Genomic DNA, 111,351 nt, shown 5'->3' with positions numbered 1-111,351 from the left:
GGTCGGCCTGCTGCTGGTGCGTTTCGCCATCGCCGCCTCGATCCTGCTGCTGTTTCTGCGTCTGCGCGGCATACGCCTGCCGCGCGGGCGCCTGGCGGGGCAGAACCTGCTGGTGGGCATCGGCTATGGTTGCGCGGCGCTGGGCTACTACACCGCCAGCCGCAGCACCTCGGTGAGCCTGGCGGTGATCCTGATGTTCTCCTTCCCGGCCTTCGTCACCGCGATCTCCATCGCCTACCTGGGCGAGCGCACCAGTGCACTCAAGCTGCTCAGCCTGGTGCTGGCCCTGGGCGGGGTGCTGCTGGCCACCGGCCTGAGTTTGCGCGGCAACCTCACCGGGGTGCTCTGGGCGCTGTTCTCGGCCCTGAGTTATGGCGCGGCGATCGTCTACGGCACCCACAGCATTCGCCACGAGCAGCCGCTGGCCTCGGCGGCCATGGTGCTGCTGGGCTGCGCCCTGACCTTCGCCGTGGCCGCGCTGTTCTGGGGGGCGGTCACGCCGTCCGGGGCGCCGGCCTGGTGGTCGATGCTGGGCCTGGCCCTGTTCGCCACCATACTGCCGGTGGCCTTGTTCCTCGCCGGCTCGCCGCTGATCGGCTCGTCCGCGGCCTCCACCCTGTCGACCCTGGAGCCGGTGGTGGCGGTGACCATCGCCGTGCTGCTGATCGGCGAGCAGATCAGCGCCGGCATGCTCGGCGGCGGCCTGATGGTGGTGGCGGCGGCCGTCATCCTGTCGCGCCAGGGCGGCACCTTGCCGGAGCCGGCCTTGGTGCCGGTGCCAGTACCCGAGGACCCGGACGAGCTTCTCTAGCAGGCTGTTGAAAAACTACCTGCGTTGCCATTGCGGCGTTAAAAACAGGCTCGGAATGCTCATTTACAGCTCGTAAAGTCGAGCGCGACTCCGACCGGTCCTCGCCTGTTTTTGCCTTGCACTGGCTGCCTCGCCTACGTTTTTCAACGGCCTGCTAGGGCTCGCATCGCGGTGCCTCGCCTGCGTAAGCAGGCGCCAGCCCCTGGGTCTAGCGTTTTCTTGATCGGAGAAGGTGACCGCGATGCCGATACAGCCTGAGCGATGTGAGACGCGGCGTGTGGCCTTCGTGCTGCTGCCCGGGTTCGCCTTGACCTCCTTTTCCCTGGCCGTCGAAGCCCTGAGTGTCTCCAATTTTCTCTGGGGCTCGACGGCTTACGACTACCGCCTGTACAGCGGCGACCTCGACCCGGCGGTGACCGAGGTCTGTACCTCAAACGGCGTGCCGATCAAGGTCTCCGGGCACTGCAGCGAGATCGAAGACAGCAACCTGCTGTTCATCTGTGCCTACAAGCAGGCCGCTGGCTATGCGGGCGCGGCGCTCCTTGCCAAGCTGAAGGCGCTGAAAAAGAAAGGTTGCAGGTTCGCCTCCCTGTCGAGCGGCAGCTTTATCCTGGCCAGGGCCGGCGTTCTCGGCGACCAGCCCTGTACGCTGTTCGCCGAACAGATGGCGACCTTCAGGGAGCTCTATCCCACGGTGCCGGTGGATGAAAGCATCTATACCGTGGGCGATGGGGTCTTCACCTGTCAGGGCGGAACCACGGCGCTCGACATGCTGCTCTACATCATCGGTCAGGACCATGGCGCCGAATTCGCCTTGCAGGTTTCCCATCAGTTCTGCCAGGACAGAGTCAGAACGCGCGATGAAATACAGAATACTCGCCGCTATCTGGAGCTGAGAATGAAATCGCCCTGTCTGGGGGCGGCCATCGAGTTGATGGAAAACAACATCGAAGCGCCACTGTCCATCGAAGTACTGGCCGGCAAGATTGGTGCGACGGTGCGCACGCTGGAACAGGTGTTCCGGCTTCACGAACAGTCCACCCCGGTTAATTACTACCTGCAGCTTCGGCTGAAACATGCCAGGAGCATGATCGAGGACACCCGGCTACCCATAGCCACTGTCGCCCAGGCGACGGGGTTCGCCTCGCAGAGCTACTTCACCAAGCGCTTCAGGGAAGCCTACGGCTTCTCTCCGACGCGTTTGCGCGGCGACAAAAAATTATAAATTTCTTCGGCTTTGTTATATCTCCGCACTGTCGGTAAGCGGAAGCTAGTGACCAAGGAGATGCTGAAATATTCCCTGTTTCCTGAAGTTATTCCACCTGTGGCCGCAAGGTTGCTGGTGTGTATTCTTCACAGGTCGGGCTTTTCAGATTATCCCTGAACTCATTCCGCCGACCTTCAGGTGCAGTACATGACGCAAGTAATTGAAGAATGCCTTTCCAGCAAATCAACCTCCTTCAGCGAGATCCCCGTTGTCGATATCGGGCCTTTGCTGGACGGCAGTGATGCACAGTCGGTGGCCGCTGAAATTGGCAATATCTGTGAGAACGTCGGTTTCCTGTATATCAAGAACCACGGCGTATCTTCTTCCCTGATAGAAGAGGTGTACCGACTCTCGCGAAAGTTCTTCGAACTGCCCTTCGAGGCCAAGAATCAACTGAACATCGTCAATTCCGGGCAGACCCTGCGTGGCTATATTCCGATGTACGGTGAAAACGTCGATCCGCAGAACACCAAGGACTTCAAGGAGTGCTTCGACTATGGTCGGCACGAAGAGCAAGTCTCGCCCTTCTTCGGCCCCAACCTGATGCCGGAGGAAGTCCAGGAATTCAAGCAGGTCATGGAGGCTTATCATGACGTGATGCTCGGCCTGGCGCGCAAGTTGATCAGCGCCATCGCCCTGAGTCTGGGCCTGCCGGCCGATTACTTCGAGAAGCTGCAGAAGAAGCCGATCACCATTCAGCGCCTGCTGCACTATCCGCCGCAGTTCGGCACTATCACCAGGAAGGAAATCGGTATCGGCGCCCACACCGATTACGGCTTCCTGACCATCCTCTCGCAGGATGCCAACGGCGGCTTGCAGGTGCAGAACAGAAACGGCGAATGGGTCAGCGCGCCGCCGGTGGCGGATACCTTTATCGTCAACATCGGCGACCTGGTACAGACCTTCACCAACGACCGCTATATCTCCACCATGCACCGGGTGATCAATACCAGTGGGGTGGATCGTTATTCGGTGCCGTTCTTTATCGACCTCGATTTCGATGCGGTGGTCGAGGTTGTCCCGACCTGTTTCGACCCGGCAAAAATCGGCAAGTACCAGCCGTATACCAGTGGCCAGCACAAGTACAAGCGCTTCGTCGACAGCTACACCCACTTGCAGGATGTGGTGATCGGCGGTTAAGGCAGCGTCCTAGATATTATGGCTCGCCGTTAAGGGAGGTCGTTAAAAGGAGGCGGAGTGATTAAAGATTAATCACTCCGCCTCCTTGTGCTATTAGTCCTGCAGCGGAGCAAGGCCGATAACAATAGTGATTCTGGTGATCGATTGAACGCTTGGCCCCCGTCGTGCGAACTACAGAGTGGCCAGGGCGGCAACGTCCAACACAGGCCGGATATACGAATGCAACCGCGTTGGCGACAGGTGCAAAAGCAAAGCTTTTCTCACTACTTGTGGGAAGAGTCCATATACCGCATGTTAGGTGTAATTTGCGAGTCCTTCGCAAATACTATCGATTTTACTGTAGTTTTCCATCCGAAAATGCCGTGTCGTGTGTTGTAGGATTCCAGTTGGAATCGACGCCTGCTTCATAAACTCTTGGGCGATCCTTCCGTGAGCAATGATCGCTTTAAGTTTCGGCATGTTCGAAATTAACAGATTCAAAACGTCGTAGTTTGGCGTCCCTTGTCCGGCTCCGTCTAACTTCTCGTTCCGAAATGCGTTAGTTTCCACGCACGATACGCCGTTGTCTCGGAATCGGTTGAGGCGCCTTCTGGTGTTGCTGATGCCCTTACCGATCCGAGATCGCTCTTCTAAGTAGGCATCTAGGAATTTTTGGTAGTTGAATCCTGTGCTTTCGTCCCAGTAACTCCACCAATCCACAGACAGAGGTATCGCAGGATTTTCTCCAATAATAATTACTGAGGACTCTGAGGGGAAACCTTCGCAAACGAAAGGCCTCTCAAAACATGGTGAGGGAATTACGTCTTTCAGTAGTGAATTCCAGTCAATCATGGCAAACGCCTAACGTTTGGTTAAGGGGCCGGCTTTAGCCGGTCCCGAGTGAGCGCAGCGTGCATATACACTTGTTAGGCATTACTGGGTTTCGATTTTTTTCTTATTGCAAGTGAAACTAAAAAGCAAATTAGGAAAATTGATACGGTGCCTGCTGCGCTTGCACTGTAAATTGGAGTAGATGCTATGTCTGTGGCAAAAAAACTCACTCCTTCAGTGCGATGTGTGGATGAATAAATGAATAGTATAGAAGCGGAAAAAAATGTGGCTGCGGGGAATGATATCAGGTGAAGATATTTATTTCTGATTAGGCCTTTGAATATAAAATTGTGAGCAATTATGTATACGATTCCGCATGGTGCGCCAATGCTTGCCATATTGGCTGAGATTAATTTTAGCGTGGTGATTCCTGTGTTCTCTAAAAGTACTGCGAACAATATAAGTGATGCTGTTGCCATAATTACTGTTGCTAGCTTGGTTGAGATGTTTTTTATTTTTTCAAAATTCATATTGTTTCTCTTAAAGAGTAGGGGTGGAGAATCTGACTATAGTTTGATAGGTGTCAGTAATTAATGGTTAACTATTAATGATGTCGCCCCTTCTGTTTGCTGCATCCAAAGTGGTGCGGCGGATATTCTTTTCAAGAAAATAAATTCTACTAGACGTCACGGGGGCGACTACGGTGAAGGGCTTGTAATGTTTTGGCTCATTGCGCAATTTTTTGGAATGTGCTCTGGCGGAACATTCAGCGCGTGGCATGTATATGATAAGTCGTTGCTATTTTTGATTTGAGGGGAGAATATTAAAGCGCCCTCACTTAAGGACTCGCCTGCTAGTTGAATTTTTACAACTCCGGTCTGGTTGTCAAATACGATTTTGCCGATGTAGTTTTCTTCGGTTTTCTCTAGGTTCAATTCGGCAATATGATTCGGATGCTTAAGGTTTATTGAGTAGTGTTTTGAAAGTGAAGCTGTCACGGTCTTTGCGTGCTTGTAAGATTCTGCAGCTCGAACTCCTTGGTAATAATTGCTATGTATTGAATAGGAGAGATAAAGTATTGAGGAAATAACAACGACCCCAAGAGCTAAAAGTGATTTTATTATGTATTTCATCGATATTGATTTTTATTTGAATTGGCTGTATTGGGATTTTCGGAGAATTAACTATTGATCTAGAGGAAATCAAAATCCTAAAAAGTCTTGAGGAAGCCCGTTTGGGTATTCAATTTTTAGCAGGGCGTCGTCAAGTACCCTTTCCAAGTGTTCGCTTTGCTTTTTAGAGATTTGCCTTCTGTGAACCAACATGTCTTCACAAAAGTTCTTGTCCCAAGAGTTGGGGTTGTGTTCTTTTAAATCTACCAGCACTTCGCGAATTAAATTGCGCGCAGCCTCGGAAATGTGTCCCTCTCTAATTTCAGTGCGTATACTCTTGGATGGGAAATTGTAAACATTGCTCATGTGTAATTCCTTGGCTTTTAGGGTTTTTGTTGGCAATAAGTTTGATCTTGTCCAGGTGAAACTAAAATTATAAGTCTGCTTGCGCGTTTGCTGCCTTTCTAGGTCTCAACAAAGCCATTCCCCGTGGGAGCTATTTTTATTGCTTTGCCAGAGTTTTCTTTTGTCCAGGCAATTGCATCTTGAAAGGTGTCAAAAGAATTCTTCTGCAAATGACGTTTCCAGCCGAGAATTTCGGTATTGGTGCGTGAATTAAGGTTGATAACTTTGTCGGCAGCAAACTCGTCGTTGGAAATGCCCAGCCAGCCGCACATATCTTACCAGTCACTCATGATTGATTTTCCTTGTGGAGTGAATTGCCTAACGTTTGGTTAAGGGGCGGGCTTTAGCCCGTCCCAGTGAGCGAAGCGAGCGGTTTGAACCAGTTGTTATATTTTTGACTCCAGATAGCGAATTACTTGCTCATCCGCTCCTATCTCTCTAAGTTTCTCGATTGCACTCCTAATGACAGGCTCTTTTTCTTCAGGGGTATACTCGAGTTCTGAGTCATTTTTTAAGTCAAAATTAGTTTTTCCTGCGATTGCTCCGAGCTCTTCTACCGACTCTTGAGTATGAAAAATTATACCAGACTCGACCACTTGAACTGCATGGCGCAACCAACCTATTGACTCAGTAACTACGCCTTCCAGAAATTCATAAAACTCTTTTCTATCTGGCGGGTAAACTAGGTCGATCTCGTGGCCAAATACTTTTTGTTGTCCGTCCTCGGTTAAGAATGAGTTTATTGAGGCCTCTAATAGAGCTCTGTAACTTTCGAAAATTCTATATTCAGAATTTTCCCTTGAGCTTTCCATGAACAATTGGGGTATCCATTGAACGGCGCGCTCCGACAATACGAAATCTATATGCCCCGCTGATTTGTTTCTAACATGATTGATAAATCCTAGCTTTTTTCTAAGTTTACGTGTATGACTCTGAAATTCTTCATCCCCTCTAACGCCTCCTTGCTTTAGGAAGTCATTGAGGTTGTTCAGTATGACGAAGACGTTACGAGTGCTCCGAAGCTTTCCAATATGTGCCTTGAGATCATTCGTAGGAGCTCTTAGAGCTTCGTCGAGACATTCCAGGTCATGCTGAATGATGGTAAGGCACAAATATGTAGCTTTCTCTTTGATTTGATATTTCTCTTTGCTCAAACACATCTCCTGATGTATGAGGAAATATAACAGTGATTAGATGGAATTCTGCACTAATACAATAGTCGCGAGTTCTGCATAACTCCGCGCCAGGTCGCCTGGCCTTTGATCAAAATCAGTTGCCAATCAAGGGCTTAGGCCGACACGCCTGTCGGGGTGCGGGTTCGCGTGACTTCCGTATTTCGTGCATCCATTACTACCGTACAAAAAAACGCAGCCCCAGAAGTCGGCATCAACAGTCCATCCAGCAAACCCCGCCTGTGTGAACAATTCTGGGCCGTGATGCGTTGGCATCACGGCGGTATCCGAACCGGAAAGGATCGGAGGATGACTCGGTTGATGGCGCTCGCAGTGCAAGCAGGGGAAGATAACCGGCGTCCTGCCTGCGGGATGCGTCATTGCGTGGGTTGAAGTTACCCGAATACGGAATGGCGCCACAAGTCCGTAGGGTGGGTTAGCCGCGTAGCGGCGTAACCCATCATTGCGTCGGTCAGGCGGTTAGAAAAAAGAAGGGCATATAAGGGATAGCCCCCTATATGCCCGGTACATTTTGGCCAGTCCGGCCAGGCGCCTAGAGATCCTTGACCAGACGCAGGGCGTCGTAAATGGCCGCGTGGGTGTTGCGGGCGGCCACGGCGTCGCCGATGCGGAACAGCTGGAACTCGCCGTCCGGGTTGTCGTCGCGGTGTTGCGGCTTGCCGACGATCAGGTCGGCGTATTCCACCGCGCCGAGGTTGCGCGAGAGCGGCTTGAGCTCCAGGTACAGCTCGTCCATCGGTCGAGTCCCGTGGTTGACCACCACCTGGTCGACGTGGCGCTGCTTGCGCACACCACCGTAGTCGCTGTCGATGTGGGCCACCAGGGTCTGGCCTTCGCGGGCCACCGAATCCAGGCGGTAGGTGACGGTGAAGGTGGTGTCGAGCTTCTGCAGCGAGCGCATGTAGGGCACCAGGTTCATCGCCATGACTTCCGGAGCGAAGCTGCGGTCCGGGGTCATGATCTCCAGCTTGGCGCCGCTCTGGGCGATGAACTCGGCGGCCTGCAGGGCGCTGTGGTCGCCGGCGTCGTCGAACAGCAGCACGTTGGTGCCCGGCTTGACGTCGCCGGAGATGATGTCCCAGGCCGAGACCACCAGCTCGTTGCCGGCGCTGAGCACCTCGGTGTGCGGGTAGCCGCCGGTGGCGATGATGACCACGTCGGGCTTCTCGGCGCGAATGGTCTCGGCCTCGGCCCAGCTGTTGTAGTGGAAGGTCACGCCCAGGGCCTCGCACTGGGCCAGGCGCCAGTCGATGATGCTGAGCATCTCGCGCCGGCGCGGGCTCTGCGCGGTCAGGCGGATCTGCCCGCCGGCCTGGGCGGCGGCCTCGAATACCACCACCTCATGACCGCGCTCGCCGGCCACTCGGGCCGCTTCCAGGCCGGCCGGGCCGGCGCCGACGATCACCACCTTGCGCCGCTGGGCGGCCTTGGGAATCTCATGCGGCATGGTGGTTTCGCGGCCGGTGGCGGCGTTGTGGATGCAGTAGGCCGCGCCGCCCTGGTAGATGCGGTCCAGGCAGTAGTTGGCGCCGACGCAGGGGCGGATGTCTTCTTCGCGGCCTTCGATGAGCTTGCGCACGATGTGCGGGTCGGTCATGTGCGCGCGGGTCATGCCGATCATGTCGACCTTGCCCGAGGCGATGGCGTGACGCGCGGTGGCGATGTCCGGAATCTTCGCCGCGTGGAAGGTGGGGAAGTCGGTGGCGGCGCGGATCTGCCCGGCGAAGTCCAGGTGCGGCGAGTTGTGCATGCCCTGGATCGGGATGACGTCGGTCAGGCCGGCGTCGGTGTCGATATGGCCGCGGATGATGTTGAGGAAGTCGACCATGCCGCTTTCCTTGAGGCGGCGCGAGATGTCCAGGCCTTCATCGGCATTCAGCCCGCCATTCAGGGCCTCGTCGGCGGTGTAGCGCACGCCGATGATGAACTCGTTGCCCACGCGCTGGCGCACGGCCTTGAGCACGTCGAAGGTGAAGCGCAGGCGGTTGTCCAGGGAGCCGCCATAGGGCGCGTCCAGCTCGTTGGTCAGCGGCGACCAGAACTGGTCCATCAGGTGGCCGTAGGCCTGCAGCTCGATGCCGTCCAGGCCGGCGGCCTTCATCCGCTCGGCGGCGTCGGCGTAGTCCTTGATGATGCGCTCGATGTCCCAGTCTTCGATCTTCTTGGGGAAGGCGCGGTGCGCCGCCTCGCGGTTGTGCGAGGGCGAGACCACCGGCAGCCAGTCGCCCTTGTCCCAGCGGGTACGCCGGCCCAGGTGGGTGAGCTGAATCATCACCGCGGCGCCGTGCTCGTGGCACTCGTCGGTGAGGTCCTTCATCCAGCCGACCACCTCGTCCTTGTAGGCCAGGATGTTGTTGAACACCGGTGGGCTGTCACGCGATACCGCGGCCGAGCCGGCGGTCATGGTCAGGGCCACGCCGGCCTTGGCCCGCTCGACGTGGTAGGCGCGGTAGAGCGCCTTGGGCATGCCGTCCTCGGGGTAGGCCGGTTCGTGCGAGGTGGTGATGATCCGGTTGCGCAGGGTCAGGTGCTTGAGCTGGTAGGGCTGAAGCAGCGGGTCATTCGACATGGTCAGGGCTCCACGTTGGTAGGGGCTATGGCCTGTACCCGAGGGTAATGTACACAGGTGTCAATTAATCTGACTCAACTGTACATTGCTCGCAAGCCTGGATGTCGCTCACGGTAAACTTCTGTCGCAAGCGCGGCTGTGAGGCCCTGGTTCTGCAGGTGCTCCCTGGTATTCAGGTGGAGAAGCCGACACGCCGTAAAATGTACAGCTGTGTCATGTTGCTGGACGTCTATGCACACTCCGCATTGTGCGAAGCCACGGCGCCCGCTACCATCGGGGCATGAGCGAACCTACCAAAAGCAATGACAGCGGCTGGCGCGGCTCGGCCGAGGGCTGGCTGGAGGCGGCCTACGAAGGCCTGATCGAGTCGGGCGTCGAGGCCGTGCGCATCCTGCCGCTGGCGAAGAAGCTGAACCTGTCGCGAACCAGCTTCTACTGGTTCTTCAAGGACCGCGAGGAACTGCTGGCGGCGCTGTTGGAGCGCTGGCGGGTGAAGAACACCGACAACCTGGTCGGTCAGAGCCAGGCCTACGCCGAGAGCATCGCCGAGGCCATTCTCAATGTCTTCGACTGCTGGCTGAACCCGGCGCTGTTCGATTCGCAGTTCGAGTTCGCGGTGCGCAGCTGGGCGCTGCAGGAGCCCAAAGTGGCCGCCCAGGTCGAGATCGCCGACAAGGCGCGCCTGGCGGCGTTGGCCGAGATGTTCGTGCGCTTCGGCTACGAGGCCTTGCCGGCCGATGTGCGGGCCCGCTCCATGTACCTGACCCAGATCGGCTATATCAGCATGAACAGCCGCGAGGACACCCTGGTGCGCATGCAGCGCATCCCCGAGTACGTGAAGATTTTCACCGGGCAGGCCCCGCAAGCCCGCGAGCTGCAGCGTTTCTACGCCCGCCACGGTTACGCCGTGGCCGAACCGGTGCTGGTCTCGATCGGCCCCAACGAATCAGCCTGAGAGGTATGCGCATGTTCACTGAACTGACAGTCGGCATCATCGGCGGTGGTGGCTGGCTGGGCCGTTCGATCGGCGCCGCCATGCTGGAGAAGGGCGTGCTGGCGCCGGCCAGCTTGATCCTCTCCAGCCGCAGCGGGCGGGTCGAGGGCTTCGACGCCTGGCCGCAGGTGCAGCTGACCACGGATAACCGCGAGCTGGCGCAGCGGGCCGACATCATCGTGCTGTCGGTGCGTCCCGAGCAGTTCGCCGCCGTCGAGATCGACGCCGCGGACAAGCTGGTGATCTCCTTTATGGCCGGGGTTTCCCTCGACACCCTGGTGGCGCGCACCGGCAGCCGCCGGGTTATCCGCGCCATGCCCAACGCGGCGGCCGAGATCGGCCAGTGCTATACGCCCTGGTTCGCCAGCGAGCAGGTCAGCGCCGCCGACCGGGCCTTCACCCGGGCGATGTTCGAGAGCTGCGGCAGCAGCGACGAGGTGGCCAGCGAGGCCGATCTCGACTATCTGACCGGTCTGGTCGGCTCGGGCGCGGCCTATCCGGCGCTGCTGGCCGAGGCGATGCTGGCCCATGCCCTGGCCAGGGGGCTGCCCCGCCAGGTGGCCGAGAACGCGGTGCGTGGCGTGGTGGTCGGGGCGAGCCAGCTGCTCGGCCGCGACGGCATGCCGCCGGCCGCCATGGTCGAGGCCATGCTCGATTACCGCGGCACCACCGCGGCGGGCTTGCAGGCGATGATCGAGGCCGGCTTCAAGCAGGCGGTCGATGCCGGGCTGGAAGCCGCCGAGGCCGCGGCGCGGCGCATGCAGGGCCAATACGCCACGCCCGAACGCTAGCCTCCAGGGGCCGGCGTCGCCGAGCGTCCTGGCAGCCCTCCGCGGGTTGTTCGACCAAATGCAGGCGCGCGCCGGGCGTCGCCGACGGCGCCCGAGTCACCCCTCTATCTCGGGCAATCGCGCCGCCTTTCCTGCGGCTGATGGGTCCTGAATTCAGCGCGCGACGCGCGAGTCGGCCCGGGGCGCGCCGCTCATAACCGATAACATCACGTTATGGTTTGCGCCAAACAAATGTCGTTGGACCCCGTCTCCCCCCAAACTTAATCTGAACCCACAAGAAGCGGCACTTACAGCGTGGAGTGTCAAGTGGGATCCAGGCGCTATTAGCGGCTAATTCAGTACCTGCCGAAGTTTTCCAGATAGTCCAGTTTTCAAGAGGCATGGTCGCCGCCAGTCATGGCTGTGGTGCGACCGCTTGCCGATTGAGCGCATGTATAAGAAGAGGACGTTATGACTCAGGCTGACGAGATTCTCTCGGTCAAGAATATATTCAAGGTGTTCGGCGCACAGCCGGAAGTGGCCATGGATATGCTGCGCAAAGGCGCCGACAAGGACGAAATATTCCAGAAAACCGGGCAGGTGGTTGGCGTGTTCGACGCCAGCTTTTCGGTCAAGCGCGGCGAGATCTTCGTCATCATGGGCCTGTCCGGTTCGGGCAAGTCGACCATGGTGCGCCTGTTCAACCGGCTGATCGAACCCACCTCCGGCAGCATTCACCTCAACGGCCGCGAGATCACCGGGCTGTCCGACAAGGACCTGCTCGAGGTACGGCGCAAGGAAATGGGCATGGTGTTCCAGTCCTTCGCCCTGATGCCGCACATGAGCGTGCTCGACAACGCCGCCTTCGGCCTGGAGATCTCCGGCGTCGGCGAGCAGGAGCGCAAGGTCCGGGCGGTCGAGGCGCTGCGCCAGGTCGGCCTGGCCGGCCACGAGAACAGCTACCCGCACCAGTTGTCCGGCGGCATGCAGCAGCGCGTCGGCCTGGCCCGGGCGCTGACCAACGACCCGACCATCCTGCTGATGGACGAGGCCTTCTCCGCCCTCGACCCGCTGATTCGCAGCGAGATGCAGGGCGAGCTGATCCGCCTGCAGGCCGAGCAGCAGCGCACCATCATCTTCATCTCCCACGATATCGAAGAGGCCATTCGCATCGGCCATCGCATCGCCATCATGGAAGGCGGTCGGGTGGTGCAGATCGGCACCCCGCAGGAACTGTTGTGCAACCCGGCCAACGAATACGTGGAGAACTTCTTCCACGGCTTCGACAGCTCGCGGGTACTCAACGCCGGCGATGTGGCGCAGATGGACCACGCAGCGGTATGCCGGGTCAATGGCCAGGCGCCGGGCTTCCAGACCGGCGTGCCCTTCGGCTACCTGATCGATCAAGCCGACCGCCTGCTCGGGGTGGTCGAGCCCGATGCGCTAAACGGCAGCGGCGCCGGACTGCAGCGCCTCGAGCAGCTGCGCCTGGACCACCATCAACCGATCTACGTCGATACGCCGCTGCATGACGTGCTCAACCTGGTGGCCTCGGTGCCCTACCCGGTGCCGGTGCTGGACCACGGCGGTGCCTTCAAGGGCACCATTTCCAAGAATCTGCTGCTGCAGACCCTGAGCCGCCACTGAGTGGCCGGCCAGTCCTAGCCGCATTACCTCCAGCAGAATCGAAGAGCAGGTATCCCCATGTCCGAGTTCAGTTTGCTAGACCCCTTCCAGACCCTGACCATTCCCCTCGGGGACTGGGTTGAGAGCACCTTGAATTACCTGGTGCACAACTTTCGCGAGTTCTTTCGCGCCATTCGCTGGCCGATCGACCAGGTGCTCAACGGCTTCGAGTACATCCTGCAGAGCATTCCGCCGTCGATCGGCATTCTCCTCTCGGCGCTGCTCGGCTGGCAGGTGGCCGGCGCACGCCTGGGCTGGTTCTGCGCCATCACCCTGACCCTGCTGGGCATGATCGGCGTCTGGTCAGAGGCCATGACCACCCTGTCGCTGGTGCTGACCTCGGTGTTCTTCTGTGCCCTGGTCGGCATTCCCTTGGGCATCCTCTCGTCGCGTAGTGACCGTCTGGAAAAAACCATACGGCCGATACTCGATGCCATGCAGACCCTGCCCGCGTTCGTCTACCTGGTGCCGGTGGTCATGCTGTTCGGCATCGGCAACGTTCCCGGCGTGCTGGTCACCATCGTCTTCGCCGTGCCGCCGCTGGTGCGCCTGACCAACCTGGGCATCCGCCAGGTGCCGGAAGACAAGATCGAGGCGTCCCGCGCCTTCGGCTGCACCCCGCGGCAGATGCTGATGCGTGTGCAGCTGCCGCTGGCCGCACCGACCATCATGGCCGGCGTCAATCAGACCCTGATGCTGTCGCTGTCGATGGTGGTGATCGCCTCGATGATTTCGGTCGGCGGCCTGGGCCAGATGGTCTTGCGCGGCATTGGTCGCCTGGACATGGGCCTGGCCACGGTCGGCGGTGTCGGCCTGGTGCTGCTGGCCATCTTCCTCGACCGCCTGACCCAGGCCATGGGCGAGCGCAGCAATGCCGACCCGAGCCTGCGCTGGTACCACAGCGGCCCCGTCGGCCTGGTGTTGCGCCTGTTCGGCAGCCGCCCACAGGCCGCCAAGGCCAGTTCCTGAAACCTGCCGTAGCTAAACCCGAGAAGAAAACCACAAGAGGTAGATGACGATGACTTTGAGCAAGCGTGGATTCACCCAGAAGCTGCTGCACTGCGCCGCAGTGGCGTCCCTGAGCCTGGTATCGCTCTACGGCCAGGCCGCTTCGGCCGAGAAACCGGGGGAGGGGGTGAAGGTGACGCCGATCTTCCCGACCATCGCCGAGGAGCGTTTTCGCGGTGAACTGGCCATCGCCGGCCTGAAAGAGCTGGGCTACGAGGTGCAGGAGCCGAAGGAAACCGAATACGCCACCATGATGCTGGCGCTGTCCTATGGCGACGCGGACTTCAGCGTGCACCTGTGGGACAAGCTGCACGACACCTTCTACCAGAAGGCTGGCGGCGACGACACCATGGTCAAGGCCGGCGACGTGATCCCGGGCGTGCTGCAGGGCTACCTGATCGACAAGAAGACTGCCGAGCAATACAACATCAAGTACCTGACCGACCTGAAGAAGCCGGAGATCGCCAAGCTGTTCGACGCCGATGACGACGGCAAGGCCGACCTCACCGGCTGCAACCCGGGCTGGGGTTGCGAACTGATCATCGACCACCACCTCAAGGCCTATGACCTGGAGAAAACCGTCGCCCACAACCGCGGTTCCTACTTCGCCCTGATGGCCGACACCATCGCCCGCTACAAGGAAGGCAAGCCGATCCTCTATTACACCTGGGTGCCGCAGTGGATCGCCGGCGTGCTGGTCGAGGGCAAGGATGTGGTCTGGCTGGAGGTGCCGCAAACCGACCTGCCCGGTGGCGACAACAGCGTCAACACCAGCTTCAATGGCAAGAACCTGGGCTTCGCCGTGGATAAGGTCGAGTCCGTGCTGAACAAGGACTTCGCCGAGAAGAATCCGGCGGCCGTGGCCTTCCTGTCCAAGCTGCAGATCAGCACCGTCGACGAGAGCGTGCAGAACCTGAAGATGCAGCAGGGCGAGAACAGCGTCGCCGACATCAAGCGTCATGCCGCCGACTGGATTGCCGCGCACCGCACCCGCTTCGACCGCTGGCTGCAACAGGCCCGCGCCGCGGCCAACTGAGTCACGGCTCATGTGACAACCCTTTCTTGGCGCCCCTATGGGCGCCTTTTTTTGCCCCTGTTTCGAGTCTCGTCTGTGGAGTAGCCGCATGTCGCTCTATTCGTTCGTCCGTGATTTCACCTTCAGCCAGGCGCCGGCGCACACCCGCGAACTGCTGCAGACCTGCCTGCTGGATATCCTCGGGGTCGCCGCCGGCGCCCGCGACAACCAGACCAGCCAGATCCTCCGCCAGTACGCGCTCAATCATCATCCGGCCGGCAACCTGGCCAGCCGCCTGCTGTTCGACGGTCGTGCCGTGCACCCGCTGGGCGCCGGCTGGGCCGGCGGCTTCTGCGTCGACAGCCTGGATGCCCACGAGGGTCACTTCACCTCCAAGGGCCATGCCGGCGCCACCGTGGTGCCGGCCGTGCTGGCCCTGGTCGATGCCTGCCGCCAGCAGGGCAGGGCGATCAGCGGCGAGGAGCTGCTCAGCGCCCTGTGCATCGGCTACGAGACGGCGCTGCGCGCCGGCGCCGCGCTGATGGCGACCGCCCCCGAGTACCATGCCTCCGGTTCCTTCTCCGGTCTCGGGGTGGTCTGCGCCGGCACCCGCCTGCTCGGCCTGGACGAGGCGACCTTTCGCCATGCCCTGGGCATCGCCGAGTACTTCGGCCCGCGCTGCCCGATGATGCGCCTGGTCGATCATCCCTCGATGCTGCGTGACGCCCACGGCGCCGGCGCCCATGCCGGGCTCAACGCCCTGCTGCTGGCCCAGGCCGGGGTCACCGGGGCGCCAGCCGAGACGGTCGAAACCACGGCGGTGGCGGCGCAGTGGCACGACCTCGGCCAGCGCTGGGAGATCGACGCCCAGTACTTCAAGCCCTGGCCGGTGTGCCGCTGGGCGCAGCCGGCGCTGACCGCGATGACCGCGCTGCTGGCCGAGCATCCGCAGATCAGCGGCCAGGCCGTCGAGCACATCCAGGTCGAGACCTTCCACGAGTCCATGCGCCTGCAGGGCCACACCCCGGCCAACGCCGACGAGGCCCAGTACGCCCTGGCCTTCCCCCTGGCGGCCCTGGTGGTGCGCGGTCAGGTCGGCCCGCTGGAGGTGACTGGCGAGGCGATCCACGCCGCCGACATTCTCGCCATCAGCCAGCGCATCGAGATCGTCGAGGCCGATGACCTGTCGGCGCGCTTCCCGGGTGAGATCCTCTCGCGGGTGACGGTGTTGCTCAAGGATGGCCAGCGCTTCACCAGCCCGATCACCGCGGCCAAGGGCGACCCGGCCACCGCCATGACCCAGGCCGAGTTCCGCGCCAAGTTCCACCTGCTGGCCGGCGTCAGCCTGAGCGAGCCGCAGCGCCTGGCCATCGAGCAGGCCATCGCCGAGCTGCCCACCAGCGCCAGCTGTGAGGCCCTGTTCGACTTGTTGTTCAACGCGCCAGCCGCAACCCAGTAGGCCGAAGGAGAGAGCCGGCGAGCCGGTCATGGCCGGGCGTCTGCTCCAGTGGCCGGGCGCCGGGGTGGCGCCTGCGCCGATGAAAGGGGGGGCGGGCGCGACTATGGTTAATACAGCCACGGTGCGGGGCCTGTATCCGCGACCGGGGCAGGTCGCCGGTGGCGCCAGCGGGCGTGCCCTGTCCGCATGAGATCGACAGCTCGCTGATGCGCTGCCCGCACAGGGCGGTCGAGGCGCTGGCCCAGCTGGCCAGCGACCAGGCCCGTTATATTGCCGGCGAGATCTTCCCGCTCGCCGGCGCCAAGCCGGTGTCCGGCTAAGGAGACGAACATGATGCTCACTGGTAAGAACGCGGTGGTAACCGGCGGGGGCCGCGGCATTGGCCGCGGCATCACCGAGAAGCTCCTGGCCGCCGGCGCGCGCGTGCTGGTGGCACAGCGCCAGGCGCTGGACGCCGAACTGGCGGCCAACCCGGATGTATTCTTCGTCGCGGCGGACCTGGCCGATCGCGCCGCACCCCGGCGGATCGCCGAGGCGGCGCAGGAGTACCTGGGCGGCGCCGATGTGCTGGTCAACAATGCCGGCTTCATGGTCGAGCAGCCGATCGACGTGCTGAGCGAGGACGACTGGGATCACATGCTGGCGGTCAACCTGCGCGCCCCGGTGTTTCTCGCCCGTGAACTGTTGTGGCAGATGCGTCAGCGTGGCAACGCCTGCATCATCAATATCGGCTCGATCGAGGGGCTGGGCGCCAATCCCATGCACGCCGCCTACTGTGCCTCCAAGGCCGGGCTGCACGGTCTGACCCGGGCGCTGGCGGTCGATCTGGGCAGCGACGGCATCCGCTGCAACGCCATCGCCCCGGGCTGGATCGACTCCGACCTGAGCGAGGTCTACCTCAATGCCCAGGACGATCCGAACGCCGCGCGCCGGGGCCTGCTGGCCCTGCACCCGGTCGGCCGCACCGGCACGCCGCAGGACGTCGGCGCTACTGTGGTGTTCCTCGCCTCCGACGAGGCGGCGTTCATCACCGGTCAGGTCGTGGTGGTCGACGGCGGGCGCACCACCAAGCTGCCCTTGCCGTTCTGAGCCCTCATCGGCGGCGTCGGCGCGCTGCGCGGCAGCGTCGCCGCCTGCTATCGTGGGCGTCGCCGAAGGCGGTGGCGGCCAAGGGGTTACCATGGGCCGGAATCTACACGGGTGAGAGTTAGCAGATGAGATCGTCGTTCGAGAGCGTCCTCAAGGACAAGAACCGGGTGCACCTCGACCGGGTCCTGCGTGACGAGCCGACCGTGGCCGCGCACCGGGTTGCCTTCGTGCTGCTGGACAACTTCTCGATGATGGCCTTCACCGGCGCCGTGGATGCCCTGGTCACGGCCAACCTGATGAGCGCCGTGCCGCGCTACGAGGTGCTGGTGGTCGGCGGCCGCGAAGACGTGGTGGTCAGCGACCTGGGCATTGCCATCTCGGCCGGTTGCCGCCTGGCCGATCTGGAGGAGCGCCAGCAACACCTGATCGTGGTCTGTGGCGGCTTTCGCGTGCAATTGCAGCCCGACCCGCTGCTCAGGGCCAAGCTGCGCTCGGCCGACGCTGCCGGCGCCATGCTTGGCGGGCTGTGGAACGGCGCCTATTTTCTCGCTGAAGCGGGTCTGCTGGACGGCTACGACTGCGCCTTCCACCCCGACGGCCGGGCGATGATGGCCGAGCTGTTTCCCAAGGTCAGGTTGTCCAGCCACGCCTTCGTGCTGGACCGCGAGCGCATCGGCTGCGCCGGCGCCAACAGTTCGCTGGGCATGATGCTCGAGGTGGTCAAGCGTGACTGTGGCGACAACCTGGTCCATGCGGTGGAGGAGGTGCTCAGCTGCGACAAGATGCAGGAGGTCATGGACGTTTCGGTGGTGGCGGTCGACTGCGACCCGACCCTGCCGCAGCCGCTGAAGCTGGCGCTGGAACTGATGCACAACAACATCGACGAGCCGCTGACGGTGGACGAGATCGCCACCTGCGTGGCCATCTCCCGGCGCCAGCTCGAACGCCTGTTCTGCCGCCACGTGCAAGCGACGCCCTCGCGTTACTACCTGGAGCTGCGCCTGACCCGCGCCCGTCAGTTGCTGCAGCAGACCAACAAGTCGCTCACCGATATCGCCGTGGCCAGCGGCTTCGTCAGCATCTCGCATTTTCGCCGCTGCTTTCGCGAGTTCTTCGATGTGGCGCCGGGGCGTTTCCGTGCCGGCGGGCGCCGGGGGTAACTGCAGCGCTGGCGAGCGCGGCCGGCCCGAGCCGGAAAACGCAGAAGCCCGGCACTGGGCCGGGCTTCTGCGTTGCTGCGAAAGGATTTACTTCACTTCCACCGCCAGGCTGTCGGCGATCTTCTTGTTCCAGATCGCCGGGCCGGTGATGTGCACCGACTCGCCGTTGGTGTCGACCGCCACGGTGACCGGCATGTCCTTGACCTCGAACTCGTAGATCGCTTCCATGCCCAGTTCGGCGAAGGCCAGCACCTTGGACTTCTTGATCGCCTGGGCCACGAGATACGCGGCGCCGCCGACGGCCATCAGGTACACGGCCTTGTTGTCCTTGATCGCCTCGATGGCGATCGGGCCTCGCTCGGACTTGCCGATCATGCCGAGCAGGCCGGTGCTTTCGAGGATCTGCCGGGTGAACTTGTCCATCCGCGTGGCGGTGGTCGGGCCGGCCGGGCCGACCACTTCGTCGCCGACCGGATCGACCGGGCCGACGTAGTAGATGAAGCGGCCTTTCAGGTCTACCGGCAGCTGTTCGCCCTTGTTCAGCATGTCGACCATGCGCTTGTGCGCAGCGTCGCGGCCGGTGAGCATCTTGCCGTTGAGCAGCACGGTCTCGCCCGGCTTCCAGCTCTGCACTTCTTCCGGGGTGAGGGTGTCCAGATTGACCCGGCGCGCGCTCGGGCCGGCTTCCCAGACGATTTCCGGGTAGGCGTCCAGGTCCGGCGCTTCCAGTTCGGCCGGGCCGGAACCGTCCAGCACGAAGTGGGCGTGACGGGTGGCGGCGCAGTTGGGGATCATGCACACCGGCAAGGAGGCGGCGTGGGTCGGGTAGTCCATGATCTTGACGTCGAGCACCGTGGTCAGACCGCCCAGGCCCTGGGCGCCGATGCCCAGCTGGTTGACCTTGTCGAACAGCTCCAGGCGCAGCTCCTCGATGCGGTTCTGCGGGCCGCGGGCCTTCAGCTCGTGGATGTCGATGGACTCCATCAGCACTTCCTTGGCCATCACCGCGGCCTTCTCGGCGGTGCCGCCGATGCCGATGCCGAGCATGCCCGGCGGGCACCAGCCGGCGCCCATTTCCGGCACGGTCTTGAGTACCCAGTCGACGATCGAGTCGGACGGGTTGAGCATGGCCATCTTCGACTTGTTCTCCGAGCCGCCGCCCTTGGCCGCCACATCCACCTCGACCTTGTCGCCGGGGACGATGGAGTAGTGGATCACCGCCGGGGTGTTGTCCTTGGTGTTCTTGCGGGCACCGGCCGGGTCGGCCAGGATCGAGGCGCGCAGGACGTTCTCCGGCAGGTTGTAGGCGCGACGTACGCCCTCGTTGATCATGTCGTCGACGCTCATGGTGGCGCCGTCCCAGCGCACGTCCATGCCGACGCGGATGAACACGGTGACGATGCCGGTGTCCTGGCAGATTGGCCGGTGACCGGTGGCGCACATGCGCGAGTTGATCAGGATCTGCGCCATGGAATCGCGCGCGGCCGGGGACTCTTCCTTCAGGTAGGCCTCATGCATGGCCTGGATGAAGTCCACGGGGTGGTAGTAGGAGATGAACTGCAGGGCGTCGGCGACGCTCTGGATCAGGTCGTCTTGCTTGATCACGGTCATGCTTGGCGCTCCTTTGTAGGGCAGGAACTTCGAGGGACACCGGACCACGACCCGGCGCGCTGATGCAGTAAAAAAGGCGCGGCAGTATAGCGCGCGGGCGCGCAGGCGGACACCCGCCGACAGTCGACCTTGGTCGCTGATCGCCCACCGCCGCCGGCTAGGCATTTCTGCCATCTCGGCGTAGAGTGGCGGCTGATTGCCAGTATGGGATGGAGCCCATCACGATGAGTACGCCACGCGCCACTCAGCGATCCCTGCAAAGCCTGCTGCTGAAGCGATTCGGCATGGCGGCGGCGAGCTACGCCCTGACCGCCCTGTTGTGCTGGATCGCGTTGCTCAATGGACTGCTGCACGCCTCTGTCACCACTACCCTGATGCTTACCGGGGCCGCGGTGCTGACCCAGCTGATTTTTCTCGTGCTGTTTCTCTCCAGAAAGAATCTGCGCTTTCGCGACCCCAGCCTGACCGAGGCGCAGATGCTGGTGGCCCTGGCCTGGCTGACGGCCCTGCTCGCGTTATTCGCCGAGGGACGGGGGGCATTGCTGACGATCTATGTGCTGATTCTGCTGTTCGGCGTGTTCCATCTGCCGCCACCGGTCTTCGTTCGCTGTGCGGCCTTCGCCTTCTTCGGTTTCGCCGGGCTGAACCTGTTCGAGGCCTTCACCGGGCGGCTGCATTCCACCAGCCTGGCCATCCTGCAGGTCTGCGTGCTGGCCGGTGTGCTGATCTGGCTGGGCCTGTTCGCCAGCTACGTGCAGGCCCTGCGCCAGCGCATGCGCCGGCGCCGGTTTGCCCTGCAGGCGCACCAGGACACCCTGCGCGGAATGATGCGCCAGCTTGAGGACCTGGCCTCGACCGATGAGCTGACCGGGTTGTTCAATCGCCGTCACTTTCTGCGTCTGGCCAGCCACCACCTGGCCAACCTGAGCGGCGAGCGCCAGCATGGCTTGGCCCTGATCGACCTGGATCATTTCAAGCGGATTAACGATGTGCATGGCCACGCCGTCGGCGACCGGGTGCTGCAGACCTTCGCCAGCGTGGCGCAGGCCGGTCTGCGCGAGGGTGACCTGATCGCCCGCTATGGCGGCGAGGAGTTCGTGCTGCTGCTGCCCAATACCGATGCCGAGCAGTTCAGCAGGTGTTGCGAGCGCCTGCGTGTGGCCTTCAGTCGGGCTGAGCCCATGGGTGTTAAGGTGGATAATCTGAGTCTGTCCATCGGAATGACCCTGTTGACCATGCACGATAATCTGGATGAGGCGCTGCACAGCGCCGATCAGGCCCTGTATCAGGCCAAGCGCAGCGGGCGCAACCGCTGCGCGGCGACCTGGGAGTGTGTGAGTGCCTGAGTTACGCGTCGGCCCGCAGTGCTTCAATGCTGCCTCCGGCAGCAACCTGCTCGATGCGCTGCTCGCAGGCGGCGTGGCCTTGCCCTACAGCTGCCGCGCCGGCAGCTGTCATGCCTGCCTGGTGCGTTGTCTGCGTGGCGAGCCGCTGGACGACAAGCCCGAGGCCCTCGATCCGTCGCGGCGTGAGCAGGGCTGGCGCCTGGCCTGCCAGTGCCGGCTCGTCGACGACCTGCAGCTCGAGGTATTCGACCCGCGGCGCGACGGTCTGCCCGCTCTTGTCGACAGTTGCAGCTGGCTCAGCGCCGATGTGCTGCGCCTGCGCCTGGTGGCGCAGCGGCCCCTGCGTTATCGCGCCGGACAGCATCTGGTGCTGTGGACCGACAGCGGCGTGGCCCGGCCCTACTCGTTGGCCAGCCTGCCCGGCGAAGACCCCTGGCTGGAGTTTCACCTGGACTGCGGCCGCCCCGGTGCCTTCAGCGATGCCGCGCGGCGGCTCGCACCGGGTGACAGCCTGCGCCTGGGCGAGTTGCGCGGCGGGGCCCTGCACTATGACCCCGACTGGCAGGCGCGCCCGCTCTGGCTGCTGGCCGCCGGCACCGGTCTGGCGCCGCTCTACGGTGTGTTGCGTGAAGCCCTGCGCCAGGATCACCAGGGCAGCATTCGGCTCATTCACCTGGCCCATGATGCCAGCGGCCATTATCTGGCCGAAGCCCTGGCGGCGCTGGCCGCCGTCCACCCGCAGGTGCAGGTCGAGCTCATCACCGCGGCCGAGTTGCCGGCGGCAATGGCCGAACTGCGGCTTGTCTCCCGGCAAACCCTGGCCTTACTCTGCGGCCAGCCCGAGAGTGTCGACACCTTTGCGCGCCGCCTGTACCTGGCCGGTATCCCGCGCAATCAGGTGTTCGCCGATCTTTTTCTGCCGCACGCCCGCTAGCCGCCGTGCGGCACCCGTTGCCGAGGAGTGCCTATGAGCGAGCATGTCGTGGTCGAGCGTGAGCAGGGGTTGTTGACCCTGCGCCTGAACCGCCTGGACAAGAAGAATGCCCTGACCCGGGCCATGTACAGTGCCATGGCCGAGACCCTGGTCCAGGCCGACCAGGACCCGAGCGTGCGCGCGGTACTGATCACCGGCAGTGAGGACTGCTTCACCAGTGGCAACGATGTGGCCGATTTCATTCAGGCGCCGCCATCCGGGCTGGGCAGCGAGGTGTTCCAGTTCATGCTGGCCCTGTTCGAGTTCGGCAAGCCGGTGGTGGCGGCGGTCAGCGGCCCGGCGGTGGGCATCGGCACCACCCTGTTGCTGCATTGCGACCTGGTCTACGTCAGTCGCGAGGCGATCCTGAAGATGCCCTTCGTCAACCTCGGCCTGTGCCCCGAATTCGGCTCCAGCCTGATCCTGCCGCGTCTGCTCGGCCATGCCCGGGCGGCCGAGTTGCTGCTGCTCGGCGAGCGCTTCAGCGGTGCGCAGGCCGCGGCCTGGGGCATCGCCAACCAGGCGCTGGACGACGGCGCCGCGACCCTGGCCAAGGCCCGCGAGATGGCCCTGCGCTTCCAGCAGCTGGCGCCCTCGGCGGTGGCCGACAGCAAGCGCCTGATGCGCGCGCCGGATCGCGAGCAGCTGCGCCGGGTGATCGAGGAGGAGGGCGCACTGTTCGGCCAGCGCCTGCGCTCGCCGGAGGCCATCGAGGCCCTGACCGCCTTCATGCAGCGGCGCCCGGCGGATTTCAGCCGGTTCGCCTGAGGGCTTGAGTCAAACAAGAAGGCCGCTCATCGAGCGGCCTTCTTGCGTTACGGCTTGGGCTTAAACCAGCGGATCGCCGACATGCAGGATCTTCATGCCGTTGGTGCCGCCGATGGTGTGGTAGCTGTCGCCCTTGGTCAGGATCACCCAATCGCCCTGTTCGACCAGGCCGCGCTTGAGCAGCTCGTCCACCGCGGCCTGGCTGACCTGTTCCGGCGGCAGCGCCACCGGGTCGAAGGGCACCGTGTAGACGCCGCGGAACAGGGCGGCGCGGGCCTGGGTACCGCGGTGCGGGGCGAAGGCGTAGATCGGTACCGAAGAGCGAATGCGCGACATGATCAGCGGCGTGTAGCCGCTCTCGGTCAGGGCGATGATCGCCTTGACCCCGGGGAAGTGGTTGGCGGTGTACATGGCGGCCAGGGCGATGCTCTCGTCGCAGCGCTCGAAGCTCTTGCCGATGCGGTGGCTGGACTGCTGGCTGGTCGGGTGTTTCTCGGCGCCGAGACAGATCCGCGCCATGGCCTGCACCGCCTCGAGCGGGTAGGCGCCGGCGGCGCTTTCCGCCGAGAGCATCACCGCATCGGTGTAGTCGAGCACGGCGTTGGCCACGTCGGAGACCTCGGCACGGGTCGGCATCGGGTTGTGGATCATCGACTCCATCATCTGCGTGGCGGTGATCACCGCCTTGTTGTGGCGGCGCGCGTGCAGGATGATCTTCTTCTGGATGCCGCACAGCTCGGCGTCGCCGATTTCCACCCCAAGGTCGCCGCGGGCGACCATCACCGCGTCGCTGGCGCGGATCAGGCCATCGAGGGTCTCGTCGTCGGCCACCGCTTCGGCGCGTTCGATCTTGGCCACCAGCCAGGCGCTGCCGCCGGCCTCGTCGCGCAGCTGGCGGGCGTACTCCATGTCCGAGGCATCGCGCGGGAAGGACACCGCGAGGTAATCCAGGTCCATTTCCGCCGCCAGCTTGATGTCGGCCTTGTCCTTGTCGGTCAGTGCCGGCGCGGTCAGGCCGCCGCCGCGGCGGTTGATGCCCTTGTGGTCGGACAGCGGGCCACCGATGATCACCTCGCAGTGCAGGGCGTCGCTGCTGGCGCTTTCCACCCGCATGACCACCCGGCCGTCGTCGAGCAGCAGTTCGTCGCCGACGCCGCAGTCCTTGACCAGGTCCGGGTAGTCGATGCCGACGATCTGCTGGTTGCCGGCGGTGAGCGGGTGGCTGGTGGAGAAGGTGAAGCGGTCGCCGACCTTCAGCTCGATGCGCTTGTCGGCGAACTTGGCGATGCGGATCTTCGGCCCCTGCAGGTCGCCGAGCAGGGCGACGTGGCGGCCGTGCTTGGCGGCCAGGTCGCGCACCAGTCGGGCGCGCGCCTTGTGTTCCTCGGGCGAGCCATGGGAGAAGTTCAGGCGGGCCACATCCAGGCCGGCGAGAATCAGCTGTTCGAGCACCTCGGGCGAGTTGCTCGACGGGCCAAGGGTGGCGACGATTTTGGTGCGACGTAGGGTCATGCGCGGGCTCCTGAGCTGCAGTTGAGCGCGAGGCTACTACGCCGCGACCCTGTAGTCATTGGCCGGCTACACTACCTTTCGCGTCGGGCTTGAGTACCAACAGGTCGCATTCGACGTGCTCCAACATGCGTTCGGCGGTGTGCCCGATCAGCGCCGTGTCCAGATGGCCGCGGGCGATGGCGCCCATCAGCAGCAGGTCGATGTCGTGCTCGCGAACGAAGCGCGGCAGTACTTCCTCGGCAAAGCCTTCGAGCAGGTGGCGCTCGGCCGGATCGATCGGATACTGGCCGAGCAGTTGCTCGAAGGCCTGGCGATGCTGGCGCGCGCTGCGGGCCACATAGCCTTCGTAGTCGGCGACCAGCTCGGCATCGAATACCAGGCTGCGCGGCAGAGGGGCGTAGCTGTGCACATAGTCGACGTGCAGGCCAAACGCGCGCTTCAGTTCCAGCGCGGCCTGGATCAGCTGGTGGTCCAGCGCGGCCGGCTTGTCGGCACTGTGCAAGGGGTCCAGGGCGGTGCACAGCTTGCCGTCGCGCCATTGGCCATGCTGCACCAGCCAGAGCGGCACCGGGCAGTGGCGAATCAGTTGCCAGTTGCTGTCGCTCAGCAGCAGGCGCCGCAGCAGGCTGCTGTGCGCGGCGGACTTGAACACCAGGCCGGGACCTATCTCGGCCACTTTCTCCAGCACGAGGTCATGCTGTGGCCGGCCCCAGCGCACGTCCAGGTGCAGTTGCAGGCCTTCGGCCCGCAGCGGCGCGACCCGTTCTTCCAGCCAGGTGCTGCGTTGCTCCAGCAGCGCGGCGCGGGTCCTGGCCTGCATGCCGCTGTCGAACAGGTGGCTGGCATCCAGCGCCGCATCGTATTCGACCAGCAGCAGGTGCAGCTGCGCCTGGTTCTGTCGAGCCAGCCAGGCAGCGCGCTCCAGGGCCGGTTGGCGGGACTCTTGTGCATCGATCACAACCAGCAGGTGGTGTAGATTCATGGGCCTGAACCTCTCTATAGCGGGTCGGGCTATTGCAGCGCATCGACTCGGCGAAGGGGTTGATCTGCATCAGCTTAGTCGGCGACCCGGCCCCGCGCCGAGCACTGCACCTGGCGCGCTGAAGAATCTGGCGTGACGGTCGATACAGTCGGCAACTGAGGAGATGGCTATGCGTACCCTGTTGATTCTGAGCCTGGCGCTGAGTGCCGCCGGCTGCACCCGCTGGTCGCTCGACCGGCACCTGGACAACGCCTACCTCGCCTACCAGCAGGGCGACTGCGACGAGGTCATGCTGGAGCTGTCGCAAGCCGAGCGCAGAAGCCGCTCGCGCAGTTATTTGCAGCCGGAGATTTCCCTGCTGCGGGGCCAGTGCCTGGAGCGCCAGAACCTGTTCGTCGACGCGGGGCAGACCTATCAGTTCATCCTCACTCACTATCCGGCCAGCGAATATGCCTTCCGCGCCCGGGCTCGCCTGGAGACGCTGCGCGAGCTCGGTCACCTGAACGCAGCGGAGGCGCAAGGCGCCGCACCTTGATCCCCGCTCGCCGGCGCTTGGCGGTTGGCCGAGTCGGGGTTAGGCTGAGAGTCGGGTTCAAGGAGGATGCTCATGCGCTTGTGGTTCTGCTGTTTGTTGCTGTTGCCGGGGTTGGCGGCGGCGGAGGTGTATCGCTGGGTCGATGCCGATGGCCAGGTGCATTTCGGCCAGCGCCCCAATGCCCAGGGGGCCGAGCGGGTCGAAGTCAAACCTCAGGTGGTCGAGCGCGATGCCGCGACTCGCGAGCGTCAGGCGCGTAGCGAACGTTTCTATGAGGCGCGGCGCCAGGAGCAGGCGCAGGCCAGGAGCCGATCCGTCGAGCGTCAGACCGCGCACCGTCAGGAGTGCAGCCAGTTGCGTCAGCAGCTCGCGCAGATGCCGGAAGGATTTCGCTACTATCGATCCGACGCCGACGGCCAGCGCAGCTACTACAGTGATGAGGAGATGGATGCCGCCCGCCGCCAGTTGCGTGAACGGGTGGCGCAGCGCTGTTCCTGAAACCGGCTCGATGGCCCCAGCGCGGCCATACTCGGGGATCTTTCAGAGCGATATGTCGTCATGCCTACTCAGCGTCGTATCGAACGCCACCAGCTGCCCTACTATCTGAAGGTGTTCAACCGAATCACCGACAAGCCGATGGGCTATATCGGCAATGTGTCCGTGAATGGCTTGATGCTGATCAGTCAGTTGCCGATGCTGGTCGGTGCGCGTTTCGAGATGTGCCTGAAGATTCCCGGGCAGTGTTGCCTGCACGTCATCGAGTTTTCCGGTACCTGCCAATGGTCTCGCGAGGACGTCACCCCGGGGAGCTTCGATTCGGGTTTTGCCTTGGTTGCGCCGCCGGCCGACTACGTGGAGATGGTCGATGCCCTGCGCCTGTACTTCAGTTTCCATCCATTGGCCGCTTCTGCCTGAAGCGGCAGGCGCCGGGCCGGAAAGAAAAAACCGCCCCGAGGGGCGGTTTTTTCTTGGCGACTGCAGGTGGCTCAGGCCATGGCCGGCTCGCTCAGTTGCAGCAGGGCGTCCGAGCGCTCCTGCACTTCGCGGTAGCGTTCCGGGTCGCGGGCCAGCACCTTGCCCATGGCCGGGAAGATCTCGTCCAGCTTGCCGCGCCACTGGGCCGACTTGGCCTGCTCGGGGAAGCAGCGTTGGATCAGATCGAGCATGATCGACACGGTCACCGAGGCGCCAGGCGACGCGCCGAGCAGGGCGGCGATGGAGCCATCCGCGGCCGCCACCAGTTCGGTGCCGAACTGCAGGATGCCGCCGTGCTTGGGGTCTTTCTTGATGATCTGCACGCGCTGGCCGGCCATCTCCAGACGCCAGTCCTCGGCTTTCGCCAGCGGATAGAAGCCGCGCAGGGTCTCCAGACGCTGTTCTTCGGACTGCAGCACTTCCTTGATCAGGTAGCGGGTCAGGTCGAAGTTGTCGCGTGCTACCGCGAGCATCGGCACGATGTTGTTCGGGCGGATCGACAATGGCAGGTCGAGCAGGGAGCCATGGCGCAGGAACTTGGTGGAGAAGCCGGCGTAGGGACCGAACAGCAGGGAGGTCTTGCCGTCGACCACGCGGGTGTCGAGGTGAGGCACCGACATCGGTGGCGAGCCAACCGCCGCCTGGCTGTAAACCTTGGCCTGGTGCTGCCTGACCACTTCCGGGTTGTCGCAGCGCAGCCACTGGCCGCTGACCGGGAAACCGCCGAAGCCCTTGCCCTCCGGGATGCCGGACATCTGCAGCAGGGGCAGGGCGCCGCCGCCGGCACCGAGGAAGACGAACTTGGCCTGGATCTCGCGCTCATCGCCGGTGTCCAGGTTCTTGATGCTGACGCGCCAGCCCTGGTCGTTGCGCTTGAGTCCGGTGACCTTCTGGCTGCATTTCACTCGGGCGGCCGGCTGACGGGTCAGGTGCTCGAGCAGGTGTTTGGTCAGGGCGCCGAAGTTGACGTCGGTGCCGTTCAAGACGCGGGTTGCCGCCACCGGCTCGTTGGGGTCACGACCCGGCATCATCAAGGGCATCCATTCGGCCATGGTCGCGCGGTCTTCGGTGTACTCCATTTCGGCGAAGGCATGGTGCTGGGTCAATGCCTTGAAGCGCTTCTTGAGGTAGGCGATGCCCTCATGGCCGCGCACGAAACTGAGGTGCGGCACCGCGCTGATGAAGGTCTCGGGCGAGCCGAAGGTGCCTTTCTCGACCAGGTAGGCCCAGAACTGCTTGGATTCTTCGAACTGGGTGTTGATGGTCACCGACTTGTTGATGTCGATCGAGCCATCCGCGCCTTCGGGCGTGTAGTTAAGCTCGCACAGCCCGGCGTGGCCGGTCCCGGCGTTGTTCCACGGGTTGGAGCTTTCAATCGCGCCGGAGGTCATCAACTCGACGATTTCCAGCTTTAGGCTAGGGTCGAGTTCCTTGAGCAGTACGCCCAGGGTCGCGCTCATGATGCCGGCACCGACCAGCACCGCATCCACTGTTTCGTATTCGTTTTGCGCCATTACCACATCTCCAAAAAATCAGCAGCCAAGTGATGGCCTGAGGCCAAGCAGGGGGCGGTGCCTGTCAGTTGCCGCGCGAATGCCGCGAGGCCCTGGGGGATGGAGTAAAGATGCGTTTGTCAGCCGCAAGATCGTTCATTATCGCCACACTCTTGTGAAGTTGTTGAAACCGTTTTTTCACGCTCTTTTGGAGCGGTGAACCTCAAAAAGCTCGTGGGCCGGAGTCGCTTTTGCGCCGGCGCAGCGCTTCCATTGCATAACTGCAAGGCGTTCTGCGAGATGGGCGAGAAGCGACTGCCTTGGTGGCAGCACGAAGTGGGCGACTCTCTGGGGCTTGGCCGATGGCTTGAGCATCAGCAGGACGGCGAGGCCCGATCAGGAGGCGACCTTATAATCGGGGCGCGATTATAAGGCGAAAGCGAGGGGAATTGATCGCCGGGTGCGACTTTTCTTTATCCGTCGGTCAGGCTGCCAACGCTTTGCTGGTGCGCGTCGTTTTGCCGACTTGGCTGATTCGGGCGCTGGCCGGAAGCGGTTGCTGCAGCCAGCACAGGCGCTGTTCATTGACCTCGATCCAGCCCGCGCCTACTGGCGCCTGGGCTGACTGGCGAAAGGCGCGGCAGCGACCGCCCGCATCCACCAGGGCAAACAGGCGCGAGGGACGACGCGGTGCAAGCAAGAAACGAAGCAGATACATGGTGCGATACTCGATGCTGAGGCCGACTAAAGTCTTATGCCAGATCGCTGTGACAGGCCGGTGACAGTCGCCTGCGGCGAGCCTGTACCGTCGCATAAAGGATGCTGTCAGCGCCCCGAGGCGCTGGTTATACTGCGGGTCACTTTCGGCCCCCTCATGGAGATGTTGAGCATGCTCAATCGCCTGTTGATTGCTCTGACCGCCGCCGCCGCCCTGGTGCTGACCGGTTGTGCCCACAGCCCGCAACAGCTTAGCCCGCAACCCAAACTCAATAGCCCGCTGGTCGCCGTGGGGCAGGGGCAGCCGGTGGTGGTACGCGTGGCGGACGGTCGACCGTCGCCGGTACTCGGTACCCGCGGTGGTCTGTACCCGGAAACCAGTGCGATCAGTGTCAGCAGCCAGGACATCCTGCCCAAGCTGCAGGCCCAGGCCGAGGCGGCGGTGCGCCTGCTCGGCTTTACCCCGACGCCAAATGCCTACAATGCCCCGCAGTTGACCCTGACCCTGGCCGAATTGAAGTATCAGTCGCCGAAAGAAGGGCTGTACGTGACCGAGGCGGACATGACCGCCACCTTCCGCGTCGACGTGCAGAGTGGCTCGCGCCGCTACAATGGGCGTTACGGCGCGTCGCTGAATCAGCGTTTCGGTATGGCGCCCAATCAGGAAACCAATACCAAGCTGGTCAGTGATGTGTTGAGCGACGCCTTGACCCGCGCCTTCAAGGACCCGACGATCGGGCAACTGCTGGCCCAGTAAGCGGCCCACAAAAAAAGCCCGCAGGGTCAGGCCTTGCGGGCTTTTTTGTGGCGGCAATCAGGCTGCTTGCGCATAGAGTTCAGGCAGGCTGAAGCCGCTGTTGGGGTCGATGTCCGGCAGGTCGTAATGCTCGTGGCCGCCGAGGGCGCAATAGACCAGCCAGTGCTGGTCCTGAACGTTGAAGGAGAGTTCGTCGATCACCGCTTCCACGTCGTCCAGCGAGTCGATCAGGTAATCGCGGTCTTGAGGTTGAGCATGCAGCATGGCAATTTCTCCGCAGACAGTTTGGGGCGCCCCGTCGATTGCTTACGGTGCGTATGGGTATGGGATTCAAACTTTAGGCCAGGTTTGTGACGATTCTCAGACAGTTTCGAGATATTTTCGGCGTTCGTCGGGAATGAAACTTATAAGGCTGCCAATTCAGTAAACTGCCCCCCTTTATCTCGGGTGTTTCGGCTGGGCGCGTGGCAACTCCTGCGGTTGCCGAGAGTGACGCCAGCTGCCGCCCAGGCATGCTGAAGGCATGTGGGTCGAAGCGGCGACAGGCGATGTCGTGGTCGCCACTGCCAAATTTTTCCCCCTTGTGGTGCGTGAATGCTCGCCCATGCACCAAGATGTTGTGGAGGTTGTCGATGACGCTGCAAGCGCTCTGGTCGCTGTTTCTCGCCCATCCGGCGCAATGGGTAAACGGATTGGCACTGTTTTTTGCCGGTGCCGGCGCCTGGCTGTTGCTGGCTACCCGTGTGCGCGAGCACCGGGCCATCGCCCAATTGGCTGCCGCCAGCCGGATGGGGGAGCAGGGCTGCGCGGAAGATGAGCCAACGCTGCGCCTCAACCGCTTTTTCTATCGTTTCGGTTACCTGTGCCTGGCCGTCGCGCTGGCGGTGTCCTGGATCAGCACCCGACTCTGAGGCCCCTGGTCGATGAAAAAAGGCAGCCCGCGGGCTGCCTTTTTTCGCTCGTGCGGCGGCTTACAGCGCCAGCCCCGCCTTGATGCGGTACTGGTTGCGCACCGGGTTGGCGTATTGCAGCACCAGGTAAGGCTGTTGTTCGGCAGGGCAGGCGGCCAGGCGCTTTTGCCATTCGGCTTGGGCGACGGCCAGTTCTTCGGCCGGAAACAGTTCGGCGGCACTGGGCACCTGCAGTTGCGGGTCGCGCTCGGCCCACATCGCGTAGGCCAGGTAGTGCACCGGGAACAGGCGATAACCGGCGAGAATGTGCCGGTCCATCTCTGCAGCCAGCTGCTTGCTGTCTTCCAGGCCAGCACTGACTGGCGCGCTGAAGTGCACATGCACGCGCCCCTTGTAGCCGGTGATGCCCAGGGCAATGCTCTGGTCGTCTTCGCCGGGCGCCTTCTGGTAGGCGCCGGTGGTGGCGCGGGTGAACAGCTCGCGGGCCTTGGCCTGGTCGCACGGGTCGTATTCGTAGCTGATCGACACGGGCGTCAGGTTCAGTGAGCGAATCACCTCGGCGAACGGCTCGTCCTTGCGACTCATGTGGAACATCTTGAGGATCGCCGAATCGGTGCGGTCGTCGCCGTCCTTGGCCCGGCCCTCGGCCTGGGCGATCCAGATGGACTCGCCATCGTTGCGAATCGAGTGGTTGATATAGGCCGAAAGCAGCTGGTAGGCCGCCAGCTTCTCGCGCCGACCGCTGAGCGAGCGGTGGACGATGAAACTCTTGTTCAGGCGCATCAGGTCGCTGACGAAGGGCTTCTGCAGCAGGTTGTCGCCAATGGCGATGCGTGGCGTCGGCAGGCCGGCGTGGTAGACCGCATAGTTGACGAATGCCGGGTCCATGACGATGTCGCGGTGGTTGGCCAGGAACAGGTAGGCGCTGCCTGCCTGGAGCTGTTCGACCCCGGAGTAGGTCACGCCATCGGTAGCGCGCTCGATGCTGCGATCGACATAGACCTCTATCTTGTCCTGCAGGGCGGCTACCGAAGCGACGCCGCGGAACTCAAGGCGCAGCCGATAGGCTATAAGTGGTTTAAGCAACCAGCCCAGTGATCCGGCCAGGCGAGGAAAGCGGTACTGGGTGAGGATGTCGAGAAAGGCGTCGTCGTTCAGCAGGCGCGCCAGAACGGCGGGGACTTCGCTGTCGGCGTAAGGTCGGATGGCATCGAATTCGCCCATCATGCTCTCTTGGTCAGGTTGGCTGCTGTTAGCGGTGAGTCTCCATTCGAGCGGAGACTGGCAATAGACCGGCGATTATACCTGCAAGTCACACGGAGGCCGCGATGCTGGAAGTCCAGGCGTATCAATGCCCCTATTGCGCGGAGCGGGTCGAGGCGGTACTCGATCTGTCGGCGGGCGACCAGCAATACATCGAGGATTGCCCGGTGTGCTGCCGGCCGATCGTCTTCGATTTGCGCACCGATGGCCGTGACTGGACGCTGGATGTACGGGGAGAGGACGACTGATGCAGCGTATCTACGAGCCCGAGGACTTGCTGGAGGCCGAGCTGCTGCTGGGGATGCTGGCTAGTGAAGGTATTGCGGCCCACCTGACCGGCCAGCACCTGATGGGCGCCATAGGCGAGCTGCCGGCCAGCGGTTTGCTCGGCTTGCTGGTCGAGGATCATCAGGCCGAGCGGGCGCAGGGGCTGATCGCCGCGTACAATGCCGCGCAGCCGCTACCCGGCGATGAGCCGGAGAGTATTCCCGGCGTGCTGCTGTGCTAGCTCGCTGCCCCTGGGCAGTGCTTCGTTTGTCCGTAGTCGAGTGTTTTCATGTGTGGACGCTACGCCCTGTTTCGCTGGTCGCCCGCGTTTGCGGCCCTGCCTGGTTTTCCTGCGGATCAGCTGCCGCATTGGAGCATTTCGCCCAACGCCCAGGTTCTGTTGCTGCGCAATGTCGCCGGTGAGCGGCAGCTGGCGCGAGTGCGCTGGGGGTTGACGCCCCCCTGGCTGACCGACCTGACCAAGACGCCGGCCCAGGCGCGTGCCGAAACCTTGGCCGATCAGCCCATGTTCCGCGAGGCGTTCCGCCTGCGCCGCGGCCTGTTGCCGGCCAATGGCTTCTATGAATGGCGCGGTAGCACGCGCAAGCGTCCCTATTGGCTCACGGGCGAAGCCTCGACGCTGTATTTCGCCGCGCTGTGGGAAGCCTATCCGGTGCAGGGGCACGTCTACCTGAGTGCCGCGGTGGTGACCCAGGCCGCCGCCAACCAGCGTCGCCCGCTGATTCTCGATGCCGCCGGGCAGGAGGCCTGGCTGGATCCGCTTACGCCGGTGGAGCAGTTGCAGGCGCTGCTGGCCTGTCCCCAGGAACCTCTGCGCGAACGGGTGCTGGCCACCCTGATCAACGACCCCAAGCTCGACGCTCCCGAGTGCCTGACACCGGCTTGAACCTTGATTGATTAGCCCGGTCTGTTTGGTGATGCCGCTAAGCACCCGCCGGAATCGTTGCCGTCGGCTTCTTTCGCGCCCTGACGCGTAGCGTCATCATCGCCGGCACCGGCCTTTCGCGGCATCTAGCTGGCGAGGCTCGCGGCGCAGGCGATGTGCACTGGCCGCCCTGGCGCTGCGCAGTTGCCCGCGGCAGCTGGCGCGGCCTAGCATAGGCGGTTAATTCACATGGAGATTGAGCATGAAGCAGACGTTGTCCATCACCGCGCTGGCCGCGGCCTTGCTGCTGGCAGGATGCCAGGCCGTGAACACCACCAGCGGTGGTGCGGTGGGGGTCGAGCGCAAGCAATATATGTTCAGCATGCTTTCGACCCAGGAAGTCAACCAGATGTATGCCCAGTCCTATCAGCAGACCCTGGGCGAGGCACGGAGCAAGGGCGTACTGGACAAGAGCAGCGCCAACGCCAAGCGCCTGCGGCGGATCGCCGACCGCCTGATCGAGCAGGCCCCGCTGTTCCGGCCGGATGCCGCGCAGTGGCAGTGGGAGGTCAATCTGATCAAGAGCGAGGAACTCAATGCCAACTGCGGCCCGGGCGGCAAGATCATTTTCTACAGCGGCTTGATCGACAAGCTCAAGCTCAGCGACGACGAAATCGCCGCTGTGATGGGTCATGAGATTGCCCATGCCCTGCGCGAGCACAGCCGCGAAGCCATGTCCAAGGCCTACGGGGTGGCTCTGGCCAAGCAGGGCGCCGGCGCCTTGCTCGGTCTGGGCGAGAACACCATGGCCATGGCCGATACCGTCGTGCAGTACAGCCTGACTCTGCCCAACAGCCGCGCTAACGAGAACGAGGCCGACCTGCTGGGTCTGGAGCTGGCGGCTCGCGCAGGCTACAACCCGAATGCCGCGATCAGCCTGTGGCAGAAGATGGCCCAGGCGAGCAACGGCGCGCCACCGGAGTTCATGAGCACCCACCCCGCATCGAGCAGCCGAATTGCCGCCCTGCAGGCGGCCATTCCGAAGGTCATGCCGCTCTATGAGCGGGCGCTGGGCGCGCGCTGACGGCACTCCTGCTGCGTCCGTGGCCAGCCCCTGTCTGCGGGTCTGGCCAAGGACGCAGGCGTGCTACGGCAGGGCCTTGTCGGAGTAAGGCCGGGTCTGCAGGCCCAGTTGGGCGCGGAAGCTCTCCATGTCGAAGATGGTGCAGATCTCCTGGATTTCGTTACCCGGGGTCAGGGTCCAGAAGGCCATGGCCGAAATGCTCAGCACCTTGTCGCTCGGCGGGTAGCCGAGCGCCGGTTTCTCGATGGTGCCGATCAGGGTGCTCCAGGTCACCACCTTGTTGCCTTCGGCGATGCAGTCTTCGACCACCACCTCCAGGTCCGGCATGGCCTCGCGGATTTCCTGCACCAGGCGGACGAAGTCCGCGCTGCCCTTGGCCTGGCCGACGAACGAGCTCTTGTAGAGGAAGTCCCTGCTGTGCAGCTGCTCCGCCAGCGCCAGCCGGCCTTTGTTCCAGCTCAGGTCGATATGCTGACGAACCAGTTTTTTCCGATCATCCAATGACATGATGCACTCCGTGATTGCTGCAAACGATGAGCAAAAGCTTGCGCACTTTATCAGCAGTCACCTGCATCGGACTATCGCCTGCAGCCTCATTCGAGGCACCTCAGATGCCGGTCATGACAGGCCGCCGAGGCGCAGGGCCTGGTAGCCGGCATAGACTGCCAGGGCCGCGAAGGCGCTGGCGGCCAGGCGGCGGATCAGGGGCAGCGGCAGGCGCTCGGCGGCGAAGTTGCCGGCCAGCACCACGGGCACGTTGGCGATCAGCATGCCCAGGGTGGTGCCGATGACCACCAGGATCAGGTAGGGATACTGGGCGGCGAGCATCACGGTGGCGATCTGGGTCTTGTCACCCATCTCGGCGATGAAGAAGGCGATCAGGGTGGTGAGGAAGGGGCCGTAGCGCTTGAAGCTCGAGTTTTCGTCATCGTCCAGGGTGTCGGGAATCAGGGTCCAGGCGGCTACCGCGACGAAACTGGCGGCAAGCGTCCAGCTCAGGGTGACCGGGGAGAACAGGCCGGCGACCCAGTTGCCGATGGCGCCGGCGGCGAAGTGGTTGGCCAGGGTGGCGGCGACGATGCCGGCGACGATCGGCCAGGGCCGGCGGAAGCGTGCGGCCAGGAGCAGGGCGAGCAGCTGCGTCTTGTCGCCAATCTCGGCCAGGGCCACGATCAGGGTGGGAACGGAGAGGGATTCAAACATCGGGATTCCTGAGGGGCGGGTCGACATGGCTATGACACGTACAGCCTTCCCGCCCCGGGTTAGGTGTGCGTGTCATAGGTCTTGTCAAACCGCAGGCCCTGCTCGGAGGGCCCTGGGTCGCACGCGCCATGGTCTGTGGACCAAGTATGTTGACGGGTGCCGGGCGAGCGCTGGCTCGCGGGAGACTACTCCCCTAGGACGGGCGCATTTTGCCCAAGCGGCGAGGGTTGGGCAAGCCCGATTTCAGGGCCTGCTGGCCTGGTAGATGCGAAAACCCCCGTCCTCGGCCAGGGTCAGGCAGGCGCCCAGGTGCTGTTCGATCAGCGGCGGGTACTTGAGGAAGCTGTTGGCCACCAGGCGCAGTTGACCGCCGCGCTGCAGGTGCCGGGCTGCCTGACGCAGCAGGTGCTCGGTGGCCTGGTAGTGGGTATGCACGCCCTGATGAAAGGGCGGGTTGCTGAGGATGGCGCTGAGCCCGGTCGGCGCCGCGTCTATTCCGTCGCCGCCGAGTACCTCGGCCTGCAGGCCGTTGGCGGCCAGGGTCAGGCGGCTGCTGGCGAGGGCGAAGGCGTCGACGTCGAGCAGGCTGACCTGGCTGTCCGGATAGCGCCGCTTGAGCACCGCGCCCAGTACACCGGCACCGCAGCCGAAGTCCAGCAGGTGGCCGGCCGGTAGCCGGTCCAGGTGTTGCAGGAGCAAGGCGCTGCCGGCATCCAGGCGGCCATGGCTGAATACACCGGGCAGGCTGACGACGGTCAGCGGGCCGTCGGCCAGTTCAAGTTGATAGCGCTGGGCCAGGGCTTCGAGATCGGGTGTCGCCGGCACCTGTTCCACGGTGACCGCCCAGAGCTGGCAATGCCGGGCGCTGTCGAGCTTGCGCGGCTTGCCGAACGCCGCCAGCTGCTTGGCGGCACGTTCGATGCCGGCGCGCTTTTCACCGACCAGAAACAACGGTCGGCCAGCCAGTCGGGCGGCCAGGGCGGTCAGCAGGTAGTCGGTCAGTTCGCGGGATTTCGGCAGAAACAGCACGGCAGACGTGAAGTCGCCCGCAGGCGGACTCACGCCAAACTGGCAGCGCCCGGTAAAGCGCGCGTCCAGCGTCGCCTGCTCGCCGGCATGCCAGCTCCAGCCGCGAGCGTCGGGCAGCTGGCCGAGCAGGTCGTCGGCCGGCAGTCCGGCCAGCAGCAGGGGGCCGCCGAACAGTTCGGCCTGACGCAGCAGCACTTCGCTTCGCGGGTCCATGGGCGCTCCTCGAAAAAAATGGCGCGCAGCTTAGCCGACAATCCGCCGTGGCGCACCGGCGAAGAACGCCTGGGCATTTTCGGCAAGTTGGCCGACGATGCGCTGACGTGCCTCGCGGCTGCCCCAGGCGCTGTGCGGGGTGACGATCAGGCGCGGAATGTCGGCAGCCAGCAGCGGGTTGCCGTCGCGCGGCGGTTCCTGGGTCAGGACGTCGGTGGCGGCGCCGCCCAGGTGGCCACGGCGCAGGCAGGCGGCCAGCGCTTGCTCGTCGACCAGGCCGCCGCGGGCGGTGTTGATCAGGAAGGCGCCGGGCTTCATCAGGTTCAGTTCGTATTCGCCAATCAGGTTGGCGGTGGCGGCATTCAGCGGGCAGTGCAGGCTCAGGGCATCGACCTGCGGCAACAGCTCGTCCAGCGGCAGGCGGTCCTCGCGAGAGGGGCGCCCCGGCAATTGCCCAAGCAGCACACGCATGCCGAAGGCCTCGGCCAGCCTGGCTACCGCGCCGCCCAGCTCGCCGTGGCCGAGCAGGCCGAGGGTCTTGCCCTCCAGTTCGACGATGGGGAAATCCAGCAGGCAGAACTGCTGCGCCTGTTGCCAGTGCCCGGCGCGCACCGCCGCCTGGTAGTCGGGCAGGCGGGTGGCCAGGGCCAGCAGCAACATCAGGGTGTGCTGGGCTACCGAGGGGGTGCCATAGCCCTGGCAGTTGCTCACGGTGATGCCGCGTTCGCGCGCGGCGGCCAGGTCGACGTTGTTGGTGCCGGTGGCGGCGACCAGCACCAGCTTCAGCTCCGGGCAGGCGGCAAAGGTGGCGGCGTCCAGCGGCACCTTGTTGCTGATCGCCACCTGGGCGCCGCGCAGGCGCTCGACGACCTGCTCGGGAACGCTGCGATCATGCAACTGCAGTTCGCTGAACGCCTGGGTCAGCGGCGACAGGTCGAGGTCGCCGAGGTCGAGGGAGCTGTGGTCGAGAAATACGGCACGGGTTCTGTTGCTCATTAGCTGTACCTTTGAGTGCGGGCCCGATGGAGGTAAGGTTGTCAGCCTATCAGACCCGATTGGCTGGCGCGGAGGCACCATGTACTGGACAGAGTTTTTGACGGTGGCGCTGATTCATCTGCTGGCGGTGGCCAGCCCCGGCCCGGACTTCGCCATCGTGGTGCGCGAAAGCGTGGGCTTCGGCCGGCGCGCCGGCATCTTCACGGCGCTGGGTGTGGGCACCGGGATCTTCGTGCATGTGGCCTATTCGCTGCTGGGCATCGGCCTGATCGTCTCGCAGTCGATCGTGCTGTTCAACGCGTTGAAGTGGTTGGCGGCCGCCTACCTGCTGTATATCGGCGTCAAGGCCCTGCGTGCCAGGCCGGCCGACCCGGCTCGCGCGGAGTTGAGCCTGGCGCAAGGCGTGCGTTCGCCGCGGGCGGCCTTCGCTACCGGCTTTGTCACCAACGGCTTGAACCCGAAGGCGACGCTGTTCTTCCTGTCCTTGTTCACCGTGGTGATCGACCCTCATACCCCGCTTCTGGTGCAGGGCGGCTACGGCGTTTACCTGGCACTGGCCACGGCCCTGTGGTTCTGCCTGGTGGCGATGCTGTTCAGCCAGGAGCGCGTGCGCGCCGGATTTGCCCGGCTCGGCCACTGGTTCGATCGCCTGATGGGCGCTGTGCTGGTGGGTATCGGGGTCAAGCTGGCGTTCAGTGAAATGCGTTGAGCGCCGCTTGATTGAAAATGCCCCGCAGCTGCGGGGCATTTTTCTTGGTGCTGGAGGCTTACGGCAGTTCGACGGCCACCGCCGTGGCTTCCCCGCCACCAATGCACAGTGACGCCACGCCGCGCTTGCCGCCGGTATTTTGCAGGGCGTTGATCAGGGTGAGGATGATCCGCGAGCCGGTCGAGCCGACCGGGTGGCCCTGGGCGCAGGCACCGCCATAGATGTTGACCTTGGCGTGGTCCAAACCGTGCTCGCGCATGGCCAGCATGGTGACCATGGCGAAGGCCTCGTTGATCTCGAACAGGTCGACTTCGTCTGTGCTCCAGCCGGTCTTCTTCAGCAGGCTGGTCATGGCGCCGATCGGGGCCAGGGTGAACTCGCTCGGGTCCTGGCTCTGGGTCGCGTGAGCGACGATCCGTGCCATCGGCTTGAGGCCGCGTTTGGCCGCCTCCTCGGCGGTCATCAGCACCAGCGCCGAGGCGCCATCGGAGATCGAGCTGGCGTTGGCGGCGGTGATGGTGCCGTCCTTGCGAAACGCCGGCTTGAGGCTGGGGATCTTCTCCAGGTTGGCGTTCAGCGGTTGCTCGTCGTCCTTGATCACCACCTCGCCCTTGCGGCTGGTGACGGTGACCGGGACGATCTCGGCGCTCAGCGAGCCGGCGGCGATCGCCGCCTGGGCACGCTTGAGCGACTCGATGGCGTAGGCGTCCATTTCCTCACGGCCGATGCCGTATTGGTCGGCCGTCTCCTGGGCGAAGGAGCCCATCAGGCGGCCCGTGCGGGCGTCTTCCAGGCCATCGAGGAACATGTGGTCCTTGATCTCGCCATGGCCCATGCGCAGGCCGGCTCTGGCCTTCTCCAGGATGTAGGGGGCGTTGGACATGCTTTCCATGCCACCGGCGATCATCACCTTGTTGCTGCCGGCCTTTAGGGCATCATGCGCCAGCATCACCGCCTTCATGCCCGAGCCGCACAGCTTGTTGATCGTGGTGCAGCCGGTGGCGGCCGGCAGGCCCGCTTGCAGTGCGGCCTGGCGCGCCGGGCCCTGCTTGAGGCCGGCCGGCAGTACGCAGCCCATCAGTACTTCCTCCACGTCGGCGGGCTGGATGCCGGCACGCTGGACCGCTTCGCGAATGGCCGTAGCACCCAGTTCTACCGCGGAAATGCTCGATAGGCTGCCCTGGAAGCCACCCATTGGAGTCCGTGCGCCGCTGACGATGACGATATCTGACATTGCTGTTACCTCGGTGAAACAGTGACGGGATAGGCTGGTCGACGACCAGTAACCAGCTCCGATTCTACCGTGTGACCAGATATCGAAAAATAGTCATGACCTAAATCATTCTTTTGACTGATTTGCCTGGCCATTCAGCGCCCTAGAGTCGCTGTCATCGGAAAACCAATAATTCAGCATACAGGTGACACCCCATGTTGCAGACCCGCATCATCCCGCCCGCCGCCAATGCCCATCCCTATCCATTGCTGATCAAGAGCCTGCTGTTGTCGGGCGGCCGCTACGAGAAAACCCGCGAAATCGTCTACCGCGACCGGATGCGCTACAACTACGCGACCTTCAACGAGCGCGTCGCGCGGCTGGCCAACGTCTTGACCAGTGCTGGGGTCAAGGCCGGCGATACCGTGGCGGTGATGGACTGGGACAGCCACCGTTACCTGGAGTGCATGTTCGCCATCCCCATGCTGGGTGCAGTGTTGCACACCATCAATATTCGCCTGTCGCCCGAGCAAATTCTCTACACGATGAACCATGCCGAGGACCGCTTCGTCCTGGTCAACAGTGAGTTCGTGCCGCTCTACAACGGCATCGCCAGCCAGCTGAGCACGGTCGAGAAAACCCTGCTGCTGACCGATGGCGAAGACAAGAGCGCCGAGCTGCCAAACCTGGTCGGCGAGTACGAGCAGCTGCTGGAGGTCGCCAGCCCAGGCTATGCGTTCGCCGATTTCGACGAGAACTCGGTGGCCACCACCTTCTACACCACCGGCACCACCGGCAACCCCAAGGGGGTCTATTTCAGCCACCGCCAGCTGGTGCTGCACACCCTGTCGATGGCCAGCATGATGGGCAGTCTGGACTGCATCCGCCTGCTGGGCACCGATGACGTCTACATGCCGATCACCCCGATGTTCCACGTGCACGCCTGGGGCGTGCCCTACGTGGCCACCATGCTCGGGATCAAGCAGGTCTATCCGGGGCGTTACGAGCCCGAGATGCTGTGCAAGCTGATCGACCAGGAGAAGGTCACCTTCTCCCACTGCGTACCCACCATCCTGCAGATGCTGATGAACGCACCCAATGCCCAGGGCCACGACTTCGGCGGGCTGAAGATGATCATCGGCGGCAGCGCCCTGAACCGTGCCCTGTACGATGCGGCCCAGGCCCGCGGCATCCAGCTGACCGCCGCCTACGGCATGTCGGAAACCTGTCCGCTGATTTCCTCCGGCTACCTCAACGAGCAGGTGCGCGCGGGTAGCGAGGATGAGCGCATCACCTACCGGATCAAGGCCGGCGTGGCGGTGCCGCTGGTCGATGCGGCCATCATGGACGCCGATGGCAAGCTACTGCCGAGCGATGGCGAGACCCAGGGCGAACTGGTGCTGCGCGCCCCCTGGTTGACCCAGGGTTACTTCCGCGAGCCGGAGAAGGGTGAGGAGCTCTGGGCCCATGGCTGGTTGCATACCGGCGATGTGGCCACCATCGATGGCATGGGTTTCATCGAGATCCGTGACCGGATCAAGGACGTGATCAAGACCGGCGGCGAGTGGATCTCCTCGCTGGCGCTGGAAGACCTGATCAGCCGCCACCCGGCCGTTCGCGAGGTGGCGGTGGTCGGTGTGCCTGACCCGCAGTGGGGCGAGCGTCCGTTTGCCCTGCTGGTATTGCGTGACGGCCAGGCCTTGGATGCCAAGGGCCTCAAGGAGCACCTCAAGCCCTTTGTCGAGCAGGGCCATATCAACAAGTGGGCGATTCCCACTCAGATTGCCCTTGTTACCGAAATTCCCAAGACCAGTGTCGGCAAGCTGGACAAGAAACGCATTCGCGTGGATATCGCCCAGTGGCAGGAGGCGGGCAGTGAATTCCTCTCCACCCTCTAGGGCCCAGCAGCTATAGCTCGAAAAGTGACCAATAAGTCAAACAAGCGTTTGGCTTGTTAATTGCTCCATTCCACTCACTCCTGGCTCGCAGCAGCGGCGGTTATGCCGTCGAAACCGGCGGGCCAGAGTGCCGGGGGACTGCAAATCACACTTTCGAGGGATCAAGTCGTACCACCCGCTGGCTATAGTCCGCACCATCCATAACAAAAAAGAACATGGAGTAGCGTCGATGACAAAAACCCAACAAACCTGGCGCCTGGCAAGACTGCCTCTGGCCGTCAGCCTCGCATCCACCCTCGCCGCACCGGCATTCGGCGTTACCTTCAATATCGGCGAGATCGAAGGTCAGCTCGATTCGTCGGTCTCCGTGGGGGCCAGTTGGTCGGTACGGGGTGCGGATCCAGACCTGATCGGCACGGTCAATGGTGGCAAGGCCGCCTCGTCGACCAGCGATGACAACCGCCTGAACTTCAAGAAGGGCGAAACCTTCTCGAAGATCTTCAAGGGTATTCACGACCTGGAGCTGAAGTATGGCGACAGCGGCGCCTTCGTTCGTGGCAAGTACTGGTATGACTTCGAACTGAAGGACGAGAGTCGCCTGTTCAAGGATGTCAGCGACAGCAACCGCAAGCAGGCTGCCCAGTCCTCGGGAGCGGAAATTCTCGACGCCTTCGTCTACCACAACTACGCCATTGCCGATCAGCCAGGCTCTGTGCGCCTCGGCAAGCAGGTGGTCAGCTGGGGTGAGAGTACCTTTATCCAGAACAGCATCAACTCGATCAACCCGATCGACGCCGCCGCCTTCCGTCGCCCGGGCGCCGAGATCAAGGAGGGTCTGATCCCGGTCAACATGTTCTATGTGGGGCAGAGCCTGACCGACAACTTGTCGATGGAGGCCTTCTACCAGATCGAATGGGACCAGACCATCGCCGATAACTGCGGCACCTTCTTCTCCACCTCCGATGTGATCGCCGATGGCTGCGATAACAATCTGACTGTTCCTGGTAGCACTGATCCCGCTTCCGTCGCCGCCTTGCGTGCTCTGCAGCCATTTGCTGCCGCTACCGGCGCTGGTTTTGATGTTGAGGACGAAGGCGTTGTGGTGCAGCGTGGTGGTGATCGTGATGCCCGTGACAGTGGCCAGTATGGTCTGGCTCTGCGCTGGCTAGGCGATAACACCGAGTACGGCGCCTACTTTATGAATTACCACAGCCGGACGCCGTTCTTTAACACCAAAACTGCGGACGCCGCGACGCTTGCGGGGCTGGCGGCGACGCCTGCGAACTTGAGTAATCCCACCAGTACTGCCGGTGCGCTCTGTTCCGCATTCGGGGGCTTCCCCGCATGTGCCTTCAGCCCTGCGTTTGGTGCCGCGGCTGCTGGCCTGGCTCCCGCTGTAGCGCTCGGTAATGGCGAGTACTTCCTGAGCTATCCAGAAGATATTCGTCTCTACGGCCTGAGCTTCTCGACCGTGCTGCCCACCGGTACTTCCTGGGCGGGTGAGGTGAGCTACCGTCCCAATGCTCCGATCCAGATCAACAGTACGGCGCTCAATACCGCACTGGTGAACCCACTCACGGGCGGTGCTGCAGCCCCTACGATTGATACCGCACCCGGTGCCGAGAACCAGGGCTACCGCCGTAAAGAGCTGACCCAGGTGCAGACCACCTTTACCCATTTCTTCGATCAGGTGATGGGCGCCAGTCGCCTGACTGTGGTCGGTGAAATCGGTGCCGCCCATGTGGGTGGGCTGGAGCGCCGTTCCGACCTGCAATATGGCCGCGACTCCATCTATGGTGCCTACAGTGCCAGCAATGACGATGGCTTTGTGACCACCACGTCCTGGGGCTATCGCGCTCGCGCCATTCTCGACTACCCCAGTGTGTTCGCCGGCGTCAACCTGAAGCCGAGCCTGTCCTGGTCGCATGACGTGGACGGCTATGGTCCGAACGGCCTGTTCAACGAAGGTTCCAAGGCCGTCAGCCTGGGCCTGAATGCCGAGTACCAGAACACCTACACGGCCGACCTGTCCTACACCGACTTCTTCGGTGGCGACTACAACACGGCAATTGATCGCGACTTCGTTGCGCTCAGCTTCGGCATGAACTTCTAAGCGGCCAGGAATTTTGAGGAAGACTATGTATATGAAAACAACAAAAGGTCTGTTGCAAACCGGCGCGCTGAGCCTGTCGCTGCTGGCCTGCAGTGTGATGGCGGCAGTGTCGCCGGAAGAAGCTGCCAAGCTGGGCACCACTTTGACCCCGGTCGGCGCCGAGAAGGCGGGTAACGCCGATGGTTCGATCCCGGCCTGGACCGGCGGCCTGCCGACCGATGCCGGCGCTGCCGATGCGGCCGGTTTCCTGGCGGATCCGTTCGCCAACGAGCAGCCGCTGTTCACCATCACCGCGCAGAACATGGAGCAGTACAAGGACAAGCTGACCCCGGGCCAGCAGGCGATGTTCAAGCGTTACCCGGACAGCTACAAGATGCCGGTGTACCCAACCCATCGATCGGCTGCCATGCCTGAGTTCGTCTACGAGGCGACCAAGCACAACGCGGTCAACACCAAGCTGGTCGAGGGCGGCAACGGCCTGGAGAACTTCGAGCAGGCCAATCCGTTCCCGATCCCGCAGAACGGTCTGGAAACCATCTGGAACCACATCACCCGTTACCGTGGTGGCAGCGTCAAGCGTCTGGTGACCCAGGCCACGCCGCAGGCTAATGGCTCCTACAGCATGGTTTACTTCCAGGATGAGTTCACCTTCCGCGAAGCACTCAAGGACGCCGACACCAGCAAGCCGAGCAACGTGCTGTTCTACTTCAAGCAGCGGGTCACCGCGCCATCGCGTCTGGCCGGTAACGTGTTGCTGGTGCACGAGACCCTGAACCAGGTGAAGGAGCCGCGTCTGGCTTGGCTGTACAACGCCGGTCAGCGTCGCGTGCGTCGCGCCCCGCAGGTGTCCTACGACGGTCCGGGTACCGCCGCCGATGGTCTGCGTACTTCCGACAACTTCGACATGTACAACGGTGCGCCTGACCGCTACGAGTGGAAGCTCAACGGCAAGAAGGAAGTCTACATTGCCTACAACGCCTACAAGCTGGATTCGCCGAAGCTGAAGTATGACGAAGTGATCAAGGCGGGTCATATCAACCAGGACCTGACCCGTTATGAGCTGCACCGGGTATGGAACGTGACCGCGACCCTGAAGTCCGGCGAGCGCCACATCTATGCCAAGCGCGACTTCTTCATCGACGAAGACACCTGGCAAGCAGCGGCCATCGACCACTACGACGGTCGCGGCAACCTGTGGCGTGTTGCCGAGGCGCATGCCCAGTACTACTACGACAAGAAGGTACCGTGGTACACCCTGGAAGCGCTGTATGACCTGCAATCCGGCCGCTACCTGGCCCTGGGTATGAAGAACGAAGAGAAGAGCTCCTACGAGTTCGGCTACCCGGCCAAGGAAAGCGACTACACCCCGGCGGCCCTGCGTCAGGCAGGCGTTCGCTAAGCGCGATTGCAACACGCTGGAGAAGCCGACCCTTGGGTCGGCTTTTTCTTGCCCGCAGTTTGATCAGTCACAGCCGAATCATGCCCTGGGCCCTGTGCTCTGGTTATGCGCAAGGCAAACCGGGACCCGCAGCGACCGGCAGGGGCGGGCAATGGCCTGGCTGAGGCCCGGCCTTGGGTAATGATTTGTTTCAGTAGGCGTCCCCAGGCTTCAATTCCCCCGGCTAAGTCGCTAGTCTGCTGAGCGTTCGCGCCTGTACTGGCAATGACCTGACAAGAGCCGGAAGATGACCGATCAGCTGCCTGATGCGCCTCTTTCCAGTTTGACGGACAGTCGCTTTTTTCGTCCGCCACTGCCTTCCAGCCACGTTCCGCGGCCACGTCTGTGTGAGCGGCTGAGCGAGGGTCTGGCCGGGCGCCTGCTGCTGGTCAGCGCGCCCGCCGGGTTTGGCAAGAGCTCGCTGGCCAGTGAGTTCTGCCAACGGCTGCCCGAGCACTGGCGCAGCCTCTGGCTGGGCCTGAGCATGCGCGACAGTGATCCGGGGCGGTTTCTCGAGCGTCTGCTGGCTGGCCTGCAGCAGTTCTTCCCCGGCCTGGGTGAGGAGGCACAGGCGTTGCTGCGCATGCGCCAGCGTCACCAGCCCTTCGCGTTCGAGCAATGGCTCGATGGCTTGCTCGATGAACTGGGCGAAGCGCTCGATCCGGCCGCGCCCTTGCTGCTGATCCTTGACGACTACCATCTGGCCCAGGGCGCGGTCCTCGATCGCTGTCTGCAGTTCTTCCTCAATCATCTGCCTGCCGGCTTGCTGTTGCTGGTCACCAGTCGTCAGCGTCCGGATTGGCATCTGGCGCGCTTGCGCCTGTCTCGGCAGGTGCTTGAGTTGCAGGAGCAGGACCTGCGTCTGACCGAGGAGGAGACCCGGGCACTGCTCAACAGCCAGGGGGCGAAGCTGAGCGGGCCGGTACTCGAGGAATGGCGTCAGCGCAGCGAGGGCTGGGTCGCGGGCCTGCGCCTGTGGCTGTTGACCCGTCAGCAGGCCGATGACGAGAGCCTGGAACGGGTGCCCCAGGGGGACGAGGGATTGATTCGCGAGTACCTGCTGGAAGAGGTGATCGAGCAGCAGCCAGACGAGGTCCAGCGCTTTCTGTTCGACACTGCCTGCCTGGAGCGCTTCTGTGCCGAACTCTGCGATGCGCTGCGTGAGGAGCACGATAGCGCGGCGATCATCCAGCACCTGCAGACTCACCAGATGTTCCTCGTGCCGCTCGATGAGCAGGGCCAGTGGTTCCGCTATCACCACCTGTTCTCCGACCTGCTGCGTTCGCGCTCGGAGGCGCAGCTCAGCCAGTCTCAGGCGGCCCTGCATTTGCGCGCCTGTCGCTGGTTCTCCGCCCAGGGCCTGCATGATGAGGCTGTCGACCAGGCGCTGCGCGCCGGCCAGCCAGAGGTCGCGGCCAATCTGGTGCAGAATCTGACCGAGGAGCAGTTGCTCGGCGAGCAGAATGTCGCCCGTCTGTTGCGTTGGAAGATGGACCTGCCCGACAGTCTTCTGGCCAGCACGCCGCGCCTGGTGGTGCTGTACAGCTGGGCCCTGGCCCTGGCCTGTCAGCTGGATGCGGCCGAAGAGCTGGCCCAGCAACTGGCGCGATTCCTGCCAGCGCCGAATATCGAAGAACAGGAGGACCTGCTCTCCCAGTGGTTGGCGTTGTCCGGTGTCATCGCCCGCGGTCGTGGTCAGGTGGCCGAGGCCGAGGGCTATTGCAGCGATGCCTTGGCGCTGCTCAGCAGCAAGCGCTGTGGGCCGCGCCTGCTGTGCCTGATAACCCTGGCGAACCTGGCCATGACCAGGGGCGATCTGTGGCGTGCGCGCGGCCTCAATCGTGAGGCACTGGAGCTGGCCCAGCGTGTCGGCAACCCACTGTTCGAAGGGCTCGCTCATGCCGAGCGAGCGCGGGTGCTGCAGGCGCGCGGCGAGGTCAGGCGGGCACTGGATGAAGTGCGACAGGGGGCCGAGCGATTACAGGGGCTGGCGCTGCATCGGGTCTACGCGGTGCGTGCACGGCTGAACTTGAACGAAGGTCTTCTGCTGGGCCTGTCCCTCGATGTTCAGGCGGCCCGCACCAAGCTGCTGGCGGGCATCGGCGAGGCGCGGGCCTGTCGCGACGTCAGCTTGCTGATTGGCTACTGCGTGCTGGCGGGGCTGGAGGGGCGAGAGGGGCGACTGGCGGAGGCCTTCGCGCAGCTGGCCGAGGCGGAGCGCCTGATGCATGCCTGGGACGTGCCGCCGATCTACTACCTGGCGATGGTCACGGTGGTCAAGTGCGAGCTGTGGTTGACCCAGGGGCAATTGGAGCTGGCTGAGGTATGGCTGCAGCGCCTGGCCGAAACCTACAACGGCGCGGAGCCCGGTACCGCCCCTGAGTTTCACCCGCAACTGCCGCTGCATATCGAGTTGCAGCAGGCGGCGCTGGAGCGCTTGCAAGGACACCTCGATGCCGCCGAGCGGCGCCTGCGCGCGCTCAGTCAGCGGGCCCAGGCCATGTCCGCACAGCTGTTCGTGGTGGCCGCCCAGGTCCAGCTGGCTTTGCTGCTCAAGACCCATGGGCGCGATCAGGAGGCCGCAAGCTGGCTGGACAGCAGCCTGGACGCCGCGCAAGGTGGCGCCCTGTTGCCTTATCAGGAACTGTTCGCCCACCAGCCGCAGTGGTTGCGCGAGCGCCTGCGGGCGCGGGCCAACTGCCCCGTGGCGGCGGAGCTGCTCAAGTACCTGCCGCAGACCCTTGAAGTTCAGCAGCTTGGGCGCGATGCCTCGTTGACCGAGGCGTTGAGCTCGCGCGAACTCGCGGTACTGCAGCTGATAGCGCAGGGCTGTTCGAACCAGCAGATCAGTGAACGACTGTTCATCTCGCTGCATACGGTGAAGACCCACGCCCGTCATATCAATGGCAAGCTCGGGGTCGAGCGCCGCACTCAGGCGGTCGCCTGTGCCAAGGAGTTGGGCCTGTTACGTTGACTGTGTCAGTAGCGCCGTTCTCGGGCGCCCGCGGTCTGTAGCTAAGGCTTTGCCGGCAGCGCACGCAGGGCCCAAAGCCAGCCGGCTTGGCGGTAGGCACTGCGCTATCGCGCGCTGCTCCGGCACGCTGTTTCCCGGAGACACCGTACCGATCATCTGGTGCGCGCTTTCTATATCCGGCCAGCACTCAAGCTGTTGAAAATGCTGGTCTATTGGATGCAACCTCCAAGTCGAGGTGGATGATTCGATGCGGGCCTGTCTATCCCCTCAGCATCGGCGCTCAGCGCCGTCACTCAACGACTGGTCATTAGCCCTACAGGAACCCCCCCATGGATGTCGCAAAACCCGCCCTGATACGAGAAACCTTCCCCGTCGGACCACTGCAGTGCAACTGCACGATCATCGGCGATCCCGTGACCAAGCAGGCCATCGTGGTTGATCCGGGCGGCAATCCCGAGTTGATCATGACGCGTCTGCAGGCCCATGGCCTGAAGGTGGTCAGCATCATCCATACCCATGCCCACCTGGATCACTTTCTCGCCTCGGGACAGATGAAGGAGAAGACCGGCGCGACCCTGCACTTGCACAAGGAAGACCAGTTCCTCTGGGACAACCTGGAGATGCAATGTCGCATGTTCGGCGTGCCCTACACCCCGGTGCCGGCGCCGGACCAGTGGCTGGCCGACGATCAGGCGCTCGCCTGCGGTTGCGGGGTGGCCCTGCACACGCCGGGACATACGCCGGGGTCGATGAGCTTCTGGTTTCCCCAGGACAAGCTATTGATTGCCGGCGACACCCTGTTTCGTCGTGGCATCGGTCGCACCGACCTGTGGGGCGGCGACTATGCGACCATCGAGCGCTCGATCAAGCAACGCCTCTACCGTCTGGATGAGGATGCAACCGTGATCACCGGCCATGGGCCGCAGACTCTCCTGGGCGATGAGATGCGCGAAAATCCATTTGTCCGCGCCTGACGGCGCGCGGTCGGCAGCTGGCTAAACTCAATATCTCAGACTGAAATCGGAGTGATTGCCATGCCTCGCACCCACTTGGTCGTGACCTGCTGTTGCATTGCCTTGCTGGCCGGTTGCGCCTCGCAGAACCCCTACGACAGCCAGCCGACCAGCAACAAGACCGCCACCTATGGCGGCCTCGGCGCCTTGGCCGGTGCTGTCGCCGGCGCGGCAATCAGTCACGACAACCGCGGCAAGGGCGCGCTGATCGGGGCCGCCGTCGGTGGTGCGGCCGGGGCCGGCTATGGCTACTACGCGGACAAGCAGGAGCAGGAGTTGCGTCGCAGCATGCAGGGGACTGGCGTGGAGGTGCAGCGCCAGGGCGATGTCATTCAGTTGATCATGCCGGGCAATATCACCTTCGCCACCGACTCGGCGGAAATCGCCAGCAGCTTCTATGCACCGCTGAACAACCTGGCCAGCTCCTTCCGTCAGTACAACCAGAACAGCATCGAGATCGTCGGCCACACCGACAGCACCGGTAGCCATGGCTACAACATGGACCTGTCGCAACGTCGTGCGCAGAGCGTGGCCAGCTACCTGATCGCCCAGGGCGTCGAGCCGGCGCGCCTGAGTACCCGCGGCATGGGCCCGGATCAGCCGGTGGCGAGCAATGCCACGGCCAGCGGGCGCGCGCAGAACCGCCGCGTCGAGGTGACCCTGCGTCCCCTGCCGGGCGGGCAGTAGTAGCAACCTGTTGCATTGCTTTTGCTTGGTATCTCACTGGCGCGGAAGGCAGCCTGTTAAGCTGGTGCGGAACTTCGGCCGATGCAACGGCTCGAAGGTTTCGGGGTGATGCCCGACACCAGCACAACCGTTAAGGAAGAATCTATGAAGAACTGGCGTAACCTGACTGCCCTGGCAGCTGCCGTGGCCCTGTTGGCGGGCTGTACCACCAACCCTTACACCGGCGAGCGCGAAGCCGGAAAAGCAGGCATCTATGGCGGGGTTGGCGCGGTGACCGGAGCGGTCATCGGTGCGGCCACCTCGAGCAAGAAGGACCGTGCCAAGGGCGCATTGATCGGCGCCGCAGTCGGCGGCGCCGCAGGTGGTGGCTATGGCTACTATGTCGACACCCAGGAAGCCAAGCTGCGTCAGACCCTGCAGGGCACCGGCGTGCAGGTGCAGCGCAACGGCGATGAGCTGAAGCTGATCATGCCCGGCAACATCACCTTTGCCAGCAATTCCTCGGATATCTCCAGCGGCTTTTACCCGACCCTGAACTCGCTGCTGCTGGTCTTCAAGGAGTTCGACAAGAACGGTATCGACATCGTCGGTCATACCGACAGCACCGGTTCGCTCGAGCTGAACCAGAACCTGTCCAACCGCCGCGCACAGAGCGTTGCCTCCTACCTGACGGCCAATGGCGTGGCCCCCGCACGGATCTCCGCCTACGGCGCCGGACCGAGCCAGCCGATCGCCAGCAATGCCAGCGAAGCAGGCCGCGCGCAGAATCGCCGGGTGGAGATCAATCTGCGCCCCATGTGAGTCGGGATTGAGCGTTTCAAGCCGAAAACCCTGCCGTGTGCAGGGTTTTTGCCGTCTGTCGACTTGCTTTCGTCCCCGGGCCGTCTGATCAATTCCTGACTAAAATGCTCTGCAGGCATGCCGGCAGGTGGCGAGCCGCTCATAGTGGCCCTGCTGGAGAAGGAACCGGTCAGGAGTGTTCATGGACGAAAAGCCCCGCGTAACCCCTCCCCAACCCTGGCGTGCAATTGGCGTGACCCTGGCCTTGCTGATCGGCCTGGGGGGGCTGATCGTCTGGCAATGGCAGTCGCTGGAGGCGCGTAACCGCGAGGAGAACCGCCAGCGTTTCAAACTCGAGGCTCAGGATGTCGGCCAGCGCGTGCTGGCACGCATGCGTGCCTACGAAATGGTCTTGCGTGGCGTTGCCGGATTGATGCTGGGGGGCGAGCAGGTCTCGTTGGCGCAGTGGGACCTGGCCGTCGACCAGTTGCGCCTGCAGGACCGCTATCCGGGGATCATGGCCCTGGGCTGGGCACGTCATCTGGGCAAGGACCAGTTGGATGACTATCTCGCGGGCTTGAAGGCCGGTGGCCGCGAGGACTATAGGCTCTTCCCGCCGGGGGCGCGCGAGGAGTATGTGCCGATCGACTACATCAGCCCGCTGGATTGGCGAAACCGGCGCGCTCAGGGATTCGACATGTTCAGCGAGCCGGTGCGCCGGGCGGCCATCGAACGGGCTCGCCGCAGCGGTGATGCGACCCTCAGCGCGCCGGTGACGCTGCGCCAGGAGACCCAGCTGGATGCGCTGGGCGGGGTCCTACTGTACCTGCCGGTGTTCCGTGCGGGCCAGCCGGCGGGCGGCGATGAGAGCGGTCAGGCGTTGCCGCTCGGCTACGTCTATGGTGCATTCCGTGTCGAGGACCTGATGGCCGGTATATTCGGCACCCAGAACCGCCTCTTCGATATCGCCCTCAAGGATCGCGAGGCGCCGGGGACCGCCATGCAGCCTGGCGAGCCGCAGACCGGCTCCGCACCGCTGTTGCGCCAGACCATGGAGCTTGCCCTCTATGGTCGTACCTGGTTGCTGGAAGTGGCCAGCACGCCTCAGTACGAGGCCGCCATGGGCCGCCGCAACACCAGCTTCAGCCTGTGGATGGGCTTGACCGCCGCCGGCCTGCTGGCCCTGCTGGTGGGCGGCTATCTGCACCTGCGCGATCGCGAGCTGTATGCCAGCCGCCTGGCCACCAGCACCCTGAGCGAGCGCGAGGAGCGTTTCCGCCTGGTGGTGGAAGCCTCGCCCAATGCCATCGTGCTGGTCGATAGTCGGGGGCGGATCGTCATGGTCAACCAGCAGGCCGAGCAGCTGTTTGGCTACCCGCGTGAGGAACTGCTGGGGAAGCCGGTGGAGAAACTGTTGCCCCAGGGGCAGCGCGAAGGTCACGTCGGCTTGCGCCGTGGCTACCAGGACAAGCCGGAGCCGCGGCGTATGGGCAGCAATCGCGAGCTGTTCGGCCAGCATCGCGATGGCCGTCTTATTCCCCTGGAAGTAGGCCTGTCGCCGCTGCGTAGCGGCCAGGAGAGCTGGGTGCAGGCGGTAATCATCGACATCAGCGAGCGTAAGGCGGCCGAGCAGCGCTTCCGCCTGGTGGTGGAGGCCTCGCCCAATGCCATTGTGCTGGTCGACAGCCAGGGCCGGATCAACATGGTCAACCAGCAGACCGAGCAGATGTTCGGCTACACACGGCAGGAATTGCTCGGCCAACCGGTGGAAATGCTCCTGCCCTTGGACCTGCGCAAAAGCCATGTGCCGTTTCGTCGAGGCTATCAGGATGATCCCAAGCCGCGCCGTATGGGCGGCAATCGCGACCTGTACGGCCAGCACCGCGATGGTCGCCTGATTCCCCTGGAGGTGGGTCTGTCGCCGTTGCACAGTGGCGAGGACACCCTGGTGCAGGCGGTGATCATCGATATCAGCCAGCGCAAGGCGGCCGAGCAGCGCTTGCGCGACCAGGCCGAGCAGCTGGTCCTGGCCAACCGCTACAAGTCCGAATTCCTCGCCAACATGTCCCACGAGCTGCGCACGCCGCTCAACAGCATCCTGATTCTCAGCGACCAGTTGCGCCAGAACGGCGCCGGCAACCTCACCGCCAAGCAGACCAAGCACGCCGATATCGTCCATCGGGCCGGCAGCGACCTGTTGCAGTTGATCAACAGCGTACTGGATCTGGCCAAGGTCGAGTCCGGGCGCATGCAGATCAAGCTCGAGCCGCTGAACCTGCAGGAAATGCTGGTCGAGCTGGACGCCGGCATGCGGCCGATGGCCGAACTCAAGAGGTTGCATCTGCACAGTCAGGTAGAGCCCGGCGTCCCGCCGGTGATTCTTAGCGATCGCGCGCGCCTGCATCAGATCTTGCGCAACCTGCTGTCCAATGCCCTGAAGTTCACCGAGCAGGGTGAGGTCAGCCTGAGCGTCTCCTGTTCTGCTTACGGCCATGAGGATGGCCAGGAGCAGCTGCACTTCAGTGTGCGCGATAGCGGGATCGGCATCGCCGCCGATCAGCATGAACTGATCTTCCAGGCGTTTCAGCAGATCGATGGTTCCACCAGCCGCCGTTTCGGCGGGACCGGTCTGGGCCTGGCGATCACCCGCAAGCTGGCGCAGGCGCTGGGCGGGGACGTCAGCTTGCAAAGCACACCGGGGCAGGGCTCCTGCTTTACCGTCAGCTTGCCGTTGCAGCAGCTGCCCGAGGTGCCGGTGGGGGACGATGCGGCCCAGCCACAACGCAGCGGCACGGGACCTAGCGTGTTGATCGTCGAGGACGACGCCAATTTTGCCAGCGTGATCGTCGAGGCGGCGCACGCCCATGGTTTTTCCTGCGTGCACTGCCGCAGCGGTGGTCAGGCGCTCAATCTGCTCCAGAGCGAGCGCTTCTGTGCCGTGATTCTGGACATCCTGCTGCCGGACATCAGTGGCTGGCAGCTGTTTCGCCGCCTGCGCCAGCAGGATCGTCAGCGTGCTATACCGGTGCACATCATTTCCTGCGTGCCGCAGCCTGCCGACTGGAACGATGACGGTACCCGCTACCTGGTCAAACCGATCGCCAGGGCCGACCTGGAGCAGGTTTTCGTCGACCTGCAGCAGGCCGATCAGGCGCCGCGTCACTCGTTGCTGCTGGTGGAGGACGTCGAGGTAGAGCGTGAGTATTACCGCGGCAATCTGCGTCAGCTGGGCTTCGACGTGGTCGCCAGCGCCGATGCCAGGGAGGCGCTGGCGGCCTATTCCCAGGGGCATTTCGCCGCCCTGGTGATCGATCTCGACCTGCCCGATCAGGACGGTTTCGAATTGCTCGAATGCCTCGAGCGCCAGCGACCGCTGAATGGCACCCGGGTGGTGATCAACACCGGGGTGGACGTGACCCAGCAGACCCTGCAGCGGCTGCGTCGCTACAGCGCGGTGGTGGTGCGCAAACACGGCGACGACATGCGCGCTCTGGGCCTGGCGGTGCAGGGATTCCTTGGCAGTGTGCGCGAACCGGATCGGCAACTGGCACCGCCAGCGGAGCAAGCGCTCAGTCACCTCGACGGCCGGCATGTGCTGCTGGTGGACGATGATGTGCGCAATGTCTACGCCCTGAGCGCGCTGCTCGACGAGGCCGGGCTCAGGGTCAGCACCGCGCAAGACGGGATGGAGGCCATCGCCTGCTATCAGCAGGGCGATTTCGACCTGATCCTGATGGATATGGCCATGCCCACCATGGACGGCTACACCGCGACCCGGTTGCTCAAGGATGAGCAGGGCTGCGCGATACCGATCATCGCCCTGACCGCCCATGCGATGAAGGGCGATCGGGAGAAATGCCTGGACGCTGGCGCCGATGACTACCTGGCCAAGCCGGTCAGTCGCGATGAGCTGCTGGGCATGCTGGGTCGATGGCTGATTGATCCGCCGAGTGAAGGGGCGCCAGCGCTCGATGAACTACCCTGAGCAATGGCGCATGCAAGGCCAGGGCGGACTCACAGGAACCGGTCGAACACGACTGCTGGAGCAGTTGCAGATCGTCGCCAGCAACGCGGGAGATGGACATGGCACAGGCGCAGGCTAAGGCTGATAAAGGCACCCAGACGCTGTTGGTGGTGGATGACCGTGCAGAAAACCTCGAAGCCATGCAGGCATTGCTCGAGGGCGGCGACTGGCAGGTGCGCTGCGTCGGCTCGGGTGAGGCGGCGCTGCAATGCCTGCTCGAGGAGGACGTGGGCCTGGTGCTGCTGGATGTGCAGATGCCGAACATGGACGGCTTCGAAGTGGCCCGGCTGATGCGCGGCAATCCCCGCACGCGGTTCATTCCGATCATCTTCGTCTCGGCCATCGCCCAGAGCGAGGATGCAGTGCTCGAGGGCTATGCCAGTGGCGCCGTGGATTTCATGTTGAAGCCGTTCGATCCCGAGGTGCTGCGGCGCAAGATCCATTCGTTGCTCGACCATGAGCGCAACCGCAGCGAGCTGCTGCACCTGACCCGGCAACTGGACAGCGCCCGGGCATTCAATGCCTCGGTGTTGGACAATGCCGCGGAAGGCATCATGGTGGTCGGCGAAGATGGCCTGATTCGCTTCGCCAACCCGGCCATGGCGCAGATGCTTGGCTGTGCGGTCAGCGACCTGGAGGGCAGCGCGCTGCTGTCCCACCTGCTTAGCCCGGTGGTCGAGGGTGACTGGCGGATGTCCGAGTTCTACCGGCATTGGCGGCGCCACGAGACCTATCGCCTGCATGAGGCGAGCCTGCGCGCCGGCAATGGCGAGGGGGTGCCGGTGGCGCTGTCCTGTTCGCCCTTGCCCAAGCTGCAACATGCCATGGTGGTAATCGCTCTAGACATGTCGGTGGTGCGCAGCCTGCATGCTCAGCTGGAGTCGCTGGCGGTCACCGATCCGCTGACCGGCCTGCTCAATCGACGCGGCTTCCATCAGGCCATGGAAGCGGCGCTTGCCCGGATCCAGCGCAACGATCAGCGCCTGGCGGTGCTCTATCTCGATCTCGATGGATTCAAGCGGATCAACGATTCGCTGGGGCACGGCGCCGGCGACCAGCTGCTGCGCCAGGTGGGCGAACAGCTCAAGGGCAGCATGCGCCCCTATGACACCCTGGCGCGCATGGGCGGTGATGAGTTCACCGCCTTGCTCGACAGCCTGGGGCATCCGGAGGACGCGGCGCGGGTGGCCGAGAAACTGATCGAGCAGGTGTCGGTACGCCACTGCCTGAACGGCGTGGATGTCACCGTGGGCGCCAGTATCGGCATAGCCTGCTACCCCGAGTGCGGGCAGACGGTGGAAAGCCTGCTGCGTGCCGCGGATATGGCCATGTACGAGGCCAAGCGTGCGGGGCGTCAACAATACCGCTTCTTCTCGCCGGAAATGAACGGTCGGGCGCGCTCGCGGTTGATGCTGGAGGAGAGCCTGCGCACCGCCATCGAGCAGGATGACTTCGTCCTGCTCTACCAGCCCCAGGTATACCTCGACAGCGGCCGCTTGCGCGGCTTCGAGGCCCTGCTGCGCTGGCAGCACAAGGTCGCCGGCACCGTGGCCCCGGGGGTGTTCATCCCCTTGCTGGAGGAAACCCGCCTGATCAACCGTCTGGGCGACTGGATCTTCGCCCAGGGCGTGCAGCAGTGCCAGCGCCTGAGCCGGCAGTTCGGCGAGCAACTGGTGCTCAGCCTCAATGTCAGCCCGGTGCAGTTCGGCATGCCGCAACTGGTCGACGACTTGCGCCGGGTGCTGGACGAGTACCAGATCGACCCGGCGCAGCTGGAGGTGGAGGTGACCGAGGGGGCCTTGATGCAGCACCTGGAAACGACCCAGGAACAGCTGCGCCAGTTACGCCTGTTGGGGGTGAAGATCGCCATCGACGACTTCGGTACCGGCTACTCGTCGCTGGCGTACTTGCGCCATTTCGAGCTGGACACCCTGAAGATCGACCGCCTGTTCATCGCCAATATGCTCGATTCGCCGCGTGATGCTGCCGTGGTCAGCACCATCATCGACCTGGGCCGCAACCTGGGGCTGGAGGTCATCGCCGAAGGGGTGGAGACCCTGGCACAGCGCGACTGGCTGGTGGCTCATCGGTGCCCGGTCATGCAGGGGTTTCTGGTCGCACCCGGGTTGCCGGCAGCCACGGCACTGGCGTTCCCGGCGCAGCTGGACTGGGCCGACCTGCCCGCTGGCAAGGATCCCCGCGGACAGGCCTGATCGAGAGGGTGGAGGCTATCGCTGCCGTTCGCCCGAGTGATGCAGGCCGGCCAGCTCGGCGTCCTTGGCCTGCCACAGCTGGTTGACCCAGCGTTGAAAACTCAGGCGATAGGCTTCGTCCTGGTCGTAATTGCGTCCGACGAAGTCGGCGGGTATGGGCAGGGTGCGCAGCGTCACCTGCACCTCGTCGACCTCGCCGCTCAGCAGGGCCCAGAAGCCCGGGTTGCCTTGCGGGTAGTGAATGGTGACGTTGACGATGCTGTGCAGCTGTTCGCCCATGGCATCGAGCACGAAGGCGATGCCACCGGCCTTGGGCTTGAGCAGGTGCTGGAAGGGCGACTGCTGCGCGGCGTGCTTGGCCGGGGTGAAGCGGGTGCCTTCGAGGAAGTTGAAGATGGCCACCGGATGGCCGCGAAACTTGGCGCAGGTGCGTCGGGTGGTTTGCAGGTCCTTACCCTGCTTCTCCGGGTGCTTGGCCAGGTAGGCCTTGGAATAGCGCTTCATGAAGGGAAAGCCCAGGGCCCACCAGCACAGGCCGATCACCGGTACCCAGATCAGCTCCTGCTTGAGAAAGAACTTCAGCGGACGGATGCGTCGGTTCAGCAGGTACTGCAGCACCAGGATGTCGACCCAGCTCTGATGATTGCTGGTGACCAGGTAGGAGTGCTGGTAATCGAGGTCCTGCAGGCCCTCGACCCGCCAGCGGGTCTTGCCCACCAGGTTCATCCAGCCCTTGTTGCCGCTGATCCAGGCTTCATGGATCACGTTCATCAGCCAGGCGCACAGGCGCTGCGCGGCGGCAAACGGCAGGCAGACCTTGAGCAGGGTCACGGCAAACAGCGGCCAGCACCAGAACAGGGTGTTCAGGGCCAGCAGGCTGGCACCCAGCAGGCCGCGCAGGGGGGCGGGGAGAAAGTGCAGCATGGGGGCAGGCGCCTCCGCTAAAGAGGGGCGTGTGCCCCGGGTCGTTGAAAGCCCGTGGTAGTGCTCCACGGCTCGCTCGGCGCCAAGGGTAGCGCCTGGGCAACGGACGGCAAGTGCCATGGCTGACTGCCTGGTCACGCGGCGGGCGCTCGCCCCGCCGCCGGCGCGGTCGCTAGGTCGACGCCTCACCAAGCCGGGGCGGATTGGCCGCCTGGATCGCGGTCAGGGCGATGGTGTAGACGATGTCGTCGACCAGGGCGCCGCGCGACAGGTCGTTCACCGGCTTGCGCAGCCCCTGCAGCATGGGCCCGACGCTGACGCAGTCGGCGCTGCGCTGCACCGCCTTGTAGGTGGTGTTGCCGGTGTTCAGGTCGGGGAACACGAACACCGTGGCGCGGCCGGCCACCGGACTGTTCGGCGCCTTCTGCCGGGCGACGCTGTCGATGGTTGCCGCGTCGTACTGCAAGGGGCCGTCCAGCTGCAGGTCGGGGGCCAGGCGCCTGGCCAGGCGGGTGGCGGCGCGGACCTTCTCCACTTCCTCGCCGCTGCCCGAGTCACCGGTGGAGTAACTGAGCATGGCCACCCGCGGGTCGATGCCGAAGGCGTTGGCCGAGGCGGCGCTCTGCAGGGCGATTTCCGCCAGCTGCTCGGCGTTCGGGTCGGGGTTGACCGCGCAATCGCCGTAGACCAGCACCTGGTCGGGCAGCAGCATGAAGAACACCGAGGACACCAGGTTGTAGCCCGGTGCGGTCTTGATCAGCTGCAGGGCCGGACGAATGGTGTTGGCGGTGGTGTGCACGGCGCCGGACACCAGGCCGTCGACCTCGTCGAGGGCCAGCATCATGGTGCCGAGCACCACGTTGTCCTCCAGCTGGGCCAGGGCCATCGGGGCATTGAGCCCCTTGCCCTTGCGCAGGCCGATCATTGGCTCGACATAGCGCGCGCGGATCAGGTCCGGGTCGAGAATTTCCAGCCCCGGCGGCAGTTCGATGCCCTGGGCCTGGGCCACCGCCTGTACGGCTTCCGGTTTGGCCAGCAGCACGCAGCGGGCGATGCCGCGGGCCTGGCAGATGGCGGCCGCCTTCACCGTGCGCGGCTCGTCGCCCTCGGGCAGGACGATGCGCTTGTCCGCTGCCTTGGCCCGTTGCACCAGCTGGTAGCGAAACGCCGAGGGCGACAGGTGCAGTTCGCGTGGCGTGCCGCAGCGCGCGCGCAGCCAGTCATGGTCGATGTGGCCGGCGACGAAGTCGGCGACTTTCTCCGCACGCTCCCGGTCGTCGACCGGGATTTCCTTGTTGAGGCGGTTGAGGTTGGTCGCGGTGTCGTAGGAGCCGGTGCTCACCGTCATCACCGGCAGGCCGCTGTGCAGGGCGCCTTGGCACAGCTCCATGATCCGCGGGTCCGGGGCGAAGTCGCTGCACAACAGCAGGCCGGCCAGCGGCATGCCGTTCATCGCCGCCAGGCTGGCGGCGAGAATGATGTCGTCGCGATCGCCCGGGGTCACCACCAGGGTGCCGGGCTTGAGCAGCTGCACGGTGTTGGCCACGGCGCGGGCGCAGAGCATGATCCTGAGCATGCGCCGTTGTTCATAGTCGCCGGCATTGAGTACCCGCGCCTCGAGCAGCTCGGCGATGTCGCGGGTGCGTGGCGCATTCAGTTCGTCCTGCCAGGGAATGCAGCCGAGCAGGCGGAAGCCGTCGCTTCTGAGCAGCGGGCTGAATTCCTCCAGGCGTTCGCGGAAGGACTCGACGCCGTCTTCGCTGCGCACCTTGTTGAGGATCACCCCGAGCACTTTCGGGTCCTTGGGCCCGCCGAACATCTGTGCCTGGATCTCCACCCGGTCGCAGAGTTCGCTGAGGCTCTCCTGCTCCGGTGCGCTGACCAGAATGACGTCGGCGTCCAGGCTCTTGGCCAGGTGAAAGTTGACCCGGGCGGCGTAACTGGCCTGGCGGGTCGGCACCATGCCCTCGACGATCACCACGTCCTTGTCGGCGGCGGCTTGCTGATAGAGGCTGATGATCTCCTCCAGCAACTCGTCCAGCTGGCCATCGCCGAGCATGCGCTCGACATGCGCCAGGGCCAGCGGCATGGGCGAGTGCAGGCCATGGGTGCGGGCAATCAGCTCGCTGGAGCGCTCCGGGCCGGTATCGCCCTGATGGGGCTGGGCGATGGGCTTGAAGAAGCCCACCTTGAGCCCGGCGCGCTGCAAGGCCCCGACCAGGCCGAGGCTGATGGAGGTGAGGCCGACGCCGAATCCGGTGGGTGAAATGAAGAAGGTGTGCATGCGTCTTCCTGCCTTTGGGCGCGCGGCGCCGGGGTTGCGGTGTTTGAATGAGGGGCTTGGTCGAGAAACCGGGCGTTGCTCAGTGCAGCAGGGCCAGGGTATCCAGGGCGATCTGCCGTTCTTCGTTGGTCGGCACCACCAGCACCCGGGGGTGGCCGGGGGCATGAATGGCGCCGGCGACGCCGCCGATGGTGCGGGCGTTGGCGTGCTTGTCCAGCGCCAGGTTGAGCAGCGACAGGTGGGCCAGGGTCTTGCTGCGCACCAGGGGCGAATTCTCGCCGATGCCGCCGGTGAAAATCAGCCCGTCCAGGTGTGGCAGCGCGCAGCTCATGGCCGCCAGCGATTTGGCCAGACGGTAGCAGAACACCTCGATGGCGATCGCCGCACCGGCATGGCCCTGGGCGCGGGCCTGCTCCAGGCTGCGCATGTCGTTGGACAGGCCGGACAGCCCCAGCAGGCCGCTTTCCTTGTTCAGCAGGGTGTCGATCCGCTCCAGGCTCCAGCCCAGGACGCGGGCCAGGTGACCGTGCAGGTTGGGGTCGACATCGCCGCTGCGGGTGCCCATCACCAGGCCCTCCAGCGGCGTCAGGCCCATGCTGGTGTCGCGGCTCTGGCCGTTGACCACGGCGCAGGTGGAGCAGCCGTTGCCGAGGTGGGCCACCAGCCAGCTGCTGTCGCCCACCGACAGGCCGGCCAGTTCGGCACCACGCTGGCTGACGAAGCGGTGACTGGTACCGTGAAAGCCATAGCGGCGCACGCCATGCTCGCGGTACAGCGATTCGGCAAGGGCGTAGCGGTAGGCATGCTCGGGCAGGGTCTGGTGGAAGGCGGTGTCGAACACCGCGACGTGCGGCAGGTCGGGGAACAGCTTCAGCGCCGCCTCGATACCCTGCAGGTTGGCCGGGTTGTGCAGCGGGGCCAGCGGGATGGTGGCGCGTATCGCCTGCATGACCGCCGGGTCCAGGCGCCTGGCCGTGGTGAAGTGTTCGCCGCCATGCACCACCCGATGGCCGATGCCGTGCAGCTTGCCGCCCGCGGCGGCCTGCACCAGCGGCAGCAGTTGGGCGAGGGCGGTGCGGTGGTCGCCGCTGGGGATCATCAGGCTGTCGCGCTCGCCGCCGCGTTGCCAGTGCAGGACCGCATCGTGATGGCCGAGGCGCTCGGCCAGGCCACTCAGGGCAAACTGCGAATGGGCTTCGTTGACCAGGGCGAACTTGATCGACGAACTGCCGCAGTTGATGACCAGGATGTTGCGTGCCGGCATTTACCGCTCCTTGTCTGTGTCGCACGCTGTCGCTGTATCGCTGGCGGCGCACCGGCCGCAGCTGAAGGGGCGGCCGAGTTGTGGATGAGGTTGTGCGCGATCGGGCACCCGGAGTGTGCGCCTGCCCGGGGGGCTGGTAACGCAGGCGCCGGCTGTGAGCGCAGGACAATAGTGCCACCCCCTGGCCCTCGTCGTCCTGACGGAAGTCAAGCAGGCGCGGCCTGGCTGCGCCAGGCCTGACCGGGTCACACCTGACCGGGCCGTCTGTCAGGGCTCGGTTCGCTTTCGCGCGCCCCCTTGGTTAAACTTGTTCGTTCATTCTTCTCAAGCAAAAGGTCCCGCCCCATGCTGATCGCCGTCAAAAAGGCCGTCTCCATCGACTACACCCTGACCAACGATGCCGGTGAGGTGATCGACAGCTCTGCTGGCGGCGCTCCGCTGGTGTACCTGCACGGTGCCGGCAACATCATCGCCGGCCTGGAAAGAGCCCTGCTCGGCAAGCAGGCCGGCGACGAACTGGAGGTGTCCATCGAGCCGGAAGACGCCTACGGCGAATACAGCGCCGAGCTGGTCGCCACCCTCAATCGCTCCATGTTCGAAGGCGTCGACGAACTGGAAGTCGGCATGCAGTTCCATGCTTCCGGCCCGGACGGCAGCATGCAGATCGTCACCATTCGCGAACTGGACGGCGACGACGTGATCGTCGACGGCAACCACCCGCTGGCCGGTCAGCGCCTGAACTTCAAGGTCAAGGTGGTCGACGTGCGCGATGCCAGCGAAGAGGAAGTGGCCCACGGTCACATCCATGGCGAAGGTGGTCACCACCACTGATTGGCCGGGTCCTCGGTGCATGGGCAAATCGACTTGTGGTCGTAGCAAATGCACCGGCGACTGCTAAGCTCAGTAGCGAAGAAAGGCGCCTTCAACAGGCGCCTTTTTTATCCCCGTATGAAAATTGTCGCGGTCTTGCGGAGTGAGTCATGAGTGCGTTCCACGAGCTCAATCTACGTGCGCTGGATGGTCAGGATCTGCCCCTGGCGCCTTTCAAGGGGCAACTGCTCTTGGTGGTCAACGTAGCCTCCAAGTGTGGCCTGACCCCGCAATACGCCGGCCTGGAAAAGCTCTACCAGCAATACCGCGGGCAGGGCTTCAGCGTGCTGGGGCTGCCGTGCAACCAGTTCGCTGCCCAGGAGCCGGACGACGAAGAGGCGATTCGCAGCTTCTGCAGCCTGAACTACGGGGTGACCTTCCCGCTGGGCAGCAAGCTGGAGGTCAATGGCCCCGGCCGGCATCCGCTGTATCGTCTGCTGGCCGGTGAAGGCGCGGAGTTTCCCGGCGATATCACCTGGAACTTCGAGAAGTTCCTGGTCGGCCGCGATGGGCGGGTGCTGGCGCGTTTCTCGCCGCGTACCGCGCCGGATGATCCGGCGCTGATCCAGGCGATCGAGAAGGCCCTGGGCTGATCGCTTCGCGCCCTTGGCCCGCGCGCCGCGCTGCAGCACATCTGTAGCGCCGGCGCTGTCGCGCGATTCGCTGGGCTTGGCCGACTGATGCGCCTGCGCCCGTGGCCCCCTGCGGCAGGCGCTGGTTTTGATCCCCGATCACCGCGATCAATAGTACTGGGCGGGCGAGACGACCGGTCATATGGTTGCCGCCATGAAAACCAACCAGCGACTCGACAAGCGTGACCTGATACTCGCCAAAGGCGCCGAGGTGATGACCCGCAGGGGCTATCACGGCGCCGGCGTGCAGGAGATCGTCCAGGCGGCGGGGGTGCCCAAGGGCTCCTTCTACCACTATTTCGCCAGCAAGGAAGACTTCGCGGTGCAGGCCCTGCAGCAGGTCTACGAACCGCGCTTGCAGCGCTACGCCCAGGCCCTGGCGAATGCCGCGCTGAGCCCGCGTCAGCGCATCGTCGCCTACTACGCCGAGCTGGTGGAGCATTTCGCCCGCCAGGAGAAGCTCGAGTACCACTGCTTCATCGGCAGCCTGAGCTTCGAGATGGCCGAGCTGTCGCCGACCCTTGGCGCGCAGGTCGATGCCATCCTGCAGCGTTCGGCGGACATCCTCCAGCAATGCCTCGAACAGGCCCAGGCCGCCGGTGAACTGGCCGCTGACGAGGACTGCGCCAACCTGGCGAGCTTTGTCGCCAATGCCTGGCAGGGCGCCCTGACACGGCTGAAGGTGTCGAACAGTACCCGCGCCCTGGACGACTTCATGCTGCGCTTGCAGCGCCTGCTGCGGGCCTGATTTTTTTTAACCCATTCGATGAGACGACCGGTCGCCTGGCCGGTCCAGAGGAGTGACGATGAACGCCCCGGTAAAAGCCCTGTTCCAACCCTTCAGCCTTGGCGCCCTGGAGCTGCCGACCCGCGTGGTCATGGCGCCGATGACCCGCTCCTTCTCGCCGGGCGGCGTGCCCAACAGCAAGGTCGTCGAGTACTACCGTCGCCGTGCGGCGGCCGGGGTCGGCCTGATCGTCACCGAAGGCACCACGGTCGGGCACAAGGCGGCCAACGGCTACCCGAACGTGCCGCGCTTCTACGGCGAGGATGCCCTGGCCGGCTGGCAGAAGGTGGTCGAGGCGGTGCACGGCGAGGGCGGCAAGATCGTCCCGCAGCTGTGGCACGTGGGCAACGTGCGCAAGCTCGGCACCGAGCCGGACGCCAGCGTGCCGGGCTATGGCCCGAGCGAGAAGCTCAAGGACGGCAAGGTGGTGGTCCACGGCATGAGCAAGGACGACATCCAGGAGGTCATCGCCGCCTTTGCCCAGGCCGCCAGGGATGCCCAGCGCATCGGCATGGACGGGGTGGAGATCCACGGCGCCCACGGCTACCTGATCGACCAGTTCTTCTGGGAAGGCAGCAACCAGCGCAGCGACGAGTATGGTGGCGACCTGGCCCAGCGTTCGCGCTTCGCCATCGAGCTGATCCAGGCGGTGCGCGCCGCGGTCGGACCGGACTTCCCGATCATCTTCCGCTTCTCGCAGTGGAAGCAGCAGGACTACAGCGCCCGCCTGGTGCAGACCCCGGAGGCTTTGGAGGCCTTCCTCAAGCCGCTCTCCGCGGCCGGGGTGGACATCTTCCACTGCTCGACCCGGCGTTTCTGGGAACCGGAGTTCGAAGGCTCCGAGCTCAACCTGGCCGGCTGGACCCGTCAGCTCACCGGCAAGCCGACCATCACCGTCGGCAGTGTCGGCCTGGATGGCGAGTTCCTGCAGTTCATGGTCAACACCGACAAGGTGGCTCAGCCGGCCAGCCTGGAGAAGCTGCTGGATCGCCTGAACCAGCAGGAATTCGACCTGGTGGCCGTCGGCCGCGCCCTGCTGGTCGACCCGGACTGGGCGGTGAAGGTGCGCGATGGCCGCGAAGGCGACATCCTGCCGTTCAGCCGCGAGGCGCTGATGAGCCTGGTCTGACGCCCAGCTTCCCCGGGATGCGCCACACCCTGGCGCATTCCCTCCTCGAGCCCCGGCACATCGGGGCTTTTTTTCGTCTAGACAAACACCATCGTCGGTGGCTCGTGCATCAGGAAGTCACGATGCGAGATATTCCAGGCATAGGCCCCGGCCAGGGGAAAGACCAGCAGGTCGCCCACCGCCAGTTCGGCCACCGGCTGCTGGCTGGCCAGCACGTCCTTGGGCGTGCAGAGCTGGCCGACCAGGGTCACTGGCTGATCGACGATCTGCGCCGGCCGCTCGCCGCGCACCACCAGGAAAGGATGGTCGTGGCCCTGTGCCGCCGGGGTACGGAAGTGGTGGGTGCCGCCACGGCCAATGGCGAAGTACTGGCCGTGGTTGCGCTTGATGTCCAGCACCTGCATCAGGTAGTAGCCGCAGGCCGCACTGATGAAGCGGCCGATCTCGAAGCGGATGCGCACCGCGCCCATGTCCTCCTCGTCGATCAGTTGGCGCAAGCCCTGGCAGAACAGCGGCCAGTCGAACGAGCGCCGGGCGTCCTGATAGTCGATACCCATGCCGCCGCCGACGTTGAGCAGCGACAACGAGAGTCGATGCGCCGCGCACAGCGCGCGAAAGCTGCGCATATAGCTGCGGATCAACTGCAGGTGGGCGCTGACATCCAGCTGGTGGGACAGCAGGTGGAAGTGCAGGCCCTTGAGTTCCAGCCAGGGCGCCTCGCGCAGCAGCGCCAGCGCCTCGCTCAGCGCCGCCTCGTCGAAGCCGAAGGGGGTGGGTTTGCCGCCCATCACCAGGCGACTGTCCGGCGCCTCGGCGAGCTTCAGGTTGAGCCGCAGCAGCACCGGCGCACGCCGACCCTGGGCGGCGGCGATGTGCGCCAGGCGGCGCAGTTCGTTGAGGCTCTCGACATGCAAGGCCTCGACGCCGCAGTCCATGGCGGCCGCCAGTTCGCTGTCGAGCTTGCCGGGGCCGCCGAAGATCAAAGGCTGCTCTGGGCAATGCTGATACAGCCAGCGCAGCTCGCCGCCGGAGGCCGCCTCGAAGCCGTCGACCAGCGGCGCCAGGGTGTGCAGAATCGGCGCCTCGGGGTTGGCCTTGGCGGCATAGAACAGCTCGCAGTTGGCCGGCAGCAGGGCGCGCATGGCACCTGCATGCGCGGCCAGCGCCTCGAGGTCGTAGAGGTAGGCGCACAGCGGCTCCTGTTGCTCGGCGCGCAAGCGGGCGATGGCCTGGTCGATCCGTGGTGGCAGGCTCATGGGCGTTGCCCCAGGCGCGCGGCGGTCAGCGGGTTGGGCAGGGCGGTGTAGCCGGCTTCGCGGTCGGCGCGCAGCAGCAGGCGGGTCATGAAGTTTTCCTTGCTCGGCAGCGGCGCGCCGGCGCACAGCTCACGTAAGGCGGGCGGGTCGCCGAGCTGCTGGCATTGCAGCTCGAGCAGTTCGGCGATCTGCCGCCACAGGCGTTTCTCCAGGTCGGCGTCGCTGCCGGCCAGGTGGAAGATTGCCTCGCCCAGGTTGTTCACCAGCGCGCAATAGGCCACGCGTTTCCAGGCCTTGTCGGCGTCGTAATAGAGCGAAGCGCGGGTGCGTTCGCCGAGGTGGCCGAGTTGCTCGGGCGTCCAGTGCTCGGGCACCAGCTTGCTGCCTTCGAGGTCGCGAATCCACACCCGGCAGGGCAGGCCGTTGGCGTCGAAGCCGAGCAGGGTGTTCTGCAGGTGCGGTTCGAGCACCACGCCGCGGCGGAACAGGCAATGCAGCACGCCGCCGAGCAATTGTTCGGCATAGCCGGCGAGCCAGCGCCGGGCGGCTTCGGGGTAGTCGACGCCGCACCGCGCGGCATAGCGCTGCACCAGGGCCTGGCAGACGCTATGGCCGTCCAGGGTCCAGGTGAACAGCGCCATCGCCACCTGTGGCCGGTAGCGTTGGCGGCAGGCCGCGTCGAGGTTCTGGCGGTAGAGAATGCCGAAGCATTCGGTGACTTCGCGGGCCTGTTCCGGGCTGCCCAGGGCGCTCAGGTCGAGGCTGCTGGCCGCCGGTTCGGGCATCAGCGCGAAGCCCGGCTGCAGCTCGGTCAATTCGTCCATCAACGGCCTCAGTAGCTGAGTCAGGGCCACCGCGCTGTCCAGTTCGTACCAGGCGTTCTTGCGCACGCAATTGGTCAGGCGGACATGCACCGAGAACTTGAGGAAGTAGGCCAGCTCGGGGTGATAGAGGGTGCGCACCGAGGAGGTCGGGTACAGGGCCAGGCCCTGTTGCCCCAGGTGCTCGAGCAGGCCGAGCTGTCGGGCGCGCCGGACCAGCGGGTCGGCCAGCACGCGTTCGACTTCCCAGGGGTGGCAGGGGTAGAGGTCGTCGCGGCCGCAGAGCTGGCGCAGCGCCGCGCGCGGGTCCTGGCCCTGGTGGCGGATCAGCGCCGGATCGACGCGGAACCAGTGCAGGGCGAACTGTGCGCCGACTTCCGGCGAGCAGGCCAGCAGGTCGGCTTGGGACACGCCTTCGCGGCTCTTCGGCGTCGGGTGCAGGGCATGACCCCAGATCTGGTGCTGCTCCGAGGCCAGCAGGCTGTCGCCGGTGGCCTGGTTGGCCGCGCCGGCGTGGCGCAGAAAGGTGCGGGTGATCTGCAGGCTGTTGTCGATCTGCTGCAGCAGTTCGCCGTGACGCTCCGGGCCGTTGAGCGGGGCCAGCAGCAGGCGCGCCAGCTCGCCGGCATCGAGTGGGCGCCAGCCCTGGCCGTGGCGCTTCAGATAGGGCGCGCAGACGAAGCGGCAGCGACCGAGCACGCTGGCGTGCTCGGCACGCAGCACCAGCCGCGCGCCTTGTGGCAGGCGGATGCAGACGCAGCGTCCGGGGCGCTGGCGCAGGCTCATCGGCAGGTCCTCGGCGTGGCTGTCGAGGTCCGCTTCGCCGCGGGGCAGGGCGTATTCGCGCAGGTAACAGTTGAGCAGGCTTTCGATGGCGTGACGCTGGGCGTCGCCGTCGAGGGCGTGCTCGCGCAGGGACAGGGTGTTCGGTGCAAGGCTCATGCTGGAAGCTCCCGTGACAGTAGGACTAACGGACGCGCCAACAACAGTGCCGCGCAAGCGGCCACACAGGCGACGAGGAAGGGTGAGGCGTTACCGTAGTGCTGGCTGGCCAGGCCGGCCGCGAGGCCGGCGCTGGTGCCGGCCCATTTGCCGCTGGCATCGAACCAGCCGAACAGGCGCCCGGCGACGCCCTGGCGGCGACGCTGGCTGAGGCAACGGTGCAGGCCGACGAAACCGAGCAGCATGCCGGCGCCGCTGAGCAGGCGCAGGGCGAAGAGCCACTGCGCCTGGTCGCAGAAGAACTGCAGGGCATTGCCCAGGGCCAGCAGCAGCAGGCCGGCGACCAGGGTGTTGGCGCTCTGCCGCTGCGCCCAGGGCAGGGCGAGCAGGTAGACCAGATGCGGCAGGCTGTAGAGCAGGCCGATCAGCGCGTCGTTGGCGAGCCCCAGGCTTTCGCCGTAGGGAATGAAGTAGGGCAGGGTCACCACCATGGCGAAGCTGAACAGGAACTGCACCCCGAGCAGGCGCAGCAGATCTGCCGGCAGCTCGGCCAGGCGCCCCGGCGCCGTGGCGGTGCCCGGTTTGTGCTGCGGCGTATCGGCCGGCAACGGCAGAATCAGCGCGAACGCCAGCAGCGGCAGCCAGGCCAGGTAGCGATACAGCTCGATGCCCAGGCCCTGGGCCGTGAGCAGGCCGAGCAGGATCGGCCCGCTGATCAAGGCCAGGCGCGCCGAGTACTGGGTCCAGTTCAGCGTCCGCGACAGCTCGCCCTCGGCCAGTTGTGTCGCCAGGTAGGCGTTGGAGGCCGCCATGGCGCCGCCGAAGCCGCCCTGAATGATCAGCGCCAGGACGAACAGCTCCAGGCTGGGGCTGAAGCCGGCCAGCAGGAAGCCGGCGAACAGCCCGGCATGGGCGCGCAACAGCGACAGGCGGCAACCGTGACGATCGGCGAAATGCCCCCACAGCGGCGCCGCCAGGGCGGTGCACAGGGTCGGCAGGACGAACAGCACGCCGATGCTCCAGGCCGGCGCATCCGGCGCCAGGTCGGCAAGGATGCGCGGCATGAACAGCGGAATGCCCAGGGCGGTGAACGCCGAGAGGTAGTGGCCAAGCAGGACGCTGGCGATCAGTCGGCGCTGCATGGCGCCTCCAGCAGGAAGTTCGCCGCGCTGTAGCCGTAGAACTTGTTGATGTCGGCGGCGCCGCAGTGCTCCTTGCTCAGCAGGCTGCCGGCGCTGAGCAGGTATTTCACCGGCAGGTAGGGGCTGTCGAGCAGAAAGCGCCGGGCCTCGGCGCAGGGCAGGCCTTCGCGCTCGAGTTGCTCGAGGCAGGCGTGGAGTTGCTCGCGCAGGCTGGCGTAGAGCTGCGTGCGCGGCGCCAGGCCGGCCTCGGCGATGGCCTCCAGCGGCGCGACCAGGTTGAGTTGCAGGGTGATGGTGCAGAACATCTCCGCCAGGGCCTGGCAGCCGTCGACGCGGATGCGCGCATCGCGCAATGCCGCGGGCCATTGCGCCAGGTCCGGGCAGGCGGCGGCGAAGCGCTCCGGCCACAGCCGCGCCGAGTCGTTGTCCTTCATCAACAGGCGCAGTGGTTGGCCGGTCTCGAAGATCAGCACGGCGTTCTGCTGATTGGCCTCCAGGGCGATGCCGTAGCCCAGCCACAGGCGCAGGTGCACCTGCAGCAGCAGCTCCAGGTAGTCGTCCAGCCAGCGTTGCAGGTCGCCGCCATGGAAGCGCTCGATCAGTTGCTGGACAAACAGCCGGCCGTCGCCCAGCGGGCTGGCCAGGGCGGCCACCGGCACCAGGGTGGCGGCGCTCAGCGCGCCGGGATAGCGGCGCACTATATAGGCCAGGTGAGCGTGCTCGGCCACGTGCCCGCCATGCTGTTCATCCACGTGCAGGTAGCGTCGACCCAGTTGCGGATCGCGCGCGGCCAGGGCCTGCAGGCAGGTCTGGAACCAGTGGCCGTCGTACAGGGTGCTGGGCTTGATCAGGCGCAGGTTGCGCGCGCCGAGGGTGCGCACCAGCAGCGGCAGCTTGATATGCAGGTCGGGCTGCTCGACCAGCGCCAGGGTGCGCACCGACAGGGTCGGCTGCACTTCCAGCGCCGTCAGCGGCGCCCTGATCGCGCCCTCGGGCAGGCCGTGGGCCTCGAGTTCGGCCCAGGTCAGCGGGTGCACCGGCAGCAGCGCATGGCTGCTCGCCAGGGCACTCGGCAAACCCAGTTGCTCGAGGCTCGGCCAGCCCGCTGGCGGCGCGCTGCTCAGCTGCACCGCACTGCGCGGCAGGGCCAGCCAGTGCAGCTGGAAGCGTGGGGCGAATTCCGGCGCATAGGCTTGCAGTGCCGCCTCGTCGAAGCCGCTCTTGGCCCGCGCGGTGGGATAGAAGGGGTGGTCGAGGTAGCTGGCCAGGCGGTCGATGCCGAGCAGGCGCTGGCCCCAGTCGGCGAGGTCGAGCAGCTTGCCCAGGCTTGCCGCCTGCTGCCGGTAGGCGGCGCGGCATAGCGCGCGGTGCGCCACCGCGCAGTCGGCCTCCTCGCGATAGGCGTCGAACAGGCGCCGGCTGGCGCTGTCCAGCCCGGCGCCGAGGTGTTCCAGCCAGGTCGCGTAGCCGCGCTGCAGCCGAACCTGGTCAGCCACCCGCACCAGCCAGGCGTCGCCGAGCGCGCTGAGTGGCTGCAGGGCGCCGCCGCGGCGCACCGGCAGCCAGAGTTCGCCGTCGATCAGGTGGCTGATGCGCAGCCACAGCGGCGCCGCGGGCTGCGGCCAGTGCCTGGCCAGCTCGACCGGCAACGGCTGCGCCTGGCCGCGGCTGAGCAGGGCGCGAATGTCCTCGCGCAGACAGCAGTCGATGATGCGTTGGCCGATGGCGGCCTGGTCGGAGTCGCGCAGGCTAGCGTTCATACCAGCTCCCAGTGCAGGTCGGCGAGGGCCGCGGCGAAGTGCGCCTCGAGGCTGGCCGCATCCGGGGCGATCAGACGCAGCACGCCGAGGTAGTCCTTGTTCGAATGGCTCAGGCGAACCTCGTCGCCGACCGCGCGCAGGGCGCGGTAGTCGAGCCAGTGGCCGTCCTGCTCGCGGGCGACGCTGGCGGCCGCCCGCTGCACCCGCCCCGGCTTGTCGGCGAGCAGGTAGTGCACCAGGGCCGCCTGGTCACTGCCGGCCTGCGCCTGCAGCGGTTCACCCAGGTGCAGGGCGAGGATGACGTCGAACCAGCCCTGCGGCAGCAGCCGGTCGAGGAGGAACTCGCGGCCGTCGCCGATGCTGCGGTAGTTGATCTCCACCAGCACCGGGCCCTCGGCGGTGAGGATGAATTCGCTGTGGCAGGCGCCGAAGTTGATGCCGAACGCGGCGACCTGGGCCAGCGCCGCGCTGCGCTGGGCACGGCTGACCGGGCCGTTCCAGCGCGCGGCCAGCTCGACGAAGTGCGGCGCCGGCGACAGGCTGACGTCGAAGCCGCCGATGGCCTGCAGGCCGTGCCCGTCACCAAGGGTCTCCAGGGTGAACAGCGGGCCCTCGAGGTAGGCCTCGAGCAGCAGGCTGCGACCGGGCTGCTGCTGCCAGAAGCCTGCGCAATAGCCGGCCAGCTCGATGGCGTCATGGCACAGGCGCACGTCCAGGCTGGCGACCCCTTCGCGCGGTTTGGCCACCAGCGGGTAAGGGGCGTCGGCCGGCAGCGCGGCGCCCGGCGTCAGCACCTGGAACCAGGGGCAGGGCAGGCCCAGGCGTTGCAGGCGTTCGCGCATCGCCGCCTTGTTCTTGGCCGCGTAGCACAGCCGCCAATCCTTGCCGGGGCAGTCGAACAGCTCGGCGACCAGCGCGGCGGCGGTCTGCAGATGATCGCTATTGGAAAACACCGCCGCCGGGCGCAGGCCGTGGGCGTTGAGCAGCTCGACCACCGCCAGCGGGTTGAACACGTCGCACTCCAGGACCTGCACGCCTGCGCCTGGCAGTGCCGTGGCGGCGAGTTGCCGGCGGTGTTCCTGGGCCTGATCGGTGATCAGCAGCAGCGGCTGGCCACGCTTGAGCGCCGCGGGCAAGAAGCCCTCGGTGACCGCGAGGTGGACGATATGGCTGAGGATGACGATGGGCCCTGGTTGAGCAGTCCTGCTAGGCATGGCGAATCTCCTTGAGGCAGCCGCCTGCCGAAGGGGTCGTCGGCGACGACCCCTGGGCGAGTGGCTGCGTTGTGGTAAGGCCCCTAGAACAAGGGCCGGGGGTGGATCAGAAGCTGTAGTTGACGCCCAGGGTCAGGGTCCGGCCGGGTGCCGGCTGGCGGCCCCAGGGGCTGGTGTCGATACCGCGGAAGTAATACTGGCGGTCGAACAGGTTGCTCACCCCGGCGGAGGTGGTCAGCAGGCTGCCGTCGTCGAGCTTGAACTCGCGTTCGATGGCGGTGTTCCACAGCCAGTAGGCGGGCAACTCGCCGACCGTCGCGGCGGCATTCTCCGCGTGGCTGTTGGCCGCGTCGGTATAGGCGCTACTGACGTAGAGACCGTCGAGGCTATAGGTCCAGGCTTCGGCGAAGCGGTAGCGGCCATCGACCGTCAGTTGATGGGCGGAGGCGAAGGGCACTTCGTTGCCCTTGAACGCGCCACTGCGCTGTTCGCTGTCCAGATAGGCGTAGCCGGCGTGCAGATCGAGGGTCGGCAGTGCCGCGGGGGTCCAGAACAGTTCGCTTTCGATGCCCTGATGGCGGGTGCTGCCGAGGTTCTCGAAGCGGTCGTTGCTGCGGTTGTATTCGATCTGATCGTCGAAATCGATGCGGTACAGGCCGAGGTCGACGCGCAGGCCGTTCCAGGGCGTGTAGCGCACGCCGGTTTCGTAGTTCCAGGCCAGCTCGGCGGCGACGTCGCCGTCCTTGACGATCGAGGTGATCTGCGGCACCCGCAGCGAGCGCTGGGCGTTGGCGTAGACGAACCAGTCGTCCGTGAGTTGATAACCGGCGCTCAGGCCCGGCAGCCATTCCTCGGCGACGGTTTCGCGTTCGACCCCGCTGACGCCATCGGCATACTCCATGCGCGCGTGTTCGTAGCGCACCCCGGGGGTGATGGTCAGACGGCCGTCGAGCAGTTTCAGCTCGTTGCTCAGGTACACCGCCTTGGCCTCGTCGTCGAAAGTCCAGTCGCGGATCACGCTATGGGCGCCAGTGCTGAGGTTCTCGCGGTTGACCTTGAAGTCGACGTCTTCCTTGACCAGGCGCGCGCCGAGCAGCCAGGTCTGGTCGAGGCTGTCGCCGTCGATGCTCAGGCTCAGGCGCGGCTCGCTGCCCCAGACGCGGAAATCGCGCGGGGCGTCCTGGAAGGTGGTCGGGCTGGCATCCGGGGTGAAGGGCAGGCCGATGAGGAAGTTGCGGTAGCTATGCTGGGCGAAGTTGGTCCAGCTGAATTCCACCGCATCGAAGGGGCCGATGGCGCCGAGGTACTGGTTGTAGGTGCCCCAGACGCGGTCGCTATCGCCCTCGAAACGGTCGAGGTCGCGGGTCGACTGGCGCGGGTCGTCCTTGTAGTCGGCGACGCTGAGGGCGCCGGCCAGGTCCAGGTCGGCCTTGTAGCGTTGCACGCCGAAGCTCAGGCCGCGGCTGTCGTCGATGTCCCATTGGCCGCGCAGGCGGTAGTTCTGCACCTCGCTGTCGGAATGCTCGCGGCCGTATTCGCCGCTGACGGTGTTGAGGTCCAGTTGCAGGCCGAAGTTGTCGGTCAGGTAGCCGCCGGTGCCCAGGTAGCTGTCCCACAGACGGCGCCCGCCAGGGGCGAAGGTGGCCTTCTCCTGCAAGGTGGTTTGCCAGGTTTGCGGGATCGGCTTGCTGATGAAATTGATCACCCCGCCGACGTTGTTCGGGCCGTACTGCACCGCCGCGCCGCCGCGGACGATATCGATGCGATCGACGGTCGCCAGGGTCTGCGGAAACAGCGACAGGCTGGTCTGGCCATAAGGTGCGAGCGACAGCGGGATACCGTCGGAGAGCACCTGGGCGCGGCCGCTGCGGCTCTCGTAGAGGCCGCGCACGGAAATCTGCGGCAGGGCGCCGGTGCCGGTCTCATCGAATACCTTGATCCCGGGGACGCGCTGCAGCGCGTCGTCGAGGCCGCGCACGCTGGCTTTGCTCAGCGCTTCGCTGTCGACCTGGCTGCGGCTGCCGGCATAGCGGCGCACCTCCTGGTCGCTGGCGCTGCCGAGCACGTCGCCCTTGATCACCATGGGCGTCAGGGTGGTCTGTTCCTTGCGCGTCTCGGCGAGCGCGCTGTGGGCGATGGCCAGGCTCAGCAGGCTGAGGGGCAGGGTAAGCAATCGAACGGAGTGGGTCATAGGGACTTCATCGAGGTTCAGGGGTGGGTTTTCAGGTCATGCAGACGGGTCTTCAGGGCGCTGTGCAGCAGGCCGCGGTCTTCGCCGGCAAGAAAGCTGCGCACGCCCTGGGCGCGCCAGTGCTGCTGGTGTTCGCGGGTGCGCGGGTTGGCGCAGAAAGGGATGCCGGCGGCGCTGCAGGCGGCGGCCATGCCCTGCAGGGCTTGCCAGACCTGGGGGTGCAGCGGCTCGGGGCCCAGCTGCAGGTCGAGGGCCAGGTCCAGCGCGCCTTCGAGCAACATGCCGAGGCCCGGCAGGACGAGGATTTCCGGCAAGGCGGCGAGCCCGGCGGCGCTTTCGATCATCGGCACGATGCGCGGCTGGTGATTGCTCAGCGCGATGTAGTCGGCCAGGGTCAGGGTGCCGAAGCCGGTGCTGCGCCCGCCGCTGATGCCGCGATTACCCAGGGGCGGGAACTGCGCGGCGGCGATTGCGCGGGCCACCTCGGCGGCGCTCTCGACCCGCGGCAGGACGATGGCCTCGGCGCCGGCATCGAGCAGCCGGCCGATCAGCTTCTCGTCCACCTGCGGCACGCGCACCCAGGGCGACACCCCGGCCGACTCGCAGGCGCGCAGGCAATGCATCAGCTCGTCACCGCCGCGCAGCAAGTGCTCCATGTCGAGAATCACGAAGTGGTAGCCGGCAAAGCCGATCATTTCGCAGAGCAGCGGCGAGGCGACTGAGTTGAGTAGGCCGTAGACCTCTTCGCCGCGATCCAGGCGGGCGAAGACGGGGGAGTGACGAAGCATGGCGACACCGTAATCCTAACGATTGGCTAATGATAATGCTTCTCGTTTAAGAATGTAAGTGTCTTTTGCCGGCGACTGGCACTTGCCGATGCCGGCGCGCTTAGCGGGCTGGGTTCTCCCGGGCCGAGGGCATCCCGCCGGGCGCCTGCGCCAGGGCGCTGCGCAGGTGCTGCTCGAAGCGCTCGACGATCGCCGGCCAGCCCTGTTGGGCGGCGTGCCGACGGGCGTTCAGGCGGATCCGGCGCAGGTGCTCCGGATCCTCCAGCAGCCAGCCGGCGGCGTCGATGAAGCCCTGCTCGTCGGCGGCGCGGGCCAGGGCGCCGTTGTGCCCGTGGCGGATGTGCTGGGCGGCGGCGGCCTGGTCGAATGCGACCACGCCGAGGCCGGAAGCCAGCGCCTCGAGCACCACGTTGCCGAAGGTTTCCGAGAGGCTGGGAAACAGGAACAGATCACCCGAGGCATAGTGCGCCGCCAGCGTTTCGCCGCGCAGCATGCCGCAGAAATGCGCATCGGGCAGCTGCGCCCGCAGGCTGGCGCGCTGAGGGCCATCGCCGACCAGGATCAGCTTCAGGCGTTGCTGCGGGTGTGCCTGCTGCAGGGCGCGAAAGCTTTTGACCAACAGTGCCAGGTTCTTCTCCGCGGCCAGGCGGCCGACATGCAGCACGGCGATCTCCTGATCCTGCACGCCCCAGCCCTGGCGCAGGACGCTGCAGCGCCGGGCGGGGTGGAACAGCTCGCCGTCGACGCCGCGGGCAAGCAGCTCCAGGCGCTCGAACCCGCGGCGTTGAAGCTCGACCTGTTGGCTGGCGCTGGGCACCAGGGTCATCTGCGAGCGGTTGTGGAACCCGCGCAGGTAGTGGGTCAGGGCGCGGGTCAACAGGCCGAGGCCATAGTGCCCGCTGTACTGCTGGAAGTTGGTGTGAAAGCCGCTGACCACCGGGATCTGCAGGCGCCGGGCGGCACGCAGGGCGGATAGGCCGAGGGGGCCTTCGGTGGCGATATAGAGCACGTCCGGACGACGCAGTCGCCACTGGCGCAGCAGCTTGTGCAGGGCCGACTGACCCCATTGCAGGCCGCGATAGCCGGGCAGCGGCCAGCCGCGGGTGAGCAGCAGCTGCTCGTCGCTGACCCGGACGGCATCGGCATTCTGCCGCGGCCGTACCAGTTGCACGCGATGGCCGCGCGCGCGCAGGCCATCGACCAGGCGACCGAGGGTATTGGCCACGCCATTGATTTCCGGTGGGTAGGTTTCGCTGATCAGGGCAATAAACAGGGGGGATGTGCTCATGACGGCAGTGTCGGCTGCCGCCATGTAGTGGATATGACGTTAAGGTTGCGACTTGGTGACGCCGGACTCCCGCTCGCGCACCCAGAACAGGGTGGCGCCGGCCACCGCCGCCGGCATCATCAGGATGTTCAGCCCGGGGATCAGCAGCGCCGCGTAGGTGATGCCGCCGAAGCCCAGGCTCTGCCAGCGCTTCTCGCGCAGCCAGGCGAGCATATCCTGCCAGCTCATCTTGTTGTTGTCGGCCGGGTAGTCGATGTACTGGATAGCCATCATCCACACGCCGAACAGCAGCCACAGCGGGGCGGCGACCAGATTGACCACCGGGATGAAGCTGAGGATCAGCAGGCCGATGGCGCGGGGCAGGAAGTACAGCAGCTTGCGCGCCTCGCGGGCCAGGGTGCGCGGCACCATGGCCAGCAGCTCGGCCCAGCTGAACGGCGGCAGGGTGTCCTCGCCGCGCACCACCACCTCGACCTTCTCGGCGAGAAAGCCGTTGAATGGGGCGGCGATGATATTGGCCAGCATGGTGAAGGTGAAGAACACCATCAGCAGCACCAGCACCACGAACAGTGGCCAGAGGACATACTCGAGAAAGCTCAGCCAGTCCGGCAGGCTGGGCATGAAGGCGTCGACCCAGCCGCCGAACTGTTGCACGGCGAAGCCGATCAGGGCAACGAACAGGATCAGGTTGATGGTCAGCGGCAGCAGCACGAACAGCCGCAGGCCGGGGCTCAGCACCAGTTTCAGGCCCTCGCTCAGGTATTGTGGGCCGGACAGTACGGGAGCAGGCATCGGGGGTCTCCACAGGATAGGGGTGCGCCGACCTTACCGGCTTTGCCGAACCGGGGAAAGCCTGACGCAGGGCCGCTCAGCGCTGGCGGCTGGCCTGGTCGGCGCGGTACACGCAGGCCCGATTGCGTTGCTGTTTGGCCTGGTACATGGCGCTGTCGGCCGCCTTGATCAGGGCTTCGGCTTCGCTGGCGTGCTCGGGGAACAGGGCGATGCCGATGCTGGGGGAGACGAAGTCGATGCGGTTGCCATCGAGCTCGAAGGGGCTGACCAGGGCCGCGAGCAGGCGCTCGGCGAGTTTCTCTGCCGCCTCCTGGTTGCCGCTGGGCATCAACACGGTGAATTCGTCGCCGCCGAGGCGATACAGGCGATCCGCCTGGCGCAGGCAGTTGCGCAGGCGCTCGGCGACGGCGATCAACAGGGCGTCGCCGATGGCATGGCCGAAGCTGTCGTTGACTTCCTTGAAGCGGTCCAGGTCCAGGTACAGCAGGGCCAGGATGCCCCCTTGCTGGCGGGCGCGCTGCAGGTTGGCGCTCAGCTGCTCGGTGAAGGCCTTGCGGTTGCACAGGCCGGTCAGTGGATCGCGCAGGGCCATGTCGAGCAACTGGTTCTGGTAGGCCACCTGGTCGCTGATGTCGCGCAGGATGCCGCGGTAGCCGACTACCGCGCCGTCGGCGTCGTGGATCGGCGAGACGCGGGTCTCGAAGTGGCCGATGATGCCGTTGCCGCGCTGCAGCGGGGCGATGAAGGCGGCGGTGTCGCCTGCATCGGCGTCACGGGCCCGGCTGAACTGTCTGCTCGCCCGTGCGACTTCCTCGGCGCTGAGTATGTCCTTCAGGGTGCGGCCGATCAGCTGCTCGCTGGAGTAGCCGAGCAGGGGCCCCAGGGCGCGATTGACCGTGAGGATCCTGCCGCGGGTATCGAGCTCGAAGTAGCCATCCTGAATCGAGTCGAGAATCGCCCGGTCGCGGGCCTCGCTCTGCTCCAGGCGTTCGAGCATCTGGTTCAGGGCCGTGCTGAGGCGCCCCAGCTCGTCGTTGCCCGGGTCGCTCAGGCGCGGCAAATGGGCGTCGTGGCCGATCGCGGCGACTTCCTGCTGCAGGCGCTCGATGCGCTGCAGGACCCAGAACTCCAGACCCAGGTAGACCACCAGCATGGCGCACAGCGCCACCAGCAGGGCGGTGCCGAGAAAGAAGCGAATGGCGTGCTGGCCCTCCTGGTAGAACCGCCGCGGCAGGGTGACAGCGATCTGCAACTCGGCCTCCTCGGAGCTGTTGGGGAACAGCAACTGCACCCGCTGGAGGCCGGCCTCGGGCAGGCTTCTCGGACTCATCAGCGCGCCGCTCGAGGTCTCGCCCTTGGCGCTTGGCAGGGGCTGCCAGCCGGCGCCCGAGGATTCGGCCGGCTGCAGCAGCAGCTTGGCCTGGGTGCGCTGCTGCAATTGTTGCAGGCGCTGGCCCTTGATGAAGTAGCCGGCGACCAGGGTACCCACCGGCTTGCTCGTGCCTTGGCTGTTGATAATCGCGTGGCTGAGCAGCAGCGTGGGGGTGGCGTCCAGCATCAGTAGCTGTTGGTGGAAATGCCGCGGTTCGCTGTCGCTATCCAGCCTGTGCAGCTGCCGGCTGCGCTGCACCAGCGCGTCGCGCAGGCTGGCGCGGTCGGGTGGCGGCGCGCCGACGCTGGGCTGCTGGAGCGGCCAGAGTTCGCCCACTACCTGCATCTGGGGCGTCAGAAACAGCACGAAGTCGAACGCCTGGTTGATCAGGGCGTCGGTCTCCAGTTGCTCGCGCAAGAAGCCGCCTTCGGGGTGCTGGACGAATGCATAGCTGTCGTCCCACAGGGCGTAGCTGCGCACGATATTCAGGTGGCGCAGGAGTTCCGTATCCAGGTACAGGTTGAGCTGACGGGCCTCGCCGAACAGCGCCTGCTCGTCCTGCTGATCGAAGCGTTGCAGCAGGATGCGTTCGGACAGGGCATAGACGACCAGCAGCGTCAGCAGCAGCAGCGGGGCGAAGAGCCAGAGCAGGCGGTTGCGCAGGGTCATGCCGGTGGTTCCTGCGAGGGGCGGGAATCACTGGCAGTATAGCCACGGCAAGGGTGCCGGCGGCCGCCATAGGCAATGCCTATGCACGGAATTGGCAAAGGGTATTTCCGTGCCGGACGCGAGCTGAGTAGGCTGCCGGGCAGCTACTGGTCAGCACACGCCTCCCGTGCTGGCCAGCCCCTCTTTCTTGCGCCGGCACCGCGACCGGCAGGAGTCCGCCATGTCTGCACCCCGTCATGCCCGGGTCATCATCCTCGGTTCCGGCCCGGCCGGTTACAGCGCCGCCGTCTATGCAGCGCGGGCCAACCTCAAGCCCCTGCTGATCACCGGCCTGCAGGCCGGCGGCCAGCTGACCACCACCACCGAGGTCGACAACTGGCCGGGCGATGTCCATGGCCTGACCGGGCCGGCGCTGATGCAGCGCATGCAGGAGCATGCCGAGCGCTTCGAGACCGAGATCGTCTATGACCATATCAATGCCGTGGACCTGGCAGGAAAGCCGTTCACCCTGGTCGGCGACAGCGCCACCTACAGCTGCGATGCGCTGATCATCGCCACCGGCGCCAGCGCCCGCTACCTCGGCCTGGCGAGCGAGGAGGCCTTCATGGGCAAAGGCGTCTCGGCCTGCGCCACCTGCGACGGCTTCTTCTACCGCAACCGCGAAGTGGCGGTGGTCGGCGGCGGCAATACCGCGGTGGAGGAGGCACTGTACCTGGCCAATATCGCCAGCAAGGTGACCCTGGTGCACCGCCGCGAGACCTTCCGCGCCGAGAAGATCCTGCAGGACAAGCTGCAGGCTCGGGTCGCCGAGGGCAAGATCGTGCTTCAGCTCAATGCCGAGGTCGACGAGGTGCTCGGTGACAACCTGGGCGTGACCGGCGTGCGCCTGCGCAACCGGGATGGCAGCGCTAGCGAGCTGCGGGTCGATGGTCTGTTCGTGGCCATCGGCCACACCCCCAACACCTCGCTGTTCGACGGCCAGCTGGCGCTGCAGGACGGCTACCTGGTGGTCAACGGCGGCCGCGACGGCAACGCCACCGCCACCAGTGTGCCCGGGGTATTCGCCGCCGGCGACGTGGCCGATCATGTCTACCGCCAGGCCATCACCTCGGCCGGCGCCGGCTGCATGGCGGCGCTGGATGTCGAGCGCTACCTCGACGGTCAGTAAGGCGCGAGCGCAACGAAAAAGCCCCGCCAGTGCGGGGCTTTTTTTGCCGGAAGTCGACTCAGGCCTTGCGGGTCAGGGGCAGGCGCTCGAAGTGCACGCCGCCCAGGCCGGTGTCCATCAGGGCGCGGATATTGCCGTGATCGCTGCCGTCCGGGGTGGCCAGCACGCTGCGGTAGTGCTCGCCGAAGCACAGCAGGGTTTCTTCCAGGCTCAGGCCTTCGAGCAGGGCCAGGCCCAGGGTCTTGCAGGAGCCTTCATTCTGCCCGGCGGCGTTTTCCACGGCGCCATTGCGAAAGGCGCTGGGCTGGTAGTCGTAGTGTTCGGCAATGAAGGCCAGGGTGTCGGCGAAGGCAAAGTGCTCGTTGTGCAGGTGCGCGCGGAAATCGTTCAGTGCGCTCATGCTTTGTTGCCCTTGTCGAAGGCGGCCTGCTGCTCGGCGCTGGCTTCCTTCTGGTACTTGGCCTTCCATTCGCTGTAGGGCATGCCGTAGATCTCCTCGCGGGCCTGGTCGGGGCTGACCTGCAGGCCGAGGTCGTCGGCGGCGGCCTTGTACCACTTGGACAGGCAGTTGCGACAGAAGCCGGCCAGGTTCATCAGGTCGATGTTCTGCACATCGGGACGGCTGCGCAGGTGTTGTACCAAGCTGCGAAAGGCGGCAGCTTCGAGTTCGAGACGCTCTTGCTCGGTCATGGCGATGCTCTCAGGGGCAGGCGGGTGAATGTGCCGGCGATGATAAAAGCCTGCTGGCATGGCGGCAATGGTCCCGGCACGTTGCCCCGGCAGCCGGGCGCTGCGCCCCTTCGTCGCGTTTCAGCGATGGCTGGCGAGGGTGATCGACACCGATTCGGCGAAGCGCAGGGCATGCGGCTTGTCGACCTCCACCTCGGCGTAGCGCACCGCCTGATGTTCCATCACCAGGTCGAGGATTTCCTGGGTCAGGCGTTCGAGCAGGGCGAAGCGGTTGCCTTCGACGTGCTGGATGATCGCCTTGGTGATGGTGCGGTAGTTCAGCGCGTGGTCGATGTCGTTGTCGCGCACGGCCGCGTTCGCTGGGTAGAGGATGGTCAGGTTGATCAGCACATCCTGCTTGTTGTTGATCTCTTCCTCCTTGATCCCGATAAAGGTGCGCAGGCGCAGGTCCTTGACCCGAATTCTGGCCATGCCCGGTTCCAGTCGCGGCATTGTTAATTGCTCCGTCCGATCAGTTGAAGGAATTCCTGGCGGGTGTTGGTCGACTCGCGGAAGGCGCCGAGCATCACCGAGGTACTCATCAGCGAGTTCTGCTTCTCCACCCCGCGCATCATCATGCACATGTGCTTGGCCTCGATCACCACGGCCACGCCGGCGGCATTGGTGACCTGCTGCACGGCTTCGGCGATCTGCCGGGTCAGGTTCTCCTGGATCTGCAGGCGCCGGGCGAACATGTCGACGATCCGCGCCACCTTGGACAGGCCAAGCACCTTGCCGGTGGGGATATAGGCGACATGGGCCTTGCCGATGAACGGCAGCAGGTGGTGCTCGCACAGCGAATACAACTCGACGTCCTTGACCATCACCATCTCGTCGTTGTCGGAGGCGAACAGTGCACCGTTGACCACTTCCTCGAGGCTCTGCTGGTAGCCGTGACACAGGTACTGCATGGCCTTGGCCGCGCGTTTCGGGGTGTCCAGCAGGCCCTCGCGCTCGGGATTCTCGCCGATGCCCAGGAGTATTTCGCGGTAGTGGTCAGGTAGTTGGTGGTTCATGGATCGATCCTCGCGGCGAACCTCATTTGAGGTGGCGGCCGCCATTGACGGTAAGGGTAGTGCCAGTGACGTAGGGGTTGTCCAGCAGATAGCGCAGGCTCTGGTAGATCACCTGGGGGCCCGGCTCGATGCCCAGGGCCGACTTGGCCAGGGCCTTGGCCTGGTAGGCGGCGTCATCGCCGGGGTTGAACATGATCAGGGCCGGGGCGATGCCGTTGACCTTGATCGCCGGGGCCAACTGGGCGGCAAACGACAGGGTCAGGCTGTCCAGGCCGGCCTTGCTGGCGCAGTAGGCCGGACGCTTGGCGCTGCCGCGGCGGGCCACGTCGTCGCTGATGTGGACGATGTCGGCGGGGTTCGACTGGCGCAGCAGATCGGCGCAGCGCAGGTTGATCAGGTAGGGCGCGAGCATGTGCACGCTGAACAGGTGCTGGAAGCTCGCTGCCTCCTGGCCGGGGACTTCGTCGAGCCAGTCCGAGGCGTTGTGGATGATGGCGCGCAAGGCATCGGTGTGGGCGCGCAAACGGGTGATGAAGTTCTCGATGCCGGACTCGCTGGCGAAGTCGGCGTGCAGGGCGAGGGCACCCCGTGCGCGCAGTTGGGCGACGCCCTCGCGCTCATGGCGGTAGGTCACAATCACGTCGTGGCCGTCGTCCAGCAGGCGCTCGGCGCAATACAGGCCGATTCGCTGGCTGGCGCCGGTAATCAGGATCGGAGCTGTGCTCATGGGGTCTCGGTCTGTTCAAGGAGGTGGTCTGGCGACGTGGCACCTGGGTGCCTGGCCGGTCGAGCCAGGGCATCACCCGGGACAGGCGTAAAGTTATACCAAGGATGCAATTTGTACAACCATGTTGGTCGAGGGTGTGGGCTGGCCTGTCATTGTCTGGGCAGCGCCGTGCGGGCGTTCTGCCCGATTTTTCGGTCTGAGTCTGGGGGTGTGAATTGTCCCGTTCGTGTACAGGTTTGCCTTTTTGTACAGCTTTTTTGTTCGGCGAAAGTCGGCGATCCCGGCCTCGGGATCGAGCGCGGTCGTCGCCGTGGGCCTTCTCCATGGCGGCTCAACAGCGACCGGCAGGCGCCGCTGGCCGGGCCGGAACCGCTTGTTGTATAGCGTTGGTACAATGAAAGGCCTTCTGCGCTGAGTTACAATGAGCGCACTCTTTTTCGCCACGACGGCTCGCCCATGTCCGAACTCGTTGCCGCATCGCCCCTAGCCTCGAGCGCCCTCAAGCAGGAAGAGCTGTTTCCGATCCGCGAGGTTTCCCGACTCACCGGCGTCAATCCGGTGACCCTGCGGGCCTGGGAGCGGCGCTACGGGCTGATCCAGCCGACGCGCACCGAAAGTGGCCATCGCCTCTACTCGCAGGCCGATATCGAGGCGGTACGCAGTATCCTGGCGTGGATAGAGCGCGGCGTGGCGGTCAGCAAGGTGGGCAAGATCCTGGCCAAGAGCAGCGCGACCAAGGTCGCCAGCGCGCCGGTCTACGAGGAGGTCGCCGCCGGCGAATGGGCGCAATGGCAGGCCCAGCTGCGCGGCGCGCTCAGCGCCTTCGACGAGGTGCAACTGGATCGCCTGTACGGCCAGATCTTCTCCAGCTACCCGCTGCCGGTGGTGTTCCAGGACATCCTGATGCCGGTGTGGCAGGACTTGCTGTTGCGCCAGGACGACTTCGGCCAGACCAGTGAGTGGCTGATGCTCGATACCTTCCTGCGCGCCCGCACCCTGCAGCGCCTGCAGGTCCTGCGCAGCCAGGCCGAGGCGCGGGTGCTGCTCGCCGCCTTGCCCGGCCATTGCCGCGAGCTCGAGTTACTGGTCACCGGCCTGCTGCTCAGCACGCCAGACATCTCGGTCAGCGTGCTGGGCGTCGGCCAGCCCCTGGAAGAACTGGCGCTGGTCTGCGAGCGCATGCAGCCGCAGGCGCTGGTGCTGTTCACCAACCTGCCGCCGAGCGACGAACTGCCGCGCGTGCTGGGCCGTCTGGCGCTGGCGCTGGATTGTCCTCTGGTGCTGGCCGGGGAGGGGGCGGAGCTCGCCGAGGACTGTCTCAGCGGGTCGCCGATTGCCTGCCTGGGCAGCGAGGGGCGTCTGATGCAGCGCCGCCTGCAGCAGTTTCTCGCCGGCCACCTGGACACCTGAGCGCGGCCGCTGCGGCGCCGGCGAGCCTGGTCGATTCTTGTACCGGAGGTATAACTATTCCCGCCGTTTGCACGCCTGCGCTGTCGGCTGCCACATCACGCGGCCAGCGTCTGGCAGCAGTCGCGGGCGTTAGGCGCTGTGCGCCTGGGGGAAATGGGAGCGGTGCCGCTGGTAGATGAAGTGCTGCAGACGCTCGCGGCCGCGCCGATTGAGCGGGCGCATGCGGTAGGCGAGCAGGCCCTGGGGGGTGCGTCGAACCAGGGCGGCCTGGATGGCGACCGGCTTGTGGTCGCTGAGCGGCAACATCAGGCTGATGCGTCGCGGGGGCTCATGCTTGGCCCGCTGTTCGACCAGCAGCCCGCTCATCGACACCTCCCGTACCCAGAGGTTACTCGGTGTGGCGTCGCGTTGGCACAGGGCCACCGCCGGCTCAAGCGGCAAGCGCCAGGCGCGGTCGACCGGGCCTTCGTCATAGATCAGCGGCGTGCCCAGTTCCAGGTGCTGCGCGTGTTGCGCATCCTCGACCAGGTGCGGGGTGAAGGTCAGGCGCTGGTTGGCGAAGTGCGCCTCTATGGTCAGTTGCTCGTGGGCCGCGCAATGGGCGAGCAGGGCCTTGACCTGGCCGCCGGCATCGACCAGCAGGTCGGGCCTGGACTGATCGCTGGCGGCATCGGGCTTGTTCTGCAGCGATTGGATGAAGTCCAACTCTGCCTGGGTGAGTAGCGGCTCTGCTTGCATGATGGCTTTCCACGCAAAGGAATCGGCAACTCCTAAGACAATAGAATAGCCCGTTTGTTACGGCGGCCCTGGGCCGATCGAAGCTAGGCCTTGAGGCGGGCCAGTTCGGCTTGCAGGCTCGCCACCTGCGCTTCCAGTGCCTCGACCCGCTGCTGGGCCTCGACCTGCTCGGTGACGTCCTTCTGGATACCGATGTAGTAGGTCAGCTGGTCGGCCTCGTTGAACACCGGGGTAATCGACAGTTCGTTCCAGAACGCGCTGCCGTCCTTGCGGTAGTTGCGGATGATCTGCCGGCAGGGCTTGTGGTGCTTCACCGCCTGGCGGATCGGCTCCAGCCCGGGCTGGTCGCGATCATCGCCCTGCAGAAAGCGGCAGTCCTGGTAGAGGATGTCCTCGCTGGCATAGCCGGTGAGCTTCTCGAAGGCGGGATTGGCGTAGATCAGGATGTTGTCGTCGCCTTCCTGTTCGGCAACCACGATGCCGTCGTTGGAGGCGTTGATCACCAGCTGCAGCAGTTTGGCGTTGATCATGAGGCGAATTCCCAGTCCATGTCGGTGCATTCTAAAACATCCGGAAGGGCTGTCCACTTGCGGCATAATGCCCGGCGATTTCTGCATGTCTCGGAGTAGTTCTATGAAAGTCGCCATCCTGTCCGGCTCGGTCTACGGCACCGCGGAGGAAGTCGCCCGGCACGCCGAGCGCCTGCTGCGCTCGGCCGGTTTCGAGGCCTGGCACAACCCGCGCGCCAGCCTCGAAGAGCTCAAGGCGTTCGCGCCCCAGGCGTTTCTGGCGGTGACCTCGACCACCGGCATGGGCGAGCTGCCGGACAATCTGCAGCCGCTGTACTTCGCCATTCGCGATCAGCTGCCGGCCTGGAGCGGCTTGCCCGGGGGGGTGATCGCCCTCGGTGATTCCAGCTACGGCGATACCTTCTGTGGCGGCGGCGAGCTGGTGCGCGAGCTGTACGCCGAGCTGGGCATCGATGAGGTGCTGCCGATGCTGCGCCTGGACAGCAGCGAGAGCGTCACCCCGGAAACCGATGCCGAGCCCTGGCTGGCCGAATTCGCCGGCGCGCTGCACGGCTGACTTCGACGATCGCGCCCTGGTGACTCGCTGGGCCACTAAGCTGGCTGGCAAGGCGACTTACCTGGGGCACAAGCACCGCTAGACTCCTTGGCATCTCATCACAACAGATGCCGAGGTGATTGCCATGACCGCTGCCCAAGTTCTGCCGACTCCAAGCCTCAAGGAGCAGGTCTCCGCCGCCGAGTGGCAGACTCGTGTCGACCTCGCGGCCTGTTACCGGCTGATCGCCCTGTATGGCTGGGATGACCTGATCTTCACCCACATCTCGGCGAAGATTCCGGGCACCGAAGACTTCCTGATCAACCCCTTCGGCATGATGTTCCACGAGATCAGCGCCTCCAGCCTGGTGAAGATCGACCTGGCCGGCAACAAGCTGATGGACAGCCCCTACAACATCAACCCGGCCGGCTATACCATCCACAGCGCCATCCATGAGGTGCGCCACGACGTCGCCTGCGTGCTGCACACCCACACCGCCGCCGGGATTGCCGTTTCCGCGCAGAAGCAGGGGCTGTTGCCGCTGTCGCAGCAGTCGCTGTTCGTCCTCTCCAGCCTGGCCTATCACGACTACGAAGGGGTGGCCATCAACCACGAGGAAAAGGCTCGCCTGCAGCGCGACCTGGGCGACAAGCATTTCTTCATCCTGCCCAACCATGGCCTGCTCACCGCCTCGGCCAGCATCGCCGACACCTTCCTGATGATGTTCACCCTGCAGCGGGCCTGCGAGGTGCAGGTCATGGCCCAGAGTGGCGGCGCCGAGCTGATCCATATCCCGCAGCAGGTCCTCGATGGCGCCGCGGCGATGGTCGCCGGAGTGATGAAGACCAGCCAGGGCATGGGAGGCCAACTGGCCTGGCCGGCGCTGCTGCGCAAGCTCGACCAGCAGATGCCGGGATACGCCGACTGATGGCCCGCGCCGGCATTGCCCTGGCGGACTGGCGCGAGCAGGGGCGCGAGCTGGATTTCGGCGGCCACGCCATCCGCTACTGGACCGGGGGGGCGGCCGAAGCCGAACCGCTGCTGCTGATCCACGGCTTCCCCACTGCCAGCTGGGACTGGCACTACCTGTGGCGGGCGCTCGGCGAGCGCTACCACCTGATTGCCTGTGACATGCTCGGCTTCGGCTATTCGGCCAAGCCGCGCGGCCACGACTACCGCCTGCTGGAACAGGCCGACCTGCAGCAGGCCTTGCTGCGGCACCTGGGTATCGACCAAGCGGTGCACGTGCTGGCCCACGACTACGGCGACAGCGTCGCCCAGGAGCTGCTTGCGCGGCACCACGAGGGGCGCATCCGCCTGGCCAGTTGCGTGTTCCTCAACGGTGGCCTGTTTCCCGAGACCCATCGCCCGGTGCTGGTCCAGCGGCTGTTGCTCAGTCCGCTCGGGCCCGTGCTCGGGCGCCTGTTCAACCGGCGCAAGCTGGCCGCCAATTTCGCCAAGGTGTTCGGTCCGCGGACTCAACCGGATGACCGCGAGCTGGACGACTTCTGGAGCCTGATCGCCCATAACGACGGCCCGGCGGTGATGCACCGGCTGATCCGCTACATGCCGGAACGCCGCGCGCAGCGCGAGCGCTGGGTGGCGGCGATGCAGCAGGGCGGGGTGGCGCTGCGGGTGATCGACGGCGCGCTCGATCCGATCTCCGGCGCGCACATGGTGGCCCGCTACCGCGAGCTGATCGCCGACGCTGATTGCGTGTTGCTCGAGGGCATCGGCCACTACCCGCAGACCGAGGCGCCGGAGCAGGTGCTGGAGCACTACCTGGCATTTCGCCAGGCCCTGGAGGGCAGCGATGCAGCGGCGACAACTGCTTAGACTCGGCGGTCTGGGCGTGGTCGCGGCGGCGGGCATAGGCTTCTGGCGCCTGCCCAGGGCTGACGCGCCCGCCGGGCTGCACATCGAGGACGCCCAGCGGCTGCTCGCCGAGCTGGCGGGCAAGCCACTGGCCAGCCGGCGCGGCTGGAGCCCGGCCGAGGTGTTCAACCACTGTGCGCAGAGCGTCGAGTATTCCATCGGCGGCTATCCAGAACTCAAACCGGCCTGGTTTCGCGCCAGCCTCGGGCCACTGGCCTTCGGCGTCTTCGCCGCCCGTGGGGCCATGCGCCACCGCCTCGACGAGGCCATTCCCGCGGCTGACACGCTGCGCGAACCGGCCAGCCAGGCGCAGGCGTTGCAGCGCCTGCGGCGGGCCTTCGCCAGGTTCGCCGACCACCGGGGCGAGCTGCAGCCGCATTTCGCCTACGGCTTGCTCAGCCATGCCGACTACGCCCAAGCCCATGTGCTGCACCTGTACGACCACCTGAGCCTGATTCGCGTGCTCGATCAGCCAGCATGATCATGGGCGGTCGCGATCATCCCTCAGCCTTATCGAGTACCATTCAGCCGTGGGCGTGTTGATTGTGACCGGCAGGCGAGTGCTGGACACTCGGCGCATTGCCCAACTGCCCAGGAGTCTCTGTCATGAGTGAAGCCGTTCGATTCAAAGACCAGGTCGTCATCGTCACCGGCGCTGGTGGTGGCCTGGGCCGCGCCCACGCCCTGCTGTTCGCCAAGCACGGCGCCAAGGTGGTGGTCAACGACCTCGGCGGCAGCACCCACGGCGAGGGCGCCAATGCCTCGGCCGCGGACAAGGTGGTCGAGGAGATCCGCGCCGCCGGTGGCACCGCGGTGGCCAACCATGATTCGGTGACCGACGGCGAGAAGATCGTCCAGTGCGCACTGGATACCTTCGGCCGCATCGACGTGGTGGTCAACAACGCCGGCATCCTGCGCGACAAGACCTTCCACAAGATGGAGGACGCCGACTGGGATCTGGTCTACAAGGTCCACGTCGAGGGCGCCTACAAGGTTACCCGCGCCGCCTGGCCGCATATGCGCGAGCAGGGCTACGGGCGGGTCATCTTCACCGCCTCGACCTCTGGCATCTACGGAAACTTCGGCCAGTCCAACTACGGTATGGCCAAGCTCGGCCTCTATGGCCTGACCCGTACCCTGGCCATCGAGGGGCGCAAGAACAACATTCTGGTCAACGCCATCGCCCCCACCGGTGGCACGCGCATGACCGAGGGACTGATCCCGCCGCAGGTGTTCGAGCAGCTCAAGCCCGAGCTGGTCAGCCCGCTGGTGGTATTTCTCGGCAGCGCTGCCTGCACCGAGACCTCGGGCCTGTTCGAGGTCGGTGGCGGCTGGATCGGCAAGACCCGCTGGGAACGCAGCCTGGGCGTCGGCTTCGACCCGCGTGCCGGCTTCAGCCCGGAGGACGTGGCGGCCAGCTGGCAGCAGATCTGCGACTTCGAGGGCGCGGCGCATCCGGCCGACAACATCGAGGCGCTCAAGGAAATGATGGCCAACCTGCAGCAATACGCCCTCTGATCGCGTCAGACCAACGGGGGAATCGGCCAGCGGGCTGATTTTCCTGGCGCAGGGATTTATGGTGAAGGCCGGCACAATGCCGGCCTTTCGTGTTTCTCGGAGGCGCACTGCCCAGGGAGCCTGTCATGAGTGTCATCGTCGAAAGCAACGGCCCGGTCACCACCCTGATCATCGATCGCGCCGCGGTGCGCAATGCCGTCGACCGGCCCACCGCCGAGGCCCTGGCCGCCGCGTTGCGCGCCTTCGAGGCGGACGAACAGGCCAGGGTGGCGGTACTCACCGGCGCCGGCGGAACCTTCTGCGCCGGTGCCGACCTGGGCGCGGTGGCCGCAGGCGGCAAGCGCGCCAATCGCCTGGAGGCGGACGGCGATGGGCCGATGGGACCGAGCCGCCTGCAGCTGAACAAGCCGCTGATCGCCGCCATCGAGGGCCATGCGGTGGCCGGCGGCCTGGAACTGGCGCTGCTCGCCGACCTGCGGGTGATGGCCGGCGACGCGGTGCTTGGGGTGTTCTGCCGGCGCTTCGGCGTGCCGCTGATCGACGGCGGCACCGTGCGCCTGCCCCGGCTCATCGGTCAGGGCCGGGCGCTGGACCTGATCCTCACCGGCCGTCCGGTGCTGGCCGAGGAGGCGCTGAGCATGGGCCTGGTCAACCGCGTGGTGGCATCCGGCACGGCGCTGGCCGCCGCCCAGCAACTGGCCCTGGAGATCGCCGGCTTTCCCCAGCGTTGCCTGCTGGCCGACCGCGCCAGTGCCTATGCGCAGTGGGACCTGCCGTTCGAGCAGGCCATGGCCAACGAGTTTCGTGGTGGCCTGGCGGTGGTCGAAAGCGGCGAAACCCGCGCCGGCGCGCGGCGCTTCAAGGCCGGCCAGGGCCGTCACGGCCGTTTCTGAGCGGGCGGTCGAAGCCGCGCAGGGTTCAGCGTTTGCCGGGAATACCGTACTTGCGCAGGCGCATGGCGATGGCGCTGTGCGAGGTCTGCAGGCGCGCGGCCAGCTGCCGGCTGGAGGGGTAGTTGACGTAGAGCTTCTCCAGCAGGGTCTTCTCGAAACCGGACACGGCCGCGTCCAGGCTGCCGATCTCGCCTTCCAGCGGCTGTGGTGCCACGGCGGTGCCGGCGATGTCGAGGTCGTCGGGCTGGACCAGGTTGCTCTCGCAGATCGCCGCGGCGCGGAAGATCACGTTCTGCAGCTGGCGCACATTGCCCGGCCAGCGGTTGGCCAGCAGCGCCGGGTAGGTCTCCGGGGTCAGGCGGCAGGGCAGGCGCTGGATCTGGGTGCAGGCCTGCTGCATGAAGTGGCGCGCCAGCAACAGGATGTCCTGGCCACGCTCGCGCAACGGCGGGACCTCCAGGTTGAGTACGTTGAGGCGGTAGAACAGGTCCTCACGAAAGCCGCCTTCGCCGACCATCTTCTCCAGGTCGCGGTGGGTGGCGCTGAGGATGCGCACGTTGACCTTGACCTCGCGCTCGCCGCCGACCCGGCGGAAGGTACCGTCGCTGAGGAAGCGCAGCAGCTTGGCCTGCAGGTAGGGCGACATCTCGCCGATCTCGTCGAGAAACACCGTGCCCTGGTTAGCCAGCTCCAGTAGCCCCGGTTTGCCGCCGCGCTGGGCGCCGGTGAAGGCGCCGGGGGCATAGCCGAACAGCTCGCTTTCGGCCAGGTTTTCCGGCAAGGCCGCGCAGTTCAGCGCCAGAAACGGCGCCTCGCGGCGCGCGCTGGTGGCATGGCAGGCGCGCGCCACCAGCTCCTTGCCGGTGCCGGTCTCGCCATGGATCAGCAGCGGCGCATCCAGGCTGGCGACGCGCTGGGCGCGGGTCTTCAGGGTGCGGATCGGCGGCGAATCGCCGAGCAGCGAGTCGAAGCCCTCGGCATGGTCGTGGTGCAGGGCGGCCAGGCGCGCGCCGATGCGACTCGGCTCGTACAGGGTCAGCAGGGCGCCGGCCAGGCGCCGCTGGCCGGCATCGACGGTCTCGCTGATCGGCGTGGCCTCGAGCAGCAGGGCCTGGCCGTTGAGGGTGACCTCGCGCAGCGGCAGGCGGAACTGCTGCTCCAGCAGCGCGTCCTGCAGCGCCGCATCGGCGAACAGCTCGCCCAGCGCCAGGCCTTCCGGCGCACGCCCGCACAGGGCGATCAACGCCGGGTTGGCCAGCAGCACCCGGCCCTGGCCATCGACCGCCAGCACCGGGTCGCTCATCGCCGCCAGCAGGGCGTCGAGCTGCAGGTGGCGGCGCTGGCCGGGGAGGATGTCGACCACGCTCACCGCCTCGACGCCGCGCACCTTGAACAGTGCCTCGCGCAGTTCGTCGAGCACCGCGGGGCTGAGGGTCGGTGCGTCTATGTAGACGTTGGGCGGGACCATCTCCACCGCATCCAGGTTGAGATTGCGCCCGCCGAGCAGGGCCAGGACTTCCTGGGTGATGCCGACGCGGTCGATGAAGGAGACGTGGATGCGCATACGGGCTGACTGGCCTGCTGGGTACAGGTGCGCAGTATGCCCGGTCTGCGCGGCTTAGTTAACCGCAGGGCCGGGCCCGCCGAGCTTCAACCGCAACTGATGCGGCGAATCATCTCGGCTTCGTCGATGTCGATGTTCAGCCGATGCCGGTTGTAGTCCAGGGTGACGGCATCGCCGGGGGCCAGCACCCGCACGCTTTTCGCCCCGGTCTGCAGGCGGGCCTGCTCGACCCGCTCGGCGGTCGCCTGCTTGCCCAGCAGGCCCGGCACCGCCTCGGCGCGGCAGTCGTGGTCGACCGGGGCGGCTGCCGGCTCTGGGGCGACGCTGGCGCAGCCGCTGAGGGTGGCGAGCAGGGTCAGGTTGAGGGCGGGTAGGTAACGCATGGAAGCCTCCGGCAAAAAAGGGTGTCGTGACTCGGACTGCAACGCCGGTCAGCCGTTCCCTGGTCGCTTCCGGCCACTGCTCAGGCGTGCCGGCGGTAGGCCAGCAAGACGATGCCGGCCACCACGATGGCGCCGCCAAGCAGCTGCAGCTGGCTGAGGGTCTGACCGAGGATCAGCCAGCCGAGCAGCAGGGTGGCCACCGGCTCGATGTTCATCACCGGGGCGTTGCGCATCATGTCCAGGCGCGGCATGCAGATGAACAGCAGGGTGAAGCCGGTGCCGTAGAGCAGGGCCAGCACGCCGAGGGCGAGCCAGCCGACCCGGGCGTCCGGCGTTGCCAGCCCGCCGGGCAGCAGGTCGCTGGCGCCGGCCAGCAGGGCGCTGGTGAACACCACCAGCATGGTCAGCATGCTGCGCAGCGAGCCGGGCAGCGCCGACAGCTTGTGCTCGGTGACCCAGAGCGCGCCGGCGAAGGCGCAGGCGGCGCACAGGGCCAGGCCGATGCCCAGCGTCCAGGTGGCATTGGCGCCTTGCTCGGCGCCCAGGCGTGCGGGCACGTCCAGGGCGAACAGCAGGCCGAGCAGGATCAGCCCCATCAGCCAGGCGCTGCGCCGGGTCGGCGGCGGGCCGCCGAGAGCCCAGCCGAGCAGGGCCAGGATGATCGGGAAGGTGTTGGCCGCCAGCAGCGCCAGGGCCACGGGAATCCGCGCCACCGCCGAATACAGGCACAGGCTCTGGGTGGCAATCAGCAGGCCCAGCAGCAACTGCCAGCGCCAGGCCCCGGGCGGCAGGCGCAGCGGCTGGCGCTGCAGCAGCACCAGGCTGGCGAGCACCAGCAGGGTCACCCCGGAGCGGCAGAGAATCGCCAGCAGCACGCCGGCTTGGTGATCGAAGGCGATCCGCGCGGCGATATGGTTGCCGGCGAAGGCCCAGGCAAGGGAAGCCAGCAGCAACACGGACAGGTGGCGGGGAAACAGGCTGGGCGAGGACATGGACGGCGAGGGGCTTCCTGGGCTGGCCGGCGGCGATTCACCGCCTGGCGCGCAAGGGTAGCGCAGGCGCAGGCCTGATGGTTGTGGCCGATGGGGCATTCGCTCGACGCCGTGGCGGATCCCGGAGGTTTTTCTGCCGCCGGCCGAGCACTGGCTATGTCCTGTGCGGGCGGCCAGGCTCTAAACTCTGTGGTTTTTCCGCAGGCAAGGACTCCCACCGTGCAGCCGGTCATCTCCATCGAGCAACTGAACAAGACCTACGCGTCCGGTCATCCGGCGCTGCAGGCCATCGACCTGAGTATCCACAAGGGCGAGATCTTCGCCCTGCTCGGCCCCAATGGCGCCGGCAAGACCACCCTGATCAGCATCATCTGCGGCATCGTCAATCCGGGCAGTGGGCGGGTGCTGGTGGGGGGCAAGGACATCATCAAGGACTACCGCGCCGCCCGTGCGCAGATCGGCCTGGTGCCCCAGGAGCTGGTCAGCGACATGTTCGAGACGGTCTGGGCCACGGTCAGGTTCAGCCGCGGGCTGTTCGGCAAGAAGCCCGACCCGGCCTATCTGGAGCGCCTGCTGCGCGACCTGTCGCTGTGGGACAAGCGCGACGCCAAGATCATGGAGCTGTCCGGCGGCATGAAGCGCCGGGTGATGATCGCCAAGGCGCTGTCCCACGAGCCGCAGATCCTGTTCCTCGACGAGCCCACCGCCGGTGTCGACGTCGAATTGCGCCGCGACATGTGGGCCATGGTCCGCGGCCTGCGCGAGCGCGGGGTGACCATCATCCTCACCACCCACTATATCGAGGAGGCCGAAGAGATGGCCGACCGCATCGGGGTGATCAGCAAGGGGCGGATCATCCTGGTCGAGGACAAGCAGGTGCTGATGCACAAGCTCGGCAAGAAGCAGCTGACCCTGCAGCTGCAGCAGCCGCTGGCGAGCATTCCCGCCGAGCTCAATGGCCACCGCCTGGAGCTGATGGACGACGGCAACGCCCTGGTCTTCACCTTCGACGCCCAGCATGAGCACACCGGCATCGCCGAACTGCTCAAGGATCTGGCTCAGCGCGGCATCGACTTCAAGGACCTGCAGTCGAGCCAGAGCTCGCTGGAAGAAATCTTCGTCAACCTGGTGCGGGAGCAGCGCGCATGAACCTCTATGGCATCCGCGCCATCTACCTGTTCGAACTGGCGCGTACCTGGCGCACCCTGCTGCAGAGCATCGCCACCCCGGTGATCAGCACCTCGCTGTATTTCGTGGTGTTCGGCTCGGCCATCGGCGCCAGCATGAGCCAGGTGCACGGGGTCAGCTACGGTGCCTTCATCGTGCCCGGGCTGATCATGCTGGCGCTGCTCACCGAGAGCATCTCCAACGCCTCCTTCGGCATCTACATGCCCAAGTATTCGGGCAGCATCTACGAGCTGCTGTCGGCGCCGGTGTCCTACCTGGAGATCCTCATCGGCTATGTGGGCGCGGCGGCGACCAAGTCGATCATCCTCGGCCTGGTGATCCTGGCCACGGCGCGGCTGTTCGTCGACTACCAGATCCTCCACCCGCTGTGGATGCTGGCCTTCCTGGTGCTGACCGCGGTGACCTTCAGCCTGTTCGGCTTCATCATCGGCATCTGGGCCGATGGCTGGGAGAAGCTGCAGATCGTTCCGGCGCTGATTGTCACCCCGCTGACCTTCCTCGGTGGCAGCTTCTACTCGATCAGCATGCTGCCGCCGGTGTGGCAGACGGTGACCCTGTTCAATCCGGTGGTCTATCTGATCAGCGCCTTCCGCTGGAGCTTCTACGGCGTCTCCGACGTCGACGTGGGCCTGAGCCTGGCGATGATCTTCGCTTTCCTGCTGCTGTGCATCCTCGCCGTCGGCTGGATCTTCAAAAGCGGCTATCGCCTGAAGAACTGAGGCGTGCCGCTCGACCCCGGATGCAGGTCTGGCCGGGGCGGAGAAATTGCGTAGAATGCGCGCCCTTTTTCCACCGGCAGGAGCGCTCGATGAGCTTCAACTTGGCAAACAAACCCAACGAACAACGCAGCGTCGAGGAAGCGGAAAAGGCGCGGCTGTTCGAGCTCTGGCAGCACAACCTGCAGCGGGCCAAGGCCGATGCGGCGCGCCTGGTCGGCGAAAAGGGCAAACGCAAGGGCAAGTGGGAAGAGTGGCTGCGCGCGCAGCTGGCCACGCTGACCCCGGCCGAATACGCCAGCATGGTGCAGCGCGAGGTGCGGCGCCTGCTGGCGGCGCGCTAGCGAGTCGCGAGTACCGGCAGCGAGGCGGGGCTTTGCCCGCTTATTCCCGTGGTGCTGCTGGATCGAGCAGGTCTTGCGACTCGCTGGCCTGCAGGTCCTGGTCGATCTGCCCGGCCAGGTCGCGGATGACCCGGGTGTCCACCTCCGTGGGCGCCGGCGGCGGTTCTGCACGGTGAGGGAGCGGGGCTGCGGCGGCGGCCTGGGTGCGCTCCTGAATGTGCAGCCGCCAGGTCGGCTCGGGCAGGTCGATGCCGGCGGCTTCCAGGGCCAGGGTGACCCGGCGGATGGCTTCGCTTCTGATCATCAGGAAGTCATGGGTGCGTTGGTCGACCCAGCCGAGGTAGCGCAGCTGGACGCTGGAGTCGCCGAGCGCGTCGATGAAGGTGCGGGGCGGTGGCGTGTGCAGAACCCCTTCCAGCTGCTCGAGCTGGTCGATGCCGATGCGTTGGGCGATCAGCACATCGGCGCTGGTGGCCAGGCCCACATCGAACATGAAGCGGCGGCTGGGGTTGCGTGTGTAGTTGAGGGTGACGCTGCGAAATACCAGGGCATTGGGCAGGCGCAGGTGGTTGCCATCCGGCGTCATCAGGATGGTCGCCCGCGAGGTCAGGGCAATGATCAGCCCCTCGTTGCCATCGATCACCACGTGGTCGCGTGGGGCGAACGGCTGGCGCAGGCTCATCAGGATGCCGGCCAGGTAGTTCTCCAGGGTGTCCTTGAAGGCGAAGCCCAGGGCGATGCCAAGCACGCCGGCGGTGCCGAGCACGGCCCCGACTAGGGCGGTGGCGTCCATGATCTCCAGCGCCGCCAGCAGGCCGACCAGGACCACGGCCCAGTGCACGGTGGTGCCGATCAGCTCGCGCAGAAACGGATTGCGCCGGGCCAGGCGGGCGAGCAGGGCACGCCGCGACAACCAGCGGCCGACCAGCCAGGCCAGCCAGACCACCAGCACAGCGAGGGCCAGCAGCGGCAGGGCGGCGAGCAGGCCATAGGCCTCGTTCAGCAAGCGCTGGATCACCTCGTCGATGTCGATTCGAATGCTGTTCACGCTCATTTCCTCTTGCGCCGCCAATTGCGGCGCAGCGCTCAGGCCAACCGGCGTACCTGCAAGACTAGTAGACCGGTGCATCCACAGCCGCGTGCGAAGCGCCGGGCTGCCTGGGGGGCAACGCCTGAGCGCGATGCTGGCCGTGGGAATAGAACTGCGCAGTGCGTGACGGCCCGGGGCGTCGCGGGCACGCGGCGGGGCTGGCGTTGTTCAGGCGTCAGCCCCGCTGTTCGCTACTCGCTGCCGCTGGCCAGGGGCGGGGTGCGGGGCGGGATCCGGCGTTTGCTGCCGAGCGCCTCGAAGGCCGCGGCGAAACGCAGCAGCGCCGAGTCGTCATAGGCGCGGCCGGCGAAGGTCAGGCCGACGGGCATGCCGATGTCCGCCATGATGCCCATCGGCACCGTGACGGTCGGAACGCCCAGGTGGCGGATGGCGAGGTTGCCGTTGGCGACCCAGACGCCGTTGCTCCAGGCGATGTCGGCGGATTGCGGATCGACATCGGCGTTCGCCGGGCCGACGTCGGCCACCGTCGGGAAGACCACCGCATCGAGGCCCAGGCGTGCCATCCAGTCCTCCAGGTCGATGCGTCGGGTCTTCTCCAACCCACGCAGGCCGTCGGGCAGGGTGGCGATCTGGTCCCAGGGGGTGATGCCGCGCTCGGCCATGCGCACGTATTCGTCCATGCCGGCGGCGAGGTCGCCCTCGCGGTTCGGCAGGGTGCCCGGGTCGTGGGGGAAGATCAGCGGCCCGTCGACGTCGACCAGGCGATTGAGCTTGGGATCGCCGTTGGCCTGGAGAAAGTCGTCGAAGGCCCAGGCGGTCAGGTCCCACAGTTCGTGGTGGAGGAACTCCTTGGAGACCAGGCCGCGGGTGAACACGGTCGGTGCCCCCGGGCGATCGCCCTCGCAGTTGGACACCAGCGGGAAATCGACCTCGACCACTTCGGCGCCGGCGGCCTCGAGGCCCTGACGTGCCGCTTGCCAGAGGTCGATCACCGAGGGACGGGTGTGGATGCGCTGCCCGGTCGGGCCGCCGATACCCGGCGCCTCGGCCGTGCCCGCGTCGGGGTCGGCGTTGATGTACATGCGCGGCACGCCGAACCGCTTGCCGGCCAGGGCGTCCGGTTGTGCCAAGAGCTCCGCATAGCGGGCGGGGCGCACCGCGGTCACCGGCGGAATCGGCACCCAGGGCTGCAGGCGCCACAGGTCGCCCCGGGTGTCGGGGTCCTCTGCCACCACCACGTCGAGCACCTCGAGCAGGTCGGCCATGGTTCTGGTGAAGGGCACCACCACATCCATGGTCGGGGTCAGGGGCCAGTTGCCGCGCACCGAGATCACCCCGCGCGACGGTGTATAGGCGCACAGTCCATTGTTCGAGGCCGGGCCGCGGCCGCTCGACCAGGTTTCTTCGGCCAGGCCGAAGGCCGCGAAGCTGGCCGCGGTGGCCGTCCCCGCACCGTTGGACGAGCCGGAGGCGAAGGGCGCGGTGAGGTAGTCGGCGTTGTACGGGCTCTCGGCCCGACCGTAGACGCCGCGCTGCATGCCGCCGTTGGCCATGGGCGGCATATTGGTCTTGCCCAGGCAGATCGCCCCGGCCGCGCGCAGGCGCTCGACGGTGAAGGCATCGCGATAGGCAATCAGGTCCTTGAATGCGGGACTGCCGGAAGCGGCCGTGAGCCCCTTGACCAGATAGCTGTCCTTGGCCGTGTAGGGGATGCCATCGAGCGGGCCCAGGGGCTCCCCTCGGACCCGGCGCGCATCGGCGGCCTGCGCCTCCTTGAGGGCATCGGGGTTGCGCACCACGACCGCGTTGAGGGCGGTGGGGCTGTCGGCGCCGTCGTAGGCGTCGATTCTGGCGAGGTAGGCCTCGACCAGCTCGACCGCGGTCGTCCGGCCGGATTCGAGGGCGGCGCGCAGTTCGGCGATGGAAGCTTCGGTGACCTCGATCATACTGTCACCTGCAGCTGCCGGTGGGTGAGGTGGGCAAACCTTTCTTCACGCTTAACTCTGGGCTTCAAGCAGTCGTTGCCCTCGAAATGACTTCTCATATCGGTCCTCGTTGCGCTGCATGGCGCCGCAAGGGCTGAACATGCATTGGAGCTTGGGCTTGCGAGGCGCCGGATCAATCCGGCTGGTGCCAGGCAAGGATTATAGGCCTCAGTGTACCGTTAGCAGCCCATGACCGAGGGCGAAAGCATCGAGCGCGCGCTTACGTCAGCGAGGCTCGTTTGGCAGCTGCCCTAGAGTGTTTGGCAAAGGTGGCAGGCACGATCTAGGTCGGTAAGCGCGCCATAAGGCCCACCAACCGCTGACGAGCTGGATCAGGCTGCGGTCTGAATCCAGGCGCTGTCCGCCTACATTTGCCCAGCAAGCTGGGGGCTAACGAGCCTGGATTGAAGCAATCGTGCTACCCAAGGGGGAGTCGCTTGTTACTAACCAGGCCGTGGTTCGCCAGGTGATTGAGTCAATCTTAAGCTGGTCATACTCGTTTTTACTGGCGCAGTAATCCTTTTGCGCCAGTGCCTGAATTCCTACCGAGTATTTGCAGAAAGCTCGCCGGCCTGAGTGGTTCGGGCCTATACGTACTGTTTGCCGATTAGGCTTGGCAATCAGCTCGTGTACGCCTCGGGTAATGATGTAGCCGGAAAAAGTGAAATAGCAGCAGAAGCTAACGATCGCCAGCGCTGCTAAACGCTTTCGCTGGCTGTCATGCGTGAGGAATTTTACCTTGACATCCAATCGGTAAAGCAGGACTGCTATCGGCAAGGACGCTAAGGCACCTAGTAGGCTCAGCTCAAAGGGGCCGAAGCCAGCGAGGTACATGCTGTAAAGGAGGGGTAAAAATAGAGCTGCCAGCAGCAGTCTACTGAGCTTGGGCAGATCATACTTCTTCAGCATGGCCTGAGCTTTCCTTAGCTTGATTCGACACTGCCAGCTACTGAAACGAAAAGCCCTGTAAAAACAGGGCTTTATCTTTTGGATTCTGGAGCGGGCGAAGGGAATCGAACCCTCGTCATGAGCTTGGGAAGCTCAGGTAATGCCATTATACGACGCCCGCTTCGGCGGGAGCCTTTATACCCGAAGTCGTGGGGAAAATGAAGCCCACACCGAGCGCAATGGGTTGCGGCTCGGTGTTTTGCTGTCGACCGGCGCGGATTCATACGGCCATCGCGTGCTGCAGTTCCGGGAGCGGACGGTAGATGCGCTCGCGTTGCGGGCTGCCCTGGAGGAAGCCCAGCAGCACGTCGCGGCTTTGCAGCCAGGCGGCCTTGTGCTCCATGTCGAGGAAGTGTCCGGCGTTGTCGATGGTGGCGAACTGGCAAGCGCTGAGGTGGTCGGTGAGTACGCGCACATCCTTGGGCGGGGTGTACTCGTCGTGCTCGCCATTGACGAACAGCACGGGAATCCTGATGCCGGCCAGGCACTCCATCTGGCAGTGGCTTTCCATGTGCACCACCTGATTGACGTGGGCAAACATCTGCCGGTACTCGTGTTCGTCCAGGCTGCTGATGTGGCGATGGTTGAAGCGCTTGAACAGCGACGGCAGGTGCTTGCCGATGGTGTTGTTGACCAGGTGGCCGAGGTTGGAGCCATCCGCGGCGTGCAGGTAGTTCAGGCCCTTTTCCAGGTAGTCGAGCATCGCTTCGTTGAGCAGTGGGGAGAAGGAGGTGATCACCGCCTTCTCGATGCGCGCCGGACGCTGCGACAGGGCCAGCATGGCGGCGACGCCACCCCAGGAGAAGGATTGCAGGTAGTCGACGCGGAAATGCTCGATCAGGTCGAGAAGGATATGCGCCTCGTCTTCCTTGCTGATCGGCCGTGCGTTGCTGTTGTGCGGCTTGGATTGGCCAGCATAGGGCTGATCGTAGAGGACCACGTTGAACTGCGGGTGCAGGTACTTGACCGTTTGTGCGAAGGCCGCGGTGGTGGCCAGCGAGCCATTGACCAGGATGATGGTCTTGCGCGCCGTTGGGCTTGCGTAAAACTCCGTGTGAACCTTGTAAGTCCCGTGAACATCGACGACAGCGATAGCTGGCTTCATGTTGTTTCCTCCTGGCGCAAGATAGGCAAGGCAAGCGGAGTAGCCGTTTGCCGGGCAAGCAACGTAGGACAGTAGGAAAGCGCCTGGACATGACAAGCGAATGTCAGGCTGGGGATTTTTATAAGTTATTTATTTTCAATCAGTTAGGGCTGAAATAGAGCATCCGCTCCAACCTTTTCACGAGGGGTGGAGGGCGTCTTGTAACCAGGCAGGAACCCATTTTGCGCAGCGCGCAGATAACCGAAAGAACGCTTAGATGGCCTTGGTGACTCGGCGGTCACTTCAAGACCTTATGGCTCGATTTAAGCAGTGGCCCCCGGTGGAGGCAAGCCTTTATTTGATTAGGCCGCTACCGTTTATCGGGTAGCGAGCTAAGTATTGTGACTCGGGCGGGATTTCGCGTCGGTGTCGCTCAGAAACTGCCGATCTCGTCGGCCTCCAGGGCGCGGTACTGGCCAGGGCAGAGTCGCTCATCCAGCTGGAGTGCGCCCATGCTGACGCGATGCAGGTCGACGATCTTGTTCTGAAAATGGCCGAACATGCGCTTGACCTGGTGGTAGCGGCCTTCGTGGAGGGTCAGGCGAGCGCGGCGCGGGGCGAGGATCTCCAGCTCGGCAGGGCGGGTCACCAGGTCTTCGAAGCGGAAGTACAGGCCGGCGGCGAACACCTCGACACAGGCCGGGTCGATCGGGTCCTCGGTGTCGACCAGGTAGACCTTGGGCTGCTTGTTCTGCGGAGCGGTCACCCGGCGCGACCACTGGCCATCGTTGGTGATCAGCAGCAGGCCGCTGGTGTTGAGGTCGAGGCGCCCGGCCAGGTGCAGGTCGTGCGTGTCCGGCTCGTCCAGCAGGTCGAGTACGGTGCGGTGCTCGGGGTGTTCGGTGGCGCTGACCACGCCGATCGGCTTGTGCAGCATGAAGTAGCGTGCGGCCTTGCCGGCCTGCAGCACTTCCTCGTCCAGCTCGACTCGGCTGAAGATACGCACCTCGCGGCGGCCGTCGAAGCAGGGCTGGCCGTCCAGGCGAACGCGGCCACCGGCCAGCAGTTGGCGGGCGTCCTGGCGGTTGAAGCGCGGCAGGTTGCTGAGAAAACGGTCGAGGCGCATGTCAGTCGCTTGGCGTGACGGGCGGCAGGCCCTGGGCGCAGCGCGGGCACAGGCAGGCTTTGTGGCGCTGGTCGGCTGGCAGGTGCTCCAGCACGTCGGCTGCAACCACGGCGGCGAAGCACCAGCAGTCCTGTGCCGGCGTGGGGCAGTCGGCCTGGGCGCACTGGTTGCCCTGGCCGCACAGCGGACAGGTTTGGGCTGGTCTGCTCATGCGGTTTCCTCGCACAGGCGGTTGCGCCCGGTCTGCTTGGCGCGATAGAGGGCGCGGTCGGCGCGGGCGATCAGCTGGTCGAGGGCATCGCCTGCCTGCAGTTCGGCCAGGCCGATGCTGGCGGTGATGCGCAATTCGCTGCCGGCATAGCTGAAGCGGCTCTGTTCGACTTGCTGGCGAATCTTCTCGCCCAGTTGGCGGGCCTGTTCTGGCGTGGTGTCCTTGAGCAACAGGATGAACTCCTCGCCACCCCAGCGGCAGATGATGTCGGCCTGGCGCAGGTTGTCGCCCAGTCGGCGGGCGAAGCCGCGCAGCACCTCGTCGCCGGCCAGGTGGCCATGGCTGTCATTGAGCTGCTTGAAGTGGTCGAGGTCCAGCAGCAGCGCGCACAGCGGGCCCTGGTTGCGTCTGGCCTCCTGGATCGCCTGATTGGCCAGCAGGTCGAAGCCACGGCGGTTGGGCAGCTCGGTGAGTGCGTCGGTGGTGGCCAGGGCGCCGATGCGCGCCTGGTAGCGGCGCAGGGCCAGGCTTACCAGGCTTAGCACTATGGCGGTCACCAGCAGGCAGATCAGCAGGTTCAGGTACAGCGACTGGCGGATGCCGGCGACGGCGCCGTTCTCGTGCTTGTCGACGTACAGGTACCAGTTCAGTTCGGGAATGAAGCGCACGTTGAGGAAGTGGGTGCGGCCGTGCTCGTGGTACTCGAAGTTGCCGTCGCGCGGCCGTGGCAGCTTGGCCAGCAGCTCCTCCAGGCCGTCGACCTCGCTCAGCGCCTGGCCGACCCCGGCGCCGAGGGGACCGCCGCTGGCGCCGGTGAGAACGATGCGCCCGCTGCCGTCGACGAAATAGACGCTGCGGCCATAGCGGGTCTGGTAGTCGTCGATCAGCTCGATCACCGCATCCACGGTCAGGCCGACGCCGGTGGCGCCGATGAAGCGCTGTTGGTAGTCGAACACCTGGTAGTTGATGAATACGGTCAGGCGGTCCTGGTTGGCCAGGTCGACGTCGACATTGATCTCGTAGGGCGCCTGCATCTCGCGCACGCGAAAGTACCAGGCATCACGTGGCTCGTCTGGTTTGACCTGTTTGAGTACGCCCTGGGTCTGGTAGTAGGTGCGGGTCCGTTCCGAGACGAAGAAGCTGGTGACCGCGCCGTAATGCGCCTGCACTTCGCGCAGGTAGCGGGTCATCTGCTCGACATCCTGTTCGCCGGCCATCACCCAGTCCCGCACGAAGGTATCGCGTGCCATCATCGAGGAGATCAGTACGGGGCGGACCAGGTCTTTCTGGATCTCCGAATAGACGTTATCGGAGGTCAGCGGCAACTCGGTGTTGACGATGTTGCTGCGGATGGTCTCGCGCGCGGCGTAATAGCTGACCAGCGAGGTGGTGAGAAAACCACAGCCGAGTAACACCAGGAGGAGCCAGACCAGGGCGCCTTGGCTGATTGTTGAGCGTGGCGACGGCATGCGATGTTCTATAGGGAAAAGGTGGCGCCATGCTAGCGCGCCGAGAGCGCATCGTCATCGGCCATTGGTATGAGCCGCGGGCGTTTTTCCCTGCCTGACTGTGTTCAGGGCAACGATGTCGATGGCTGCTGCGCCTTCCAGGTCCTGGCCGTGGTTCGTTAGCGCTGGCGACGAAGGGTGCGCAGCCACCCTGCACTTCCTCCGCAAGGCACTGTCCAACCGGATATGAGCACCCCCTAGGCCAGTATCCGCTGGCCTTGCTTTTGATGGGGTCGTGGGAGGGCATATGGCCTTTAGAACCTTGCTTGTGGCGTTGTTGGGGCTGTCCACCACCGGCTGTGCGGTATATGGCGGCTATGACCACTATGGTTACGACCGCTACTACACGCGCGACTACCATCACGTCGAACGCTATCCGGTGTATGTCGCTCCTCGGGTCTACTACCATGACGGCTATCGCTACGACGGCCGGCATCATGACGACGGCCAGCGCGACCATGGCCGCCGGCATGACCGGCGCCACTATCTGCCGGCCCCCCAGCCGCACGACTTCAGCCACGATCGTCGCCGGCAACAGCGCTTCGACCAAGATCGGCAGGGCCAGCGCGCCGACCAGCCGCGACGGGATCGGCCAAGGGCCAACGATCAGGGGCAGCCAGCTGGGCGACATTTTCAACGAGCAGAGCGCGATGGCCGGCGTGACCATAATCAGTCTGCTGCGCATCGCGCCGAGCAGGCGCAACCCTCTCGCCGTGGTCAGAGCCAGGCCCAGGAGCAGCGGCGCGCCGCGCCGCCGCAGCGTCATGCATCTGGCAGACGTGACAATGACCAGGGCGACTGGCCACGGCATCTCGATTAGCTCTTGCAGCCGTCGAGCGCCGCGTCTTCTCGCGCGGCGCTGATCCTCCGGAGCGCATCGCCAAGGCGCCTCCCCTGAGGGCGCTTGGCGATTGTTTTTTTCCCTGATGCCCCGCAACATGGCCGCCGAGCGGATCTAGGGAATCCTCAGTTTGCAGATAGGACGTAGCGAAGCATTGCCCGCCCGTCGCTGGCCGTGGGCGCTTGCCGGGCTGTTGGCGATGGTGCTGGGTACCTGCGTACTCTCGGCCGACTGGGATTTCTCGCGTATCGGCAAGCGCGCTGACGAGCTTTACGGGCTGTCGCGGGACGGTCGCGAGCGCCTCGAGGAGTGGCAACGGCTGTTGCACGACCAGGCCGATGCGCCTGAGGCCGAGCAGCTCAAGGCGGTCAATCGCTTCTTCAATCTGCGCCTGCGCTTTCGCGACGATATCGAACTGTGGCGGGCCGCCGACTACTGGGCGACCCCGGTCGAGGCGTTGCACCGCGGCGCCGGCGATTGCGAGGATTTCGCCATCGCCAAGTACTTCAGCCTGCGCCAGCTCGGCGTGCCGAGCGAGAAGCTGCGCATCACCTACGTCAAGGCGGTGCGCCTGAACCAGGCGCACATGGTCCTCACCTATTACCCCCAGCCGACGGCCACGCCGCTGGTGCTGGATAACCTGATCGATGCCATCGAGCCGGCCAACCGCCGTAGTGACCTGGTGCCGGTCTATGCCTTCAATGCCGAGGGGCTGTGGCTACCCGGCAGCGGCGGCGGCAAACACGTCGGGGACAGCAAGCGCCTGTCGCGCTGGCAGGATCTGTTGAAGAAGATGCGGGCCGAGGGTTTTCCCTGACAGGGCCGGAAGGAGTCGTTCATGTCACTGTTCAAGCAGCTGTTCATCGCCATCTGCGTGCTGATGCTGGTGAGTTTCACCGGTAGCTTTCTGGTCAGCGTGGAGAGTTCGCGCGAGCAGCAGGTCAACCAGTTGCGCGCCCACGCCCAGGATGCGGCGACCGCACTGGGCCTGTCGCTGAGCCCGCATATCAATGATGCGGCCATGGTCGAGCTGATGGTCAGCTCGATTTTCGACAGCGGTTACTTCGAGAGCATCCGGGTGCTGGACTCGGCCAGTGGCGCGGTAATGGTCGAGCGCAGCGGGGTGCCGGTCAGTGCCGGGGCGCCGCAGTGGTTCGCCGACCTGGTCGGACTGGCCCCGGCCAGCGGCGATGCCATCGTCAGCGACGGCTGGCGCCAGGCCGCGCGAGTCGAGGTCACCAGTCACCCACTGTTCGCCGTCGGCAAGCTCTGGCAAAGCGCCCTGGGCATCCTGCTCTGGCTGGGACTCAGCGGGCTGCTGTGCATCCTGCTCGGGGTGCTGCTGCTCAAGCGCCAGTTGCGTCCGCTGGATTACATGGTCGAGCAGTCCAATGCCATCGCCCGGCGTGAATTCCTCAGCCTGCCGGAACTGCCCAAGACCCCGGAGTTCCGCCGGGTGGTCAATGCCATGAACCAGATGGTGGAAAAGCTCAAGGCGCTGTTCGCCGAGGAAGCCGCGCGCAGCGAGAAGCTGCGTGCCGAGGCCTATCAGGACAGCCTCACCGGCCTGGCCAACCGGCGCTACTTCGACCTGCAGCTGCATGCGCGCCTGAGCGTCGAGGAGCAGGCCTGCAGCGGTTTTCTCCTGCTGCTGCGGGTCAATGACCTGGCCGGTCTCAATCAGCGTCTGGGCGGGCAGCGCACCGACCAGTTGCTGGTCGCCGTGGCCGGGCAGTTGCAGCAGCTTGGGCAGGGGCGCTTCGTGATGGCGCGCAACCGCGGCGGCGAGTTCGCCCTGCTGGCCCCCGGCGTGGATCGCGACGAAGCGGAGCAGCTGGCCGAGAGCCTGGTCGCCGCCATGGTCAACCTGCAGCGCACCGGAGCCAGCGACTGCGTGCCGCTGGCCCATATTGGCATGACCCCCTTCGCCCCCGGTGACGAGCCCGCCGACCTCTATCGCGCCCTGGACGCGGCCCTGGCTCAGGCCGCCAGCCAGACCCTGCAGCACTGGGCCTGTAGCGAGGAGGGCGCGCAAAGCCCGGCCGCCGATGAGCGTCGGAGCTGGTACCAGCTGCTCGACCAGGCGCTTGAGCAGGGGCGCTTTCAATTGTTCTTCCAGCCGGTGGTCAATGCCCTGGAGCCGTCGCGGGTGCTGCACCACAAGGTGCTCGCCCGCCTGGTCGACGAGCAGGGCGCACTGGTGCCCGCCGGACGCTTCCTGCCCTGGCTGGAGCGTTTCGGCTGGAGCGCCCGCCTGGACCTGGCCATGCTCGACTGGCTGCTGGCGCATATGCAGGCTCACGCCGAGCCGATGGCCCTGAGCCTGTCCGGTTCGACCCTGCGCGACCCACAGGCGCTGAGTGCGCTCTATGAACGGCTGCGTCAGCAGCCGCTGCTGGCCGGGCGTCTGACCCTGGAGCTGGACGAGGACCAGTTGCCCGAGCAGGATGTCCTCGAAGCCCTGACCCAGCGCCTGCATGCACTGGGTTTCGGCTTGGGCCTGCAGCACTTCGGCGGCCGCTTCAGCATGATCGGCAACCTGGCCAAGCTCGGCCTCGGCTATCTCAAGGTGGACGGCAGCTATATCCGCGCCATCGACCAGGAAAACGACAAGCGCCTGTTCATCGAGGCCATGCAACGGGCAGCCAACAGCATCGATCTGCCGCTGATCGCCGAGCGAGTCGAGACCGAGGGTGAATGGCAGGTGCTGCGGGAGATGGGAGTCAGTGCGGTGCAGGGGCGCCTGTTCGGTGAGCCGGCACCCTGGAGGTAGCTGAGGCCGGGCTGATCAGATCAGCCCGGATTCATCGTCGTTGATCAGCCGTTGCAGTCCGCCGAGGACATCGCGCGCCTTGCTCCGGCCGACCAGTTTGCTCTGCGCAGCCTCGGGCAGATCGGTGATACGTACCACGCCCTTGCGGATCAGCACGGTGATCAGGTCTTCGAGTACCCGGATCATGTCCAGGTCGCTCTGCTGCAGCTGCAGCAGACTGTTCTCCACCGCCTGGTTGGCGTACCAGGCCTGAGCCTCCTGGCTGTCGGCGGTAATCTCGCCATCCATGCCCTCGAAGGGCGCCGCCTCGACCTGGGTGAGGTTGCCCCAGGCATCACGCTTTACATACAACATCGACCACTCCTTGCCCTATCGACTGCCCTGACAGAAAACCCCGCTAGCCGATGGTAGCGGGGTTTTGCCCATCAGGTGTGATCGATCTTGATGGTCGGGTCGGCACCGGCGATCAACGAGCTGATACTGCTGCTCGACAGGTTCACGCCGCTGAGCTCGATACTGGTGTCGGCATTGGCCGCCGCGCCGCCGGCATCGTTCAGGTGGCCGGTCGAGCTGATCAGCAGGCTCGAGGTGCCACCGGCATCGGTCACCAGTTGCAGGTAGTTGTCGATGGTGGCATCGGTCTCGCCCTGCAACAGGTCGCGCAGGTCGATGCGGTCGCCTTCGCCGATATTGAAATCGAGGACCTTGTCCTTACCGGTGTCGCCAGCCTTCCAGGTGAAGGTATCCGCGCCAGTGCCGCCGATGAGGATATCGTCGCCCGCGCCACCGATGAGGATGTCGTTGCCGGTACCACCGTCGAGGGTGTCATTGCCCGCGCCGCCACTGAGGGCGTCGTTGCCTGCGCCGCCGCTGATGTAGTCGTTGCCGGTGCCGCCGACAAAGGCCGAATTGGCCGAGCCGCCGATGATGGTCTTGGCGACGCTGGCGCCGTCAGTGATTTCGAGAGACAGCGTCGGCGCGAAGCCAGTGGGCAGCGCCGAGCTGGTGACCAGGTAGATCTTGTCGGTTCCCGAGATCGCCGTAGAGGTGTTCAACAGGGAGGTGTAAGGGCTCAGGTCGAACACGCCCTGCGCGTTGGCGTTGATTTCCTGGTAGCTGCCGTCGGCCAGTACCACGTTGATCGAGGAGCCGGCCGGCAGGTCGCTGAGCGTGAAGCTGGTGATGGTCTCCGGCGTGCCCACCTTGTCCTGCACCACGGCATACACGTCCAGCGGATAGCTGTAGCTGGTCAGGCCCGTCGGGTTGGGGTCGATGGCGATGTACTCGATCTGGAAACCGTTGTTCTTGGCGTTGGCGCCGAACGCATTTGCAGCGCCCAGGCCGATAGCCAGGTTGCTCATGTCGGCGCTGATCGAATAGGTCACGTTGGCGGATTCATTGCCGCCCTGATTGAACAGGCCGCCGTCCAGCGTGGCATTGAGCGTGGCTTTGGTGATGGTGCCAGTGATGCCGGTGAGGTTCACGGACCAGCTGCCACCGGTAGTGACCGTGGCAACACGGGTCACTGTACTGGTGACGCCGGCGTTGACCACTTCCAGTTGCAGTTCCACCTTGAGGTTGGCAGAGGACACCACGCTGGAGGATGAGGTGCTGATGGCGCCAGTCAGCGTGCTTTGCCCCACCAGGTCGGCAGTTTCCAGCTTGCTGCTGATCTTGACCACGTCATCGGCCGAGTTCTTCAGTTTCAACGCCAGGTATTGCATGCCGGTCGGGAAGCTGAAGTTGATCGCTTCATTGCCGTCGATGCGTTGGGACTGTGTGCCGTTGTCGCCCGGGCTGTTGACACCCAGGTTGTTGCCGCCCGACCAGTTGAAGGTGGCGCTACTGCCGGTGGAAATGGTCACGCCATTGCCGAAGGTGTACTGGCTCTTGCCGGTCAGGCCACCGTCGCTGGTGAAGCTGATTTCATTGACGACCGGGGTGCCAATGACAATGGATACATCGCTGCCGGGTATGGCGTCGGCCACCGGATTGATGGTGATCACGCTGCTGTCGGTATCAGTCAGCACACCGCCTGCACCGGTATTGCCGCCATCGTTGCTGGTCATGCTCAGGGTGACGCTGCCGCTGTCATCCTTGAGCGGGATATAGCTCGGCTGAGTCGCCGGCGATGCCAGGTAGGCGTTGATGTCGGCGAGGGTGCCGCTGAGCACCAAGGTGCCGGTGCCCGCGCCGCTCACGTTGACGCCGCTGGCCGCCGCAGCACTCAGGCTGCCGCGGGCAACTGCCAGGGTGACGGTAATCAGGCCCGAAGCGGCGTCCACATCGCTCACCGACAGTCCGCTCAGCTTGATCGCCGTGTCCTCATTGGTGGCATAGCTCGCCGGCAGCTGATTGACCGGCGCATCGTTGACCGGGTTGATCAGGATGGACACCGTGGCCGGGGTCTGGTCCGGGTTGCCGGCGACATCGCTGGCGCGATACTGGAAGTCGGTGCTGCCGTTCCAGTCGGCGTTCGGCGTGAAGCTCAGGTTGGCCTGACCGCCGACTGCCGGAATGGCCTGGCCGATCAGCACTGCCTGGCCGTTATAGCTCAGGGTGCCGTTCGCCGGCAGGCTGGTGATGGTGAAGTTGGCAATGCTGCTGTCGGCATCGGTCGCGTTCAGCGTGATGGTAATGGGGCCGGAGTCCTCATTGGCGACAATGGACACATCAGCGGTTTCGGGGGCGGTAGTGTCGCCAATGCTGATGGTGGCGGAGTTCGATTCGGTATCCGAGCCGTCCTGAGCCGTAGCCGTCACGGTCAGGCTCAGATTGCCGGTCGGGTTGCCGGGGATACTCATGGTCAGGCCGGTGATGCTCACCGCTTGGGTGGTCGGGTCCACCACGACGGAGTAGCTGCCGCTGCTGGTCAGGGGCAGCGTCCAGGTGCCGTCGCCGTTGGCGGTGCCGGCCGACAGGGTGGCGCCGGCGGGAGCCGCGACCGTGATGCTGGCAATGGACTCGGAGTAGTCGATGTCGGTCGGCGTCGCCGTGATGGTCAGCGGATAGCTGGTGCTGGTCGCGAACTCGATCGAATTGATCAGGTAGTCATCGCCAGCGCGCGGCGCGGTGAACTCGATGCGGCTGATCGCGGCGCCGGTGCTGCTGGTCAGGGTGATGGCCGGATCGATGGAGTCGGTTATCCCGGCAATCGTGTTGCTACCGATCGGGTTGCCGGCGCTGTCGAACAGGGTGTAGGTCGCTCGCTCGCCGGTATGCAGCCAGGCGAATTTGACGGTCGCGCTCGCGACCGGCGCATCGAAGCTGACCACGAGGCGCTCCGATTGGCCGCCCGAGTAGCCGAGCTCGCTGTCGGCGCCGGAAGCTGCGCCGACGACCCCGAAACCGGCCGGGCTGCTGTTGCTGGATATCACCCCCGCGGTGCCATCGGGATTGAAGGCCTGGACGGTGAAGCCTTGGCCACTGGCTGCGGCGTTCGTGCTGGTGATGGTTGTGGTGCTGTTGCTGGCGGCGCCGACATCGATGGTGACGATCGGCGCATCGGCAACCGGGGTTACATCGAAGGTCAGCGTATTGGGCGTGGTGGCGAACTGACCGGCCTGGTCGCTCACCGAGAACCTCAGGCTGGTATAGCTGTCGCCGCTGGCGTCATGGGCAGGCGTGAACGTCAGGTTATTGAGGTCGGCCAGGGTAATGACCTGGCCGCTGCTCACTGCGGCGCCGTTCAGTTGCAGCGAGCCCGCGCTCGGCAGGCTATCGATGCGCACGGCCTGCAGGCTGTCACCGGCGTCTATATCGACGAAACCGAAGTCGGCAGCGCTGAAGCTGTGGCTGCTGTCTTCATTGAGGCTGATGACGCCATCGGTGCCGGTGGGAGCGTTGTCGACGCTGTAGCCCTCGGTGTCGGTGGCGCTGCCGACGTTGCCGGCGGCATCGGTGGTGCTGATGCTGGCGTCGATGGTCAGGTCGCTATCGGCGACCAGGTCGGCGCCGGGCACGCCGATGCTGAAGGTGTTGCCGGTGACGACCAGGCCGGTGAAGGTCTTGCCGTTGACGGTCAGGGTGACGGTGTCACCGACCTTGGCGTCGCCGCCGACGGTGCCGGTGATGGCGATGGTCTGGCCGGCTTCGCTGGCGTTGATGATGTCATCGGCGGTGATGTCGGCATCGAGGCTGATGGTCGGCACGGGCAGGTCGGTGTCGACGCTGTAGCCCTCGGTGTCGGTGGCGCTGCCGACGTTGCCGGCGGCATCGGTGGTGCTGATGCTGGCGTCGATGGTCAGGTCGCTATCGGCGACCAGGTCGGCGCCGGGCACGCCGATGCTGAAGGTGTTGCCG

The 111,351-nt window shown here is 65.1% G+C and carries 101 protein-coding genes, 1 tRNA gene and 1 riboswitch (1 of these 103 only partly in view); of the genes, 52 read left to right on the top strand and 50 right to left on the bottom strand.

Annotated features, from left to right (window positions below):
• The 3 genes from AB5S05_RS16325 to AB5S05_RS16315 all read left to right on the top strand — a co-directional run.
• Positions 1-811, top strand: the 3' portion of a protein-coding gene (locus AB5S05_RS16325) for a DMT family transporter (RefSeq protein ID WP_369288574.1). The gene continues 131 nt to the left of window position 1, outside the view; 811 of the gene's 942 nt are visible here — the last part of the coding sequence; its start codon lies off the left edge, out of view; its stop codon occupies positions 809-811.
• Between the two features lie 277 nt (positions 812-1,088).
• Positions 1,089-2,036, top strand: a complete 948-nt coding sequence (locus tag AB5S05_RS16320; RefSeq protein WP_369288573.1) for a GlxA family transcriptional regulator — start codon at positions 1,089-1,091, stop codon at positions 2,034-2,036.
• Between the two features lie 189 nt (positions 2,037-2,225).
• Positions 2,226-3,218: an isopenicillin N synthase family dioxygenase gene (locus AB5S05_RS16315; protein WP_369288572.1), complete on the top strand. Its 993-nt coding sequence runs from the start codon at positions 2,226-2,228 to the stop codon at positions 3,216-3,218.
• A 905-nt stretch (positions 3,219-4,123) separates the two neighbouring features.
• On the opposite strand, the gene AB5S05_RS16310 is transcribed toward AB5S05_RS16315, so the two are convergent.
• The 6 genes from AB5S05_RS16310 to AB5S05_RS16285 form a co-directional block, all read right to left on the bottom strand.
• Complete coding sequence (locus tag AB5S05_RS16310) at positions 4,124-4,558, bottom strand: hypothetical protein (RefSeq protein ID WP_369288571.1); 435 nt, start codon at positions 4,556-4,558, stop codon at positions 4,124-4,126.
• A gap of 168 nt (positions 4,559-4,726) precedes the next feature.
• Positions 4,727-5,161, bottom strand: coding sequence for a hypothetical protein (locus AB5S05_RS16305; RefSeq protein ID WP_369288570.1), 435 nt, complete (start codon positions 5,159-5,161; stop codon positions 4,727-4,729).
• Positions 5,162-5,230: 69 nt separating this feature from the next.
• Positions 5,231-5,506, bottom strand: a complete 276-nt coding sequence (locus AB5S05_RS16300; RefSeq protein ID WP_369288569.1) for a hypothetical protein — start codon at positions 5,504-5,506, stop codon at positions 5,231-5,233.
• Positions 5,507-5,604: 98 nt separating this feature from the next.
• A complete protein-coding gene (locus tag AB5S05_RS16295) occupies positions 5,605-5,817 on the bottom strand; it encodes a hypothetical protein (protein ID WP_369288568.1) in 213 nt (70 codons plus the stop codon).
• A 114-nt stretch (positions 5,818-5,931) separates the two neighbouring features.
• Positions 5,932-6,699 carry a hypothetical protein gene (locus AB5S05_RS16290; RefSeq protein WP_369288567.1) on the bottom strand — a complete coding sequence of 256 codons (768 nt, stop codon included), beginning with the start codon at positions 6,697-6,699 and terminating at the stop codon, positions 5,932-5,934.
• 571 nt (positions 6,700-7,270) lie between these two features.
• Entirely contained in the window at positions 7,271-9,307 is a 2,037-nt protein-coding gene (locus tag AB5S05_RS16285; protein ID WP_369288566.1) for an oxidoreductase, read from the bottom strand.
• 280 nt (positions 9,308-9,587) lie between these two features.
• On the opposite strand from AB5S05_RS16285, the gene AB5S05_RS16280 reads away from it, so the two are divergent.
• From AB5S05_RS16280 to AB5S05_RS16240, 9 genes are all read left to right on the top strand, one after another.
• The gene (locus tag AB5S05_RS16280) at positions 9,588-10,262 is read left to right on the top strand and encodes a TetR/AcrR family transcriptional regulator (protein WP_369288565.1); all 675 of its coding nucleotides are present in this window, start codon (positions 9,588-9,590) and stop codon (positions 10,260-10,262) included.
• An 11-nt stretch (positions 10,263-10,273) separates the two neighbouring features.
• Positions 10,274-11,092: a pyrroline-5-carboxylate reductase family protein gene (locus AB5S05_RS16275; RefSeq protein WP_369288564.1), complete on the top strand. Its 819-nt coding sequence runs from the start codon at positions 10,274-10,276 to the stop codon at positions 11,090-11,092.
• Positions 11,093-11,542: 450 nt separating this feature from the next.
• On the top strand, positions 11,543-12,718 hold the full coding sequence (gene proV / locus AB5S05_RS16270) for a glycine betaine/L-proline ABC transporter ATP-binding protein ProV (protein ID WP_369288563.1): 1,176 nt from the start codon (positions 11,543-11,545) through the stop codon (positions 12,716-12,718).
• A 57-nt stretch (positions 12,719-12,775) separates the two neighbouring features.
• Positions 12,776-13,726, top strand: coding sequence for a glycine betaine/L-proline ABC transporter permease ProW (gene proW, locus AB5S05_RS16265; RefSeq protein ID WP_369288562.1), 951 nt, complete (start codon positions 12,776-12,778; stop codon positions 13,724-13,726).
• A gap of 49 nt (positions 13,727-13,775) precedes the next feature.
• On the top strand, positions 13,776-14,801 hold the full coding sequence (gene proX, locus AB5S05_RS16260) for a glycine betaine/L-proline ABC transporter substrate-binding protein ProX (RefSeq protein ID WP_438943587.1): 1,026 nt from the start codon (positions 13,776-13,778) through the stop codon (positions 14,799-14,801).
• Between the two features lie 88 nt (positions 14,802-14,889).
• Positions 14,890-16,239 carry an MmgE/PrpD family protein gene (locus AB5S05_RS16255; RefSeq protein ID WP_369288561.1) on the top strand — a complete coding sequence of 450 codons (1,350 nt, stop codon included), beginning with the start codon at positions 14,890-14,892 and terminating at the stop codon, positions 16,237-16,239.
• Positions 16,240-16,412: 173 nt separating this feature from the next.
• On the top strand, positions 16,413-16,559 hold the full coding sequence (locus AB5S05_RS16250; protein WP_369288560.1) for a hypothetical protein: 147 nt from the start codon (positions 16,413-16,415) through the stop codon (positions 16,557-16,559).
• 10 nt (positions 16,560-16,569) lie between these two features.
• A complete protein-coding gene (locus AB5S05_RS16245) occupies positions 16,570-17,328 on the top strand; it encodes an SDR family NAD(P)-dependent oxidoreductase (protein ID WP_369288559.1) in 759 nt (252 codons plus the stop codon).
• Between the two features lie 125 nt (positions 17,329-17,453).
• The gene (locus tag AB5S05_RS16240) at positions 17,454-18,488 is read left to right on the top strand and encodes a GlxA family transcriptional regulator (RefSeq protein ID WP_369288558.1); all 1,035 of its coding nucleotides are present in this window, start codon (positions 17,454-17,456) and stop codon (positions 18,486-18,488) included.
• A gap of 87 nt (positions 18,489-18,575) precedes the next feature.
• Here the strand turns inward: AB5S05_RS16240 and AB5S05_RS16235 are convergent, their stop codons facing one another.
• Entirely contained in the window at positions 18,576-20,099 is a 1,524-nt protein-coding gene (locus tag AB5S05_RS16235; RefSeq protein ID WP_369288557.1) for a fumarate hydratase, read from the bottom strand.
• 218 nt (positions 20,100-20,317) lie between these two features.
• Between AB5S05_RS16235 and AB5S05_RS16230 the strand changes: the two genes are divergently transcribed.
• The 3 genes from AB5S05_RS16230 to AB5S05_RS16220 are packed head-to-tail and all read left to right on the top strand — an operon-like array spanning position 20,318 to position 23,186.
• A complete protein-coding gene (locus tag AB5S05_RS16230; protein ID WP_438943588.1) occupies positions 20,318-21,445 on the top strand; it encodes a GGDEF domain-containing protein in 1,128 nt (375 codons plus the stop codon).
• Positions 21,438-22,379: an iron-sulfur-binding ferredoxin reductase gene (locus AB5S05_RS16225; protein WP_369288555.1), complete on the top strand. Its 942-nt coding sequence runs from the start codon at positions 21,438-21,440 to the stop codon at positions 22,377-22,379. Before AB5S05_RS16230 ends, AB5S05_RS16225 begins: the two co-directional genes overlap by 8 nt.
• Positions 22,380-22,412: 33 nt before the next feature.
• Positions 22,413-23,186 carry an enoyl-CoA hydratase gene (locus AB5S05_RS16220; RefSeq protein ID WP_369288554.1) on the top strand — a complete coding sequence of 258 codons (774 nt, stop codon included), beginning with the start codon at positions 22,413-22,415 and terminating at the stop codon, positions 23,184-23,186.
• Positions 23,187-23,246: 60 nt separating this feature from the next.
• On the opposite strand, the gene pyk is transcribed toward AB5S05_RS16220, so the two are convergent.
• The gene (gene pyk / locus AB5S05_RS16215) at positions 23,247-24,698 is read right to left on the bottom strand and encodes a pyruvate kinase (protein ID WP_369288553.1); all 1,452 of its coding nucleotides are present in this window, start codon (positions 24,696-24,698) and stop codon (positions 23,247-23,249) included.
• 55 nt (positions 24,699-24,753) lie between these two features.
• A complete protein-coding gene (locus AB5S05_RS16210) occupies positions 24,754-25,680 on the bottom strand; it encodes a universal stress protein (protein ID WP_369288552.1) in 927 nt (308 codons plus the stop codon).
• 169 nt (positions 25,681-25,849) lie between these two features.
• Between AB5S05_RS16210 and AB5S05_RS16205 the strand changes: the two genes are divergently transcribed.
• The 3 genes from AB5S05_RS16205 (at position 25,850) to AB5S05_RS16195 (ending at position 27,130) form a co-directional block, all read left to right on the top strand.
• Positions 25,850-26,215 carry a tetratricopeptide repeat protein gene (locus AB5S05_RS16205; protein ID WP_369288551.1) on the top strand — a complete coding sequence of 122 codons (366 nt, stop codon included), beginning with the start codon at positions 25,850-25,852 and terminating at the stop codon, positions 26,213-26,215.
• A gap of 72 nt (positions 26,216-26,287) precedes the next feature.
• A complete protein-coding gene (locus AB5S05_RS16200; RefSeq protein ID WP_369288550.1) occupies positions 26,288-26,713 on the top strand; it encodes a DUF4124 domain-containing protein in 426 nt (141 codons plus the stop codon).
• Positions 26,714-26,773: 60 nt separating this feature from the next.
• Positions 26,774-27,130, top strand: a complete 357-nt coding sequence (locus tag AB5S05_RS16195) for a PilZ domain-containing protein (protein ID WP_369288549.1) — start codon at positions 26,774-26,776, stop codon at positions 27,128-27,130.
• Positions 27,131-27,201: 71 nt separating this feature from the next.
• Here the strand turns inward: AB5S05_RS16195 and mqo are convergent, their stop codons facing one another.
• Complete coding sequence (gene mqo, locus AB5S05_RS16190; protein WP_369288548.1) at positions 27,202-28,704, bottom strand: malate dehydrogenase (quinone); 1,503 nt, start codon at positions 28,702-28,704, stop codon at positions 27,202-27,204.
• A gap of 868 nt (positions 28,705-29,572) precedes the next feature.
• On the opposite strand from mqo, the gene AB5S05_RS16180 reads away from it, so the two are divergent.
• Positions 29,573-30,157 (top strand): YajG family lipoprotein, encoded by a 585-nt coding sequence (locus tag AB5S05_RS16180; RefSeq protein WP_369288546.1) that lies wholly within the window; start codon positions 29,573-29,575, stop codon positions 30,155-30,157.
• A gap of 57 nt (positions 30,158-30,214) precedes the next feature.
• On the opposite strand, the gene AB5S05_RS16175 is transcribed toward AB5S05_RS16180, so the two are convergent.
• Positions 30,215-30,421 carry a hypothetical protein gene (locus tag AB5S05_RS16175; RefSeq protein WP_369288545.1) on the bottom strand — a complete coding sequence of 69 codons (207 nt, stop codon included), beginning with the start codon at positions 30,419-30,421 and terminating at the stop codon, positions 30,215-30,217.
• A gap of 368 nt (positions 30,422-30,789) precedes the next feature.
• On the opposite strand from AB5S05_RS16175, the gene AB5S05_RS16170 reads away from it, so the two are divergent.
• Positions 30,790-31,068: a hypothetical protein gene (locus AB5S05_RS16170; protein WP_369288544.1), complete on the top strand. Its 279-nt coding sequence runs from the start codon at positions 30,790-30,792 to the stop codon at positions 31,066-31,068.
• A gap of 60 nt (positions 31,069-31,128) precedes the next feature.
• Here the strand turns inward: AB5S05_RS16170 and AB5S05_RS16165 are convergent, their stop codons facing one another.
• Entirely contained in the window at positions 31,129-32,295 is a 1,167-nt protein-coding gene (locus AB5S05_RS16165) for a 1-acyl-sn-glycerol-3-phosphate acyltransferase (protein WP_369288543.1), read from the bottom strand.
• Positions 32,296-32,396: 101 nt separating this feature from the next.
• Here AB5S05_RS16165 and AB5S05_RS16160 point away from each other — a divergent pair, with 101 nt between their 5' ends.
• The 4 genes from AB5S05_RS16160 to AB5S05_RS16145 all read left to right on the top strand — a co-directional run bounded on the left by AB5S05_RS16160 (position 32,397) and on the right by AB5S05_RS16145 (position 34,568).
• On the top strand, positions 32,397-32,579 hold the full coding sequence (locus tag AB5S05_RS16160) for a CPXCG motif-containing cysteine-rich protein (RefSeq protein ID WP_369288542.1): 183 nt from the start codon (positions 32,397-32,399) through the stop codon (positions 32,577-32,579).
• A complete protein-coding gene (locus tag AB5S05_RS16155) occupies positions 32,579-32,839 on the top strand; it encodes a putative signal transducing protein (protein ID WP_369288541.1) in 261 nt (86 codons plus the stop codon). The genes AB5S05_RS16160 and AB5S05_RS16155 overlap by 1 nt, the downstream gene beginning before the upstream one ends.
• 48 nt (positions 32,840-32,887) lie before the next feature.
• Positions 32,888-33,505: an SOS response-associated peptidase gene (locus AB5S05_RS16150; protein ID WP_369288540.1), complete on the top strand. Its 618-nt coding sequence runs from the start codon at positions 32,888-32,890 to the stop codon at positions 33,503-33,505.
• Between the two features lie 241 nt (positions 33,506-33,746).
• On the top strand, positions 33,747-34,568 hold the full coding sequence (locus AB5S05_RS16145) for a M48 family metallopeptidase (RefSeq protein WP_369288539.1): 822 nt from the start codon (positions 33,747-33,749) through the stop codon (positions 34,566-34,568).
• A gap of 63 nt (positions 34,569-34,631) precedes the next feature.
• Here the strand turns inward: AB5S05_RS16145 and AB5S05_RS16140 are convergent, their stop codons facing one another.
• The 4 genes from AB5S05_RS16140 to AB5S05_RS16125 all read right to left on the bottom strand — a co-directional run bounded on the left by AB5S05_RS16140 (position 34,632) and on the right by AB5S05_RS16125 (position 38,009).
• Entirely contained in the window at positions 34,632-35,075 is a 444-nt protein-coding gene (locus AB5S05_RS16140; RefSeq protein WP_369288538.1) for a ketosteroid isomerase-related protein, read from the bottom strand.
• 111 nt (positions 35,076-35,186) lie between these two features.
• On the bottom strand, positions 35,187-35,771 hold the full coding sequence (locus AB5S05_RS16135; protein ID WP_369288537.1) for a TMEM165/GDT1 family protein: 585 nt from the start codon (positions 35,769-35,771) through the stop codon (positions 35,187-35,189).
• Positions 35,772-35,840: 69 nt separating this feature from the next.
• A riboswitch (yybP-ykoY riboswitch) is annotated at positions 35,841-35,977 on the bottom strand.
• Between the two features lie 37 nt (positions 35,978-36,014).
• Positions 36,015-37,013 (bottom strand): methyltransferase, encoded by a 999-nt coding sequence (locus tag AB5S05_RS16130; RefSeq protein ID WP_369288536.1) that lies wholly within the window; start codon positions 37,011-37,013, stop codon positions 36,015-36,017.
• Positions 37,014-37,043: 30 nt separating this feature from the next.
• Positions 37,044-38,009, bottom strand: a complete 966-nt coding sequence (locus AB5S05_RS16125; protein ID WP_369288535.1) for a 2-hydroxyacid dehydrogenase — start codon at positions 38,007-38,009, stop codon at positions 37,044-37,046.
• 79 nt (positions 38,010-38,088) lie between these two features.
• Between AB5S05_RS16125 and AB5S05_RS16120 the strand changes: the two genes are divergently transcribed.
• Positions 38,089-38,718, top strand: coding sequence for a LysE family translocator (locus AB5S05_RS16120; protein ID WP_369288534.1), 630 nt, complete (start codon positions 38,089-38,091; stop codon positions 38,716-38,718).
• A gap of 58 nt (positions 38,719-38,776) precedes the next feature.
• On the opposite strand, the gene AB5S05_RS16115 is transcribed toward AB5S05_RS16120, so the two are convergent.
• A complete protein-coding gene (locus AB5S05_RS16115; protein WP_369288533.1) occupies positions 38,777-39,952 on the bottom strand; it encodes a thiolase family protein in 1,176 nt (391 codons plus the stop codon).
• 194 nt (positions 39,953-40,146) lie between these two features.
• Between AB5S05_RS16115 and AB5S05_RS16110 the strand changes: the two genes are divergently transcribed.
• The 9 genes from AB5S05_RS16110 to AB5S05_RS16070 all read left to right on the top strand — a co-directional run bounded on the left by AB5S05_RS16110 (position 40,147) and on the right by AB5S05_RS16070 (position 57,071).
• Entirely contained in the window at positions 40,147-41,829 is a 1,683-nt protein-coding gene (locus AB5S05_RS16110) for a fatty acid--CoA ligase (protein ID WP_369288532.1), read from the top strand.
• Positions 41,830-42,058: 229 nt separating this feature from the next.
• Positions 42,059-43,942 (top strand): DUF1302 domain-containing protein, encoded by a 1,884-nt coding sequence (locus AB5S05_RS16105; protein WP_369288531.1) that lies wholly within the window; start codon positions 42,059-42,061, stop codon positions 43,940-43,942.
• 31 nt (positions 43,943-43,973) lie between these two features.
• The gene (locus AB5S05_RS16100; RefSeq protein ID WP_369288530.1) at positions 43,974-45,341 is read left to right on the top strand and encodes a DUF1329 domain-containing protein; all 1,368 of its coding nucleotides are present in this window, start codon (positions 43,974-43,976) and stop codon (positions 45,339-45,341) included.
• A gap of 286 nt (positions 45,342-45,627) precedes the next feature.
• Positions 45,628-48,354 carry a winged helix-turn-helix domain-containing protein gene (locus tag AB5S05_RS16095; RefSeq protein WP_369288529.1) on the top strand — a complete coding sequence of 909 codons (2,727 nt, stop codon included), beginning with the start codon at positions 45,628-45,630 and terminating at the stop codon, positions 48,352-48,354.
• 329 nt (positions 48,355-48,683) lie between these two features.
• Positions 48,684-49,328 carry an MBL fold metallo-hydrolase gene (locus AB5S05_RS16090; RefSeq protein ID WP_369288528.1) on the top strand — a complete coding sequence of 215 codons (645 nt, stop codon included), beginning with the start codon at positions 48,684-48,686 and terminating at the stop codon, positions 49,326-49,328.
• Positions 49,329-49,388: 60 nt separating this feature from the next.
• Positions 49,389-50,054: a YiaD family glycine zipper/OmpA-like lipoprotein gene (locus AB5S05_RS16085; protein WP_369288527.1), complete on the top strand. Its 666-nt coding sequence runs from the start codon at positions 49,389-49,391 to the stop codon at positions 50,052-50,054.
• A gap of 144 nt (positions 50,055-50,198) precedes the next feature.
• Positions 50,199-50,855 (top strand): YiaD family glycine zipper/OmpA-like lipoprotein, encoded by a 657-nt coding sequence (locus AB5S05_RS16080; protein WP_369288526.1) that lies wholly within the window; start codon positions 50,199-50,201, stop codon positions 50,853-50,855.
• 181 nt (positions 50,856-51,036) lie between these two features.
• Positions 51,037-54,819, top strand: coding sequence for a CHASE domain-containing hybrid sensor histidine kinase/response regulator family protein (locus AB5S05_RS16075; protein WP_369288525.1), 3,783 nt, complete (start codon positions 51,037-51,039; stop codon positions 54,817-54,819).
• 98 nt (positions 54,820-54,917) lie between these two features.
• Complete coding sequence (locus AB5S05_RS16070) at positions 54,918-57,071, top strand: putative bifunctional diguanylate cyclase/phosphodiesterase (RefSeq protein ID WP_369288524.1); 2,154 nt, start codon at positions 54,918-54,920, stop codon at positions 57,069-57,071.
• A 15-nt stretch (positions 57,072-57,086) separates the two neighbouring features.
• Here AB5S05_RS16070 and yihG read toward each other — a convergent pair whose 3' ends face one another.
• The 3 genes from yihG to AB5S05_RS16055 all read right to left on the bottom strand — a co-directional run bounded on the left by yihG (position 57,087) and on the right by AB5S05_RS16055 (position 61,543).
• Positions 57,087-57,995 (bottom strand): 1-acylglycerol-3-phosphate O-acyltransferase, YihG family, encoded by a 909-nt coding sequence (gene yihG, locus AB5S05_RS16065; protein WP_369288523.1) that lies wholly within the window; start codon positions 57,993-57,995, stop codon positions 57,087-57,089.
• A 172-nt stretch (positions 57,996-58,167) separates the two neighbouring features.
• Positions 58,168-60,279 carry a phosphate acetyltransferase gene (gene pta / locus AB5S05_RS16060; RefSeq protein ID WP_369288522.1) on the bottom strand — a complete coding sequence of 704 codons (2,112 nt, stop codon included), beginning with the start codon at positions 60,277-60,279 and terminating at the stop codon, positions 58,168-58,170.
• A 79-nt stretch (positions 60,280-60,358) separates the two neighbouring features.
• On the bottom strand, positions 60,359-61,543 hold the full coding sequence (locus AB5S05_RS16055; protein ID WP_369288521.1) for an acetate kinase: 1,185 nt from the start codon (positions 61,541-61,543) through the stop codon (positions 60,359-60,361).
• A gap of 345 nt (positions 61,544-61,888) precedes the next feature.
• On the opposite strand from AB5S05_RS16055, the gene AB5S05_RS16050 reads away from it, so the two are divergent.
• From AB5S05_RS16050 to AB5S05_RS16035, 4 genes are all read left to right on the top strand, one after another.
• Positions 61,889-62,374, top strand: coding sequence for an FKBP-type peptidyl-prolyl cis-trans isomerase (locus AB5S05_RS16050; RefSeq protein ID WP_369288520.1), 486 nt, complete (start codon positions 61,889-61,891; stop codon positions 62,372-62,374).
• 149 nt (positions 62,375-62,523) lie between these two features.
• Complete coding sequence (locus tag AB5S05_RS16045) at positions 62,524-63,006, top strand: glutathione peroxidase (protein WP_369288519.1); 483 nt, start codon at positions 62,524-62,526, stop codon at positions 63,004-63,006.
• 193 nt (positions 63,007-63,199) lie between these two features.
• Positions 63,200-63,793 carry a TetR/AcrR family transcriptional regulator gene (locus AB5S05_RS16040; protein WP_438943586.1) on the top strand — a complete coding sequence of 198 codons (594 nt, stop codon included), beginning with the start codon at positions 63,200-63,202 and terminating at the stop codon, positions 63,791-63,793.
• A 58-nt stretch (positions 63,794-63,851) separates the two neighbouring features.
• Positions 63,852-64,961: an NADH:flavin oxidoreductase gene (locus tag AB5S05_RS16035; protein WP_369288517.1), complete on the top strand. Its 1,110-nt coding sequence runs from the start codon at positions 63,852-63,854 to the stop codon at positions 64,959-64,961.
• Between the two features lie 77 nt (positions 64,962-65,038).
• Here AB5S05_RS16035 and AB5S05_RS16030 read toward each other — a convergent pair whose 3' ends face one another.
• The 10 genes from AB5S05_RS16030 to AB5S05_RS15985 form a co-directional block, all read right to left on the bottom strand.
• Positions 65,039-66,217, bottom strand: a complete 1,179-nt coding sequence (locus tag AB5S05_RS16030) for a type III PLP-dependent enzyme (RefSeq protein WP_369288516.1) — start codon at positions 66,215-66,217, stop codon at positions 65,039-65,041.
• Positions 66,214-67,980, bottom strand: a complete 1,767-nt coding sequence (locus AB5S05_RS16025) for an IucA/IucC family protein (protein ID WP_369288515.1) — start codon at positions 67,978-67,980, stop codon at positions 66,214-66,216. Before AB5S05_RS16025 ends, AB5S05_RS16030 begins: the two co-directional genes overlap by 4 nt.
• The gene (locus tag AB5S05_RS16020; protein WP_369288514.1) at positions 67,977-69,122 is read right to left on the bottom strand and encodes an MFS transporter; all 1,146 of its coding nucleotides are present in this window, start codon (positions 69,120-69,122) and stop codon (positions 67,977-67,979) included. Before AB5S05_RS16020 ends, AB5S05_RS16025 begins: the two co-directional genes overlap by 4 nt.
• Positions 69,107-70,882, bottom strand: a complete 1,776-nt coding sequence (locus AB5S05_RS16015; RefSeq protein ID WP_369288513.1) for an IucA/IucC family protein — start codon at positions 70,880-70,882, stop codon at positions 69,107-69,109. Before AB5S05_RS16015 ends, AB5S05_RS16020 begins: the two co-directional genes overlap by 16 nt.
• Positions 70,879-72,096 (bottom strand): siderophore biosynthesis protein PvsA, encoded by a 1,218-nt coding sequence (locus AB5S05_RS16010; RefSeq protein WP_369288512.1) that lies wholly within the window; start codon positions 72,094-72,096, stop codon positions 70,879-70,881. Before AB5S05_RS16010 ends, AB5S05_RS16015 begins: the two co-directional genes overlap by 4 nt.
• 106 nt (positions 72,097-72,202) lie before the next feature.
• Positions 72,203-74,287: a TonB-dependent receptor family protein gene (locus AB5S05_RS16005; RefSeq protein ID WP_369288511.1), complete on the bottom strand. Its 2,085-nt coding sequence runs from the start codon at positions 74,285-74,287 to the stop codon at positions 72,203-72,205.
• Between the two features lie 17 nt (positions 74,288-74,304).
• Positions 74,305-75,075, bottom strand: a complete 771-nt coding sequence (locus tag AB5S05_RS16000) for an HpcH/HpaI aldolase family protein (RefSeq protein ID WP_369288510.1) — start codon at positions 75,073-75,075, stop codon at positions 74,305-74,307.
• A gap of 100 nt (positions 75,076-75,175) precedes the next feature.
• Positions 75,176-76,387, bottom strand: a complete 1,212-nt coding sequence (locus AB5S05_RS15995; protein ID WP_369288509.1) for a glycosyltransferase family 4 protein — start codon at positions 76,385-76,387, stop codon at positions 75,176-75,178.
• Between the two features lie 15 nt (positions 76,388-76,402).
• Complete coding sequence (gene cysZ, locus AB5S05_RS15990; RefSeq protein ID WP_369288508.1) at positions 76,403-77,155, bottom strand: sulfate transporter CysZ; 753 nt, start codon at positions 77,153-77,155, stop codon at positions 76,403-76,405.
• 76 nt (positions 77,156-77,231) lie between these two features.
• Complete coding sequence (locus tag AB5S05_RS15985) at positions 77,232-79,196, bottom strand: sensor domain-containing diguanylate cyclase (RefSeq protein WP_369288507.1); 1,965 nt, start codon at positions 79,194-79,196, stop codon at positions 77,232-77,234.
• A 220-nt stretch (positions 79,197-79,416) separates the two neighbouring features.
• On the opposite strand from AB5S05_RS15985, the gene trxB reads away from it, so the two are divergent.
• Positions 79,417-80,364 carry a thioredoxin-disulfide reductase gene (gene trxB / locus AB5S05_RS15980; protein WP_369288506.1) on the top strand — a complete coding sequence of 316 codons (948 nt, stop codon included), beginning with the start codon at positions 79,417-79,419 and terminating at the stop codon, positions 80,362-80,364.
• 58 nt (positions 80,365-80,422) lie between these two features.
• Here the strand turns inward: trxB and AB5S05_RS15975 are convergent, their stop codons facing one another.
• The 5 genes from AB5S05_RS15975 to folM all read right to left on the bottom strand — a co-directional run bounded on the left by AB5S05_RS15975 (position 80,423) and on the right by folM (position 82,836).
• The gene (locus AB5S05_RS15975) at positions 80,423-80,764 is read right to left on the bottom strand and encodes a HopJ type III effector protein (RefSeq protein WP_369288505.1); all 342 of its coding nucleotides are present in this window, start codon (positions 80,762-80,764) and stop codon (positions 80,423-80,425) included.
• Complete coding sequence (locus AB5S05_RS15970) at positions 80,761-81,054, bottom strand: DUF1244 domain-containing protein (protein ID WP_369288504.1); 294 nt, start codon at positions 81,052-81,054, stop codon at positions 80,761-80,763. Before AB5S05_RS15970 ends, AB5S05_RS15975 begins: the two co-directional genes overlap by 4 nt.
• Before the next feature lie 120 nt (positions 81,055-81,174).
• The gene (folX, locus tag AB5S05_RS15965; protein WP_369288503.1) at positions 81,175-81,546 is read right to left on the bottom strand and encodes a dihydroneopterin triphosphate 2'-epimerase; all 372 of its coding nucleotides are present in this window, start codon (positions 81,544-81,546) and stop codon (positions 81,175-81,177) included.
• Between the two features lie 2 nt (positions 81,547-81,548).
• The gene (gene folE, locus AB5S05_RS15960) at positions 81,549-82,109 is read right to left on the bottom strand and encodes a GTP cyclohydrolase I FolE (protein WP_369288502.1); all 561 of its coding nucleotides are present in this window, start codon (positions 82,107-82,109) and stop codon (positions 81,549-81,551) included.
• 22 nt (positions 82,110-82,131) lie between these two features.
• Positions 82,132-82,836: a dihydromonapterin reductase gene (gene folM, locus AB5S05_RS15955; RefSeq protein ID WP_369288501.1), complete on the bottom strand. Its 705-nt coding sequence runs from the start codon at positions 82,834-82,836 to the stop codon at positions 82,132-82,134.
• 456 nt (positions 82,837-83,292) lie between these two features.
• On the opposite strand from folM, the gene AB5S05_RS15950 reads away from it, so the two are divergent.
• Complete coding sequence (locus AB5S05_RS15950; protein ID WP_369288500.1) at positions 83,293-84,246, top strand: MerR family transcriptional regulator; 954 nt, start codon at positions 83,293-83,295, stop codon at positions 84,244-84,246.
• A gap of 129 nt (positions 84,247-84,375) precedes the next feature.
• Here the strand turns inward: AB5S05_RS15950 and AB5S05_RS15945 are convergent, their stop codons facing one another.
• Together AB5S05_RS15945 and AB5S05_RS15940 are read right to left on the bottom strand one after the other, a co-directional pair.
• Positions 84,376-84,984 (bottom strand): hypothetical protein, encoded by a 609-nt coding sequence (locus AB5S05_RS15945; RefSeq protein ID WP_369288499.1) that lies wholly within the window; start codon positions 84,982-84,984, stop codon positions 84,376-84,378.
• A gap of 83 nt (positions 84,985-85,067) precedes the next feature.
• Positions 85,068-85,514, bottom strand: coding sequence for a PAS domain-containing protein (locus AB5S05_RS15940; RefSeq protein ID WP_369288498.1), 447 nt, complete (start codon positions 85,512-85,514; stop codon positions 85,068-85,070).
• A gap of 103 nt (positions 85,515-85,617) precedes the next feature.
• Here AB5S05_RS15940 and AB5S05_RS15935 point away from each other — a divergent pair, with 103 nt between their 5' ends.
• The 6 genes from AB5S05_RS15935 (at position 85,618) to AB5S05_RS15910 (ending at position 90,335) form a co-directional block, all read left to right on the top strand.
• The gene (locus AB5S05_RS15935; protein WP_369288497.1) at positions 85,618-86,070 is read left to right on the top strand and encodes a flavodoxin; all 453 of its coding nucleotides are present in this window, start codon (positions 85,618-85,620) and stop codon (positions 86,068-86,070) included.
• 124 nt (positions 86,071-86,194) lie between these two features.
• A complete protein-coding gene (locus tag AB5S05_RS15930; protein WP_369288496.1) occupies positions 86,195-86,977 on the top strand; it encodes a class II aldolase/adducin family protein in 783 nt (260 codons plus the stop codon).
• The gene (locus AB5S05_RS15925) at positions 86,977-87,885 is read left to right on the top strand and encodes an alpha/beta fold hydrolase (RefSeq protein WP_369288495.1); all 909 of its coding nucleotides are present in this window, start codon (positions 86,977-86,979) and stop codon (positions 87,883-87,885) included. Before AB5S05_RS15930 ends, AB5S05_RS15925 begins: the two co-directional genes overlap by 1 nt.
• Positions 87,863-88,405 (top strand): DUF1569 domain-containing protein, encoded by a 543-nt coding sequence (locus tag AB5S05_RS15920; RefSeq protein WP_369288494.1) that lies wholly within the window; start codon positions 87,863-87,865, stop codon positions 88,403-88,405. The genes AB5S05_RS15925 and AB5S05_RS15920 overlap by 23 nt, the downstream gene beginning before the upstream one ends.
• Positions 88,406-88,530: 125 nt before the next feature.
• Complete coding sequence (locus AB5S05_RS15915) at positions 88,531-89,442, top strand: SDR family oxidoreductase (RefSeq protein WP_369288493.1); 912 nt, start codon at positions 88,531-88,533, stop codon at positions 89,440-89,442.
• Between the two features lie 125 nt (positions 89,443-89,567).
• Positions 89,568-90,335 carry a crotonase/enoyl-CoA hydratase family protein gene (locus AB5S05_RS15910; protein WP_369288492.1) on the top strand — a complete coding sequence of 256 codons (768 nt, stop codon included), beginning with the start codon at positions 89,568-89,570 and terminating at the stop codon, positions 90,333-90,335.
• Positions 90,336-90,360: 25 nt separating this feature from the next.
• Here AB5S05_RS15910 and gcsR read toward each other — a convergent pair whose 3' ends face one another.
• The 3 genes from gcsR to AB5S05_RS15895 all read right to left on the bottom strand — a co-directional run bounded on the left by gcsR (position 90,361) and on the right by AB5S05_RS15895 (position 93,274).
• The gene (gene gcsR, locus AB5S05_RS15905) at positions 90,361-91,899 is read right to left on the bottom strand and encodes a transcriptional regulator GcsR (RefSeq protein ID WP_369288491.1); all 1,539 of its coding nucleotides are present in this window, start codon (positions 91,897-91,899) and stop codon (positions 90,361-90,363) included.
• A gap of 86 nt (positions 91,900-91,985) precedes the next feature.
• A complete protein-coding gene (locus AB5S05_RS15900) occupies positions 91,986-92,282 on the bottom strand; it encodes an I78 family peptidase inhibitor (RefSeq protein ID WP_369288490.1) in 297 nt (98 codons plus the stop codon).
• An 80-nt stretch (positions 92,283-92,362) separates the two neighbouring features.
• Positions 92,363-93,274: an EamA family transporter gene (locus tag AB5S05_RS15895; protein WP_369288489.1), complete on the bottom strand. Its 912-nt coding sequence runs from the start codon at positions 93,272-93,274 to the stop codon at positions 92,363-92,365.
• Between the two features lie 219 nt (positions 93,275-93,493).
• Here AB5S05_RS15895 and AB5S05_RS15890 point away from each other — a divergent pair, with 219 nt between their 5' ends.
• The 3 genes from AB5S05_RS15890 (at position 93,494) to AB5S05_RS15880 (ending at position 95,522) form a co-directional block, all read left to right on the top strand.
• On the top strand, positions 93,494-94,423 hold the full coding sequence (locus AB5S05_RS15890; RefSeq protein ID WP_369288488.1) for an ABC transporter ATP-binding protein: 930 nt from the start codon (positions 93,494-93,496) through the stop codon (positions 94,421-94,423).
• On the top strand, positions 94,420-95,181 hold the full coding sequence (locus tag AB5S05_RS15885; RefSeq protein ID WP_369288487.1) for an ABC transporter permease: 762 nt from the start codon (positions 94,420-94,422) through the stop codon (positions 95,179-95,181). Before AB5S05_RS15890 ends, AB5S05_RS15885 begins: the two co-directional genes overlap by 4 nt.
• Before the next feature lie 89 nt (positions 95,182-95,270).
• Positions 95,271-95,522, top strand: a complete 252-nt coding sequence (locus tag AB5S05_RS15880) for a hypothetical protein (protein ID WP_369288486.1) — start codon at positions 95,271-95,273, stop codon at positions 95,520-95,522.
• Between the two features lie 40 nt (positions 95,523-95,562).
• Here the strand turns inward: AB5S05_RS15880 and AB5S05_RS15875 are convergent, their stop codons facing one another.
• The 8 genes from AB5S05_RS15875 to AB5S05_RS15840 form a co-directional block, all read right to left on the bottom strand.
• Positions 95,563-96,570, bottom strand: a complete 1,008-nt coding sequence (locus AB5S05_RS15875) for a mechanosensitive ion channel family protein (protein WP_369288485.1) — start codon at positions 96,568-96,570, stop codon at positions 95,563-95,565.
• A gap of 233 nt (positions 96,571-96,803) precedes the next feature.
• Entirely contained in the window at positions 96,804-98,519 is a 1,716-nt protein-coding gene (locus AB5S05_RS15870; protein ID WP_369288484.1) for an amidase, read from the bottom strand.
• Between the two features lie 429 nt (positions 98,520-98,948).
• Positions 98,949-99,467: a hypothetical protein gene (locus AB5S05_RS15865; protein ID WP_369288483.1), complete on the bottom strand. Its 519-nt coding sequence runs from the start codon at positions 99,465-99,467 to the stop codon at positions 98,949-98,951.
• An 86-nt stretch (positions 99,468-99,553) separates the two neighbouring features.
• Positions 99,554-99,627: transfer RNA gene (locus AB5S05_RS15860), tRNA-Gly, on the bottom strand.
• A 99-nt stretch (positions 99,628-99,726) separates the two neighbouring features.
• Complete coding sequence (locus AB5S05_RS15855) at positions 99,727-100,611, bottom strand: alpha/beta fold hydrolase (protein WP_369288482.1); 885 nt, start codon at positions 100,609-100,611, stop codon at positions 99,727-99,729.
• Positions 100,612-101,023: 412 nt separating this feature from the next.
• Positions 101,024-101,716 carry a 16S rRNA pseudouridine(516) synthase gene (locus tag AB5S05_RS15850; protein WP_369288481.1) on the bottom strand — a complete coding sequence of 231 codons (693 nt, stop codon included), beginning with the start codon at positions 101,714-101,716 and terminating at the stop codon, positions 101,024-101,026.
• A gap of 1 nt (position 101,717) precedes the next feature.
• On the bottom strand, positions 101,718-101,927 hold the full coding sequence (locus AB5S05_RS15845; protein ID WP_369288480.1) for a cysteine-rich CWC family protein: 210 nt from the start codon (positions 101,925-101,927) through the stop codon (positions 101,718-101,720).
• Positions 101,924-103,396, bottom strand: a complete 1,473-nt coding sequence (locus AB5S05_RS15840) for a sensor domain-containing diguanylate cyclase (protein WP_369288479.1) — start codon at positions 103,394-103,396, stop codon at positions 101,924-101,926. The genes AB5S05_RS15845 and AB5S05_RS15840 overlap by 4 nt, the downstream gene beginning before the upstream one ends.
• A gap of 286 nt (positions 103,397-103,682) precedes the next feature.
• Here AB5S05_RS15840 and AB5S05_RS15835 point away from each other — a divergent pair, with 286 nt between their 5' ends.
• From AB5S05_RS15835 to lapD, 3 genes are all read left to right on the top strand, one after another.
• Positions 103,683-104,255 carry a hypothetical protein gene (locus AB5S05_RS15835; RefSeq protein ID WP_369288478.1) on the top strand — a complete coding sequence of 191 codons (573 nt, stop codon included), beginning with the start codon at positions 103,683-103,685 and terminating at the stop codon, positions 104,253-104,255.
• 220 nt (positions 104,256-104,475) lie between these two features.
• Positions 104,476-105,093 carry a cysteine protease LapG gene (lapG, locus tag AB5S05_RS15830; protein ID WP_369288583.1) on the top strand — a complete coding sequence of 206 codons (618 nt, stop codon included), beginning with the start codon at positions 104,476-104,478 and terminating at the stop codon, positions 105,091-105,093.
• Between the two features lie 21 nt (positions 105,094-105,114).
• A complete protein-coding gene (gene lapD, locus AB5S05_RS15825; protein WP_369288477.1) occupies positions 105,115-107,049 on the top strand; it encodes a cyclic di-GMP receptor LapD in 1,935 nt (644 codons plus the stop codon).
• Positions 107,050-107,064: 15 nt separating this feature from the next.
• Here lapD and AB5S05_RS15820 read toward each other — a convergent pair whose 3' ends face one another.
• Positions 107,065-107,403 carry a tryptophan synthase subunit beta gene (locus AB5S05_RS15820; protein WP_369288476.1) on the bottom strand — a complete coding sequence of 113 codons (339 nt, stop codon included), beginning with the start codon at positions 107,401-107,403 and terminating at the stop codon, positions 107,065-107,067.
• A gap of 71 nt (positions 107,404-107,474) precedes the next feature.
• On the bottom strand, positions 107,475-111,351 hold a 3,877-nt coding region (locus tag AB5S05_RS15815), incomplete at its 5' end, for an Ig-like domain-containing protein (RefSeq protein ID WP_369288475.1).

This window comes from Pseudomonas zhanjiangensis, assembly GCF_041027545.1.
Taxonomy (GTDB): domain Bacteria; phylum Pseudomonadota; class Gammaproteobacteria; order Pseudomonadales; family Pseudomonadaceae; genus Aquipseudomonas; species Aquipseudomonas zhanjiangensis.
Note: the sequence above shows the minus strand (reverse complement) of the source record. Positions and strands in the feature narration are given on the sequence as shown.

What these genes read in the sequence shown, in the direction of transcription:
- AB5S05_RS15845 (WP_369288480.1), bottom strand. Translation starts at nt 101,927, where the DNA reads ATGAGCAGACCAGCCCAAACCTGTCCGCTGTGCGGCCAGGGCAACCAG.
- lapD (WP_369288477.1), top strand. Translation starts at nt 105,115, where the DNA reads ATGTCACTGTTCAAGCAGCTGTTCATCGCCATCTGCGTGCTGATGCTG.
- AB5S05_RS16020 (WP_369288514.1), bottom strand. Translation starts at nt 69,122, where the DNA reads ATGCAGCGCCGACTGATCGCCAGCGTCCTGCTTGGCCACTACCTCTCG.
- lapG (WP_369288583.1), top strand. Translation starts at nt 104,476, where the DNA reads ATGGTGCTGGGTACCTGCGTACTCTCGGCCGACTGGGATTTCTCGCGT.
- AB5S05_RS16140 (WP_369288538.1), bottom strand. Translation starts at nt 35,075, where the DNA reads ATGTCATTGGATGATCGGAAAAAACTGGTTCGTCAGCATATCGACCTG.
- AB5S05_RS16200 (WP_369288550.1), top strand. Translation starts at nt 26,288, where the DNA reads ATGCGCTTGTGGTTCTGCTGTTTGTTGCTGTTGCCGGGGTTGGCGGCG.
- AB5S05_RS16210 (WP_369288552.1), bottom strand. Translation starts at nt 25,680, where the DNA reads ATGAATCTACACCACCTGCTGGTTGTGATCGATGCACAAGAGTCCCGC.
- AB5S05_RS16295 (WP_369288568.1), bottom strand. Translation starts at nt 5,817, where the DNA reads ATGTGCGGCTGGCTGGGCATTTCCAACGACGAGTTTGCTGCCGACAAA.
- AB5S05_RS16110 (WP_369288532.1), top strand. Translation starts at nt 40,147, where the DNA reads ATGTTGCAGACCCGCATCATCCCGCCCGCCGCCAATGCCCATCCCTAT.
- AB5S05_RS16070 (WP_369288524.1), top strand. Translation starts at nt 54,918, where the DNA reads ATGGCACAGGCGCAGGCTAAGGCTGATAAAGGCACCCAGACGCTGTTG.
- proV (WP_369288563.1), top strand. Translation starts at nt 11,543, where the DNA reads ATGACTCAGGCTGACGAGATTCTCTCGGTCAAGAATATATTCAAGGTG.
- AB5S05_RS16145 (WP_369288539.1), top strand. Translation starts at nt 33,747, where the DNA reads ATGAAGCAGACGTTGTCCATCACCGCGCTGGCCGCGGCCTTGCTGCTG.
- AB5S05_RS16040 (WP_438943586.1), top strand. Translation starts at nt 63,200, where the DNA reads ATGAAAACCAACCAGCGACTCGACAAGCGTGACCTGATACTCGCCAAA.
- yihG (WP_369288523.1), bottom strand. Translation starts at nt 57,995, where the DNA reads ATGCTGCACTTTCTCCCCGCCCCCCTGCGCGGCCTGCTGGGTGCCAGC.
- AB5S05_RS15930 (WP_369288496.1), top strand. Translation starts at nt 86,195, where the DNA reads ATGACCGCTGCCCAAGTTCTGCCGACTCCAAGCCTCAAGGAGCAGGTC.
- AB5S05_RS16005 (WP_369288511.1), bottom strand. Translation starts at nt 74,287, where the DNA reads ATGACCCACTCCGTTCGATTGCTTACCCTGCCCCTCAGCCTGCTGAGC.
- gcsR (WP_369288491.1), bottom strand. Translation starts at nt 91,899, where the DNA reads ATGCGCATCCACGTCTCCTTCATCGACCGCGTCGGCATCACCCAGGAA.
- pta (WP_369288522.1), bottom strand. Translation starts at nt 60,279, where the DNA reads ATGCACACCTTCTTCATTTCACCCACCGGATTCGGCGTCGGCCTCACC.
- mqo (WP_369288548.1), bottom strand. Translation starts at nt 28,704, where the DNA reads ATGGCGCAAAACGAATACGAAACAGTGGATGCGGTGCTGGTCGGTGCC.
- AB5S05_RS15880 (WP_369288486.1), top strand. Translation starts at nt 95,271, where the DNA reads ATGAGCTTCAACTTGGCAAACAAACCCAACGAACAACGCAGCGTCGAG.
- folM (WP_369288501.1), bottom strand. Translation starts at nt 82,836, where the DNA reads ATGAGCACAGCTCCGATCCTGATTACCGGCGCCAGCCAGCGAATCGGC.
- AB5S05_RS15840 (WP_369288479.1), bottom strand. Translation starts at nt 103,396, where the DNA reads ATGCCGTCGCCACGCTCAACAATCAGCCAAGGCGCCCTGGTCTGGCTC.
- AB5S05_RS16010 (WP_369288512.1), bottom strand. Translation starts at nt 72,096, where the DNA reads ATGCCTAGCAGGACTGCTCAACCAGGGCCCATCGTCATCCTCAGCCAT.
- AB5S05_RS16050 (WP_369288520.1), top strand. Translation starts at nt 61,889, where the DNA reads ATGCTGATCGCCGTCAAAAAGGCCGTCTCCATCGACTACACCCTGACC.
- AB5S05_RS16095 (WP_369288529.1), top strand. Translation starts at nt 45,628, where the DNA reads ATGACCGATCAGCTGCCTGATGCGCCTCTTTCCAGTTTGACGGACAGT.
- AB5S05_RS16025 (WP_369288515.1), bottom strand. Translation starts at nt 67,980, where the DNA reads ATGAGCCTTGCACCGAACACCCTGTCCCTGCGCGAGCACGCCCTCGAC.
- AB5S05_RS15835 (WP_369288478.1), top strand. Translation starts at nt 103,683, where the DNA reads ATGGCCTTTAGAACCTTGCTTGTGGCGTTGTTGGGGCTGTCCACCACC.
- AB5S05_RS16055 (WP_369288521.1), bottom strand. Translation starts at nt 61,543, where the DNA reads ATGCCGGCACGCAACATCCTGGTCATCAACTGCGGCAGTTCGTCGATC.
- AB5S05_RS16125 (WP_369288535.1), bottom strand. Translation starts at nt 38,009, where the DNA reads ATGAGCAACAGAACCCGTGCCGTATTTCTCGACCACAGCTCCCTCGAC.
- AB5S05_RS15915 (WP_369288493.1), top strand. Translation starts at nt 88,531, where the DNA reads ATGAGTGAAGCCGTTCGATTCAAAGACCAGGTCGTCATCGTCACCGGC.
- AB5S05_RS15850 (WP_369288481.1), bottom strand. Translation starts at nt 101,716, where the DNA reads ATGCGCCTCGACCGTTTTCTCAGCAACCTGCCGCGCTTCAACCGCCAG.
- AB5S05_RS16170 (WP_369288544.1), top strand. Translation starts at nt 30,790, where the DNA reads ATGACGCTGCAAGCGCTCTGGTCGCTGTTTCTCGCCCATCCGGCGCAA.
- AB5S05_RS16245 (WP_369288559.1), top strand. Translation starts at nt 16,570, where the DNA reads ATGATGCTCACTGGTAAGAACGCGGTGGTAACCGGCGGGGGCCGCGGC.
- AB5S05_RS15865 (WP_369288483.1), bottom strand. Translation starts at nt 99,467, where the DNA reads ATGCTGAAGAAGTATGATCTGCCCAAGCTCAGTAGACTGCTGCTGGCA.
- AB5S05_RS16090 (WP_369288528.1), top strand. Translation starts at nt 48,684, where the DNA reads ATGGATGTCGCAAAACCCGCCCTGATACGAGAAACCTTCCCCGTCGGA.
- AB5S05_RS16045 (WP_369288519.1), top strand. Translation starts at nt 62,524, where the DNA reads ATGAGTGCGTTCCACGAGCTCAATCTACGTGCGCTGGATGGTCAGGAT.
- AB5S05_RS15885 (WP_369288487.1), top strand. Translation starts at nt 94,420, where the DNA reads ATGAACCTCTATGGCATCCGCGCCATCTACCTGTTCGAACTGGCGCGT.
- AB5S05_RS16105 (WP_369288531.1), top strand. Translation starts at nt 42,059, where the DNA reads ATGACAAAAACCCAACAAACCTGGCGCCTGGCAAGACTGCCTCTGGCC.
- AB5S05_RS16175 (WP_369288545.1), bottom strand. Translation starts at nt 30,421, where the DNA reads ATGCTGCATGCTCAACCTCAAGACCGCGATTACCTGATCGACTCGCTG.
- AB5S05_RS15820 (WP_369288476.1), bottom strand. Translation starts at nt 107,403, where the DNA reads ATGTTGTATGTAAAGCGTGATGCCTGGGGCAACCTCACCCAGGTCGAG.
- AB5S05_RS16195 (WP_369288549.1), top strand. Translation starts at nt 26,774, where the DNA reads ATGCCTACTCAGCGTCGTATCGAACGCCACCAGCTGCCCTACTATCTG.
- AB5S05_RS16120 (WP_369288534.1), top strand. Translation starts at nt 38,089, where the DNA reads ATGTACTGGACAGAGTTTTTGACGGTGGCGCTGATTCATCTGCTGGCG.
- AB5S05_RS16030 (WP_369288516.1), bottom strand. Translation starts at nt 66,217, where the DNA reads ATGAGCCTGCCACCACGGATCGACCAGGCCATCGCCCGCTTGCGCGCC.
- proW (WP_369288562.1), top strand. Translation starts at nt 12,776, where the DNA reads ATGTCCGAGTTCAGTTTGCTAGACCCCTTCCAGACCCTGACCATTCCC.
- AB5S05_RS16240 (WP_369288558.1), top strand. Translation starts at nt 17,454, where the DNA reads ATGAGATCGTCGTTCGAGAGCGTCCTCAAGGACAAGAACCGGGTGCAC.
- AB5S05_RS15970 (WP_369288504.1), bottom strand. Translation starts at nt 81,054, where the DNA reads ATGACCGAGCAAGAGCGTCTCGAACTCGAAGCTGCCGCCTTTCGCAGC.
- AB5S05_RS15995 (WP_369288509.1), bottom strand. Translation starts at nt 76,387, where the DNA reads ATGGCGGCAGCCGACACTGCCGTCATGAGCACATCCCCCCTGTTTATT.
- AB5S05_RS16080 (WP_369288526.1), top strand. Translation starts at nt 50,199, where the DNA reads ATGAAGAACTGGCGTAACCTGACTGCCCTGGCAGCTGCCGTGGCCCTG.
- AB5S05_RS16285 (WP_369288566.1), bottom strand. Translation starts at nt 9,307, where the DNA reads ATGTCGAATGACCCGCTGCTTCAGCCCTACCAGCTCAAGCACCTGACC.
- AB5S05_RS16315 (WP_369288572.1), top strand. Translation starts at nt 2,226, where the DNA reads ATGACGCAAGTAATTGAAGAATGCCTTTCCAGCAAATCAACCTCCTTC.
- AB5S05_RS16015 (WP_369288513.1), bottom strand. Translation starts at nt 70,882, where the DNA reads ATGAACGCTAGCCTGCGCGACTCCGACCAGGCCGCCATCGGCCAACGC.
- AB5S05_RS15870 (WP_369288484.1), bottom strand. Translation starts at nt 98,519, where the DNA reads ATGATCGAGGTCACCGAAGCTTCCATCGCCGAACTGCGCGCCGCCCTC.
- AB5S05_RS16075 (WP_369288525.1), top strand. Translation starts at nt 51,037, where the DNA reads ATGGACGAAAAGCCCCGCGTAACCCCTCCCCAACCCTGGCGTGCAATT.
- AB5S05_RS16205 (WP_369288551.1), top strand. Translation starts at nt 25,850, where the DNA reads ATGCGTACCCTGTTGATTCTGAGCCTGGCGCTGAGTGCCGCCGGCTGC.
- AB5S05_RS15950 (WP_369288500.1), top strand. Translation starts at nt 83,293, where the DNA reads ATGTCCGAACTCGTTGCCGCATCGCCCCTAGCCTCGAGCGCCCTCAAG.
- AB5S05_RS15910 (WP_369288492.1), top strand. Translation starts at nt 89,568, where the DNA reads ATGAGTGTCATCGTCGAAAGCAACGGCCCGGTCACCACCCTGATCATC.
- AB5S05_RS16150 (WP_369288540.1), top strand. Translation starts at nt 32,888, where the DNA reads ATGTGTGGACGCTACGCCCTGTTTCGCTGGTCGCCCGCGTTTGCGGCC.
- proX (WP_438943587.1), top strand. Translation starts at nt 13,776, where the DNA reads ATGACTTTGAGCAAGCGTGGATTCACCCAGAAGCTGCTGCACTGCGCC.
- AB5S05_RS16135 (WP_369288537.1), bottom strand. Translation starts at nt 35,771, where the DNA reads ATGTTTGAATCCCTCTCCGTTCCCACCCTGATCGTGGCCCTGGCCGAG.
- AB5S05_RS16085 (WP_369288527.1), top strand. Translation starts at nt 49,389, where the DNA reads ATGCCTCGCACCCACTTGGTCGTGACCTGCTGTTGCATTGCCTTGCTG.
- AB5S05_RS16300 (WP_369288569.1), bottom strand. Translation starts at nt 5,506, where the DNA reads ATGAGCAATGTTTACAATTTCCCATCCAAGAGTATACGCACTGAAATT.
- AB5S05_RS15855 (WP_369288482.1), bottom strand. Translation starts at nt 100,611, where the DNA reads ATGAAGCCAGCTATCGCTGTCGTCGATGTTCACGGGACTTACAAGGTT.
- AB5S05_RS16100 (WP_369288530.1), top strand. Translation starts at nt 43,974, where the DNA reads ATGAAAACAACAAAAGGTCTGTTGCAAACCGGCGCGCTGAGCCTGTCG.
- AB5S05_RS16160 (WP_369288542.1), top strand. Translation starts at nt 32,397, where the DNA reads ATGCTGGAAGTCCAGGCGTATCAATGCCCCTATTGCGCGGAGCGGGTC.
- AB5S05_RS16305 (WP_369288570.1), bottom strand. Translation starts at nt 5,161, where the DNA reads ATGAAATACATAATAAAATCACTTTTAGCTCTTGGGGTCGTTGTTATT.
- AB5S05_RS16310 (WP_369288571.1), bottom strand. Translation starts at nt 4,558, where the DNA reads ATGAATTTTGAAAAAATAAAAAACATCTCAACCAAGCTAGCAACAGTA.
- AB5S05_RS16180 (WP_369288546.1), top strand. Translation starts at nt 29,573, where the DNA reads ATGCTCAATCGCCTGTTGATTGCTCTGACCGCCGCCGCCGCCCTGGTG.
- AB5S05_RS16255 (WP_369288561.1), top strand. Translation starts at nt 14,890, where the DNA reads ATGTCGCTCTATTCGTTCGTCCGTGATTTCACCTTCAGCCAGGCGCCG.
- AB5S05_RS15925 (WP_369288495.1), top strand. Translation starts at nt 86,977, where the DNA reads ATGGCCCGCGCCGGCATTGCCCTGGCGGACTGGCGCGAGCAGGGGCGC.
- folX (WP_369288503.1), bottom strand. Translation starts at nt 81,546, where the DNA reads ATGCCGCGACTGGAACCGGGCATGGCCAGAATTCGGGTCAAGGACCTG.
- AB5S05_RS16235 (WP_369288557.1), bottom strand. Translation starts at nt 20,099, where the DNA reads ATGACCGTGATCAAGCAAGACGACCTGATCCAGAGCGTCGCCGACGCC.
- AB5S05_RS15935 (WP_369288497.1), top strand. Translation starts at nt 85,618, where the DNA reads ATGAAAGTCGCCATCCTGTCCGGCTCGGTCTACGGCACCGCGGAGGAA.
- AB5S05_RS15895 (WP_369288489.1), bottom strand. Translation starts at nt 93,274, where the DNA reads ATGTCCTCGCCCAGCCTGTTTCCCCGCCACCTGTCCGTGTTGCTGCTG.
- AB5S05_RS16115 (WP_369288533.1), bottom strand. Translation starts at nt 39,952, where the DNA reads ATGTCAGATATCGTCATCGTCAGCGGCGCACGGACTCCAATGGGTGGC.
- AB5S05_RS15900 (WP_369288490.1), bottom strand. Translation starts at nt 92,282, where the DNA reads ATGCGTTACCTACCCGCCCTCAACCTGACCCTGCTCGCCACCCTCAGC.
- AB5S05_RS15985 (WP_369288507.1), bottom strand. Translation starts at nt 79,196, where the DNA reads ATGACCCTGCGCAACCGCCTGCTCTGGCTCTTCGCCCCGCTGCTGCTG.
- trxB (WP_369288506.1), top strand. Translation starts at nt 79,417, where the DNA reads ATGTCTGCACCCCGTCATGCCCGGGTCATCATCCTCGGTTCCGGCCCG.
- AB5S05_RS16000 (WP_369288510.1), bottom strand. Translation starts at nt 75,075, where the DNA reads ATGCTTCGTCACTCCCCCGTCTTCGCCCGCCTGGATCGCGGCGAAGAG.
- AB5S05_RS16220 (WP_369288554.1), top strand. Translation starts at nt 22,413, where the DNA reads ATGAGCGAGCATGTCGTGGTCGAGCGTGAGCAGGGGTTGTTGACCCTG.
- AB5S05_RS15945 (WP_369288499.1), bottom strand. Translation starts at nt 84,984, where the DNA reads ATGCAAGCAGAGCCGCTACTCACCCAGGCAGAGTTGGACTTCATCCAA.
- AB5S05_RS16280 (WP_369288565.1), top strand. Translation starts at nt 9,588, where the DNA reads ATGAGCGAACCTACCAAAAGCAATGACAGCGGCTGGCGCGGCTCGGCC.
- folE (WP_369288502.1), bottom strand. Translation starts at nt 82,109, where the DNA reads ATGAACCACCAACTACCTGACCACTACCGCGAAATACTCCTGGGCATC.
- pyk (WP_369288553.1), bottom strand. Translation starts at nt 24,698, where the DNA reads ATGACCCTACGTCGCACCAAAATCGTCGCCACCCTTGGCCCGTCGAGC.
- AB5S05_RS15920 (WP_369288494.1), top strand. Translation starts at nt 87,863, where the DNA reads ATGCAGCGGCGACAACTGCTTAGACTCGGCGGTCTGGGCGTGGTCGCG.
- AB5S05_RS16275 (WP_369288564.1), top strand. Translation starts at nt 10,274, where the DNA reads ATGTTCACTGAACTGACAGTCGGCATCATCGGCGGTGGTGGCTGGCTG.
- AB5S05_RS16165 (WP_369288543.1), bottom strand. Translation starts at nt 32,295, where the DNA reads ATGATGGGCGAATTCGATGCCATCCGACCTTACGCCGACAGCGAAGTC.
- AB5S05_RS16130 (WP_369288536.1), bottom strand. Translation starts at nt 37,013, where the DNA reads ATGGACCCGCGAAGCGAAGTGCTGCTGCGTCAGGCCGAACTGTTCGGC.
- AB5S05_RS16035 (WP_369288517.1), top strand. Translation starts at nt 63,852, where the DNA reads ATGAACGCCCCGGTAAAAGCCCTGTTCCAACCCTTCAGCCTTGGCGCC.
- AB5S05_RS16155 (WP_369288541.1), top strand. Translation starts at nt 32,579, where the DNA reads ATGCAGCGTATCTACGAGCCCGAGGACTTGCTGGAGGCCGAGCTGCTG.
- AB5S05_RS15940 (WP_369288498.1), bottom strand. Translation starts at nt 85,514, where the DNA reads ATGATCAACGCCAAACTGCTGCAGCTGGTGATCAACGCCTCCAACGAC.
- cysZ (WP_369288508.1), bottom strand. Translation starts at nt 77,155, where the DNA reads ATGCCTGCTCCCGTACTGTCCGGCCCACAATACCTGAGCGAGGGCCTG.
- AB5S05_RS15975 (WP_369288505.1), bottom strand. Translation starts at nt 80,764, where the DNA reads ATGAGCGCACTGAACGATTTCCGCGCGCACCTGCACAACGAGCACTTT.